This window comes from Bacillus sp. WC2507, from assembly GCF_052656125.1.
Window position 1 is genome coordinate 1536450 of the sequence record NZ_JBQXPN010000001.1, and the last position, 115343, is coordinate 1651792.

The window sequence follows — 115343 nt, forward strand, 5'->3', positions numbered from 1 at the left end:
GGTTTTTGTAAAATACCTCTTTTAGAAGAGGTGTTAGAATGGATTGAAAAAACACAGTTGCTACTTAATATTGAACTTAAAAATAATAAATTTCCATACAGAGGTTTAGAGGAAGAAGTTATAACGCTTGTACGGAAATTTAGTCTAGAAGATCGTGTTATATTTTCTTCATTTAATCACTACAGTATGAAACGGTGTCATATGATGGCTCCTGATATTCAAACAGCGATTTTATATCGCGAAGGTTTGCATAGTCCGTGGGCATATGCGAAAAAAATGGGCGCTACAGCAGTGCACCCTAATTATCGTTACCTTCAAGATGCTGTTGCTAAACTAACGATGGAAAGTGATGTAGAGGTTCGGCCCTATACCATTAATGAAGAAACACTTATGCGTAAATATTTTGATATGAATATTTCGGCGATTATTACTGATTACCCTGAAACGGCAAGAATGTTATTGCCAATAAAAAAATGAGACCGCGTGTAACGGTCTCATTTTTTTATTTATAAATAGTGGGGCCTGCCTATCTTCTAAAGCGAGCTTGTACTTTATTTCGTTTGCGGTCTCGGTGTAAGACGAAGCCGCCAAAGATATAAAACCCGAGCCCGAAGCAAAGGGCGCCAATTAAAAATTGTAACGAGAGTATAGAGAGTGGAGGAAATAGAATCCCGAATACAGTATCTCTCATTAACTTAATGCCAAACACAGCTAATGAAATAGGGATGAGTGCTAATAATAGAGCAAGGTAACGCTGCATATAAACTCTCCTTTTCAGATTATTTCGTTTATTTTAATGATGTTATATGAAAAGGGGGTTTGTCAAGAGGGGGCTGAACGAGTAAGATAAGGGTGTGAAAAATTTTGCAGAGATACTTCGAGAGGAAGTGTAACATATGAAACAAAAAGTTTTAATTGTTGGTGCAGGTGAAGGTGGCAGTACACTACTGAATCTGTTGCAAAGTTCGAATATATTTCAAATTATAGGGATTATTGATATAAATCCGATAGCAACAGGGTTACAAATGGCTAAAGAATATGGGGTTACAATTGGAGAGAGTGTAACTCCGTTTCTTTCTATGCACATTGATGTAATGTTTGATATGACAGGTGACGCTGATTTACATAAAGATTTATTAAAGAAAAAGCATAAAGATACTCTTCTTATACCAGGTGATATTGCGAAAATTGTAACGAGATTAGCACATGAGAAGGAAGATTTAATTGGAAAGTTAGAAGAACAAACGCAGCAAGGTGATTTAATTTTAAATTCTACGCATGACGGTATGATTGTAATCGATCGAGAGGGACAAGTTCGCCTATTTAATAAAAGTGCAGAGCGTATTATCGGGTATAAAAAAGAAGATGCAATAGGGAAATATATTTTAGAAGTTATTCCAACCAGTAAGTTGCTTCGTATTATACGTACGAAACAAATAGAAGTAAATTATGAACTGACATTAGAGAATGAAAAGAAAATTATTACAACACGTATTCCGATATTAAAAGAGGGAGGAGAGGTACAAGGGGCATTTGCGATTTTTAAAGATATAACAGAAGTTGTAGATCTTGCGGAAGAAGTTACAGATTTAAAAGAGGTTCAAACGTTACTTGAGGCGATTATCAACTCGTCTGAGGAAGCAATTTCAGTCGTGGATGAAAAAGGAAGAGGATTAGTAATTAACCCTGCGTATACGAAATTAACAGGTTTAACAGAAGAGGACATTATTGGGAAGCCGGCTACAACCGATATTGTAGAAGGTGAAAGTATGCATATGAAAGTACTTCGAACGCGTAGGGCGGTACGAGGTATACATATGAAGATTGGACAAAAGAAGCGTGATGTAATTGTAAACGTAGCGCCAGTTATAGTGGATGGGATATTGAAAGGAAGCGTCGGTGTAATTCGTGATGTATCGGAAATTCAAAAGTTAACAAATGAATTGAATAGAGCAAGGCAAATTATCCGAACGTTAGAAGCGAAATATTCATTTGATGATATTGTCGGAAATTCAGATGAAACAACAGCCGCTATTGAACAGGCGAAACTTGGAGCAAATACACCAGCAACAGTGTTACTACGCGGAGAGTCCGGGACAGGTAAAGAATTGTTTGCGCATGCAATTCACAATGGAAGTAATCGAAAATATAATAAATTCGTTCGTGTAAACTGTGCGGCTATTTCGGAGACGTTGTTAGAAAGTGAATTATTCGGTTATGAGGAAGGTGCATTTTCTGGAGCGAAAAGAGGCGGGAAACGTGGTTTCTTTGAGGAAGCGAACAATGGAAGTATTTTTTTAGATGAAATAGGAGAGCTATCTGCAAATACGCAAGCGAAGCTCCTTCGAGTACTGCAGGAAAAAGAGATTGTAAAAGTTGGTGGAACGAAAGCGATACCTATTAATGTGAGAGTAATCGCAGCGACGCATGTGAATTTAGAAAAGGCAATTCTAGAAGGGGAGTTTAGGGAGGATTTATATTATCGATTAAATAAAATCCCGATTCAAATCCCGTCTCTTCGTCAACGTAAGGGGGACATACCATCGATTGCAGAAAGGTTAATTCAAAAAATTAACCAAGATTATGGCCGGAATGTAGAAGGGCTTACTGATTCAGCGGTTTCGTATTTACAATCATATGAATGGCCAGGAAATGTAAGGGAACTTGAGAATATTTTAGGACGAGCTATTATCTTTATGAATTATAACGAGATATATATTGATGTACATCATTTACCACCTTTACATAAAGAAGAGCAGACGGAGTTAAAACAAAATAACTTATTACCGGAATTAGAAGAAAAGCCACTTGAACATTTAGTGACAGAGTTTGAAGGGAATATCATTCATGAATATTTAGAGAGATTTGATGGGAATAAAACAAAAACTGCAAGAGCATTAGGAATTTCAGTTCGAAATTTATATTACAAGCTAGAAAAGTATGACCATGCAAAAAATAGCATGCAATAAATTGCGTACCATGCAATTTATTGCATGGTATACAAAATGCGACAAATAAAGACAGAATGTTTTGTTATTTTCCAAAGTATTGATTTTACTGCATTTTGAATGCGTTTTCATTATTGGTAAGACCACTTTTAAAAGTTGGCACGGTATTTGCTTTATAAATAGACGAGGGACGACGGAAAGGGTTGATTACAAAATATGAAGTTAGAACACTTAATTGATCAAGCAGCAGGACAGCCTAAAAAAACTGTGGCTGTAGCAGTAGCTGAAGATCATGAAGTAATTGAAGCTGTAGCGAAAGCAATTAAATTACAGCTAGCTCAATTTCGTCTATATGGAAATCAAGAAAAAATAATGGGGATGTTACAAGAACATGGTTTACAAACTTCAGAACATATTGAAGTGATTGCAGCACAGTCAAGTGCTGAGGCTGCAGAACTTTCTGTTAAAGCTGTAAGAAATGGCGAAGCAGATGTGCTTATGAAGGGGAACATCCCAACAGCAAATATTTTGAAAGCTGTATTAAATAAAGAGTGGGGACTTCGTAAAGGTAGCGTACTTTCACACGTTGCAGCATTTGAAGTTCCAAATTACGATCGTCTGATTTTTGTTACAGATGCAGCGATGAACATTGCACCTGATGTAACACAAAAAGCTGCTATTATACAGAATACTGTAGAAGTTGCCCAGGCAATAGGAATGGATTTGCCAAAGGTAGCACCAATTGCAGCGGTAGAGGTTGTTAATCCTGCGATGCAAGCGACAATTGATGCAGCGATGTTAACTCAAATGAATCGCCGCGGACAAATTAAAAATTGTGTCGTTGATGGACCACTTGCTTTAGATAATGCAGTATCACAAATTGCAGCAGAACATAAAGGCATAGTAAGTGATGTAGCAGGTAAGGCAGACATTTTACTCGTCCCAACGATTGAAGCTGGAAATGTGCTATATAAATCACTCGTATACTTTGCAGATGCAAAAGTAGGAGCAATGATTGCTGGCGCAAAAGCACCGATTGTTTTAACATCTCGTGCTGATTCAGCAGAAACAAAAGTATATTCATTAGCATTGGCAGTTGCGACTGCTTCAAAATAAACCAAATAGGGTAAAACACTAGGGGGAAACGACAATGACATTAGAAATCTTCGAATACTTAGAAAAATATGATTATGAGCAAGTAGTATTTTGTCAAGATAAAGAATCTGGTTTAAAAGCAATCATTGCAATTCATGATACAACACTTGGACCGGCTCTTGGTGGAACAAGAATGTGGACATATGATTCTGAAGAAGCGGCGATTGAAGATGCATTGCGTCTTGCAAAAGGGATGACATACAAAAACGCAGCAGCTGGCTTAAACTTAGGTGGTGCGAAAACAGTAATTATCGGTGATCCACGTAAAGATAAGAGCGAAGCGATGTTCCGTGCATTAGGACGCTACATTCAAGGACTAAACGGACGTTACATTACAGCTGAAGATGTTGGTACAACAGTAGATGATATGGATATTATCCACGAAGAAACTGACTTTGTAACAGGTATTTCACCATCATTCGGTTCTTCTGGTAACCCATCTCCAGTAACTGCATACGGTGTTTATCGTGGTATGAAAGCAGCTGCGAAAGAGGCTTTCGGTACTGATAATTTAGAAGGAAAAGTAATTGCTGTTCAAGGCGTTGGTAACGTAGCATATCACCTATGCAAACATTTACATGCTGAAGGAGCAAAATTAATCGTTACAGATATTAATAAAGAAGCTGTACAACGCGCGGTAGAAGAATTCGGTGCATCAGCAGTTGAGCCAAATGAAATTTACGGTGTTGAATGTGATATTTACGCACCATGTGCATTAGGCGCAACAGTTAATGACGAAACTATTCCACAACTTAAAGCAAAAGTAATCGCAGGTTCTGCAAATAACCAATTAAAAGAAGATCGTCACGGCGACATGATTCATGAAATGGGTATTGTATACGCACCAGACTATGTTATTAATGCAGGTGGCGTAATTAACGTAGCAGACGAATTATATGGATACAATAGAGAACGTGCACTAAAACGTGTCGAGTCTATCTATGACACAATTGCAAAAGTAATCGAAATCTCAAAACGCGATGGCATAGCAACTTATGTAGCAGCAGATCGTCTAGCTGAAGAGCGCATTGCAAGCTTGAAAAACTCTCGTAGCACATACTTACGCAACGGTCACGATATTATTAGCCGTCGCTAATCATTCATATATAACTTTTACAAAAGGTGTGGTTACCTCTTATGAGGTTTCCACTTCCTTTTAAATTTATTAGTGGAGGTAGCAACATTGTCTGTAAATCGAATTCTTGTTATTAACCCAGGTAGTACATCCACAAAAATTGGTGTTTTTGATAATGAAAGACCTGTTCTAGAAGAAACGATTCGTCATGACGTAGAACAGATTGGAAAATATAAGCGAATTATCGACCAATATGAGTTTCGTAAAGAAACGATTTTAGAAGTTCTACATTCTCATGGTATTAACATTTCAAAATTAAACGCTGTTTGTGGGCGTGGTGGATTACTTCGTCCAATCGAAGGCGGTACGTATACAGTAAACGATGCAATGTTAGAAGATTTGAAAAATGGGTTTAGTGGTCATCACGCTTCAAATCTCGGAGGCATTTTAGCTTATGAAATTGCTTCGGGATTAAATATTCCTGCATTCATTGTGGATCCTGTCGTTGTAGATGAAATGGAGCCGATTGCTCGTATAAGCGGTATTGCTGGCATGGAACGCAAAAGTATCTTCCATGCATTAAATCAAAAAGCAGTTGCTCGTAAAGTAGCTGACCAATTAAATCACAAATACGAGGATTTAAATTTATTAGTTACACATATGGGCGGCGGTATTACAGTTGGTGCTCATAAAAAAGGAAAAGTTATCGATGTAAATAATGGCTTAAACGGAGAAGGACCATTTAGCCCAGAGCGTGCTGGTACAGTACCAGTAGGACAGCTAGTTGAAATGTGTTTCTCTGGTGAGTATTACCGAGACGAAATGGTGAAACAGCTTGTCGGACAAGGTGGACTTGTAAGTCTAATCGGTACAAATGATGCAATTAAAGTAGAGCAAATGGTTGAAAAAGGTGATCCTGAAGCAACTCTTATTTATAAAGCAATGGCATATCAAGTTGCAAAAGAAATTGGCGGAGCTAGTGCTGTGCTTCACGGGAAAATCGATGCAATCGTATTAACTGGTGGACTTGCGTACAGTAAAATTCTTGTTGATGAAATAAAAGAACGAGTGGACTGGATTGCAGATGTTATCGTACATCCAGGGGAAGATGAGTTAGAAGCGTTAGCAGAAGGAGCACTTCGTGTATTACGTGAAGAAGAAGCGGCGAAAGAGTATGTTGTAAGAGAAAAACAAACAGTAGCTAGGGGTTGAGATAATGGCAAGAGAATATGATTTAGTCATCGTTGGCGGCGGTACTGGTGGATATGTTGCTGCTATTCGTGCATCACAACTAGGTTTAAAAACTGCACTTGTTGAAAAAGAAAATCTTGGTGGTACTTGTTTACACAAAGGATGTATTCCTAGTAAAGCCCTTTTACGTAGTGCGGAAGTATTCGCAACTGCTAAAAAAAGCGAAGAGTTCGGGGTTATTGCAAGTAATGTAGAACTAAACTTTGCGAAAGTGCAAGAGCGTAAAGAGAAGATTGTAACGCAACTTCATAAAGGCGTTCAACACTTAATGAAACAAGGTAAAATTGATGTGTTTGAAGGTATTGGCCGTATTCTTGGCCCATCTATTTTCTCTCCGATGCCAGGGACAATTTCAGTTGAACTTGCAAGTGGAGAAGAGAATGAAATGTTAATTCCAAAAAATGTACTTGTTGCAACAGGTTCTCGTCCGAATTCATTACCAGGTTTAGAATTAGACGGAGAGTACGTAATGTCTTCTGATCATGCCCTAAAAATGGAAACGCTTCCTAGCTCGATTATTATCGTTGGTGGCGGTGTAATCGGTATTGAGTGGGCATCTATGCTTGCTGACTTCGGTGTAGAAGTTACAGTATTAGAGTATGCGAAAACGATACTACCACTAGAAGATCAAGACGTTTCAAAAGAAATGCAACGTCTATTCAAGAAAAAAGGTATTAAAGTGGTAACTGGTGCAAAAGTATTACCAGAAACATTGGTAAAAGATAATGGAGTAACAATTCAAGCTGAACATAACGGTGAGAATAAAGAATTTAAAGCAGAAAAAATGCTTGTATCTGTAGGAAGACAAGCTAATACGCAAAATATTGGTTTAGAGAATACGGATATCGTTGTGGAAAAAGGATACATTCAAACAAATGAGTTTTATCAAACGAAAGAATCGCATATTTACGCAATCGGTGATGTAATCGGTGGCTTACAGCTTGCTCACGTTGCTTCTCATGAAGGAATTGTTGCAGTAGAACATATTGCTGGTAAAGAAGTTACACCAATTGATTATTCTATGGTATCAAAATGCGTATATAGCAGTCCAGAAGTTGCTTCTGTCGGTTTAACAGAACAAGAAGCGAAAGAAAAAGGCTATAAGTTAAAGGTAGGTAAATTCTCATTCCGTGCAATCGGAAAAGCACTTGTATATGGCGAATCTGATGGCTTTGTAAAACTTGTAGTTGATGAAGAAACAAATGACATTCTTGGTGTTCATATGATTGGACCGCATGTAACAGATATGATTTCTGAAGCGGGTCTTGCAAGAGTACTTGATGCAACACCTTGGGAAGTAGCACATACAATTCATCCGCATCCATCATTATCTGAGGCGATTGGTGAAGCAGCATTAGCTGTAGATGGAAAAGCGTTACACGCATAAAAATGTGGATTTAGGAGGTTATGAAAAATGGCAGAAGTAAAAGAAAAGCGCCATGAAGAGCTTGGCTTAAGTGATGAGCAAGTATTAGAAATGTTCCGTACGATGTTACTTGCACGTAAAATCGACGAACGTATGTGGTTATTAAACCGTGCTGGTAAAATTCCATTCGTAATTTCTTGTCAAGGACAAGAGGCTGCGCAAGTTGGAGCGGCGTTCGCTCTTGATAGAGAGAAAGATTATGCATTACCATACTACCGTGATATGGGTGTTGTACTAGCATTTGGTATGACAGCTAAAGAGCTTATGTTGTCTGCTTTCGCGAAAGCTGGAGATCCAAACTCTGGTGGCCGTCAAATGCCTGGTCACTTCGGTCAAAAGAAAAATCGTATTGTGACAGGATCATCTCCAGTAACAACACAAGTACCACATGCAGTTGGTATTGCATTAGCTGGAAAAATGGAGAAGAAAGATTTAGTAACGTTTGTTACATTTGGAGAAGGTTCTTCAAACCAAGGTGACTTCCATGAAGGGGCAAACTTTGCTGGTGTACACAAACTACCTGTTATTTTCATGTGTGAAAATAATAAATACGCAATCTCTATTCCAGTTGAAAAACAATTAGCATGTAAAAACGTATCAGATCGTGCAATTGGTTACGGTATGCCTGGATATACAATAGACGGAAACGATCCGCTTGCAGTATATAAAGCTGTAAAAGAAGCGGCAGACCGCGGCCGTCGTGGTGAAGGCCCAACTTTAATTGAAACAGTATCATATCGTTTAACAGCGCATTCTAGTGATGACGATGATCGTGTTTATCGTGATAAAGAAGAAGTTGAAGAAGCAAAGAAAAAAGATTCAATTATAACATTTGCAGCTTATTTAAAAGAAGCTGGCGTGTTAACTGAGGAATTTGAAAAACAAATGTTAGACGAAATTATGCATATCGTAAATGAAGCAACAGAATATGCAGAAAATGCTCCGTATGCAGCACCTGAAGATGCATTGAAGCACGTATACGCAGAATAGGGGGGAACGTTTCATGGCTGTAATGTCTTATATTGATGCTATTACATTAGCAATGCGCGAAGAAATGGAACGCGATGAGAAAGTATTCGTTTTAGGAGAAGATGTTGGTAAAAAAGGTGGCGTATTTAAAGCGACACACGGTTTGTATGATCAATTTGGTGAAGATCGTGCGCTTGATGCACCGCTTGCAGAATCTGCAATTGCTGGGGTAGCAATTGGTGCGGCAATGTATGGTATGCGTCCAATCGCTGAAATGCAGTTTGCAGATTTCATCATGCCAGCAGTAAACCAAATTGTTTCTGAGGCAGCAAAAATTCGTTATCGTTCTAATAACGATTGGACTTGTCCAGTTACAATTCGTGCGCCATTTGGCGGCGGTGTTCACGGTGCATTGTATCATTCACAATCTGTGGAAGCGATGTTTGCAAACCAACCAGGTTTAAAAATTGTTATCCCTTCTACACCATATGATGCAAAAGGCTTATTAAAAGCAGCAATTCGTGATGAAGATCCAGTATTATTCTTTGAGCATAAACGTGCATATCGCTTAATTAAAGGTGAAGTGCCAGAGGATGATTACGTATTACCAATTGGAAAAGCAGATGTAAAACGCGAAGGTGATGATATTACTGTTATCACGTACGGATTATGTGTTCACTTTGCACTTCAAGCAGCTGAAAAGTTAGCGCAAGATGGCATCTCTGCACACGTTCTTGATTTACGTACTGTATATCCATTAGATAAAGAAGCAATCATTGAAGCAGCTTCTAAAACAGGTAAAGTTCTTCTTGTAACAGAAGACAATAAAGAAGGAAGTATTATGAGTGAAGTGGCAGCAATTATTGCTGAAAACTGTCTGTTTGATTTAGATGCGCCAATCGCACGACTTGCAGGTCCAGACGTGCCAGCAATGCCATATGCACCAACAATGGAAAAATTCTTTATGGTAAATCCAGATAAAGTTGAAAAAGCAATGCGTGAACTTGCGGAATTTTAATCGGGGGGACTATACATGGCTGTAGAAAATATTACAATGCCTCAGCTCGGGGAGAGCGTTACAGAGGGTACAATTAGTAAATGGCTCGTAAATGTTGGCGATCACGTAAATAAGTATGATCCGCTTGCAGAAGTAATGACTGATAAAGTAAATGCTGAAGTACCATCTTCTTTCACTGGTATTGTGAAAGAGTTAATCGCTGGTGAAGGTGATACGTTAGCTGTAGGTGAAGTAGTTTGTGTTATTCAAGTAGAAGGCGCAGATGAAGTAGCAGCAACAGCTGTTGAGGAAAAAACAAAAGAAGAACCAAAGGCAGAAGTAACTACGCCTGAAAAAGCACCGAAAGCAAAACAACCAACTGATGGAAAACCACGTTTTTCACCAGCTGTGTTAAAACTTGCGGGTGAGCATAACGTTGATTTAGATTTAGTAGAAGGTACGGGAGCAAATGGCCGTATCACTCGTAAAGATATTTTAAAGCTGGTGGAATCTGGAAATATTCCGCAAGCAGGTGCGAAAAAAGAGGAATCGGTAGTAGCAGTAGCAGAAGCGCGTCCAGAAGCACCAAAAGCAGCGCCAGTAGCACAAAAAGTAGAACCTGCGAAACCAGTTTCTGTACCAACAATGCCTGGCGATATCGAAATTCCAGTAACAGGTGTGCGTAAAGCAATTGCAGCGAACATGTTACGTAGTAAACATGAAGCACCACACGCTTGGATGATGATTGAAGTAGATGTGACAAACCTTGTGTCATACCGTAATTCAATTAAAGGTGATTTCAAAAAACGCGAAGGCTTTAACTTAACGTTCTTTGCTTTCTTCGTAAAAGCAGTAGCGCAAGCGTTAAAAGAGTATCCTCAAATTAACTCAATGTGGGCTGGCGATAAAATCGTTCAGAAGAAAGATATTAACCTTTCTATCGCTGTTGCAACAGAGGACGAACTATTTGTACCAGTAATTAAACACGCGGACGAGAAGACGATTAAAGGTATCGCTCGTGAAATTACAGAGCTTGCAGGAAAAGTACGTACGAAATCGTTAAAAGCGGACGAAATGCAAGGTGGAACATTTACAATTAATAACACAGGATCATTCGGTTCTGTTCAATCTATGGGTATTATTAATTACCCACAAGCGGCTATTTTACAAGTTGAATCAATTGTAAAACGCCCAGTAATTATGGACAATGGTATGTTCGGTGCTCGCGATATGGTTAACTTATGTTTATCACTTGATCACCGTGTACTAGATGGCTTAATTTGTGGTAAGTTCTTAGGACGTGTAAAAGAAATTCTAGAAAATACGTCAGAAAATAATACATCTGTATATTAATAAAAAGCTCGCTTATGCGAGCTTTTTATCATCTTATTTCTTCATTTACATCCTACTATATGTAAAACACTTTTCCCGGCAATCTTACAATGAACGAGTATGTATTAGAAATTTACGAAAATACATTGCTGATATATGGTATATAGATATAAAATAAGAAAAGAATAATTTTTTTGGCAAATCTTACTGACGAAACTGTAGTATAATATATTGTATTGTATGAAAAAGAGAGTTATTCTATATAAGTGTTTTATAGATAATGTGTAATCAGTCGTCAAAACATGAAGAATGTTGACTCCTGGTTTTTTATTTTGCTGTAACAATGTTTCAGGAGGATGTCATGAAAAGAAGTACCGAGTTTCTAAAAAGTTTAGATGTAAAATTAATATTAATTTTGTTAGCATTATGTGTTACGAGTATAGCTGCTATATATAGCAGTCAGCAAACTGGCCAATATGGAGAGGCAAACTTTGCGATGAAACAGGGTTTGAACTACATAATTGGAGTTGTATTGTTATTGCTTGTTGCAAGCATCGACTTAGATCAATTACAAAAATTGTCTTGGCCACTTTATATCGTTGGATTTGGTTCACTTATTCTTTTGAAAATACTACCGGTTTCCACTTTCACACCTGAAAAATTAGGTGCAAAAAGATGGTTTGTATTTCCGTTAGTTGGACAAATTCAACCATCTGAGTTTTTCAAAATTTCATTGCTTCTCGTAGTAGCAAGTATAGCAGTGAAACATAATGCACAGTATATGGCAAGAACATTCCAAACGGATTTACAATTAGTAGGTAAAATTGTGCTAGTATCCCTACCGCCTATGGCTGTTGTATATAGCCAACCGGATACAGGGATGGTGTTCTTATATGCTGCTGCAATTGCATGTATTTTATTTATGTCAGGTATTCAGAAGAAATTGATAGCGTTATGTACAGTTATTCCAGTCACCATATTATCTGCGTTAATATTTATTTACGTAAGGTATGAGGATTTCTTCTTTAATAATTTAGTTACTTTACTAAAACCTCACCAACAATCACGTATTTTAGGTTGGTTAGATCCATTTGAACATACAGATCAAGGTTATCAAACACAGCAATCGATTTTAGCTGTAGGTAGTGGCGGTATGGAAGGGAAAGGATTTGGCGAAGGGAACGTCTATATCCCTGAGAAGCATACTGACTTTATTTTCGCTACAATTGCCGAAGAAGGTGGATTTATCGTAGCAGCGTTAGTTGTATTCTTGTTCCTATTACTACTATATCGAACAATTATTATCGGTTATTCTGCTGATAATTTATTCGGTACATTATTATGTGCTGGATCAATTGGGATATTAACGGTTCAAATATTCCAAAACATCGGTATGATCGTTGGATTAATGCCTGTAAAAGGGATTGCATTACCTTTCTTATCATATGGGGGAAGTTCCTTGTTCTCAAATATGATTATGATGGGTCTCATATTATCGGTACGAAAAACGTATAAAAAATATATGTTTTCCGTCAAGTGAAAAAAGCTGATTCGTTTTTAAACGAATCAGCTTTTTTACATATATGCTCTTAAACGTTGCAAACTAAAACAGAATAGCAGTTTGAGATGGTAAGGAGTGCAAAGTGATGCATATGCATATTTTTGAAGGGGCACGGCATCTTTCTAATAGTGAATGGGTTATTCGGGCTATCATAGCATACATATTTTTAATATTAGTTGCGAAAGCGATGGGACAAAGGTCCATCGCACAACTTCGTTTTTTAGATGTCGTATTAGTGTTATTGCTTGGTGGGAATATTTCTAACGCATTATCTGATGAAAAAGTGGGATTACTCGGTTCGATGATTACAACGTTCATACTCGTTGTACTTCACATTATAAGCTCAGTTCTAATGTTGAAATGGGATAGATGGAGACGCTTTTTAGAGCCAGCACCTATTATTCTTATACACAATGGTTCCATTGATTTTAGCAATTTGAAAAAAGCGAGAATTACGGTGGAATATTTATTTTCGGAACTTCGTATGCGAAATGTGAGCGATATTCAAACGGTTAAATTAGCACTATGGGAAGCGAGCGGTGTTGTTTCTATATTTCGGTATCCAGAATATGAAGCAGTCTCGCGGCTGGATCTTAAAGTAGCGGGAAAAAAATCTCCAGTTTCTTTTGTATTAGTAAAGGATGGGAGGATTCAGCAAGATGTTCTTGCTTTATTAGGAAAAACAGAAGAGTGGGCGAAAGAGTTTTTAGAGAAGAGTGCGGAAATCGAATCCATTATGTTAGCTACAGTGGATGAAGCACATAAAATAAATATTTTGTTAAAAAAATGAAAAATATACGCATTTTGTCTTTTCATACATATGATACAATAGTGTGGACAACGAAAAAGGAGGGATACGATGGGATATGTAGAAGAATTACGAAAAATAGTTGGTCATCGCCCTTTAATTTTAGTTGGTGCTGTTGTACTCGTTATAAATGAAAATGGATATGTATTACTACAGCAACGAACAGAGCCGTACGGAAAATGGGGGCTGCCTGGTGGGCTCATGGAACTTAGTGAATCACCAGAAGAAACAGCTTACCGGGAAGTATATGAAGAGACAGGAATAAAAGTGAAGAACTTACGATTAATTAATGTATTTTCTGGAGCGAACTATTTTACAAAATTAGCAAACGGTGATGAATTTCAATCTGTCACAACAGCTTATTATACGGATGAATACGAAGGGAACTTTGTTATGAACAAAGAAGAAGCGGTTCAGCTTAAATTTTTCCAAGTAACAGAACTACCTGACTATATTGTAGGATCTCATAAAAAAATGATTGTTGAATATATGAAGATTATGGAAAAAAAGATATAATAATAGTGAAAGAAATACAAAAACACAGCTCTGGTTGGTAGTCCAGACGCATGATTTTATGTCAGTAACCTTCCCCTCCGGGATGTCCCGTATTTCTAATTTTTTAAAGGGGGGGCTGTCAATGGATTTGACAGTATATCACGATGGTCAATTTTTTGTAGGGATTATTACATGTAAAGAAAAAGGGAAGTTGTATGGAGCAAGGTATATTTTTGGAACGGAACCTTCAGACGAAGAAGTGCTTATATTTGTGAACGGTTCAATGTTAGCGTATTTTCAGCACTTTGCAAAATGTGGTGTGGAAGTGAAAGAAAAACAGCGTCCCAAAAATATAAAGCGGATTATACGACAAGCAGCAAAAGCAGTAAATGTAAACCGTTTTACTAAGGCGCAAGAGGCAATTAGCTTATCTTATGAATTGCATAAACAAGAAAAGAAAGTGCAATCTAAAGAGAAGCGAGAAGCTGAAAAACAAAGAAGACGCTTAATCAAGGTACAAAAAGCAAAGCAAAAACATCGTGGTCATTAAAAAAAGGTGTTAGAGCCCTGCTCTAACACCTTTTCTATGCTGAAATACAAGTAAACTTACTTGTATTTCATAAACATTAACTGGTAAGATACAAATAGGTAGTTTTAGAGGAGGGAAAAGATTGATTAATTTTAACTTTTTTATGAATGATGTTGTCCGCCAAGCGCGTGAAGAGATTGTTTCTGCTGGATATACAGAATTGACGACGCCGGAAGCAGTAGAAGAAGCGTTTCAAAGAAATGGAACAACACTTGTAATGGTAAACTCTGTATGTGGTTGTGCAGGTGGTATTGCTCGTCCTGCTGCTGCGCATTCCGTACATTATGATAAACGTCCTAACCATCTTGTAACAGTGTTTGCAGGTCAAGATAAAGAAGCAACAGCAAAAGCTCGTGAATATTTCGAAGGGTATCCACCTTCTTCTCCATCATTCGCTTTATTAAAAGATGGAAAAATTGTAACGATGGTAGAGCGTCATGAAATTGAAGGTCATGAACCAATGCAAGTAATTGCAAAACTACAATCTTATTTCGAAGATAATTGTGAAGAACTATAAAGTGAAACTTTAATCAGTGGGGGTGGTTCATCCCCACTGATTATTAGTTGAACCAATCGGGCTTTTACGGGCAGTTGATCCCCCATCTAACTTCTTTGTTTTTGCTAAATGTTGAGATGGGGGTCTTACTGCCCGTTAAAGCGGGATAAAAATAAGCGAAAAGGCGGTACGTCCACAATCAAGTGGATGTACCGCCTTTTTTATTTAGTATTAAAATTTATGGGACATGCATAGTTATGTTGTTTTATGCATTATTTTATACATGTTAAACATTGTTAATAGTGTTATTTCATTTATTTTTATTTTATATATTGCATAAAAATGAAAGTGCTGATACAATACAAACATCGAATAAATATTCTATTAAACTTTTAAATATACATTATTAGGGGGAAGAAAGATGAAGAAGTTATTATCAATATCGTTTGCACTTATTTTAATTGTAAGTATGTTCAGCGCATGTAGTAATGGGGAAGAAAAAGCTACTGGAAAAAATAAAAAAGTACTGGTTATGGGGACTTCAGCAGATTATAAACCATATGAATACGTGGAAGCTTCAAAAAGTGATGAAATTATCGGCTTTGATGTTGATGTTGCTAAATATATCGGAAAAGAACTTGGTTATGAAGTGAAAGTGAAAGATATGGATTTTGGTGGTTTATTAGCATCTCTTAGCTCAGGAAAAGTTGATTTCGTAATGGCAGGTATGACGCCAACTGCAGAGCGTAAAAATAATGTTGATTTCACAGATATTTATTTTGTTGCAAAAAACATGGTCGTTTCTAAAAAGGATTCTAACATTAAATCTGTAGAGGATTTAAAAGGAAAAAAAGTAGGGGTACAAACAGGATCTATTCAAGAAGAGAAAGCAGCAGAATTTAAAAAACAAGTAGATTTCAAAGTTGAGGGACGTGACCGCATACCAGAAATCGTACAAGAAATTAAAGCTGGTCGTTTTGATGCTGCAATTATAGAAGACACAGTTGCTAAAAATTATTTAGAGAAAATGAAAGATTTACAAGGAATTGAAATTAAAGAAGCGCCAGAAGAAGTAGGAGCAGCAATTGCCCTTCCAAAAAATAGTGATAAAACAGCTGAATTTAATAAAGTAATTAAAAAAATGCAAGAAAATGGAGAAATGGATAAATTAGTGAAGAAATGGTTTGGCAGCGAAAAATAAGCTGCCTTTCACTTTTCTGTGAGGGGAATGAAAAGAATGAACTTAGATTTTTCGGCGATTACGCCTTCGATACCGTATATATTAAAAGGTCTAGAAGTTACTTTGAAAATTGTGGCAGTATCAGCGTTAGCAGGATTTATTTTAGGAACGTTATTAGCACTTTGTAAAATTGCTAGAATACGAGCATTAAATATAGCGGCAGATCTTTATACATCAATTTTCCGTGGTACACCACTTGTATTGCAATTAATGATTATTTATTTCGGTGTCCCGCAAATAATTGGTTATGAAATACCAGCCTTCTTAGCAGCTGTACTTGCATTTAGCTTAAATTCAGGTGCATATATGTCAGAAGTAATCCGTGCGGGTATTCAAGCAGTGGATAAAGGACAAACAGAAGCAGCGATGGCTTTAGGGATTCCTTACGGGAAAATGATGAGAAATATCATTTTCCCTCAAGCATTAAAAAATATATTACCAGCGCTTGTGAACGAGTTTGCGACTCTTACGAAAGAATCGGCTGTAGTAACAGTAATAGGGGCGACGGATTTAATGCGCCGTGCTTACATTGTCGGTGGTGAAACGTTTAAATATCTTGAACCGTTACTTTTTGTTGGCCTGATTTATTATACGTTAGTTATTATTCTTACATTAGTCGGGAAGGCAATTGAAGGGAGAATGAAGAAAAGTGATTAAAATTGAAAACCTTCATAAATCATTTGGAAAAAACGAAGTATTAAAAGGGATTACAACAACGATTGAAAAAGGGGAAGTAGTTGCAATTATTGGACCGTCTGGATCAGGGAAATCAACATTTTTACGTTGTATGAATGTGTTAGAAGCACCGACAAATGGTCACATTTGGATTGGAATGGAAGAAGTAACGAATCCGAAAACGAATATTATGCACGTTCGTGAAAATGTCGGAATGGTATTTCAGCATTTTCATCTATTTCCTCATATGACTGTATTAGAAAATATTACGTATGCTCCTATTAATGTAAAAGGAGTAGCGAAGAATGAAGCTGAGAAAAAAGCTCAGGAACTTCTGGATAAAGTAGGATTACTTGATAAGAAAGATTCCTATCCAAACCGTCTTTCGGGAGGGCAAAAGCAACGTGTAGCAATAGCGAGAGCGTTAGCGATGGAACCAGAAGTGATGTTATTTGATGAACCAACATCAGCACTAGATCCAGAGATGGTGAAAGAAGTGTTAGAAGTTATGAAATCATTAGTTACGACAGGAATGACGATGGCGATTGTTACACATGAAATGGGATTTGCAAAAGAAGTGGCAGATCGTGTTCTCTTTTTAGATGGTGGAAAGCTTGTAGAAGATAGTGCGCCAGCAGAATTTTTTGCAGCACCGAAAAGTGAACGTGCGCAACAATTTTTACAAAAGATATTGTAATATGTAAAGGTTACGTGAATAATAAGTAGAAAAGGATGACATTGTGTCATCCTTTTTTTATACTAACTGTAAATACGTTTATACATATAGGAGCAATGCTATGTTCAAAATTGGATACCGTACAGTAAAAACAGCAATAGGGACAGGCGCAGCAGTTTTTATTGCTCAGTTATTAGGATTAGAATTTTATAGTTCAGCGGGGATTTTAGTTATATTATGTGTACAAAATACGAAGCGTAAATCACTTCAAGTATCGTTACATCGTTTTTTAGCTTGTATATTATCAATGGTATTCGCGTTTTGCATTTTTGAAACAATTGGATATACACCACTTGCAATCAGTGTATTATTACTTACATTTATTCCGACTGCAGTTATGCTTAAAATTCAAGAAGGTATTGTCACGAGTTCAGTTATTGTTATGCATCTATATTCATTGAAACAAATTACATGGCTTATTGTTGGAAATGAAATTGCGATATTAACGATAGGGATTAGCGTGGCTTTATTAGTAAATATGTATATGCCAAGTAGTGAAAATAAGCTAAAAGAGTATCAGGATAAAATAGAAAGTAATTTTAAAACAATTTTGTTTGAAATGGTCGTTTATTTACGAAATAGAGAAAGTAGTTGGAGCGGGGCAGAACTTATTGAAACTGAAAATATGCTAAATGAAGCAAGGGATTTATCGTTTAAGAAACTTGAGAATGCATTTATGCGAGAAGATGGTTATTACTATCGTTATTTTAATATGCGTATGCAACAATTCGAAATTTTAGAGCGGATGATACCATTAGCAGCTTCTTTATCATGGACATATGAACAAGCTGACATGATTGCGGATGTGGTTGAAAACATTGGGAATGCTATTAGCCCGGAGAGTACTGGGGTTATTTCCTTAAGACAGCTTCAAGAAATGAGAGAATTATTTAGAGACATGCCATTGCCAGTTACACGTGAAGAATTTGAAATACGTGCGAAACTTGTTCAACTTGTGTATGAAATGGAACAATATTTACTCATTAAAAGTCGCTTTAAGGGAAAGGATAATATAAAAGAACTTATATAGAAGGTAGGAATTATTTATGCCGTATCTTCTCTCTATCATATTATGTCTTTCTTTATCACCGATTTGGCCTCTTGGTGATAATCCACGTGCAGGAGATCCTTTTATTATTGTAAATAAAGCAACGAACAAATTAGCTTACATTGACGACGGAAAGATTCAAAGGGTTTTTCCAGTAGCGACAGGAAAAACAAATGAATTAACTCCAGAAGGAACTTTTGATGTTGTAATGAAAGCGAAGGATCCGTATTATATTGCGAAGGATATTCCAGGTGGATCACCGAAAAATCCACTTGGGTCAAGGTGGATTGGATTTAATGCAAGAGGAACTGATGGAAGTAAATATGGAATACATGGAACAAATCAACCTGGTTCAATTGGAAAGTATATTTCACAAGGATGTATAAGAATGAAGAAAAACGATGTGGAGTATTTATTTGATCGCATTCCAATCGGAACGAAAGTATGGATTGTGAAGTCGAAAAAATCATTTCAGCAATTGGCAAAAGAAAAAGGAGCCATTGCATATGAAAAAGCCAACGAAAAGGTTGGCTTTTTCATATGCAATAAGTTGTCTTGACATGTGTACATAACCATGAGTTAATGAGAGTATAGAAAGATAAAATTAGATAAAGGGGTTGCTCATATGTACTTGAATCCAAAAATTTCGTATATGCAGTATTTTATGGGATTTCTATTTGTTATTACATTCATATTGGCAACTTTTAATATATGTTCTTATCTTGTAGCAATTGTATGTATGGCATTACTCAATCTTACTTTTGTTATTGGAGCATTTCAGCAGAAACAATATACAAGTTTTATAATAGCACTTGTAATGTCATTTTCCTTTAGTATTGTAGCGATTGTGCTTTATATAAAATAAACCATCTCGATATCGAGATGGTTTATTTTATTATGTTATGTGTAAAAAGTAAAAAAAGGACGAACACATCGTCCTTTTTACCAAAACATACTTGCGCCAGCAAGTAATGTTGTTACAAGCATAGAAATTAGCATTACATAAATCATAACTTTTTGAGCTTTTTTATGCATCGTTATACCTCCTTGCAAATCAGTACAATATCATTGTAACGAGAAATGATATTGTGGACAAGGGGAGAGAAATGACAAAATTCGAGAAGTGCGTGTAAAGTATAACAGGAAATTTATATGTATGTAGAGAATATATATAATGATAGAGTATAAGTTTTTTTGTTATGCAGGCTGAAGAATGGAGATACGATGATGAAAATATATGAAACAGATCGTTTACATTTAAGGGAAATTGATGAGTCGTATGCTGAAAAAGTTCTTCAATATTACGACAGAAATCGTGAATTTTTAAAGGCTTGGGAAGAGTATAGACCGGATGATTTTTTTACGTTAGATTATCAAAAGAAAAAGTTACAAAAGGATAGAAAAGAGTTCGCAGAAGGTAAAATCATCAGATTATGGATTTTTAAAAAGGGTGATGATACGAAAATAATTGGGTGTATTTCATTTAATTTAATTGTTCGTGGAATTTATCAATCTTGTGTACTCGGTTATAAATTAGATAAGAAAGAGTTAAACAAAGGTTATACGACAGAAGCGCTTAGAAAAGCTATTCAAGTAGCTTTTGGGGAATTTCAATTACACCGTATAGAAGCACCGATTATGCCACGAAATTTAGCATCTATACAAGTAGTGACGAAGATAGGCTTTCAATATGAGGGTGTGTCTAGAAAGATGTTAATGGTCAATGGAGTGTGGGAAGATCATATGCGCTGGGTATTGTTAAATGAGTAATAGAAAGCAGATGGTTATCTAGACATATAAACCGTCTGTTTTTTGTCTTGTATTTCGAAACTTTTGTGAAATTCTGTTATAATTAATAGTGTTACATACATAATGGTAGTGCAGGAGGCGCAGTCTTATGATTAATCAAGAACGTTTAGTAAATGAATTCATGGAATTAGTACAAGTAGATTCTGAAACTAAATTTGAAGCAGAGATTTGCAAAGTATTAACAAAGAAATTTAAAGATTTAGGTGTAGAAGTATTTGAAGATGACACAATGTCTGTTACTGGGCATGGTGCAGGTAACTTAATTTGTACATTACCAGCAACAAAAGATGGTGTTGATACAATTTACTTTACTTCTCATATGGATACAGTAGTTCCTGGTAATGGAATTAAGCCTTCTATTAAAGATGGATATATCGTATCAGATGGTACTACGATTTTAGGTGCGGATGATAAAGCAGGGTTAGCATCAATGTTTGAAGCAATCCGTGTTTTAAAAGAAAAAAATATCCCTCATGGTACAATTGAATTTATTATTACAGTTGGAGAAGAATCTGGTCTTGTTGGTGCAAAAGCATTAGATCGTGAGCGCATTACAGCGAAATACGGTTACGCATTAGATAGCAATGGAAAAGTTGGTGAAATCGTTGTTGCAGCTCCAACACAAGCGAAGGTGAATGCGATTATTCGCGGGAAAACAGCTCACGCTGGTGTAGCACCAGAAAAAGGTGTATCTGCAATTACTATCGCAGCGAAAGCAATTGCGAAGATGCCACTTGGTCGTATTGATTCTGAAACAACTGCAAATATTGGACGTTTTGAAGGTGGTACACAAACGAATATCGTTTGCGATCATGTACAAATCTTTGCAGAAGCGCGTTCTTTAATTAATGAAAAAATGGAAGTACAAGTTGCTAAAATGAAAGAAGTATTTGAAACAACTGCAAAAGAAATGGGCGGTCAAGCAGACGTTGAAGTAAACGTTATGTATCCAGGATTTAAATTTGCTGATGGCGATCACGTTGTAGAAGTTGCAAAACGTGCAGCTGAAACAATTGGTCGTACACCTTCTCTTCACCAAAGTGGTGGCGGAAGTGATGCAAACGTAATTGCAGGACACGGTATTCCAACAGTTAACTTAGCAGTTGGTTATGAAGAAATTCATACAACAAATGAAAAGATACCTGTTGAAGAATTAGCGAAAACAGCAGAATTAGTTGTAGCAATTATTGAAGAAGTAGCGAAGTAATATAATAGAAAAAGCGTGTAAATCACAATTGATTTACACGCTTTTTATTTTGATTCGATTGCTTTTCCCTTTATGTATTTTATGTAAATTATATAAAATACATAAAGGGAAAAGAACAAGTTATTTATTATAAATATTGTCCGAAATTTGATATAATGAAGGAACAAATGTTCTTTGGAGGGAGTGAGTACTATGCGAGAAATGTATCCGAAAAATGGTCGTGTTATTTTGCATGTAGATATGAATTGTTTTTTCGCATCTGTTGAAATTGCTCACGACCCATCATTACAAGGGAAGCCGTTAGCAGTTGCTGGGAATGAAAAAGAAAGAAAAGGAATTATCATAACATGTAGTTATGAGGCAAGAGGCTATGGAATACGTACAACGATGCCTCTTTGGGAAGCAAAAAGGTTATGCCCGCAATTAGTTGTAATGCGTCCTAATTTTACATTATATCGTGAAGCTTCCTTTCAAATGTTTCAAATTCTTTCCCGTTTTACGGAAAAAATACAACCAGTCTCTATAGATGAGGGGTATTTAGATATTACAGATTGCTACGCACTCGGTTCGCCTCTTGAAATAGCAAAGATGATTCAGCAGGCGTTATTAACAGAGTTACAACTTCCATGTAGCATCGGAATTGCTCCAAATCTTTTCCTAGCAAAAACAGCTTCTGATATGAAAAAGCCTCTCGGTATTACGGTGCTTCGAAAACGAGATATTCCAGAAATGATTTGGCCACTTCCGGTTGGAGCGATGCATGGAATTGGAGAAAAAACAGCAGAAAAATTAAATGATATTCATATACAAACCATTGAGCAGTTAGCAAAAGGAAACGAACATATCATTCGCGCTAAAATTGGAAAGCATGGTGTTGATTTACAACAACGGGCAAAAGGTATGGATGATAGGGAAGTTGATCCGAGTCAAATGGGACAACATAAAAGCGTTGGTAACTCGATGACTTTTTCAAAGGATATGGATGAAGAGAAAGAATTGCTTGATATGTTAGAACGCTTATCAAAATCAGTGAGTAAAAGATTACAAAAGCGAACTCTTGTCAGCTATAATATTCAAATTATGATTAAATATCATGATAGGCGGACAGTAACGCGGAGTAAGCAATTGAAAAATGCTATTTGGGAAGAACGAGATATTTTTCAGGCAGCATCTCGTTTATGGAAGCAACATTGGGACGGTGATTCCGTTCGTTTACTAGGTGTTACAGCTACTGAAATAGAGTGGAAGACAGAATCAGTGAAACAATTAGATTTGTTTTCATTTGAAGAAGATGCGAAAGAAGAGCCGCTACTTGCTGTCATTGATCAGATTAACGATAAGTATGGAATACCACTTTTACAACGTGGTAGTCAATTATTGCGTAAGCAGGAAAAGTCTTTTCAGCAAAAATTAGAAAATAAGTTTATGTAGAAGGTGTCATGAAGCTATAAATATCATGACACCTTTTATTTTTAAATTGCTTCTAAATCTAATGAAGTTTTCCACCCTGCTGCAGTAACGCCAGCTTCTAATAGCATTCTACTCACTATTTTTTCAATTAAGACTGCTGCATTTGTACTGCAATGTAATGTAGCTTGTATACACACTTTTTGCTTAGAATCTACGTCTTCACTATACAATTCTTTTAAACCGATGCCTTCAGAACTTACCATATGCATAAGTAAAAAACGAATATGGGCTTCATGTTCTTCTGAACAAGTAAGAGAAAGGAAGTAGTTCGTTTGTTCAGGTGATTCTTCTTTTGATTTCTGATTCATAAAGAGAGCGATTGGGCGAAGTAGTATATTTGCTAGTAAAACGCCAGTTGCACCTAATATAGCTGCAACGAGGAAACCAGCGCCTGTAAGAGTACCGACAGCAGCTGCGCACCATAGAGTAGCCGCAGTATTAAGCCCTCTAATACTAAAACCATCGCGGATAATAACACCGCCGCCTAAAAAACCAATCCCACTAACGACTTGAGCGGCAATACGTGAGGGGCTAGCATCATGATCCAGCATGACGGATAATAAAACAAATATACAGGCACCAAGTGATACGAGAGCATTTGTCCGCAAGCCAGCCATCCTGTGTCTCCATTGCCGTTCCATTCCGATGCAAGCACCTACAATAATTGCGATAAATAATCTTAATACAATGTCATACCATACCATCATGGTCACCTCCATACATATAAGTCCATGTTATGTTTTTGAGAATGAGTGGGGAGTACCCGCTCATTCTCATTTTTATCCCGCTATTTGCAGGCTGGTTAAAGTTTCACTTTATAACCAGCTATGAAACTTTTTAATATAAACTTTTTTTAGGAACTGTGTTAAGAAAGCATAGCCTAATAGTATTCCTACTAACCAAGGGAAATAGCTAAGTGGTAATGCTTGTAATCCAACGGCTGCTCCGAGTGGTGAGAATGGAATATAAATTCCAATTGCCATAATACAAGCGGTTAATAAAAGAACCGGTGCTGATGCAGTACTTTGAATAAATGGAATCTTCTGTGTTCTTATCATGTGAACAATTAAAGTTTGTGTTAGTAATCCAACAACAAACCAACCAGATTGGAATAATGATTGTTCGCTAGCTGTATTTGCGCCGAAGACGTTCCACATGACTACATATGTGATGATATCAAATATGGAACTGATTGGACCGATGCAAATAATGAAGTTCCGTAAGTTGGCAGTATCCCATTTTCTTGGTTTTTCTAAAAACTCTTTATCCATTTTGTCCCATGGAATAGATAGTTGTGAAATATCATAAAGCAAGTTTTGAATTAAAAGGTGAATGGCAAGCATCGGCAAGAAGGGGATGAAAGCACTTGCTACTAACACACTAAATACATTTCCAAAGTTAGAACTTGCTGTCATTTTAATATATTTTAAAATATTACCAAATATAGTGCGTCCTTCTAGAATACCTGCTTCTAATATCGTTAAACTTTTTTCAAGTAGAATAATATCGGAAGACTCTTTTGCAATATCAGTTGCAGTATCAACAGATATGCCAACGTCAGCTTCACGTAACGCTACAGCATCGTTAATACCATCTCCCATATAGCCTACAGTGTGACCATTCCCTTGTAATACTCGTATAATGCGTGATTTTTGCATTGGATTTAGTTTAGCAAATACAGTTGTTTCTTCGGCTAATTTTGCTAATGCTTTATCAGGTAAAGCATCGATTTCGTAACCAAGGACAGGCTCACCGATGTTTAATCCAACTTCTTTGCAAACTTTTCTTGTCACGATTTCGTTATCGCCAGTTAAAATTTTCACTTGTACACCATGTTTCTGTAATGCTTGAATGGCAGTAGCTGCAGATGGTTTTGGTGGATCTAAAAAGCCAATATATCCAGCGAGAATCATATCATTCTCATCTTTTATCACGTACTCTTTATCATGTAATGGTCTATCTTTTTTATAAGCTACAGCAATAACACGCATACCTTCACTATTCAACGTCTCACTTAGTTGTTTTACATTTGAGCGCATATCATCGGTAAGAAAAACAACTTTGCTATCAACTTCAGTGTAGTTACAAATAGATAAAATTTCTTCTACGGCACCTTTACAAACCATTGTATGTTCCCCTGAGCTATCTTTCACGATGACAGACATACGCCGGCGAGCAAAATCAAATGGAATTTCATCTAGTTTTTGAAAAATGGATGGATCAAGCTTCTGGTTTTCTTCTGTATGTTTCATAACAGCTTTATCTATTAAATTTTTCAATCCTGTTTGATAGAAGCTATTTAAATAGGCATAGTGTAATACACGATCACATGTATTACCGTTAGGATCTAAGTGCCGAACAAGTACAACTTCATCTTCTGTTAAAGTTCCCGTTTTATCGGTACAAAGAATGTTCATAGCACCTAAGTTTTGAATAGAATTCAGTTGTTTTACTATTACTTTCTGTTTAGACATGTTAACAGCACCTTTAGCTAAATTAGCAGTTACAATCATTGGTAACATTTCAGGTGTAAGACCAACAGCAATAGCGATAGCGAAGAAGAAAGCCTCTTGCCAATCACCTTTTGTGAATCCGTTAATGAGAAGAACGATAGGTGCCATAATAAGCATGAATGTAATTAAGAGCCAGCTTACTTTGTTTACACCTTTATCAAAGCTTGTTTCTACGCGCTTGCCAATTACCTTATTTGCTAAAGAGCCGAAATACGTATCGGTACTTGTGGAGATGACAACAGCTTTTGCGCTACCACTTACAATATTTGTACCCATAAAACAAAGGTTTTCCATATCGAGTGGATTGTAATTTTTTTTCATGTTTTTCGGTAAAATATGTTTATTCTCTGTATGGTAGCAGTTTTCGTACTTTTCCACAGGAAGTGCTTCCCCAGTTAAAGAAGACTGATTCACAAATAAATCTTTAGCTGATAAAATACGCACATCAGCCGGAACGATATCACCGGCCGAAAGTGAAATAATATCGCCAGGTACAAGTTCTTCAATTGGAATTTCCGTTGGATCATTTTGCTTTAAATTCATTACGTTTTTTGTTTCGTGTACAAATCCATCTATTCTAAAGACGCTTGCCGTTGTTCGAACCATAGCTTTTAACTGATCCGCAGCTTTTTGAGAACGAAACTCTTGTAAAAAGCGGATCGTTGCACTTAGCATTACCATTACAGATACGACAATGGTTCCTTGTATATCATCTGTGAAAAAAGAGAGTGCGCCGAGAGCTAATAAAACAAAAATAAATGGATTTTTAAATGCCAGTAGAAATTGAATGTACCACGGCGATGTTTTATTATGAGCTATTTCATTTGGGCCATATAAAGAAAATCTATGAGACGCTTCTATTTTAGAGAGGCCATTTTGTGTTGTTTCTAAAAGTCGTAACGCATTGTTTACATCTTGTATTGCGACTTCCACCAGTAATCCGTTATTTGTTTTCATATGATTTTGATCGTATGAATGCTTTGTTTCTTGTTTTTGTAAATTTAACATTGGTAGTTCCTCCTTTTTCATGAAGGAGGAAACAATCTGTTACTCAACTATTTAAAATTAGGAGGAACAGCTTCTTTCCTACCTACATGATGAAATATTAACGTAAAACATATTATGGGTATCTGGGCCGAATCATCAATTGCCAACTGTTCCTCACCTCCGTACAATTTAGTAGTTTCTGAATATGCTATGTTTGTTTCATAGTAAGGTGCATATATACGTAAAAAGACCTTTACTCAAAACGAGTAAAGGTCTGAATTCGCAGTTAAAAGAGTCCACAACAAAGACTGTTAGTAAACATAGATAAAAACAGTTTTTGTGTATGACAAAATACATGCACCTCTCCCTCGTTGAGTTTTAGCACTGTATAGCATAGGTACTGAAACCAGCTACGTTAAGAAAGGCCTTCATTCCGACCTTTCCTGTTGACCCATTGGCGTCTCTCGACATTTTTGGGCAGCAGCGTTTCTCTATACAGGAGCCTCACCTAACAGAGACCATATTCAATTACATGTTGAATGTTAGCACTGTAATTTTGTAGTGTCAATACATTTTTTTGAAAACTCAAATAGATTTATGCTGGCTATATAGTAGGAAATAAGAGGAGTTTTTTGAAATAAGGTGGAGAAATAAATAAAAAGCACTGATTACAGTGCTTTTTATTACAGATTATGAGATTGTAGTATTTTCAAAAATAACAATTTCTGAACTATTTGTTGTTGAAACGCGTTGTGCGTAATATGTTAAAGCTGAAGAAATATATGTTGGTAACGAATCATTTGTATGTGTTGTTGTATATTCATGGATTAATTCTTTCAAAGTCGTCCATTCTAATTGTGCTGGGTGATCAGACACGAAAGAACTTACCCAGCGATCAAATGAAGATGAAAAATCAGTTTGTAAACGAAATGCTTCTTTCATAATAAAACGCTCCCTTAAAATGTAGTATAATCATTTTAACATAAAATACGAACGATTACTAAGTTTTTTAAGTATAATGTTCGTGTTATATAGTTGTCTAGATGATTGGTTATGTAAATTCGATTTGCCATTTGAAATAACATTCCGTAAGATGAAAGGTAGATTATATAAAGAGCTGGAGGAAAGAAAGTGGAATTTGTATTTTTAGGAACTGGTGCAGGTGTTCCTTCGAAAGGAAGGAATGTTTCGGCAATTGCTTTGCAATTGTTAGAAGAACGAGGGCAGACTTGGTTATTTGATTGTGGCGAGGCGACGCAACATCAAATATTACATACATCTGTACGCCCACGCCGCATTGAAAAAATATTTATTACGCATTTACATGGTGATCATATTTTTGGGTTGCCTGGTTTATTAGGAAGCCGTTCGTTTCAAGGAGGGACTACACCTTTAACAGTGTATGGACCAAAAGGAATTAAACAATTTATTGAAGTGGCATTGTCAGTAAGTACGACACATGTAAAATACCCACTTGAAATTGTTGAGATAACAGAAGAAGGTACTGTGTTTGAGGATAATGAATTTCGTGTGGAAACGAAAAGATTATCACATGGTATTGAATGTTTTGGGTATCGTATTATAGAGAAAGATATACAAGGTGCTCTTTTAGTCGATAAATTACTGGAGATGGGTGTGAAACCCGGTCCACTTTTTAAACGTTTAAAAGATGGAGAAGTAGTTGAATTAGAAAATGGCACGATACTAAATGGAAAAGATTTTATCGGTCCACCTCAAAAAGGAAGAATTATTACCATTTTAGGTGATACAAGATATTGTGAAGCGAGTAGAGAGCTAGCACAAGACGCTGACGTACTTGTTCATGAAGCAACTTTTGCGGCAGAAGATGAACAACAAGCGTATGATTATTTTCATTCCACATCTAAGCAAGCTGCGAGTATTGCACTTCAGGCAAATGCAAAACGATTAATATTGACTCATATTAGTTCTCGTTATCAAGGGGATACATATAAGGAATTATGGAAAGAGGCAAGAGAGCTATTTTCTAATACAGAAATAGCTACGGATTTAAAATCATTTCCAGTGGAAAGATAATAATGTTGTGAAAAAATGGTGACGAAAGGTTGCCATTTTTTTTATTTCTAAAAAAATTTAAAATAAAACTGTTATCATTTTATGTTTAAATTGGATGAAACAGAAAGTTTTAATGATGTGAAGATATAGGATAAAAATACATAGTACTGATTATTTAGAAAAACTGTTATATAAGTCAGATGACATACGAGTGGTACAAATAGCAAAAATGGATTGTTATTCAGAACTTTTAAAATTCATTAAAAGTAAGCGTTTTATTAAAAACAAGCTATAATGAAGGCAGAATATAATTTATTGTAGGCCGCATGCGTTTTAGCCATTTGTCGTAACAAGTGAAGTTGACTAAATCGTGAGAGAGGAATATGAAAATTATAAATACGAAGGATATTACTATTATTTGTACTAAGTCTTTTTTCACCTTTTAGCTTTAAAGCACCAAAAGGTATGAAAGCAATGGGAGTTTCACTTGTTTATGCTATCCTTGTAAGGGGTTCTGTGTTAAACTTTGGATTGCTACAAGACTTTATTGTGGAGTATCTTATATTATTAGTAAATGAAGGTAATGCTAAGTTTCGTATTTATTATGATAACTGGTATTATTTCAGGATATATTGTTTCACTGTTATTCAAAAGCGATCCAATTTGTATAGCAGAACAAATACGTCGTACAACTGGAAAAGTAACCGATTCGGTAGCTTAATAGAATAGTAAAAAATTTTTTCATAGAGGTTTAGGGGGAGTTATGATGAAGTATCGCTCAGTATTTGATATTATTGGCCCAGTTATGATTGGTCCATCAAGTTCACATACAGCAGGCGCAGCAAGAATGGGGCAAGTTGCTCGCCAGCTGTTTCGTCATGAACCAGAAAGAGTAAGCATTTCATTATATGGATCATTTGCAAAGACGTATCGAGGGCATGGTACGGATGTAGCATTGATCGGTGGAATATTAGGGTTTGAAACAGATGACTTACGTATTCCAGAGGCGCTAGACATAGCAAAAGAGCGCAAAATCGAAGTAGAATTCATTGAAGAAGATGCAAATGCACCTCATCCAAATACAGCGAGAATTCGTTTGTATAAAGGTGAAGAAGAAATTGAAGTTGTTGCTTGCTCAATTGGTGGCGGTAAAATTGAAGTTGTAGAATTAAATGGATTCGATCTTCAATTAACAGGCACGAGTCCAGCACTACTTATTGTAAATAACGATCGCTTCGGTGCTATTGCAGCAGTAGCTTCAATCCTTGCGAAACATGAAATTAACATTAGTACAATGAGTGTTTCTCGTAAAGAAAAAGGAAGAAGAGCGCTTATGGTTATCGAAACAGATGAATTATTAGCAGATGAAGTAATTGAAGAAATAAACGCGCAAGAAAATATTTGTCAAGTAACTATTATGGAATAATTGCAGGGGGGACACACCATGTTTCGGAACGCAGCGGAACTAGTGGCGCAAGCTAAAGAACAAAATGTAAAAATCGCAGAAATTATGATTCAATGTGAAATGAAAACTAGAAGTATTTCACGTGAAGAAGTAATTGCTGGTATGGAAAAGAACTTAGTCGTGATGGAGCAAGCAGTAGAACGTGGTATTCGCGGAGTGAAATCACCAACTGGTTTAACTGGCGGAGATGCTGTAAAAGTTCAGGCGTATATGAAGAGCGGAAAAGGCTTATCTGGAGATACGATTTTGGACGCAGTGAGTAAAGCAGTTGCAACAAATGAAGTAAACGCAGCGATGGGAATCATTTGTGCAACACCAACAGCAGGGTCTGCTGGAACAGTGCCAGGTGTACTTTTTGCACTGCAAGAAAAATTACAGCCGACACGCGAAGAAATGATTGAATTTTTATTTACAGCAGGAGCTTTCGGTATGGTTGTTGCGAATAATGCTTGTATTTCCGGCGCGGCAGGAGGTTGCCAAGCTGAAGTAGGTTCAGCAAGTGGAATGGCAGCAGCAGCTGCAGTTGAAATGGCTGGTGGAACACAAGATCAAGCGGCTACAGCGATGGCGATTTCATTAAAGAACATGCTTGGTTTAGTATGTGATCCTGTTGCAGGACTTGTAGAAGTACCGTGTGTAAAACGTAATGCAGCAGGAGCTGCAAATGCGATGATTTCAGCTGATTTAGCATTAGCTGGTGTAACGAGTACAATTCCATGTGATGAAGTAATTGAGGCAATGTTTAGAATCGGACAAACGATGCCAGTAGCACTTCGTGAAACAGCTGAAGGCGGACTTGCAGCAACACCGACTGGTCGCCGTCTGCAAGAAGAGATTTTTGGGAAGAATAATAAATAAAAAATATATGTTTATAAAAAATGGAGCTCAAGTAAGATTGAGCTCCATTTTTTTTATTTTTCTTTTGCTATTTTTTCTAATGTTTTTCCAAGATCGTGTGATCGTTTCGTTGCTTGTGTAATACAGGAAATTAACGCTTGTTGAAAATTATGCTCCTGTAATACTTCAATACCTGCCTCGGTCGTCCCGCCAGGAGAAGTAATTTCCTTTCGCAGAATAGAAGGGTGTTTTTCACTTGCTTTTAGCATTTCAGCAGCACCAATCATCGTCTGAAGAATAAGTGACTTTGCAACATCTTCTTTTAAACCAATTGTTTTTGCGGCTTCTTCCATCGCTTCCACTACGTAATAAATATAAGCAGGCCCACTTCCAGATAATGCAGTGACAGCATGCATATCTTCTTCCTCTACAACAGAGACGAGACCGATCGTTTCAAATAAAGCGATGGCAGTCTGAATATGATCCGCTGTTGCATGTTTTGAAGGCGAGATAGCGGTAGCTGATTTTAAAATAGCGGCGGATGTATTTGGCATCGCACGAATAATCGGAACATCTTTTTGAAGTAGGTTTCTAATCGAGTGAGTAGAAACACCTGCTAATAACGAAATAATAAGCAGGTTATTATGTATATATTCTTTAAAAGGAGTAAGCGCTTCTGCAACATCCTTTGGTTTCATTGCTAGAAAAAGAATATTTGTATCAGTAAGTAGCTCTTTTTTATTATGCGTACCTTTGACGCCGTATTTTTTATGTAGCTCCTGCAACCTTGTCTCGTTAGAACGATTACTTACGGTAATTTGTTCGCTTTTCACAACATTTGCATGTAACAAGCCACCAATAATAGCTTCAGCAATAGAGCCTGCACCGAGAAAGGAAATATTTTGAATAGACATGATGTTCCTCCTTTAAATTTGGTTAGAAATTCTTATAAATGTACATACATTCGTTTTTTTATAGGAAACACCTCTTTTTATCTGAAAATAATGACAAATATATGGAGAAGTTGTAAACTGAAGAAGTATTCATTTTTGAACCGGAAAGAGACAGGGGGGCTAAGCATGACGGCGATTCACCGAATGGAGATTCCTGTGCCATTTGCAGTTGAAACTGTAAATGTGTTTTTAGTTGAGGGGGAGACATTAACATTAATTGATACAGGGACGAATACAGAAGGGGCAAGAAATGCGTTAGAAAGTCAATTAGGTGCATTAGGATATGCGATAGAAGATATTGAAACAGTAGTCATTACGCATCATCATGCGGATCATTGTGGGCTTTTAAATATATTTTCTGAGAAAACGAACATTATTGGACATCCTTGGAATGAACCTTGGATCACGCAAAATCCAGAATTTTTAAAGCGGTATCATGAGTTTTTTAGAGAGACAGCTTTGCAATTTGGTGTTCCAGCAGCATTTTTGAAAGATGAAGCATTATTGACGACAAGAACACTTAAATATTCTTGTAATAGATCGTTAACACATACTGTGAGAGAGGGAGATTGCATTGATTCTTTACCTGGGTTTACAGTAATTGAAACACCGGGTCATGCCTCCACTCATATTTCATTATATAGAGAATCTGATGGAATATTAATTGGCGGGGATGCTCTCATTAGTCATATTTCTTCAAATCCCATATTAGAACCACCATATGAGGGACAAACAGAAAGGGCACGCCCGTTATTACAATATAATCAAACGTTAAAGCGTTTAAGTGAAATGAATATTTCGCGCATTTTATCAGGACATGGAGAAGATGTTCTAAATGTGAAACAACTTATTGAAACGAGATTACAAAAGCAAGAAACACGTGCGTTTAAAGTGCTTGAGTTATTAAAGGAAAAACCAATGACAGCATTTGAAGTATGTGTAAAACTATTTCCGGTATTATACAAAGAACAATTGCCACTTACTATTTCAGAAACTGTTGGACAATTAGACTTTTTAGCATATAATCAACAAGTGATGATTGATGAATCTTCGCAACAATCGATTTATTATGCAAAGTAGGTGACAGCAATGACGGGACGTTTACAAGATAAAGTAATCGTCATTACAGGTGCTTCTAGTGGAATTGGAGAGCAAGTTGCAATGCAAGTTGCAGAGCAGGGGGCGACTCCAGTATTAATGGCTAGAACAGAAGAGAAATTAAAAACGTTAGTAGACAAAATTAAAGAAACTTATAATACGCCTTGCTATTATTATGTATTAGATGTAAGTGAAGAGACGGAAGTACAATCTGTTTTTTCAAAGGTATTACAAGAAGTGGGACGTATTGATATATTAGTAAACAATGCGGGATTTGGTATTTTTAAAACATTTGAAGATGCGTCAATGGATGAAGTGAAAGATATGTTCCAAGTAAATGTGTTTGGATTAGTAGCTTGTACGAAAGCGGTACTACCCTATATGGTAAAAAGGAACGAAGGACATATTATTAATATTGCTTCACTTGCCGGGAAAATTGCAACTCCGAAATCGAGTGCGTATGCAGCGACGAAACATGCAGTATTAGGATTTACGAATAGTTTACGCATGGAGTTGTCTAGTACAAATGTTTTCGTAACAGCGATTAATCCAGGTCCGATAGATACGAACTTTTTTGAAATAGCTGATCAATCGGGTACATATGTAAAAAATATGGGACGGTACATGTTAAAGCCGACATATGTAGCAGAGCAAATCGTACAATCGATGCAAACGAAAAAGCGTGAAGTAAACTTACCGAAGTGGATGGGCATTGGTCCGAAACTTTATGCGTTATTCCCAGGTTTATTTGAGCGTGTTGCAGGCAAATCATTAAGTAAAAAATAGGAGATTTCCATATGGAAATCTCCTATTTTTTTATTTTCCAGTCACATAATCGTAAACGATATCCTCAACTGCCTCGTATACATCAATTTTAGTATTTGAATGAATTATCGTTTGAATATGTTTAATAAGCATTTCCTGATCCTCATTTGACATAGGATTACATTGATATTGCTGAAAACTTTTTATAATCATTTTCTCAATTAATTTTTCATTCATGTTTTCCCCGCCTGTATGTACGTATGTATTGTTTTATCCCGCTATTTGCGGGCAGTAAAACTCCCACCTTAAAATTCGGCTGGAGCAAAGAAGTTAGGTGGGAGATCAACTGCCCGTAAACGCCCGATTGGTGTGGGCTAATAATCAGTGGGGATGAACAAAACCCCACTGATTATAGTTTCACTTTATTGTACTTGAAGTGAAATAAAAAAACTACTATGCACTATTTATGTATGAAAATCCGATTGTGTATATTGTTTTTCTAATAAAATTAAGTTTTTTAAGTTTATAAAATTTATAAATATTTAATTGACTCTATAAATATACAATATTATAATCATACTTAATTTAAAGAATCGATATGAGGAGGAGCATATGAAAGTCGCGATTATTGGAGCAACTGGGTATGGAGGTATTGAGTTAATTCGGTTATTAGAGCAACATCCATATTTTTCGATAGCATCTCTCCATTCTTTTTCGCAAGTTGGCGAGTGTATAACAAATGTATATCCTCATTTTCAAAATATTCTTGTTCATACGTTACAAGAAATTGATGCGGAGGAAATAAAGAAGAAAGCAGAAATTGTGTTTTTAGCAACCCCAGCAGGAGTATCAGCAGAGTTAACTCCAAAATTATTAGCAGTAGGTTTAAAAGTAATTGACCTATCTGGAGACTTTCGTATGAAAGACCCTTCGACATATGAACAGTGGTATAAAAGAGCAGCTGCAAAAGAAGAAGTTCTTAGGGAAGCTGTATATGGGTTAAGCGAATGGAAAAGGTCCGAGATTCAAAATGCAAATTTAATTGCAAACCCAGGATGTTTTGCTACAGCTGCATTATTAGCGATATTGCCGTTAGTCCGTAGCGGCATGATTGAAGAAGATTCGATTATTATTGATGCGAAATCAGGGGTATCTGGAGCGGGCAAAACGCCAACAACAATGACTCACTTTCCTGAGTTATACGATAATTTGCGTATTTATAAAGTAAATGAGCATCAACACGTTCCTGAGATTGAGCAAATGCTTGCAGAGTGGAATAGGGAAACGAAGCCAATCACGTTTAGTACACATTTAATACCGATATCACGAGGGATTATGATTACACTTTATGCGAAAGTAAAACGAGAAATGGAAATAGAACAACTTCAAAAATTATATGAAGAAACGTATGAACAATCGCCTTTCATTCGAATTCGCACGCAAGGAGAGTTTCCAAGTCCGAAAGAAGTGAGGGGCTCAAATTATTGTGATATGGGTATAGCTTACGATGAAAGAACAGGAAGAGTGACAGTCGTTTCTGTTATAGACAATATGATGAAAGGGGCGGCTGGGCAAGCAATTCAAAATGCAAATATAGTAGCGGGGCTAGAAGAAACAACAGGTTTACAGCATATGCCGCTTTATCTATAAGGGGGACATGATGATTAAAGTAGAGTCTATTATCAAACTAGAAAATGGTTCAATTGTAACGCCAAAAGGCTTTTCGGCAATCGGTACAGCAAATGGTTTGAAAAAAGAAAAAAAGGATTTAGGTGTAATCATTTGTGAAGTACCAGCATCATGCGCCGCCGTCTATACAACGAATCAAATACAAGCAGCCCCGCTGCAAGTAACGAAAGAAAGTATAACGGCTGAGGGGAAATTACAAGCTATTATCGTCAATAGTGGAAATGCAAATGCTTGTACAGGAATGAAAGGCTTACAAGATGCTTACGAGATGCGTACATTAGGTGCGGAACATTTTGGAGTGAAAGAAACTTATGTTGCAGTCGCTTCAACAGGTGTAATTGGTGTTCCTTTACCGATGGATATAATCCGAAAGGGAGTTGCAACTCTTATCCCGACGAAGGAAGTAAGTGAAGCACGTTCTTTTTCTGAAGCGATTTTAACGACGGATCTTATAACGAAAGAAACTTGCTATGAGATGATTATTGATGGGAAGAAAGTGGCGATTGCTGGTGTTGCTAAAGGTTCGGGGATGATTCATCCAAATATGGCAACAATGCTGAGCTTTATTACAACAGACGCTCATATAGAGCATGACGTATTGCAAACAGCATTATCACAAATAACGAATCATACATTTAATCAAATTACGGTGGATGGAGATACTTCTACGAATGATATGGTCATCGCTATGGCAAGTGGATTATCAGAAACGAAACCAATCAATATGGAACATACAGATTGGGAAACTTTCGTATTTGCTTTACAGAAGGTATGTGAAGATTTAGCCAAAAAAATTGCACAAGATGGTGAAGGTGCTACGAAGTTAATAGAAGTAAATGTACTAGGAGCTCGAACGAATGAAGAGGCAAAGAAAATCGCAAAGCAAATAGTCGGTTCGAGTCTTGTGAAAACAGCAATACATGGTGAAGACCCAAACTGGGGGCGAATTATTAGCAGTATTGGACAAAGTGAAGTAGCTATTAGTCCAAATACAATTGATATTACTCTTCAAACTATCACTGTGTTAAAAAATAGTGAACCTCAAATGTTTTCTGAAGAGGAAATGAAAATGAAATTAAAAGAACATGAAATTATGATTGATGTGTATTTACATTTAGGAGAAGAGACGGGATCAGCATGGGGCTGTGACTTAAGCTATGAATATGTGAAAATAAACGCTTGTTATCGTACATAAGGAGAGGGAAGATGAGCGATTATATTGTAGTGAAATGTGGCGGTAGTATGTTGGATCAATTAAATGATGTGTATTTTGATTGTATAAAGAAATTGCAGCAGAAGTATAAGATAGTGATTGTCCATGGTGGTGGTCCAGAAATTGATGCCAAATTAAAAGATTGTAACATCAACGTAGAAAAAAGAGATGGATTACGAGTAACACCAAAAGAGGTTATGGATGTTGTTCAAATGGTGCTATGCGGAAGTACGAATAAAAAACTCGTAATGAATTTACAAAAGCATAATTTACTTGCGGTAGGTTGTTCAGGGTGTGACGGAAATTTACTTCAAGTTCAACCTGTCAGCGAGGAGATAGGATATGTGGGAGAAGTAAGTTATGTCGAAACGGCCTTACTAAAAGGATTAATAAATATGAATTATATTCCTGTTATTGCTCCGGTCGGGATACATGATAATGAGATATATAACATAAATGCGGATACCGCTGCAGCTGGAATTGCGGCCGCATTATCTGCAAAAGAACTCATTTTCATTACAGATGTAGATGGAGTATTACATGAAGGGAAATTAGTAAAGAAAACTGACGAATTCGAGATTGTTACTTTTATAGAAAAAGGTGTTATTACAGGCGGGATGATTCCGAAAGTACAGGCAGCACTAGCATCATTAAAAATGGGAGTGCAAAAGGTTAGTATCGTAAATGGGACGAAGGATTTTACCGAGGTTACAGGTGAGTGTATCGGAACGACGGTAACGAGGGGCGTGAGTATTGTATGACAAGTCATCTTTTTCAAACGTATGGAAGAAGAACTATTGAGTTTGTAAAGGGAGAGGGCACGAAAGTTATTGATAATAACGGTAAGCAATATTTAGATTTCACATCAGGAATTGGCGTATGTAATTTAGGACATTGTCATCCTACTGTTATGAAAGGTGTACAAGAGCAACTTCATGATATATGGCATATATCTAACCTGTTTACAAACAGCTTACAAGAAGAAGTCGCGTCATTATTAACAGAAAATATAGCATTAGATTATGTGTTTTTCTGTAATAGCGGGGCAGAGGCGAATGAAGCTGCTTTGAAGTTAGCCCGTAAGCATACTGAAAAATCTCTCGTCGTAACATGTGAGCAGTCTTTTCACGGTAGAACATTTGGAACGATGAGTGCAACAGGGCAAGATAAAGTGAAAGAAGGATTTGGTCCGCTCCTTCCGTCTTTTTTACATATCCCTTTTAACGATATAAAGGCGTTAGAGAAAGTAATGAATGAAGAAGTTGCGGCAGTAATGGTAGAAGTTGTTCAAGGAGAGGGAGGAGTCATACCTGCTGATCTATCTTTTTTGAAAGCGATTGAAACAGTATGTAATAAGTTCGGTTCTTTATTTATTATAGACGAAGTACAAACAGGGATCGGAAGAACAGGGACACTATTCGCTTACGAACAAATGGGAATAGATCCTCATATCGTTACTACCGCTAAGGCTCTTGGAAATGGCATTCCTGTTGGAGCGATGATTGGCCGAAAAGAACTTGGAATATCGTTTACTGCAGGATCACACGGTTCAACTTTCGGCGGGAATTATATTGCGATGGCTGCAGCGAAAAAAGTATTGCAAGTAAGTAAGAAACCATCGTTTTTAAAAGAAGTACAGGAAAAGGGCGAGTACGTATTAGAGAAATTGCAAGAGGAATTACAACATGTCGAATGTATTCAAAATATTCGTGGTAAGGGGCTTATGATTGGAATTGAGTGTAAGCATGAAGTTGCAAGTTTTATAGAACAACTAGAAGAAGAGGGACTTCTCGTATTACAAGCAGGGCCTAATGTTATAAGACTGTTACCACCACTTATTGTGACGAATGAAGAGTTAGAACAGGCAGTATATATAATAAAAAAAGTAATTTGTACAAAAAACGTATCAATCATATAAGGGGGAAGTTTCATGTCAACTGTACAAGTACCGAAATTAAATACGAAAGATCTTTTAACACTAGAAGAATTGACGCAAGAAGAAATTATTTCTTTAATTGAGTTCGCTATATATTTAAAAAAGAAAAAGCAGGAGCCTTTATTACAAGGAAAAATATTAGGCCTTATCTTTGATAAACATTCAACTCGTACTCGCGTATCTTTTGAAGCAGGAATGGTACAGCTCGGAGGACATGGCATGTTTTTAAGTGGGAAAGAGATGCAGATTGGGAGAGGAGAAACTGTTTCAGATACTGCGAAAGTATTATCTCATTATATTGATGGGATCATGATACGTACATTTTCACATGCGGATGTAGAAGAGCTTGCAAAAGAATCGAGCATACCTGTAATTAACGGTTTAACGGATGATCATCATCCTTGTCAAGCATTGGCAGATTTAATGACGATATACGAAGAAGTGAATACATTTAAAGGAATTAAATTGGCTTACGTAGGTGACGGGAATAATGTATGTCACTCATTATTGTTAGCGAGTGCAAAAGTCGGAATGAATATGACTGTGGCAACGCCTGTAGGATATGAACCGAGTAAGGAAATTGTAAAAAAAGCGTTAGCGATTGCTGAAGAAACAGGAGCTGAAATTGAAATTTTGCATAATCCTGAATTAGCGGTAAATAAAGCAGATTTTATTTATACTGACGTTTGGATGAGCATGGGGCAAGAAGGAGAAGAAGAGAAATACACTTTATTTCAACCTTACCAAATTAATAAAGAACTTGTTAAGCATGCGAAGCAAACATATTGTTTCTTACACTGTTTACCTGCCCATCGTGAAGAAGAAGTAACAGGAGAAATTATAGATGGACCACAGTCTATCGTATTTGAGCAAGCTGGTAATCGATTGCATGCGCAAAAAGCATTATTAGTAAGTTTATTTAAAAATGTAGAAGAGCCTTCCTAAGTGATGTACATCTCCAGTTGTTAGACACGAATAACAATTGGAGGTGTATTTTTTTATGTCTAAATTCTTACTAGAAGAAAAGGTAAATGAAAAAAGGTACTCCCTTCAGTATAAACTAAAAGTGCTTAATTATATGGATAGAAGAGGGACATCTAATAGAGAAACAGCTATTTAATTTTTTGTTTAACCTTTTGTTTCAAGGGTTTTAAGTTGATTTTAAAAATAGAGAAATTACGAAATTCTCTTATAAAATTTTTAGGGATTTTAGTTTGTTTTTAAAGTGTGGATTTGAAATAAAGTTTAGTCGTTTTGAAAGAAGATTAACTTTTTATAAAAAAGGTAAATTAAAATATTGGTTTATTATGGAAATGTGAGTTTGCAGATGATATGTTTATAATTGTGACAGAAAAGAAGGGTTCCTATGAAATACTTTTAATGTAATGGTTAGGCTCAAATAAGAGAGGGGGGATAAGATGTTAACAAACAAGTACTTAGACGATTTATTCGAAGAATTAAAAATAGAAGGTGAAACTTACTTTTACTATTTCTACTCCTATGTAACACCATCATCATCAGAGTATTTTAAATACGGTCTTGGAGCATTGGCAGACCTTGAGCATTTAATCATATGTTTTACTGATGAAAGACTTATGGTATTAGAAATATCAATGAGTGGTAAGTTCACTGGGAATATAAAGTGTATAGGCATGAAAGATATAGAAAGTGTGAAAGTTAAGAAAGGTTTGTTTAGAACTAAGATAACCGTCACTTCAACAGGTAACAGAGGGAATATTGTAATTAAAGCAAATAGTTTTACAATAGGTTTATCAAATCAGAAGAAAAACCTAATAAAATTGGAAAAGCAGTATAGTTAAAGATACGAGACAACTAGGTTTTTATTTGAAGAAGGATTACAAAGAAATCAATCTTCTTTATAAAAGAATAATTCGATTAAATACTAAAAGAGCATGTTTTGATTAATCCTTTTTTCAAAACATGCTCTTTTCTTTCGCTTTTTTATCACGGTTAATAGCATTAAATAGTACGAAAGATATCAACTATACGACTCAATTTCTTGATAGGAAATTGGCTAAAATAAAATAGTACAATATTTCCAGGAAGTTAGAATGATACAAAGATTTTAGGTAGTATAACTGATGTAGGTAACTCTTCCCAGTTAAGTATTAGAGGAAGAGATGGAGCGACTTTTCATAGGGGAATTTATTGACGGCGTAGAAATTGATGCAATAAAAATAGGTGACAGTGTGGTTAGTGGATATCCAACAGGTCAAATTAATACACGATTACCAGGTGGATTTACCAAATAGAGGAGGGACATAAATGTATGAAAAAGTAGATGCAGTATTAGCTGAAAATAGCTCAGATAACTACTTCTATGATGATGAATTTATGTATGTACAGAAGTTGATAAGTGAATTTACTGAAAATGATTGGGATAAATTATTTCAAAATTTAAAGGACAGAGATGATAAATATAAAATTAGATTAGTATATTGTATAGATGAAGATACTGGGATGAATGGATTCAATTTATTACTAGATTTACTCAATACGAATGATGAATTAGCTGAATATGTAATAGACTCTTTACGTTCTTTTAACAATAAAGAATATAAAAAAATAATCGCTTCCAACAAGCAAATAATGGATAAGGCAGAGAATCTACTGAAAAAATCGAGTCTGCCAGTTAAGAGAATTTTAGAAGCATTTTTACAACAAAATACACAGTCTTAGTATTTATATCTTTAGAAACAGAATTGTTTAAACTAAATAAAAACGAACTCTATTATTCGAATGGCGTCAAATAATAGTTGATTGACTAGTAAGAATCACCTGTCACCATTAGTTGGTAGAGTATGGCCAAAATGCTAAACTTATCAAGTAAGAGAGGAGAACTAATTAAATGATTAAGCCTTTATATGCAGAAAATATTATAGTAGGTGTAAAATATAAAAATAGGTTCAATTGGTATATAACTGAACCGGATTTATGGTATTTAGATTATAATCAAGCTGGATACGCTCCTAGTGAATATCCAGAAGAAAGAAAAGGCATTCTTATTTTAAATGAGACTACAATAGCTGATTTTTTAGAAAGAATAGAAAAATATGAAAGATTTACAGAAGATATTAGGTTAGAATTTTTAAGGGAACTAAGAACTAATAGAGAAGAAGCCTATTATAATTATAACCCATGTTTCTTGATAGATTTTGATCGTTTAATTTTTTATTCTAATTATCCGGAATCAATATCTTTTGAAGAATATATTCCGAATAACTGGGAAGGTTATTTACAGCGATTTGATGAACAAGTACTCTATGAGTATAGATACTGGGAAGATAAGAATAAAAACTATGTAGTTCGAGATGGTGTAATAGAGAACTTGATTCATTTTTTTCAAAAGAAGAAAAATCGCAAATAGAAAAGAAATTGGGTTAATTATTAGAAAAATTATATAATTCGTGGTATTCTCAATGACACTTAGATTTAACTTCTAAAGATAGCACAGGATGTTCAATAGATGATTAACTCAGCTAAAGAATGGGTAGAAATTTTACATTATAGAATTTTTAATCATCTTCAAGTAAGATTAGCATATGGAAAAGTACTTTCGGGATTTGATCAATCAATTATGATTAGTATTAAAGAATTATTGATTGATATAAAAAATGAAGACCCTGATATGTTTAGTGAATCTGTTAATGAGGTAAGTAGGGACATCTAACCATCTAATGTTTAAAGTTGAAACGATATAAAAGCACATAAAGCAAGTAAGTGCTTTTTTCGTCTTAATATAAAAATAAATGACATGGGACAAACATTAGGAGGATAAATAAGAAAAAAGCCGCCCAACTAAAGTGCACCTCAAATTGTTAGACATGAATAACAATTTGAGGTGCACTTTTTTATATTGAAATGTCATATGTATATTTAGTTAACCGTTTTGATATCATTTATAATAAAAGAGGAAATGAAATTTGTTTTTCAGAGTGTGTAAGGACATACTAGGTATAAAAATATAGTTAAAGAGATGATGAGGATGAAAACAACTAAGAAAACATATTCGTTTTTTCAGCGGATGTGGAGAATATTAAAGTTTCAATATTATAAGTTGCTTCGATCGCCAGAAGGAGCGAAGAAAGTATCATTAGGCTTTGCGATTGGTTTTGGTTTAGAGATGTTGGTCATATATACGGCATCGCTCGTATATATAATATTTTATCCGATTGTTCGAATAGTAAAGGGATCTTTTCCTGCTGCGGTTATTGGCAATATTATTGGAAAAATATCGTTTCTACCGGTATTTTTATTTCCGTTTGCTTATGCACTAGGAAAAATGATATATCCATTTCATGTACAAAAAATACATCATGAACCATTTACGATATCTGATTTGTTTTCGAGTCATATTTTTACGATATTAAAGGGTTTATTGCAGAGTGAAGTGTATGTATTAATTGGAATGACGATTTTAGGAGTTGTGTTTGGTGTAGTTTCATATTTCGTTGTGCATTATTTATATGAAAAGAACCGTAAGTTACGTTTAAAGAACAGAAAGAAACGAGTGAGAGAACCACTCGTGCAAATATAAAGAGTGTCACATTCATTTTCTCCTTTGAATATGTTTAAGAAAAAGGGGGAGAGAATGAATGTATTATTATTACGTACCTCAAGTATACCCATATGTAAATTATTATCCGGTTTATGATATGAGTAGACAATACGAATTATATCGACAACAACAATTACAGCAATTATCACAAATACCACAACAACAGCCTTCGCAAGAACAAAAACCATATTTAACGACATGGCCATATTCAAATGTGTACTATGGTAATTATTACGAATCATAAAGCTGCTTCTATTTAGAAGCAGCTTTATACGTTTGTTTTCAAAATTAAATTTTGAATGGTTTGAAGAGAGTGAATGAGCTTTTCGCGCTCTTCCTCAGATAATGTTTGGAAATTTTCTTTTAATTTGTCTAAAATGAATTGTTGATATTGATTTACTAACAATTTCCCTTCAGCTGTTAGGGAAATTAAAATGACCCGTCGATCTTTTTCGCTATAATGACGCTCTATTAGTTCTTCTTGAATCAGTTTGTTTAATAGAGGTGTCATGTTAGGCCGTGAAATCGCTAGCCGCTTGCCGATTTCGGAAACTGCTAATGTGCCGTTTTCATGCAACAGCAGCAATACTTGTGTATGTGATGGCGGCATATGTCTTTGAGAAGAAAATTCTCCAGGAAGCATAAATTTGCGATAAAAAAGAGGCACTAGCGAAAGAAGATGATCAACAATACGTTCCCACTCGCGTGATTCCATATAAAGGCCCCCTTCCACTCTCATTGTAACAAAAAAGACATGTTATAAAAATAGAATTGTTTCATGGAAACTTTAATATTTGTAGGCTAACACTTTTTTTGTAAATGAATCGGCAATAATCGTATAGCCTTTATCATTTGGGTGTACTTGGTCAAAGAGTAATTCTTTTTTATCATTCGATATTAATTTACGAATTGGTAAAACGATAGATGGTTGATTTGCTTTTGAAATGGAATAAACAGATTCATTCCAGCCATCTAAAAACATATCTGCATAACTTGCGATGGAATCATCAAGTTGTAACGGGTTATAGAGTTCAGAAAGAATGAGTAAAGCATCCGGATTTTGGTCTCGAACTGTCTTTACAATATTTTTTACATCCGCTTCAAAATGCGCTTTTTCTTTATTTAACATTTTAATACCATCTATAACACCGACATCACGATTTAAGCGAAATAAATTATTTCCCCCAATATTAATTGTAATGATATTTGCTGCTCTAATTTTTTGCTTTACATCTTCTGATTGAACTTTTTTAGCGAGACGATCTGTTGTAAGACCGTTTATCCCAAGGTTTTCTACAGTAATTGGTTTATGAATTTGCGCTTCTATTTGTCTGGAGGCTAATTCAGCAAATCCACCTTGTGTTGATCCATAACCTTTAGCGAGTGAATCGCCTAATACGAGATGGTAAAAGGAATCGTTTGTTTGCTTATCAATCCAACTTGGAGTAGATGTTTTTTCTGTTTTTTCTTCGGGTTCATTTTGTTTTGTCTCATCGTTCTTTTCAAAATAAGAATAAGAAATGATTAGAAGGAGGAGACAAACAATTGTTAAGATGACTTTTTTCATAAATTCATCCTCCTTGTAATTGGTAATTGTATCATATTCAGCAGTATTAACAATGTAAGGGCATATTATATGTTTATGAAAAGTTTACAATAACTTTACAGAAAATTTGTAGAAGTATGTCAAAAAATATTGACGATATGAAAGAACATTATATATGATAATGTCAGATAAGGTAAAATTCTACATAGTGGGAGCTTTATCTCCCGTTAATTGCTAGTCTTCATCAATTGATCGTTTAAGGGGACTATTCGTTAGCGCAGGATGAAATGAAAATCGTGTATCTAATAGAAGAAAAAAGGTATGTGGTTAGAGACTGATAGAAATTCATTTCATTATTCTTTGGTAATTGTATAAGGGGGATTTTTTGTGAAAAAGTCAAAAAAAATGCTAGCTGGAGCAACTCTTGCTATAGGTGTAATAGCGCCGCAAGTATTGCCAACAACAGCTCATGCGGATGAGAACAACGGGGAGAGTACGGTTAACTTACGAATTCTAGAAACATCAGATATTCACGTTAACTTAATGAATTACGATTATTATCAAACGAAAACAGATAATAAAGTAGGTCTCGTGCAAACTGCAACACTTGTTAACAAAGCACGTGAAGAAGCGAAGAACTCTGTCCTATTTGATGATGGGGATGCATTACAAGGGACACCGCTTGGAGATTATGTAGCGAATAAAATAAATGATCCGAAGAAGCCTGTGGATCCTAGTTATACACATCCATTATATCGTTTAATGAATTTAATGAAGTATGACGTCATCTCTCTTGGGAATCATGAATTTAACTACGGTTTAGACTATTTAAACAAAGTGATTAGTAAAACAGAGTTCCCGGTTATTAACTCGAACGTCTATAAAGATGATAAAGATAATAATGAAGAGAATGACCAAAATTACTTTAAACCATATCATGTTTTTGAAAAAGAAGTAGAAGATGAATCAGGACAAAAACAGAAGGTGAAAATTGGAGTAATGGGATTTGTTCCACCTCAAGTTATGAACTGGGATAAAGCAAATTTAGAAGGAAAAGTTAAAGCAAAAGATATAGTTGAAACAGCGAAGAAAATGGTGCCAAAAATGAAAGCAGAAGGTGCAGATGTTATCGTTGCACTAGCGCATTCCGGTGTTGATAAGAGTGGATACAACGTTGGCATGGAAAACGCGTCGTATTATTTAACAGAAGTTCCTGGTGTAGATGCAGTATTAATGGGGCATTCACATACTGAAGTGAAAGATGTATTTAATGGTATTCCAGTTGTAATGCCTGGTGTCTTTGGAAGTAACCTAGGTATTATTGATATGCAATTGAAAAAGGTAAACGGAAAATGGGAAGTACAAAAAGAGCAATCGAAGCCGCAACTTCGTCCGATTGCTGATAGTAAAGGGAACCCACTAGTAAAATCCGATGAAAAATTAGTTAATGAAATTAAAGATGATCATCAAGCGACAATTGATTATGTGAATACAGCTGTAGGAAAAACGACAGCGCCAATTAATAGTTATTTCTCATTAGTACAAGATGATCCTTCTGTACAACTTGTGACAAATGCACAAAAATGGTATGTAGAAAAGTTATTTGCTGAAAATGGACAATATAGCAAATATAAAGGAATTCCAGTTTTATCTGCAGGTGCACCATTTAAAGCAGGTGGTCGAAACGGTGCTACATATTATACAGATATTCCAGCTGGAACGTTAGCAATTAAAAACGTTGCAGATTTATATGTATATCCAAATACGTTATATGCTGTAAAAGTAAATGGGGCACAAGTGAAAGAATGGCTTGAAATGTCTGCAGGTCAGTTTAATCAAATCGATCCAAAGAAAACAGAAGAACAGCCGTTAGTAAATATAGGCTATCCTACATATAACTTCGATATTTTAGATGGCTTAAAATACGAAATTGATGTAACACAACCGGCGAAATACGATAAAGATGGAAAAGTTGTAAATGCAAATACGAATCGTATTATAAATATGACATATGAAGGTAAGCCAGTAGCTGACAATCAAGAGTTTATCGTCGCTACAAATAACTATCGTGGAAGTAGCCAAACGTTCCCAGGTGTAAGTAAAGGGGAAGTTGTATACCAATCACAAGATGAAACACGTCAAATCATTGTGAAGTATATGCAAGAAACACCAGTTATTGATCCAGCAGCTGATAAAAATTGGACGTTTAAACCAATTGTTGCAGATAAATTAAATACAACATTCGATTCTTCACCAAACGCACAAAAGTATATAAAGAAAGATGGGAAAATATCGTACGTTGGACCATCTGAAAATGAATTTGCTAAATATGCAATTGATATAACGAAGAAGAACGATGATGATAAGGAAACTGGTGGAGAGAATCCAACAACACCGCCAACAGGTGAAGGAAATAATGGAGGAAATCCAACAACGCCACCAACAGGTGAAGGAAATAATGGAGAAAATCCAACGACACCATCAACAGATGAAGGTAAAAATGCAGGATCTGGACAAACTACAACGGATAATCAAAACTCAAAAGAAACAACAACTGTGAGTGAAAATAAAGAAGAACGTGATTTACCGAAAACAGGTACAAGTGTTGTTTCTACAATTGGAGCAGGTTTGGCGTTTGTTGGAGCGGGATTACTTCTGTTATTTAGAAGAAAGAAAGCGAATAGATAGCCGAGAAATATAAAAAGGATTACCGATTCAGGTAATCCTTTTTATTATATTATGAAATTGTTACTGTTTTTTCTTTCTTCCATGAAAGGCCAAATCCAGTAAAGCCGACGATAATGGTTACGACTGGACAAGCTAAACAGAAGATTGCGTATGGAAGGTAATCAAATGTTGGAACACTAAGGACGTTTGTTAAGAATACGCCACTTACACCCCATGGTACGAGCGGGTTAATCACTGTACCTGCATCTTCTAATACGCGTGATAAATTACGACGTTCTAAACCGACTTCATCGTATTTATTAGCGAATGCTTGTCCTGTTAAAACGATGGATAAGTACTGCTCACCGAGTAAGAAGTTTACACCAATTGCAGTTGAAGCAGTAGAAATAATTAAGCGTGTACTATTTTTTACGAAGCTAGAGATGATATTCATTAGCTGCGTGATAATACCCATTCCTTGTAATAATCCTCCCATACAAAGAGCTAGGAAAATAAGCGCAATCGACATCATCATACTTTGTAGACCACCGCGAGATAGTAAGCTATCAATGTCTTTAATACCAGTTTTAGAAACGTAGCCGTCTTGCATAATTTTCATTAAATCAGCTAAAGAAGTGCTAGGTTTGAAAATAAAGAGAATGATGATTCCTACTACGATTCCAGCAAGTAATGTTGGAACTGCTGGAACTTTTTTGAATGCGAATAGGAACAGTAATAAAATTGGAATAAGTGTAACGATAGAAATCGTTGCGTTTTTTTCTAATGTGCTAATAAAGTTTGTGAAGTCAACGTCTCCACTAGTGCCGCTTCCCAAAATGAAAAATGCGATAAAAGCAATAATGAAAGCTGGAACTGTTGTCCAAAGCATGTTACGGATATGCTCAAATAAATCTACACCCGTTACAGCAGGAGCTAAGTTTGTTGTATCAGATAAAGGAGACATTTTATCTCCAAAGAATGCACCAGAAATAATTGCACCAGCGATCAGAGCTGGATCGTATCCGAGAGCACTACCCATTCCCATAAAGGCAAGTCCTACAGTTGCGGCAGTTGTAAAGGCACTACCGATACTTGTTCCAACAATTGCACAAACAACAAAAACAGTTGGAACGAAAATTTTAGGAGATACAAGCTGGAAGCCGTATACCATTAAAGTTGGAATTGTTCCAGCAGCGATCCAAACACTAATTAATACGCCTACAAGTAAGAAAATAAAAATAGATGGAATACCAGCTGAAATACTACTGATCATCCCTTTTTCCATAGTAGACCAAGAGATTTTTTTCATAAATCCAAATGTTAATAAAAGAACGATACCAAATAAAATTGGGATGTGTGGTGAAACTTCTAATTGGATAACACTAAAGCCGATACAGAAAAAGATAAATAATGTTAAAAGAACAGATTCAATTTTTGAAACCATTGTTTTTCCCTCCTAAGTAATCTAAAATAGCTCTTTTTTATATAAAATTCGCCAATATTGTATATTTCCTTCTAAATTTTAGAATTTTGTGACAAATTACCGGTAATTGTTAATCCTTCAATATGATACGGAAATGATTGGATAAAAAAACGTCCCTGCATATAATTATGCAGGGACGAAGAAATCGCGGTACCACCCTAGCTTGTGAAATGAATGTATCACAAAATAAAGGATCGTATGATATGCGTTTATAAAATAAAAACGCCCCTGCAATATATGCAGGGACGAAAAATTCGCGGTACCACCCTAAATTGTGAAACAGTGTCGTTTCACCACTCTTTAGATATAACGGTCTATAACCGTCTTTCACTACTCCGTACGTTTCGCAAAAGAAGCTCCAGGGGGTAATTCATAATTCGCTCTGTACTGGTTCACACCGACCACCAGCTCTCTGAAATCAGAAATCGAAATACTACTAAATCCTATCAATGCCGATTCATATGATGTTAGTTAAATTTTTATCACATTTTCATCTAATATGTCAATAAAAATATTCGATATTTTTTTAGGGGGATAAAGATTAAATATTTTCAATGTTCTAAAATTGTGCGTTATAATGAATTTGAAAGGGGAGGAAAGAGTGAAGAAAAAAATAATTCTTTTTACCACCTTACTAGTCATTGGCGGAAGTGCTGGAATTTACACAGCTTTTGCAGCTGAATCAGAGCAGGCGAAGCAAAAGCAAATACAGCAATCAGAAGTGAAAAAAGTGAAAGAAGCTGAAGAGAAGAAGTCGATGGAAAAAGCAGCTACGAAACTAGGAGTTTCTACTGAAGGGAAAACAAAAGAAGAGGTTACGAAAGAAGTAGATAAAGCTAGGTTTGAGCAGCGCCATGATTTATTAATTGAGCATGCTAAGCAACTTGGAATTGATACAGAAGGAAAAAAAGATGAAGAGATTATTTTAGAAATCGGAAAGATACAACACGGAAAGTAGAACAACTTATCATACGATAAGTTGTTCTTTTTTAAGAACTATTTGATTTAAAAATAATTGACAGTCATTTAGATTTAATGTTAACTATATTTATAAACTAGTTAACATTAGGGGTGACAATTGTGACTGTTAATAGTAATACGACTGAAAAATCATCTTATACATATGAAGAACTATCGGCGAAAAATAAAGCTTATGTATGGCACCCATTTACACAAATGAAGGATTATTTAGAAGAAGATCCTGTCATTATTGAACGTGGAGAGGGAAGAAAGCTATATGATGTAAATGGAAATGAATATTGGGACGGTGTTTCGTCTATTTGGTTAAATGTTCATGGACATCAAGTACCAGAATTAGATGAGGCAATTCGTGAGCAATTAAATAAAATTGCTCATTCTACTATGCTAGGACTTGCTAACGTTCCATCTATTTTATTAGCAGAAAAAATAATTGAAGTTGTACCAGAAGGATTGAAGAAAGTATTCTATTCAGACTCCGGTTCTAGCGCCGTTGAAATTGCAATTAAGATGGCATTTCAATATTGGCAGCATAAAGGAAAACCGAAGAAACAAAGATTTGTTACATTAAAAGAAGCGTATCACGGTGATACAATTGGAGCTGTTTCAGTAGGAGCAATAGACTTGTTTCACCAAGTGTATAGTTCACTTTTATTTGAGGCAATTAAAATGCCTTATCCATATACATATCGTTCTCCTTATGGAAATAATAAGGAGGGAATTGTAAGAAAACATTTAGAAGAAATGGAAGAGCTGCTGAAAGACAAACATGAAGAAATTGCAGCTATTATTGTAGAACCTTTAATGCAAGGTGCTGGAGGCATGATTACAATGCCAAAAGGATACTTAAGAGGGCTACGGGATTTATGTACAAAATATAATGTGTTATTTATTACAGATGAGGTAGCGACTGGATTTGGGCGTACCGGGAAAATGTTTGCATGTGAACATGAAAATGTAACGCCGGATATTTTAACAGCTGGAAAAGGTTTAACGGGCGGATATTTACCAGTTGCAATCACCGTAACGACAGATGAAATTTATAATGCCTTTTTAGGCGAATATGAAGAACAAAAAACGTTTTTCCACGGTCATAGTTATACAGGGAATCCGTTAGGGTGTGCGGTAGCAATTGCGAATCTAGAACTATACGAGAAAACAAATTTAATAGAAGAAGTAGCACGTAAGACGGAATATGTGGCGACGCAATTGGAAGAGCTCTTTGCATATAAACATGTAGGGGATATTCGTCAGTGCGGGTTAATGGTTGGAATTGAACTTGTGAAGAATAAGGAAACGAAAGAAGCGTTTGAATGGACAGAGAGAGTCGGTGTTCAGGTGTGTAAACGCTCAAGAGAGCTGGGCATGATTATACGACCGCTCGGTAATACGATTGTATTTATGCCTCCTCTTGCTTCTACAATGGATGAGATTGATGATATGTTACGTATTTTGTATAAAGCAATCTCGGATGTTACGGAGGGAGAATAATGAGTGGTTTTTTCATAACAGCAACGGATACTGAAGTGGGGAAAACTGTAGTTGCAGGTGCATTAGCAGGTGTATTTAGAGAATTGGGATATAACGTAGGGGTATATAAACCGTTGCAAAGTGGACATGTTGCATCAAATCCAGAGGGAGATGCAGCAAGGTTAAAAGTATTATCAGGTGTACCGACAAAAGAAGATGAAATTTGCCCTTACTCTATTGAAGAACCGCTTGCTCCAAGACTTGCCATGAAGAGAGCTGGAAGAGTAGTACATTTAAAAGACATTATTGATCATTATAATGAACGATTGAAAGAGTGTAATAGTCTATTTGTAGAAGGTGCAGGTGGACTGGCTGTTCCATATACAGAAGACGCTTTAGTAATTGATTTCGCGAAAGAATTACAGCTTCCTCTTATTGTAGTAGCACGCCCTACATTAGGAACAGTAAATCATACAGTTTTAACGATTGCTTATGCAAAGGCACATGGCTTAACAGTAGCAGGTGTAATTTTATCCGGCTGCAAAGAATGTGAAATGGAAAGAGTACAAGAAAATAAAGAAATGATTGAAGAGCTAAGTGGAGTACCGGTTTTAGGTTTATTACCATTCTTTGAAGGTGCGTTTACAAAAGAAGAAGTCTTAGAATCTGCGAAAGAGTATATTATGATTTCAAAATTAGAGGAGTTCATCCGAAATGAATCAACCGTGGCGCACATATCTTCAAACTAAATTACAACAATTACATGAGCAAGGGCAGTATCGCAATTTGCATGTAACAGAACAGGCAGAAGAGACATGGCTTATTCGAGATGAGAAAAGGATGCTAAATTTAGCGTCAAATAATTACTTAGGGTTAGCTGGAGATGAAAGGTTAAAAGAAGCTGCTATTGCATGCACAAGAAAATATGGAACTGGGGCGACAGCATCAAGGCTCGTTGTAGGAAACTATTCACTGTATGAAGAGGTTGAGAAAAGTATATGCGATTGGAAAGGCACCGAAAAAGCCTTAGTTGTAAATAGTGGATATACCGCAAATGTTGGAGTGATTTCTTCATTAGCCTGTCGTCACGATATTGTGTTTAGTGACAAATTAAATCACGCAAGCATCGTTGATGGAATTATATTAAGCGGGGCAGAACATAAAAGGTATCGTCATAATGATTTGGATCATTTAGAGAAGCTGTTGAAAACAGCTTCTCCTGAAAAGCGGAAATTAATCGTAACTGATACTGTTTTTAGTATGGATGGTGATACTGCGTATTTGAGGGAGTTAGTGCAGCTGAAAGAGAAATACGGGGCAATCATTATAGTTGATGAAGCACATGCGAGTGGAATATATGGAATCGGCGGAGCTGGATTATCTCATATAGAAAAAGATCTTGCTCAAAAAATTGATATACATATGGGGACGTTTAGCAAGGCTTTAGGGTGTTATGGTGCGTATTTGACAGGTGATGCAATTTATATAGAATATTTACAAAATATGATGAGAAGCTTTATTTTTACTACAGCTTTACCACCGGGAACATTAGGAGCGGTACAAAAGGCAATTGAAATTGTAAAAAAAGATAATGAGAGAAGAGAGAGACTTATAGAGAATGGGGCATATTTTAGGACACATTTGCAAGAAGCTGGTTTTGATATTGGGAATAGCTCAACTCATATTGTACCGATTGTAGTTGGTTCAAATGAAACAGCTTTATGGTTTAGTAAAAGGTTGCAAGAAGTAGGTATTGCAGCAATTGCAATTCGTCCACCAACGGTTCCAGTGAATAGTTCGCGGGTCCGTTTTGCAGTTACGTCCCAACATACAATAGCTGATTTGAACTGGGCTATTCAGCATATTATACGCATTGGTAAAGAAGAGGGGTTTTTCGTATGAAAGAGCTAAAGATTATTTTTATTCCTGGGTGGGGAATGGAAGAAGGTGTTTGGACTTTAGTTCTGCCGTATTTTAAAGGATATTCTGTTCAATGTATCAATTGGCGTAATGTGAAAGAACAAAGTGAATTTGCGGGGCGAATAATAGATGTAGCAAAGGATGAAAATGTAATTTTAGTTGGATGGTCACTAGGGGCGTTAGCAGCAGTTCAAGCTCATAAAAAGATTAAGGCGAAAGGTATCGTTTTAATTGGTGGTACTGCTAAATTTACAAATACGAGCGACTATACAAGTGGATGGAATGCTTTGCATGTAGAACGGCTGAAAAAGAATGTAGCGAGAAAGAAAGAAGATACGCTCAAGCGGTTTTATGAAAATATGTTTACAAAAAATGAGCTGAAAGAGAATAAAAGGTTTGAAGATATGATAAAAGGCTTTAAAGGTGATTCTATTCAGTCTTTGCAAGTAGGTTTGGAGTATTTAATAGAAACAGATATGAGAGAAGAACTGAAAGAAATGAAAGTCCCTATACTACTAATTCATGGAGAGCAGGATGTAATATGCTCATTATCTGCAGCGCGTAGTATGGCGCAGAATGAGAATAGCATGCTCAAGGTAGTAAGAGAGGCTGGACACGCATTGTGTGTGACGAATTTCGAATATTGTGGAAATGAGATAATTCAATTTGTAGAGGGGATACGACATGATCAACAAAACGTTACTACAAAAACGGTTTAACATGGCAGCGGTATCCTACGATCAATATGCAAATGTACAAAAAAAGATGGCACATTCATTACTTTCTACATTGAATCGGCGATATAGTGCAAATTCATCGATACGTATTTTAGAACTTGGATGCGGGACAGGATATGTTACAGAACAATTATCAAACTTATTTCCGAAAGCACATATTACAGCTATTGATTTTGCTCAAAGTATGATTGCGGTTGCGGAAACTAGACGAAATGTGAAAAATGTAACATTTTACTGCGAGGATATTGAAAGATTACGACTAGAAGAAACATATGATGTCATTATTTCGAATGCCACATTTCAATGGCTAAATGATTTAAAACAAGTGATAAGAAATTTATTTCATCATTTGGCTATAGATGGGATATTACTTTTTTCAACGTTTGGGCATGAAACATTTCAAGAATTGCATGCTTCGTTCCAGCGGGCGAAAGAAGAAAAAAATATACAAAATGAAACATCAATTGGGCAACGTTTTTATTCGAAAGATCAGTTGCGCCATATATGTGAGATAGAAACAGGGGATGTGCATGTTTCTGAAACATGTTACATAGAGAGATTTACAGAAGTTAGGGAGTTTCTGCACTCTATTCGAAAAGTAGGAGCGACCAATAGTAATGAAGAATCATATTGCCAAAGTCCCTCACTCTTTCGTGCGATGCTTCGCATATATGAAAGAGACTTCACGGAAAATGAAGGGATAATGGCGACGTATCACGCTTTATTTATGCATATAACAAAAGAGGGGAAGAGATGAAATGAAACAAGTACAAACAAAAAGGGATTGGAAAAAAATTGCATACGACGTAGTAGAAGAGAAAATGATTACGAAAGAGGATGCAATAGCGATATTAGAAGCTGATGATACAGAAGTTTTAGAAATTATGAATGCAGCTTACATCATTCGCCATCATCACTTTGGTAAGAAAGTAAAATTAAATATGATTATTAATACGAAATCTGGATTATGTCCTGAAGATTGCGGATATTGTTCACAGTCTATTATTTCAGAGGCACCGATTGATAAATATGCATGGCTAACGCAGGAAAAGATTGTAGAAGGAGCACACGAAGCAATTCGCCGTAAAGCGGGTACATATTGTATTGTAGCATCTGGCCGTCGTCCGACAGATAAAGAGGTGAATCACGTAATTGGAGCAGTTAAGGAGATTCGTGAAACGACAGATTTGAAGATTTGTTGTTGTTTAGGTTTCTTAAACGAAGATCAAGCCAGACGTTTAGCAGACGCGGGAGTGCATCGTTATAACCACAATTTAAATACACATGCAAATAATTACGAAAGCATTTGCTCCACTCATACGTATGACGATCGTGTTGATACAGTTCAAAAAGCGAAACAAGCGGGCATTTCACCATGCTCTGGGGCGATTTTTGGAATGGGAGAGACAATAGAAGAGCGTGCTGAAATTGCATTTGAATTACAACGTATAGATGCAGATTCAATTCCATGTAATTTCCTTGTTGCTGTAAAGGGTACGCCGCTTGAAGGACAAAAAGAGTTAACACCAGTAGAATGTTTAAAAGTGCTGGCGATGATGCGTTTTGTAAACCCAACGAAAGAAATTCGCATTTCAGGAGGACGTGAAATCAATTTACGTTCTGTACAGCCAATCGGTTTATTTGCAGCAAACTCTATTTTTGTTGGAGATTACTTAACGACAGCTGGACAAGAACCGACTGCAGACTGGGGTATGATTGAGGATTTAGGGTTTGAGATTGAAGAATGTGCATTATAAGATAGATAAAAAAGCAAACTTGTAAAAGAGTTTGCTTTTTTTGTAAATAAAATGTAATAAATAGTTGTGAACGTTTGATACTATTGGTTTTTGAGCGGAAAAAGAGTTTTGGTGGACGAATTTTCCAAGCCCCAATTGTACATAGTAAATATGTAATTTATATTGGGTTGGAGGATTTTACATGCACAAATATATATTAGCGATTATGACTTGTCTAATTTTACTAAAAGCAATAAGTGCTGATCCAGTTAAGGCCACCGAAAATCCTGAGCAAAAAGAGATGCAACAACGAATTGAACAACATTTTCGAACGAAAGCTGAACATTTTGGATTGAAAACAGAAGGGAAAGATTTAAAGGAAGTACGAAAAGAAATTACTATTATAGAAGAAGCGAAAAAAAGAGAGAATGTATGGAGAACAGCACAAACGCTTCGTATACAAACAGAAGGAAAAACAATGGATGAATTAATAAAAGATGTACGGAAAAAAGTAAAAAATAAAAAAGAGGCCGCAGCCTCTTTTTATTTTTTTATGCCCATTGTTTTGATAAGTGAGCCATTTCAATCGCAGCAACTGCGGATTCATAGCCTTTATTACCAGCTTTCGTGCCCGCGCGTTCAATCGCTTGTTCAATTGTTTCTGTCGTTAATACACCGAAAATAACTGGTATGTCTGTTTGAAGTGATAAAGATGCAACACCTTTTGCTACTTCGTTACAAACGTAATCGTAATGTGTTGTAGCACCGCGAATTACAGTACCTAACGTAATAACAGCATCATACTTCCCGCTATTAGCCATTTTTTTAGCGATTAAAGGAATTTCAAATGCGCCAGGAACCCAAGCAACATCGATATCAGTATCTTCTACACCGTGACGCTTTAATCCGTCTAAAGCGCCGCCAAGTAACTTACTTGTAATAAATTCATTAAAACGTCCAACAACAACCCCAACTTTTAATCCTGTACCAACTAAATGACCTTCGAATACCATAATAAATCTCTCCCTTAATTATAAGTTTAGTAAATGTCCTAATTTGTTTACTTTCGTTTGTAAATACGTTTTATTCTCTTCTTTTGTTGGCATTTGCAATGGTACACGCTCGATTACTTCTAAATCGTAACCTTGTAAGCCAGCAATTTTTCGCGGGTTATTCGTTAATAATCGTAAATGTTGTAAACCTAAATCTTTTAAAATTTGAGCGCCAATACCGTAATCACGCAAATCAGCTGGGAATCCAAGCTTTTCATTTGCTTCTACAGTATCGAAGCCTTCTTCTTGTAACTTATAAGCGCGAAGCTTATTAAGAAGCCCAATACCTCGTCCTTCTTGTCTCATATAAAGAAGAACGCCTTTGCCTTCACGCTCAATTTGAGCCAGTGCAGCATGGAGTTGTGGTCCGCAATCACAGCGGCACGAGCCAAATACATCTCCTGTTAAACATTCTGAATGAACGCGTACAAGTACAGGCTCTCCTGTTGAAATATCACCTTTTACGAGTGCGATATGCTCTTTCGAATCCAATGAATTAGAATAGCCAATTGCATGGAAAGTACCGAAATCTGTAGGTAATGTAATTTCCACTTCTCGCGTCACTAATGTTTCATGGTGGCGGCGATAAGCAATTAAATCTTCTATTGTAATCATTTTTATATCAAATTGTTTTGCGCACTGTATTAAATCAGGTACGCGTGCCATCGTACCGTCCTCATTAATAATTTCGCAAATAACTCCAGCTGGTTCTGCTCCGCAAAGCTGTGCTAAATCGACAGCAGCTTCTGTATGACCAGCACGGCGCAGGACACCGCCTTCTTTCGCAATTAATGGAAAGATATGTCCAGGACGATTGAAATCAGCACCTTTTGATGCAGGATTTAATAATTCTTGTATCGTAGTTGCACGTTCGTGGGCACTAATCCCTGTTGTTGTAGAAACATGATCAATACTCACTGTAAATGCAGTATGATGCGAATCTGTATTATGAGCTACCATTGGTTCTAATTGTAGACGTTCTGCGTACCCTTCCGTAATCGGTACACAAACGAGACCACGTCCATGTGTAATCATAAAGTTAATTGTTTCTGGCGTAATATACTCTGCTAAAGCGATAAAATCGCCTTCATTTTCACGGTTTTCATCATCACATACAATAACGACTTTTCCTTGTTTTAAATCTTCTAGAGCTTCTTCAATACGATGAAACATCATGCTTCCCCCTTATAGAAATCCGTTTTCTTGTAAAAAGCTTTCGCTCATTGAACCTGTTCGTTTTACAGGTTTAGAAATAAAGCGTTCGATGTATTTACCAATCATGTCACACTCAATGTTTACGATGTCACCGGCATTCTTTTCTCCGATAACAGATTCACTTACTGTGTGCGGGATGAGTGAAATTGTAATGGAAGATTCGTCTATATCAAATATTGTTAAACTCGTTCCATCAACAGCGACGGACCCTTTATGCAAACAATAGCGTAGCAATTCATCAGAAATAGCTATTTTGTAATAGAGGGCATTATAATGTTGTTTTTTGTTTAATATCGTTCCGATGCCATCGATATGTCCTGAAACGAAATGTCCACCGAATCGTCCGTTTGCAGCCATTGCTCGCTCTAAATTTACTTTACAGTGCGGTTTAAGCATGCGAAGGGATGTTGATTGCATCGTTTCGGGCATTGCATCCACTGTGAATGAAGTTGTTGTGAAACTCGTTACAGTTAAGCAAATACCGTTAACCGCGATACTGTCACCTAAGTGAACATCTGATAAAATTTTATTTGCATGGATCGTTAACTTCATCGATTCTCCGCTTTGTTGCATGTTTGCAATCGTTCCTAATTCTTCTACAATTCCTGTAAACATTCCGTCACCTCACTTCGGGCATTCGCAACGATTTTTATATCATCGCCAATTTGTTTCATCTCTTGAATTTCCAAGGAAAGTGCATCTTGTAATTTTGAAAAACCATTTCCGCCAATTAATTTTGGGCTTATATAAGTCACAATTTCATTGAAATACTTTGTTTGTAAGAAACTCGCATGAACTGTTTGACCACCTTCGACGAAAAGAGAAAGGATTTGTTTTTCGCCAAGTAAGTGTAAGAGATCTTGGATTTCAATTTGCTTCGTTTTCATTTGGAAAATAGCTATATTTTCAGATTCATAAGAAGCTATTTTCTCTTTATTTACATCCTTACCGACAATAATCCATGTCGGTGCTAAACCATCTGTTATGACATGAGAAGATGGTGGCGTTCGTAAATGGTTATCTAAAATAACGCGAATAGGATGTTTCCCCCCATTTGGAATTCTTGTCGTTAAATGTGGATTATCAGCGATAACCGTATTCACTCCAACGAGAATCGCATCATGTGTATGGCGATATTGGTGAACATCAGCTCGTGCTTCTTCCCCTGTAATCCACTTACTTTCACCAGTTACAGTTGCTGTTTTTCCATCTAAGCTCATCGCTGTTTTTATTGTTACAAATGGGCGTTTCGTTTTCATGTAGTGAAAAAAGTAACGATTTAATAAAACTGCTTCTGCTTCAAGAACACCGGTAGTTACTTCGATACCAGCTTCTTCTAATCTCCTTTTTCCATTACCAGAAACGAGAGGATTGCAATCAAGAGTAGCAATTACAACCCGTTTGACTCCTTTTTTGATGAGCAATTCACAGCAAGGTGGTGTTTTTCCAAAATGGCTACAAGGTTCAAGAGTTACATAAACGGTAGCTCCTTTTGCCTTCTCACCAGCCATATGAAGGGCGTGAACTTCTGCGTGTCCTTCACCAGCACGTAAATGGGCGCCCATACCGACGATGTTTCCATCTTTTATAACAACAGCACCAACCATAGGATTTGGGCTTGTTTGCCCAGATGTCCCTTCTGCTAACTGCAAGGCAATCCTCATATATTCTTGATCTGTCATTCTCTTCACCTCTCCTAAAAAAATCAAAAAACCCCAAGGATTTAATATCCTTGGGGTTTGGGAGACGTGATTTCTAGAAATATAGTTTGAATACGAAAGCATAGGAAAGAAACCTAACGATAATTGATATTTCTGCATAAGGAAAAAGCCTAGCAAAATATCGAATTTTTCAAACGCTAGTTGTCTCTTTTTATTTCAGTATAAAAAAATGAGTATAGAAAACTAAACATATATAAAGAATCAAAATGAACCTTTAAAAATATGCATACTGAAATAAAAGTGTATTCACTATATAAAAAACTAGAAACATATCCTTCTCCCATCCAGACTATACTGTCGGCCCTAGAGTTTCACTAGATCCACCGTTTTCAAGTTGAAAACGGGTCACGGACTTAGAAGTTTGCACTTCATCACCGCCGGTTGGGAATTTCACCCGACCCCGAAGGATGTTGTTTGCTCAAATTATAGCACAAAAAAAATAAAAGGCTAGAAAAAAATATTCGAATGTGAAGAATTGTGTGAAAATATATGTAGGCTGGAATGGAGACAAAAGTATTAGAAATGTTGTAAGGAGAAGGGATATAACGGAGTTACTAAAAAGAAAAAACATGCACAAAAAAATGTGCATGTCACATGTTAAATTATTCTGCCTCTGGTGCTCTAACAACAGACTCGAATTTACCTTTATGCGAAGCATCGCAATAAGGCATATTTTTTGATAAACCACAACGGCATAAAGAAAATGCCGGTTTTGCTGGGAATACATTCCCTTGTGAATCGACTAATTCCACGTCCCCTGTAACGCGAAAAGAGCCATTATCATTTACTTTAATTTGTACTTTTGCCAACGTTATCCCTCCTTCCCAAACGCTTAATTCCATCATATAATCAAGAGAAGTGCTTGACAATATAAAGTGAAACTTTAATCAATGGGGGAGGTATCCCCCGCTGATTATTAGTTGAACCAATCGGGCTTTTAGGGGCAGTTAATCTCCCACCTAACTTCTTTGTTTCAGCCGAATTTTGAGGTGGGAGTTTTACTGCCCGCAAATAGCGGGGCAAAAAGAGCACTTTGTTTGAAAGAGAAGAGAGTGTTATAATGTTTTTTATAACTGACTAGAGTAAGGTGACGAGAGATGGATAAACAATTACATACATTACGAAACATTGCAAATGAGCGCACGTGGGCATCATTTTTGAATGATAATCATCCATATAGTTTGTTACATTGGTCCATTGCAGGTGTAGGGCAAGAGGCAAAGGATGTTTGGTTACTTCAAGATGAAGTAACATTTCAAACGACAGAATTTCCAACACTGGATGAAGCAGTGCAATGGATTTCTGAAAACATGGAACAAGTTACAGACGTTTTAGCGCAATAAAAAAAACAGGCTTATGCAAGCCTGTTTTTTGTTTCTTTTACATATGATTTTAAAAATTGATCAACGGCTGCTTCATACTCTTCTTTATTTTCATTATAAGAGCAAGCGTGTGCGCCGCGTTCTGCAATATAAAGTTGTTTATTGTTTTCTTTTGCTTCATATAGTGCTTTCGTCATATCAGCTAAAATATAATCATCATCTTTACTATGAATAAAGAGGACGGGATTTTGAATGTTTTTTATACAATCGATTGGTGAAACTTCACGAATCGTATAACCGTCACGTACTTTTAAAAAAGCATTTGCTAAAGGTAATAAAGGCCATTTAGGTAAATGGAATTCAACCTTTAAACGGTGTTGTAATTGCCCGTAGAAATCAGAAAAAGGACAATCTGCAATATAGAAATCAGCACCATCTTCTACAAGTCCTGCATATTGAAGAAGTGTTGCAGCGCCCATAGATTCACCATGAATACCGAGTGTTATATTTGTTCCAAAACGACTTTTTAGCCAGTCAACTACAGATTTTAAATCATGTTTTTCATAGTATCCATAGCTTGTTGTTTTTCCGCCAGTTTTACCATGACGACGATGATCATAAATAACGACATTATATCCTCTGTTTAAAAATAACCTTGCATATTTTACAGAGTTCATTTTATTTACAGTTACGCCGTGACAAAAAATCATAAACTTATTGGAATGACCAGCAGGAATGTAATATCCGTGAAGATCATATCCAAATTGCGAAGGAATATGAATTTCTTCTTTATGAAGAGCATCAAAATCCTCTATACGAAAATGTTTTTTCGTTTCTCTTTCGAGTACTTCTTCCTCTGTTTTTTTCTTTAAGTACATCACTTTATTTGTAAAGAAAATCCCAAGGGCAGTTATTGCACCTAGTATAGTAAACAATGCTGCAAAAAAACGTTTCATACTTTACCTCATCCTCCAAATACCGTTACATGTGATACACTTACATTGTATCACAATGATAGAAAAGGGGAGAAATAGGAAATGGTGCATATACAAAAAATTACGCCAGCGATGAAAGAAACAATTCGAATGTTCATGTGTGAGAACTGGGGGAGTTCATTGATGGTTTCACGTGGTAAGGGGCATCAGTTAGAAGAATTGCCAGGATTTGTTGCGCTCTTAGATGACAGAATAATCGGAATCATAACGTATGAAATAACCGGAAATATGTGCGAAATTGTATCGTTAGATAGCTTTGAAGAAAGAAAAGGAATAGGGACGAAACTTGTGGACTGTGTATTACAAGTTGCAAAAGAGAAACAGTGCAAGGAGGTATGGCTCATTACAACAAATGATAATATGAACGCTTTACGCTTTTACCAAAAACGGAACTTTATGATGACCAATTTATATGTGAATGCAGTGGAAGAGGCGCGAAAAATAAAGAAAGAAATTCCACGTATCGGATATGATAATATTCCAATTGTACATGAAATTCAGTTGGGGTATCACTTAACGAATTGATGTAACAATTTCCAGAAATATAAGTTATTAATCTTGACGAAAATTGTAATTTAGGTTACCGTAAAATTGTAATCTATTACCATATTAAGGGGTGACGATGTGGCAACTATACGTGATGTTGCAAAATTGGCAGGTGTTTCAGTCGCAACCGTTTCACGAGTTATTAATGAAAAAGGATACGTTCATGAGGACACAGTAAAACAAGTAAAGGAAGCAATTGAGGAATTACGTTATAGGCCAAATAGTGCAACAAAGCCATTGTTTAAACAAAATTCAACGATAATTGCATTACTTGTAGATAATTTATATGACCTATCAAACATCACTTTGCTACATTGTATTGAGGAAATAGCGTATAAAGAAGGATATCAAATCATTGTTTGTAATATAGAGAATAAAGATAGATACATACATATGTTGAAAGAAAATAACGTTGCAGGTGTTATTGTGACAAGATCAGTCTTTAAAAGTATAGGAGAAATTTCACTTCCGTTTGTTGTGATTGATGAAAAAAAATCCTATGCAAATCATTATGAAAGTGGACAAAGGGCGGTTTCTGTATTAAAAGAGAAAGGCTGTCACTTTCTTGCTTATTTCGATGAGGGAGAAGATAGTGAAGAAATGGAAGAGCACATATCAGGATTTTTAGACGCTGTTTGGGAGGAAGGAATCTCTTATCGAGAAGTATGTGTACAAGGGTATACGAATAAACAGTTTATTACATTATTGCAAAAAAATCCGTATATAGATGGAATTGTAGCCTCAAGTGATCAGATTGCTATTGAGTTAATTCGGTCAGCGAGATTTCTAAATATACATATACCAGATAAATTGAAAATTATTGGGCCGAATGGGAGTATGGAGTGTGAATGGATAGCTCCATCACTACCGGCAATTGAAAGCTATGTCGAAGATAATGGGAAAATAGCTTTTCAACAATTAAAAGGAAAAATAAAAAAGTAAAAGGTGCGTATAAAACGCACCTTTTATAATGTAATTGCGGCAATAAAGCCGAATATAAGTAACGGTATATTATAATGCAGAAAAGTCGGTACACATGTATCCCATATATGATGGTGTTGACCATCAGCATTTAAACCTGATGTTGGTCCAAGTGTACTATCTGACGCTGGAGATCCGGCATCACCTAGCGCTCCGGCTGTACCGATAATTGCAATTGTGGCCATTGGACTAAATCCAAGCTGCATGCAAAGAGGTACAAAAATTGTTGTTAAGATAGGAATGGTTGAAAAGGATGAACCAATTCCCATCGTAACGAGAAGTCCAATAATAAGCATAAGAAATGCAGCGAGTGGTTTGTTATTTCCGATTATATGTGCACTCGTTTGCACGAGAGATTCAACATGTCCTGTTTTTCGAAGAACAGCGCCAAATCCAGCGGCAGCAATCATAACAAAACCGATAAAGGACATCATACGCATTCCGCTTGTTAATATCGCATCTGCTTCTTTAAGTGGTAGACTACCACTTACTGATAAAACGATAATCCCCGCTAAAGCACCGAAAATCATTGATTCTGTTGCTAATTGAACAGTTAATGTGGCTATGATAGATAATAATCCGAAAGTAATGCTCCGTTTTGTATAGGGAACGATTTCATTTGCAGTAGTATGAATTTGTTCTGTTTCATACGTACGAGGTTTTCGGTACGTAATGAATACCGCTACACATAATCCGATAATCATACCGATTGCTGGAATAGTCATTGCTTTTGGAATAAGCGCGACATCAAATGTAAGACCGCTTTGCGCAGCATTTGTTTGCAATACATCATGATAAATTTTTCCGAACCCTGCTGGAATCCACATATAAGGAGTAATCAATCCGAATGTAATAATACATGTAACAAGTCTGCGATCCACTTTCAGCTCATTTAATACTTTTAAAAGTGCTGGAATTAAGATGGGGATGAAAGCGATATGAACAGGAATCACATTTTGTGAGAAACAAGCCATCGTTAAAATGATGAATAAAATAAGTATTTTAGAATAAACTTGTTTTTTCGTGTCTTGTTCATTGCCAATCCATTTTAATGCAGTTTGAATCATGGCATCTGGAAGTCCTGTTTTGGAAAGGGAAATAGCGAAACCGCCAAGCATTGCATAACTTAAAGCGATTGGAGCACTGTTACCAAGACCAGTTGTAAAAGTATTAATAGTTTCTGAAATACCGAGTCCGCCGATAATTCCGCCTGTTAAAGCTCCAACAATGATGGCGACAATGACCTGGACACGTAACAAACTAAGCAATAGCATAACTGCTACTGCGACGAGTACAGCGTTCATAATAAATGTAATCTCCCTAAATTTTTATTGTGTTAAGGCAAGTAAATATGAAGCACTTTGCTATATTTATACATAGTTGCGACATATTATTATAAAATGTTTTCTATGAAATGTAAAAGAGCCTTTTGTTACGAATGCTGAAAAGCTAGCTCTTGTTTAATTGATTGTAAAGAATTAGCAAATAGTTCTGGTTCTTCTAAATCAGGAGAATGTGCTGAATTTGGGAACCAAATCATTTTTTTTATGGGTGCTTCCATAACATCACAATATTCTTGAACGAGTGCATAAGGAGTTTGATAATCATAACGACCAGAACAAAAATAAACTGGAGTAGATAAACTTGAAATAGAAGAAAAGAAATCAATTGTCAGCATTTCTTCCCATAAAACACCAGATTTTAAGTTTCCTGCGAGAAATTTGAACCAATCTAATAGCGTATATTCAGGAGAAAAGAAGCCTTTTCGTATGAAAGAAAAGGAAGATCCATTTTGAATTGCACCCCCGAATGTGCCAAGCCACTTTCTTTGAATAATGAGACGTCTCGTATCTAAAAATGGTGGTTTACCTAATTTTAAAAGGGAAGCTAATGCTTTTTTATGATCATGTTTTTTGGCAGAGCTAATTAAATGTTGATATAGTAGTTCTTCATTTTGTTTCATATGTACAATTTGTCCAATACCAATGTAAGCTTCGATATACTTTGGATATCGATGTGCTATGTTAAGCCCAATAATACTCCCCCAAGAATGACCAGCAAGAAATAGTTTTTGTTTATTGAATTTTTTAAGTACATATTGAATAACTTCTTTTGCATCGGAAACGAATTGTTCGATTGTAAAATTTGCCCCGAAATCTTTCATTGAAAAGGATTTACCTGCCCCGCGCTGATCCCAATTAATAACGATAAAGTGTTTCTCCAATTCTTTTTGAAAATGACGAATAAATCCGATTTGTGCCATACCAGGTCCGCCGTGACAACATAATAAAATAGGCTGCTCTACGTTTTGACCGCGTATAAGGAGAGTTTGTTTTCGATTATTAATCATAACGCTTTCCATCGTAGCGACACTATTAGGAATGAGTTGTTTATTTTCATTATAGAACTGTGGGGTATAGCTACGAAAAAGCATATTGAAACCCTCCTTTTCTGAAATCGTATGAATCGCACAGGCTATTCGTTTTGCATATACTGTTAGAAAATCATTGTAACATACCATACTAGTTTCATTTCAATACGGGAGGAGGGGAGATTGTGACGATTGGAGAAATTATAGATTGTTTAAATAGACGTGAATCCATCGCTATTATAGCGAAACGCCTTGAAATAAGTCCATATACACTATCGAAGAAATTAAGATTAATTGGATATGAATATGACGGAGAGCAGAAGAAACGTATTTTTGTAGGAGATGGAGAAGAACCACGTCACTTACAACTCCAAGAAGCGACCGCCCTTCAACATGAGAAAACAGATTATCAATTATTAATTTATGAGCAATTACAAAGCATTTATGAATTATTAAGAAAAAGAGAAGAAGTAAGCGCGCCAATTATGAGTATAAGTACAGAAAAAAAGAAACGTACTTTTTCTATTAATAAAGAAATATTAGCAAAATTAGACGTTATATCAGAATCAAAAGGAATTCAAAAGTCTAAACTTGTAGAAGAGGCGTTACAACAATTTTTACAACAATATGATTTTAATAAAACATCACATTTTGATAACTAAAGAAAAGGATACTATGTTCATTGTAAGAACGAGTATCCTTTTTAGGTTTCACATATATTACGGATAAAATAAAAGGTCCGTGTGTATTTTTTAAGATGAAAAATTAAGATTGTTTATTCTGAGCGTACTTAATTTATTTTTTGAATTCTACCATCAATAATTGGCTGAATAGGTTCTTTTAATTGTTTTACGTAATCGACTAGCGCTTCAAAGTCGTTTGGACCAGTTTCTGCATTTTTACCATTTTTAAATGATACGAATCCATCACCGCCAGAAGCTAAGAAGGCATTTGCCACTACGCTATACGTTTTAGATGAAGATAACTCTTCGCCGTTTGTTAAACGTATATTTGTAACTTTTTCACCGTTTGGTTTATTTGCATCCCACGTATATTGAATACCTGAAATTTGAAGCATTCTCGTCGTTCCTTTTTGCCATTGCTGATTTAAAATGTCGCGAATATCTTGGCCTGTTAAATCTACCTTAATCAATTGGTTTCCGAAAGGTTGAATGCCGTATAATTCGCCCCATGTAATATCGCCAGCATCTAAGTCATTACGAATACCACCAGGATTCATAAGTGCGATTTGAGCTTGCATCGTTTGACGCTGTGCGTCGGCAATTACATTCCCAAGAGTAGATTCACCAGCATCATTTTGTTTACGGTCGATAGGTGCTGTAGATTTTCCTACAACTTCATTTACAAGTGGTGCGATTTTTTCTTTATATTGATCTAGTTTTTGTTTTACTTGTTTATCAGGCTCTACACCTTCATGATATGTTGTAATCACTTCAGCTTTTTTCTTTACAATATCTTTTGTTTTACGATCAATTGTTACATCTACGTCTGAGAAAGCTGTTCCATAAGAGTTCGCTTGGACGATTAGTTTATTATTTACAGTACCATTTACATATGTGTGACTATGCCCACCGAAAATAACATCAACTTCCGGATCTGTTTCATTTGCAATTCGAGTAAGGTCTCCATTTGTCACGCCAGAATCATCAGTTGTTCCGCCGACATGGGCAAGGACGACGATGGATTTAACACCGAGACGCTTTAATTGCTGCGCGGATTTATTAATTGCTTCTACTTCGTCAGTGATCTGTACATTTTTAAGCATGGTAGGCATAACGACATTTGGTGTATCAGTTGTAACAACTCCAATGAATCCTACAGGAACACCATCAACCATTTTTACAGTAAATGGTGGTAAAAATAAGCGACCAGTTGATTTGTTATAGAAATTTGCAGCGACATAAGGGAAGTTTGCGCCTTTGAAATTGCCTGTTTTTTCATGGTAACCACCATAAATAAGTCGGCGCATTTCATCAATACCTTCATCAAATTCATGGTTTCCGATTGTACCAACATCGAATTTTAAGTCATTTAAAAATTCAATCGTTGGTTCGTCTTGTAATAACGCTGAAACTGGTGGACTAGCTCCGACAATATCGCCAGCATGTACGAGAAGTGTATTAGGGTTTTGCTTTTTACGTTCTTTTAAATAAGTAGCTAAGTAATCAGCGCCACCAGCTTCTTTGTTATTAATTTTTTTAACAGTATCTAGTTGTCCATGAAAATCATTAATACCAAGCATTTGTACGTCTATGTAGCGGTTTTGTTCAGCTGGAGTCTGAGATGGGGGAGCGGCAAATACGCTTGAAAAAGTAATGGTGCTTAAAACGGCAACAGCAGGAATGATTTTTTTCCACATAATTCATTTCTCCTTTTTTTTTATAATCTGACATCATACGACATAATTTTAATAGATTCATAGGATTATATCCATATAAAAATTTAGTTTTTTCGAAAAATTAACATATTTACAAAAGATGAATAATAGAGTAAAGAGCCTTTTTTATTGTCGAGTTCATTGTGTATCTACTATAATGGAGAAAAAAGTAAAAGGTGAGTAGCATGAAGAAAAAGAAACAAAGACAAATGCAAAGACAATCGCAAGTGAATAAACTAGAGAAAGAGTCGCTTACATTAGGTGATCAATTAAATGATTCACTCATGCAGCAATTAAAGAATAAGAAGAAAGAATTGCAAGTGAGAGAAGAGGAAAAAGAGGCAGCTGAACTGGAAAGAAAGCGCCAAGAACAAAAAGAACGTGAAAAGAATAAATCATTTGAAGAACTGTTAAGTGAAAGTAGCCTTACTTGGAAAGACTTTAAATAATATAAAAAATGATCAGTGAATACCGCTGATCATTTTTTTGACGAGCTTGTAAGAAAAGGGGAGTTTAAATGAGGAAAATTGTAGTCGTTCCGCATGAAAATCATTGGAACGAAAAATTTCAAATAGAGGCCGAAAGATTAAAATCGGCGATGCCAGAAATGGTGAAAGTCCATCATATTGGAAGCACGTCAGTGCCAGGACTGGCAGCAAAACCAATTATAGATATGATTATGGAAGTAGAGAGTATCGACAGAGTAGATCATTGGAATGAACGTTTTAAAGAGCTTGGTTACATCGTAAAAGGGGAAAACGGTATTTCAAGACGTCGTTATTTTATTCATGGAACGGAGGAAAAGCGCTCGTATCACTTACACGTGTTTGAAAAAGGAAATCCTGAGATAGTAAGGCATTTAGCGTTTCGTGATTATATGATGGCTCATTGTGAAGAAGCAGAGGCATATGCAACCTTAAAGAAAGAATTAGCCGAAAAATATACATATGATGGCACGTTATATACGGAAGGAAAAAATGAGTTTGTGCGTAGTGTTGATGAAAAAGCGAAAGAATGGATAGAAAATAACGTGAATGAATGAGTTCGCATTATTTTTTAAGGTGTATAAATTTATCCGACTTTAATGGGCAGTAAGACCCCCACCTCAAAATGCAGCGAAAGCAAAGAAGTTAGGTGGGGGATCAACTGCCCATAAAAGTCCGATTGGTTCAACTAATAATCAGTGGGGGATGAAGAAAACCCCCACTGATTAAAGTTTCACTTTATTATGTAAACTGTACATATGTTTTGACTTTTTGGTTGAATCTTGTTGAAATAAAGTGGTGGCTTATAAAAAAATGTAAGAATGAAAGGGAGACGACTGTGCACATTCCAACAACTACACTTCATAATGGCGTAAAAATGCCGATGATTGGTCTAGGCGTTTATAAAGCGAAAGAAGGGGACGAAGTAAAACAAGCAGTAAAAACAGCGTTAGAAGTTGGATACCGTTCGATTGATACAGCAACTGTATATGAAAATGAAAGCGGTGTCGGAGAAGCGGTTCGTGAATCAGGGATTCCGAGAGAAGACATATTTATTACAACAAAAGTTTGGAACGACGATCAAGGATACGAGGAAACACTTGAGGCGTTTGAAAAAAGCTTAAAGAAATTACAAATGGACTATGTAGATTTATATTTAATACATTGGCCAATAAGAGGGAAGTATGTCGATACGTACCGAGCGTTAGAAAAACTGTATGAAGAAGGTAAAGTGCGCGCGATTGGTGTTTCTAATTTTCATAAACATCATTTAGAACTGTTATTACCAAATTGTAAAGTGAAGCCGATGGTCAACCAAGTGGAACTTCATCCGATGTTAGCGCAATTTGAATTGCGTAATTTCTGTCAAGGTGAGCAAATTCAAATGGAAGCATGGAGCCCATTAATGAGAGGCGGGGAAGTATTTCAGCACCCGATTATTCAGGCCATTGCTACCAAATATGATAAAACACCTGCGCAAGTTATATTAAGATGGGATATTCAGAGCGGGGTAGTGACGATTCCTAAATCTGTTACACCATCCCGTATTAAAGAGAATTTTACTATCTTTGATTTTTCACTAACGGAAGAAGAGATGACTCAAATTAATACGTTAAATCGTAATTTACATGTAGGAACGAATCCTGATAAATATGATACGCTATAAAAAGACGCTACCATACTGGTAGCGTCTTTTTAACGATGTAAAGCATAGGTATCACATTTAGCAATTTGCTGAAGTTGTATATATTCTGCTGTTGTTAACTGTGTTTGTTTACTAGCCTGTACATTTTCCTGCAATTGTTGAATAGAGCTTGCACCAGGTATAACAGCTGCAACAGTTTCGTTATGTAAGCAATATTGAATAGCTGTTCCTGTTAAAGAGCTTTCTCCGATTATTTCTTTTACACTGGCCAGTGTCGCATATAATTCATCGTAAGAATAAGAAAGGTAATCCTTTTCTTTTACTCTTTCTATCTTTCTTGCATTCTTGTCAGTTAGAATTCCTTTTGCAAGTGGTCCGCGAGCAATGACGCTAATTTGATGTTCATTAAGAAGCGGGAACCATTCTTCGGGGCGACGATTTAAAAGGCTATATTCCATTAGTACACTAACGATATTTGAACGTTTTGCATACTCACGGATGACATTTGGACGTATAGAAGAAATACCGTAATGGCGAATGATACCTTCTTTTTTTAATTCTTCAAAGGCTTCAATTGTTTCATCTATAGGATCTTCAATCGTCCCGCCGTGAAGTTGATAAAGATCAATATAATCAGTTTGAAGTCTACGTAAACTTTCTTTCACTTCAGCCTTTATGTAATTCTTAGAAGGATCCCAAGACCAGCCATTTTTTTCTTCTGTCCATCGATTTCCAACCTTCGTTGTAAGAACAATTTGGTCTCGTTTCCCTTTTAAGGCTTTTCCAACAAATTCTTCGTTTAATCCATAATCATATAAATCCGCTGTATCAAAAAAATTGATTCCTAAATCGATTGCTTCATCGATAATACGCATAGCTTCTGTTTCAGATGTACCGAGAGACATGCAGCCAAGGCCCATTTCTGTAACAAACAAATCTGAGTTTCCTAATTGACGTTTTTTCATAGGTCAACCTCCTTATCTTTATTGTACGAGAGGGAAAAGAGGTTGACAAACGTTTACTTTCAATCCCACATTTACTCCCCATAAAAGTTCGATTGATATGGCTAATAATTAGAGGGGGACGGGCCAATCCGATTAATGTTTCACTTTATTTGCTGTAATCCACTCTTGTACAGTTGTATACTCTTTGCCATATTGTTTTAGCTTATGGCGAATTTGCCATGCTTTTCCGACTAAAGTGACGCGATTTGGTAAAATATAAACTTTCATTTCTATCACGCTCCTTTCAATGTGGTAAAATGTATGAGGAAAGAATAGGAAATAGAACAGGGAGATGAAGTAGTATGAGTAATCTTGCAGAGAGAACAGTAAAAACTGAGCCAATTTTTGATGGTAGAGTTATAAAAGTTCGTGTTGATGATGTAGTATTACCAAATGGAGCAATGAGTAAACGTGAAATTGTAAATCACCCTGGTGCAGTTGCTATTATTGCTATTACTGATGAGGGGAAAATTGTGCTTGTTGAGCAGTATCGTAAAGCGCTTGAAAAGGCGATTATAGAAATTCCGGCCGGCAAGTTAGAACCTGGCGAAAAACCTGAGGTGACAGCAGTTCGTGAATTAGAAGAGGAAACAGGATATGTATGTGAAAATATGGAGTTTATTACTTCTTTCTATACATCTCCAGGATTTGCAGATGAAATTTTATATGTATATAAAGCGACAGGTTTGACGAAAAAAGAAAATAAAGCCGAGTTAGATGAAGATGAGTTTGTGGAATTGATGGAAGTATCGTTAGAAGAAGCGACTACTCTTATGAAAGATCTTCGTATTCATGATGCGAAAACGATGTTTGCAGTACAATATTTACAACTACAAAAATAAACACTCGCCAAAGGCGAGTGTTTTTTAATTGATTTTTGCGTATACGCGTGCATCACGTAAGCTACCATCTGGTGCTATGAAATCATTTTCCATTGTACCTTCTAGAATAAATTCTAAACGTTCTGCTAGGTTACATGCATTTGTATTTGTTGCATCAATACGAATTTCAATTCTTCTAGCACTTAGCTTATCAAAGGCAAATTGAATGGCACCTTTAATTGCTTCAGTCATATAGCCTTGTTTTGTATAAGCGCTATGCAGCCAGAAGTGAAGTGAAAACTTTGGAATATCCCAATTTTCAGGCTTGAGCGTTATAGCTCCGATGAATGTACCAGATACTTTATCGTATAAGTGAAAATCAAGTGTTTCACGAAGTAAAAACTGTCCGTGAGCGTTACGAACGATTTCTTCAGCACTTTCTTCTGTTTCAGCGTTAATTGGCATCCACGGTACTAAGTCTTCTAGAGAAGCTTGGATTGCTTCATACACTTCTGCACCATCACCTGGAAATGGCTTACGAACTTGTAAGCGTTCAGTTTGAAATAATGTTGGAAAATCTAATAATAATGGTTTCAAGAGAAATCCCTCCTATTCTCTACTTTTTAGTTTAGCAAAGTAGAGCGGAATTTCAATGTTAATTCGTCATACTTTTTTCTTTCTTTCATACATTTTTAGTAAGAGTGTGAACGGAGGGAAGAAAAATGTGGCGAAAAACTTGGCAAGACCGCGTAATGTCTCACATACAGGAAAACTCTTCATTATATATATTTAACGCTGTTTTATTATTGATGGGAGTAATATTTGGGGCGATTCTTGTAAATAGTTTACAATTAAATCAAAAACAAGATTTATCATTTTATTTACAACGTTTTTTTGGACAAGTTTCTAAAGGAGAATTTGCTATTGCAGGCGAAATGTTTCGAGAAAGTTACTTTTCGCAATTAAAATACATTGGATTTATTTGGATTTTGGGGATTTCAATTATTGGATTGCCACTTATTTTTATTTTATTATTTGTAAAAGGAGTAGTTGTCGGATTTACAGTAGGTTTTTTAGTAAGTCAGCATGGATGGAATGGATTATTACTAGCATTCGTTTCTGTATTGCCACAAAATCTCATTATCATTCCAGTATTTCTCGTTATGACAACAATTGCCGCAAGCTTTTCCTTACGCATGATTAGGCATCAATTTATCCGGAAAATAACCGAGCCGCTATTACCATTATTAATTCGTTATACATGCTTCTTTCTTGTAATTGGAGCGGTGTTAGCTCTTGCTTCTAGTGTAGAAGCTTATGCATCACCAGTTTTAATGAAAGAAGTCGTTGAGGCTATTAATAAACAATAAATACTTTTTGAGAATGATTATCAATTTGTTTTTATTGTTTTTCTTTTGACAGAAGCCCTTCTTCTGATATAATGGTGTAAGAGTGGCGAGGAGGGAGTAGTACCGAATGGAAGAAAGAATTGAACGAATTAAGAAGCAATTACATGCAGCGAGCTACAAATTAACACCGCAACGTGAAGCAACAGTTCGTGTGCTGCTAGAAAATGAAGAAGATCATTTAAGCGCAGAAGATGTTTACCTCCTTGTAAAAGAAAAGTCGCCAGAGATCGGATTAGCAACCGTCTATCGAACTTTAGAACTATTATCTGAGTTAAAAGTTGTCGATAAGATTAACTTCGGAGACGGTGTTTCACGCTATGACTTACGCCAAGAAGGTGCGCAGCGTTTCCACCATCATTTGATTTGTACACAATGTGGTGCTGTACAAGAAATACAAGAAGATTTACTTGGTGAAGTGGAAAGGAAAGTAGAACGTGACTGGAGCTTTAAGGTGAAAGATCATCGTTTAACATTCCATGGGATTTGTAAAAATTGTCAAGAAAATGAAACGGATGAAAAATAACCTTTTCCTATTTATCTAGGAAGAGGTTTTTTATTTGAATAAGGTATAAATTGGTGAAAGCTTGGCATATGTTGTAATAACTTATATTTTGGAGGAATTTACAATGCGCCGAGCTTTAAAATTAACTTTTGATGGAATAAAAGTATTTTTATTATTTACAAGTTGTACGATTTTGTTTTATTTCGCTATACTATGGATAAATGAAGAATATGAAAGCTATCATCGTTATGAAAAGCCAAAAGAAGAGACTGTAGAAAAAGTATCAGGGAATGAAGAGCCGGCAAAGGATGCTTTCGTAAATAGAATGAAGTTTTTCTATGAAAATGGGGAGTAGTGTAGATTGGAAGATCAATTAAAAGATTTTATTCATTATATGGTTGTCGAAAAAGGGCTAGCGAAAAATACAGTTATATCTTATGAACGTGATTTAAAAAGTTATGTAAAGTATTTGCAAAATGTAGAACAAGCGAAAAGTTTTCATGAAGTGACACGCTTGCACATTGTTAATTTTCTGCAGCACTTAAAAGAAAACGGAAAATCTTCGAAAACATTAGCGCGTCATATCGCATCGATTCGTTCGTTTCATCAATTTTTACTTCGTGAACGAGCGGTAGAGCACGATCCATCCGTACATATTGAAACGCCACAAGGAGAACGGAAATTACCGAAAGTATTATCAGTCGATGAAGTAGAGGCGTTACTTCAGACACCGAAAATGACGAGTGCTTTTGGGGTTCGTGATAAAGCGATGCTAGAGTTACTGTATGCAACGGGACTTCGTGTTTCAGAATTAATTGCCTTAAATTTAGAAGATGTACATTTAACGATGGGATTTGTTCGTTGCATAGGGAAAGGGAATAAAGAAAGAATTATTCCATTAGGAAGTTTAGCGACGGAAGCGATTCAAAAGTATATTGAAAAGGGAAGAAGAGAATTGATGGGTAAAAAAGTAGTAGATGCACTCTTTTTAAACCATCATGGGAATCGATTATCAAGACAAGGTTTTTGGAAAATTTTAAAACGATTGGCGAAAGAAGCAAATATTGAAAAAGAGCTTACACCTCATACGTTGCGCCATTCTTTTGCTACGCATTTATTAGAAAATGGAGCAGACTTGCGCGCTGTGCAAGAAATGCTTGGACATGCAGATATTTCAACGACGCAAATTTATACGCATGTTTCAAAAGCTAGATTAAAAGATGTATATAAACAGTTTCATCCGAGAGCATAGTCACTATGCTCTTTTTTCATAGATTCAAAAGGCTATAGTACTTCACAGAAACTTCACAAACATTTCGTACATTGTTTTCAGCAGAAGACTAGAATATTACAATGTATTTCCTCTATACTAAATAAAGTACAAAGGAGGAAATGATGATGAAAAAACTTATTATGACTTTATTTATCGCGATGCTAGCATTGGCTGGCTGTAATACAAACAAAGAAGAACCGAAAAAAGAACAGAAACTGGAAGCTGTAAAAGTAGCAGTTCAAACAAATCCGAAAGAAATTAAACCTGGTGAAAAAACAGAAGTACAAGCACTTGTTACACAAGGAAAAGAAAAGGTAACGGATGCTGATGATGTAAAGTTCGAAATTTGGAAAGCTGGCGAAGAAAAGCGCGAGATGTTAGATGGGAAGCATAAAGGAAAAGGTGTTTATGCTGTAGAGAAAACGTTTGAAACGGATGGAGTATATCATATTATCGCTCACACAAATGCGCGTGAAATGCATGTTATGCCAGAAGTGAAAGTCGCTGTAGGAAATGCGAAAGTAGAAGATGTGAAAAAAGAAAATAGTGATCACGGTGCAGGGCACGGCGATCATAAAAGCGATACAATGATCCACCTTATGGCTGGTGACATAAAAGCAAATGCAGAATCAACAATGAAAGTTCATTTAAAACAAAAAGAAGAAGCGTTAACTGGTGCTGAAGTACAACTTGAGATTTGGAAAGATGGTGTTGAAAAGCACGAATTTATTCCAGCGAAAGAAGGAAATAAAGGAGAGTATGAAACGAAACATACTTTCAAAGAAAACGGTTCTTACAAAGTGAAAGTTCATGTTAAAAAAGGTGAACTGCATGAACATAAAGAAGAAACAGTAGAAGTAAAATAAAAAGTAGCTCTTTAGAGCTGCTTTTTATTTTTATCTCGCTATTTGTGGGCTAATGAAAGTTTCATTTTATATGAAGAAATAAATCATAAAATAATTAGCACTTCTTTGCATAATGGATTACAATAGAAGTGTGAAGAAAATGAGAAATTCTACGAAAATGTATTAAAAAGAAAGCGTAAACATGTTATGATATCAGTATCAGATGTCTGACATCTGACTTAGAAAAAACTAGAAATGTTTTTGAGGCGTTTCAAAAGAAACGAAATAGGTTAGAGAGTCATTTAAAGAAGTACTGTTTGATAATGAGAACGAAAGATAATTCTTATGGAGAACAGTTTCACTTTATAGCGTTTTGAACATACTACAAGAAGTAGAACTGAACTTATAGGAGGTCGCAGTTATGAATAAATATAAACGTATATTCCTAGTCGTAATGGACTCTGTTGGAATCGGTGAAGCACCAGATGCTGAACAATTTGGTGATTTAGGATCGGACACAATTGGTCACATTGCTGAACATATGAATGGGTTACAAATGCCTAACATGGTGAAATTAGGTCTTGGTAACATTCGTGAAATGAAAGGCATCTCTAAAGTAGAAAAACCACTTGGATATTATACAAAAATGCAAGAAAAATCTACTGGTAAAGATACAATGACAGGTCACTGGGAAATTATGGGGCTTTACATTGATACACCATTTCAAGTGTTCCCAGAAGGATTCCCAAAAGAATTACTTGATGAATTAGAAGAAAAAACAGGCCGTAAAATCATCGGTAATAAACCAGCTTCTGGAACTGAGATTCTTGATGAACTTGGTCAAGAACAAATGGAAACAGGCTCTTTAATTGTTTACACTTCTGCTGATAGCGTTCTGCAAATCGCAGCACACGAAGAAGTGGTGCCGCTTGATGAGTTATATAAAATTTGTAAAATTGCACGTGAATTAACGTTAGATGAGAAGTACATGGTAGGTCGCGTTATCGCTCGTCCATTCGTTGGTGAGCCTGGAAACTTTACACGTACACCAAACCGTCATGATTATGCATTAAAACCATTTGGCCGTACGGTAATGAATGAATTAAAAGATAGTGACTACGATGTAATTGCTATCGGTAAAATCTCTGACATTTATGATGGTGAAGGGGTAACTGAATCGCTTCGTACGAAGTCTAACATGGATGGAATGGATAAACTTGTAGATACATTAAATATGGACTTTACAGGTCTTAGCTTCTTAAACTTAGTCGACTTTGATGCACTATTTGGGCACCGCCGTGATCCACAAGGATACGGAGAAGCTCTGCAAGAGTATGATGCTCGTCTTCCAGAAGTATTCGAAAAACTAAAAGAAGATGATTTATTATTAATTACAGCAGACCATGGTAATGATCCAGTTCACCACGGTACTGATCATACACGTGAATATGTACCGTTATTAGCATATAGCCCAAGCATGAAAGATGGCGGACAAGAATTATCACTTCGCCAAACATTTGCTGATATTGGTGCAACTGTAGCAGAAAACTTCGGTGTGAAAATGCCAGAATACGGAACAAGCTTCTTAAACGAGCTAAAGAAATAGGGGGATAAACAAATGAATCGTGAACTTATTACAAAATCAGCTTCATACTTAAAAGAGAAATTTCAAGAGACACCACAAGTAGGACTAATCCTTGGATCTGGACTAGGTGTATTAGCAGAAGAAATCGAGAACGCAGTAACAGTACCATACAGTGAAATCCCTGAATTCCCAGTATCAACTGTAGAAGGTCATGCAGGTCAACTAGTATTCGGTACACTTCAAGGTGTAACAGTAGTAGCAATGCAAGGACGTTTCCACTTCTATGAAGGATACGACATGCAAAAAGTAACATTCCCAGTTCGTGTTATGAAAGAACTAGGTGTAGAAACAGTTGTTGTAACAAATGCAGCTGGTGGTGTAAATACATCATTTGAGCCAGGCGATCTTATGTTAATTTCAGACCACATTAACTTCATGGGTACAAATCCATTAATCGGACCAAATGATTCTGAAATGGGTGTACGTTTCCCTGATATGTCTACATCATATACAGTAGAGCTTCGCGAAATGGCGAAACAAGTTGCAGCAGACTTAAATATTAAAGTACAAGAAGGTGTATACGTTGGAATGACAGGTCCTGTATATGAAACGCCTGCTGAAATTCGTATGCTTCGTACACTTGGCGGAGATGCAGTTGGTATGTCAACAGTACCTGAAGTAATTGTAGCTCGTCATGCTGGTATGAAAGTACTGGGTATTTCTTGTATTTCAAATATGGCAGCTGGTATTTTAGATCAGCCACTTCACCACGATGAAGTAATCGAAACGACAGAACGTGTTAAAGCTAACTTCTTAGCATTAGTAAAAGCAATCGTAAAACAAATGAAGGGGTGACCTCACAATGAGAATGGTGGACCTAATTGCAAAAAAACGTGACGGACATGCATTAACGACAGAAGAAATTAACTTTATTGTTGAAGGATATACGAATGGGAATATTCCTGATTATCAAGTAAGTTCACTTGCAATGGCAATTTTCTTCCAAGATATGAACGATCAAGAACGTGCTGATTTAACGATGGCAATGGTAAATAGTGGTGATACAATCGATTTATCAGCTATTGAAGGGGTAAAAGTAGATAAGCACTCAACAGGTGGTGTTGGTGATACAACGACACTTGTATTAGGTCCATTAGTAGCCGCTTTAGGTGTACCGGTTGCAAAAATGTCTGGACGTGGTTTAGGCCATACTGGTGGTACAATTGATAAATTAGAAGCAGTTCCAGGATTCCATGTTGAAATCGAAAATGATGAATTCATGCGTCTTGTAAATGAAAACAAAATCGCTGTTATCGGTCAAAGTGGAAACTTAACACCTGCGGATAAAAAGTTGTATGCACTTCGTGATGTAACGGCAACAGTAAACTCAATCCCGCTTATTGCAAGCTCGATTATGAGTAAAAAAATTGCTGCTGGTGCAGATGCAATTGTTCTTGATGTAAAAACTGGAGCAGGTGCATTTATGAAAACAGATGAAGATGCAAAACGTTTAGCAGAAGCAATGGTGCGCATTGGTAATAACGTTGGTCGTAATACGATGGCTGTTATTTCTGATATGAGTCAACCACTTGGTGAGGCTATTGGTAACGCGCTTGAAGTACAAGAAGCAATTGATACATTACAAGGTAAAGGACCGAAAGATTTAGAAGAGTTATGTTTAACACTTGGAAGTCAAATGGTATACCTTGCTGGACAAGCTTCCTCTTTAGAAGATGCGCGTGAAAAATTAATTGAAGTAATGAACAACGGTAAAGCGCTAGAATCATTTAAAACGTTCTTATCAGCGCAAGGCGGAGATGCATCTGTTGTTGATGATCCTTCTAAATTGCCACAAGCACAATTCAAAATTGAAGTGGAAGCGAAAGAAGACGGTTATGTATCAGAAATCGTTGCAGATGAAATCGGAACAGCAGCAATGCTTTTAGGAGCAGGACGTGCGACGAAGGAATCTGAAATTGATTTAGCAGTTGGCTTAATGCTTCGCAAAAAAGTAGGGGACAGCGTGAAAAAAGGTGAATCCCTTGTTACAATTTACGCAAACCGCGAAAATGTGGAAGATGTAAAAGCAAAAATTTATGAGAACATGAAGATTGCTAACGAACATGTAGATGCACCAACATTAGTGCACGGCATCGTTACTGAATAATAAAAAAGAGCCAGGGAGTATTTCTCCTTGGCTTTTTTTACTATTTTTTGTTTATAATAATAATGGGTGAAATTATGATTAGAATTTGTGCAATAACAAAAGCAGATGAAGTATTATATGATGTTTCGCTAGAAGAAACAAAGAAAGACCATATTGTATGGTATTGGCTAGATTTATATAAGCCAACGAAAGAAGAGTATACATACATTTTGCAAGATCATTTTAAGTTCCATCCCCTTGCAATTGAAGACTGTATAGAATATGTACAGAGGCCAAAAGTTGATTTTTATGATGGATATAACTTTTTAGTTCTTCATGCATTTGGTGAGGATGGATTAGAACCGCACGAGATCGATTTATTTATTAGTGACCGTTATATTGTTTCTTTCCATTTTTCTCATAACAATGCAATCGAGAGAGTATGGAAAACACTTGGAGAAAAGAAGCGTATTAAAAATAGTCCTTTACACGTAGCACATACAATTATCGACCAAATTGTAGATGACTATTTTGCGCCTGTCTATTACATTGAGGATCATTTAAATGCAATTGATGATAATTTAACGGGTGAGACAGCAGGAAGTGTACTAGAAGAAGTATTTGATATACGTGCAGATTTATCGAAGCTAAGGCGTACAATCATTCCGATGCGTGATTTATTGTATCGTATTTTAAATTCGACTCGTTTTTACGGTATAAGTGATCATGAGATTTATTTTAAAGATATACATGACCATTTGCTTAAACTGACAGAAATGATTGAGGCAAGCCGCGAGTTAACGGCAGATATTCGAGATAGCTATTTTTCATTAAACTCACATCATATGAATAACATTATGAAAACATTAACGGTCTTCTCAACTATTTTCATGCCACTAACATTTATCGCAGGAGTATATGGGATGAACTTTTCACATATGCCAGAGCTTGGTGGGAAGTATAGTTATTTTATTTGTCTATTGTTAATGGCGTTAATTGGTGGCGGAATGATGGCCTGGTTTTATAAAAAGGGCTGGTTTAAATAAAAAAACACCGAGGTATTCACCTCGGTGTTTTTTTATTTAACCAATAGCATGTAATACAAACATGGCTAAGAATAAGCATGTAATGATATACATAGACGGTGCGACTTCTTTACGCTTTCCAAGAGCAACTTTTAAGATAGGATAAGCAATAAATCCGAACGCAATGCCATCAGCGATACTATATGTGAGCGGGATCATGATGATAATTAAGAACGCTGGAAATCCTTCTGAAAAATCGTTCAGAGGAATTTGTTGAATGCTTGTAATCATCAGGCCGCCAATAATAATTAAGATTGGTGCAATGGCACTATCAGGAATTAGTTTGACAAACGGAAGTGCAAACAGTGATGCAAAGAATAACAAACCTGTAACGATAGACGTCAGACCTGTCTTTCCGCCTGCAGTAATACCTGCGGCACTCTCTACTGTTGATACGGTAGGGCTTGTGCCAAATAGACCACATGTCATTGCTGAAATTGCATTGGCTTGGTAAGCACGTGGGAATTTACGGTCATCTTCTAATAAACCGTGTAGAAGTCCCATGTTCTCAAAAATAAGCACCATGCTTAAGGAGAATGTTGCAATCCAAAACGGTAAGGAAGAAAGTTTGCCAAATGACATAGCTCCAAACACATCGCCGTAATTAGCGAATGAGAATGAACTATTTCCGATTTGACTTGTATCAACAAGACCAAATAGCCATGCAATACCAGTTCCTATTGCAATCGTCCATAAAAAGTTTCCACGTACGTTACGAATAAATAGTACAAGTGCAACGATAAGAGTAAGTAGTGTCGCAAGAACGACAGGGTTACTTAATTTACCCATTGCAACAGCAGTATTTGGATTCGAAACGACTAAACCACCTTTTTGCAATCCGATAAACGCTAAAAATAATCCGATGCCGACAGTAATAGCTTCCTTTAATGACTTTGGAATCGATACTGAGAGCACGCGAGCGATTGGTGTAAACGCAGCAATTGCAAAAATAATACCAGAGATGAAGACAGCTGCTAATGCTTCCTGCCAAGCTAATCCGAGCGTATGCACAGCAGTGTACGTGAAGAATGCATTTACACCCATACCAGGGACAAGAATAGCAGGTGCATTTGCCCAAAATGCCATGAGCAGACATCCGACAAATGAACTGAAAACAGTTGCTAAAATTCCAGCTTCAAGAGGAATGCCAGCATCTGATAAAATTGACGCATTTACAATCATAATATATACGATCGTGAAAAATGACGTAACTCCAGCTAAAACTTCTTGTTTTGGTGATGTTTCGTGTAAACCTAATTTAAATGTACTTTCAAGTATTCCTTTCATGTTAAACCTTCTTTTTCATATCCCTCTCCCACCCGTGATATCTCTTTTGTAAGAGCTCACCGTCCTTTATTATATCAGAACATCATGTTTTTACAACAAGGAAAATGATAACGTTTACTTATAAATAAAATTATTTATAAATACGTAAAAATCGCTCGTATTGTGGAAATGATCTCTAGTTCTCCCGATTGAATGGGCGGGGCTGCCTGTGCATGTAAAGTAGCATAGGATGTCACTTCCCTTGGTAACTGGGCAGATTCTTCAACGAATGAGAGTGGAACAGGATTAATGTTTAAATTGTATGTACTCGCAATAGCACGAGCTTTTTCTACCGCTTGTTGCAGAGCTTGAATGAGAGCTTGCTCATAATATTTATTTGGATGCGATATTCGAAAACGTAATCCCTTTGCTAAGTTTGCTCCATTTGAAACGGCTATATCATATACTTCCCCTGCTTTTTGTACATTTAAAACGGTAATTTCATACAAATGTTCCACACGGTATCCTTGTAGTAATGCTTTATCATTTACATACTCGTATTGAGGAGTGATTGTATAAGAAATCGTTTCTATGTCTTTATCAGCAATACCAAGCTGTTTAAGTGCATCCAGCAATTGTTTTGATTGCACTGCATTTTCTTCTTGTGCTTGTTTCACATTTTTACTATCAGTTCGAATGCCAAGTGTTAATATAACAACATTGGGTTTCGCTTTGACAACACCTTCACCTTGTACAGTAATAGTCGCTTCTTTACCAGTATTAGCTGTGCGTACGTTGTGTAAATAAGGATTCATTCCACCCTGCATTTTCCATCACCATCCTTTTTATATGTATATGTGTGAACAAAAAAGAAATTTATATGAAAAAAGTTACATAAATGAGAATGTAGAGGAAAGAAAGCATATACAACATAGGTATTTATAGATTATAATATGTGTAAATATGATAAAAAAGGGACGAGGCTAGTGAACGACAAAAGAGAAACACTGATTTTAGAGTTATCCGGATCATTTAGAAAGATGATACGTTTATTACAAAATGATATTAATACACGTTTTGCAGAACATATGCCATATAATGAATTTTCTGTATTACGTGCGTTATTTTTAAACAGTCCACAGATGGCTTCGCAAATTGCGAGTGAAGTAAACGTAACCTCCAGTCATATTACAGCTGTTACTGATCGTCTCGTACGAAAAGGGTTTGTAGAAAGAAAGCGTTCAAATTCAGACCGTCGTATCGTGTACTTAGAAATTACAGAACACGGAAGAGAAGTAACTGAAAAACTTGAAGCTGTGCGTAAAGAATATTATAAAGAGAGATTTAAAGGTTGGAGCGACCAAGAAATCGAAATGGTGTTAGAGCTATTTGGCCGCGTATTATAATAAATGAGGATAGGAAGCGGAAGCTTTCCTATCCTTTTTCTTTTGAATAAAAACATTTTGAAACTCCAATACTTTAATTAAAAAGAATCGGAGTGAAAAATTATGAAACGTATTTGTACGCTTTTCATTGTGATTGGAAGTTTTTTCTGCTTTCATCAATTCGCGAATGCCGCTACGCCTCTTCAAGTCGTTCAAAAAGAATTACAACATATTTCAAATAAGCAACCTGTTTTATATTCGAAACTATGGATTCGTTCTATGCAGAACGCTATTTTATTTCATCATAGTGACAACATTCGGCATGAAGATACGATCAGTAATGTAACAAAGTCTTCTCTTGTAAAAGTAAAACAACTTCCACTTCAGAAAGCATCGCAGTACATCCCGAGGTTATCGCAATATATTTCTAAGTTTGAGGCTGAGAATGTGCAAGTGTATTATGTTGCAGCTCGTTATGAAGTGAAAAAAGAAAATCCGTATCAATTAAATGGAATGAATTATTTTATGCAAGTGTTTATTCAACAAGGGGGAGAATGGAGAATTGCTGAAAGTATAGTTGCTCCAACAGATCAAATCGTGGCAAATGGTGATGGGTTTGGAACGAAGCAAGAAAAAGAGTATGGGAAAAGAAGAGAGAATGTGAAATAACCTCCTCGTCAAGAGGAGGTTATATTATTTGAAATTCCAAGAGACTTTCCATTTTAATATTTTAGGTAGGAAGAAATACGTAATGAAACTAGTCACCAAAAATCCGATGTAAAAGCTGGACAATGACTGCGCGCGACTTAGCATTAAACCTCCAACGATACCACCAAAGAAAATCGCACAAGCCAATACTACTTTTTGTAGTTTCGGATATAATAAGTAGTTACCATTTCGTTCATTGACTGAACGGGCATATAAATATATACCGAGTGGTAATAAAATAATGATATGTGCGATAGGTCCAATCAATGTTTTTACCGGTGGAATCTTTGTAAAGTTTGGTTCGTTATGACGTACTCCATCTTCATCAGTATAAGCGCTTTGAGGACTGTAATTAAAGCGAATGGCAAAATCTTCTGCTGGACTAGAAATACGTATGTTTTCCATCACATCATGTATAAGACCATTGTCCTCATGAAATTCAGTGTTTGAGTGAACTGCAATGACTCCTGAGATGAGTGATGGAAGTAAAGCTGGGAAGATTAATATAGCTGTAGTGAGAAATCCTTGCGATATAACATTCCCTGCAATTGTACCTATACATAAGGCAAGTGTATAAATAGCAATTAATACAATTAACATGTATATAAAGTAACTATGAAAGGGGGAGAATACTTGATATTTATTATGAAAAGTTAACTTTTTCATAATAGCAAATAGTCCCCAGTTTAAAACGACAACAGCGGCGATATTACAGATTCCAAACAACCACTTTGTTATATAGAGGTGTGAACGTTTAAAGGGCATAGACCATAGCAAGTCGCTAGAGTTATCTTGTCTTTCCCATCCAATTAACGTACAAGCTAGCACGATAAGTACACTACCTAACAGCATGACAGGATCTAGTAGTGTTAAATCAAAGGTGTAATGATATATATAGTTCCACTTTTTATTGTCATTTAGAAATTGTTCCTCTTGAATAGAAGTCATATAGTAGTAATATGACAAAGTATAGAAGCTGACGAGCCAAAATAACCAAACAACATACTTACTTTGGTGATACGTTCTTAGCCATAGAGCTTTTTGAAACATAGGATCTCTCCTTTAAAAAACTTTATAATTTGTTAGGCGTGATAATATAACATAAGTAATGATTCCAGTTAGAAACAAACCGATATAGTAGCTAGGTAAGAAATGAAAATGGTTTATTTTATAGCCGCCTAGTAATGCAAAGTAAATGGTTGTCCCCCATATCCATATTCGTAAATGCTTTTGGAAAATAAATATCTTCTGACCGTTTTCATTTGGCGATCGTGTATATAAATATGTCCCAAGTAGTAAATAAAATATCGTATAGAAAATAGGGACTAACATTGATTTGGCTGAATAATATATATGAGATGCTGGATCTCTTAAAGTAGTTGGATTGTTCTCGATCTTACGGGATTCCGGATCATAGTAATAATTGATAGAAAAGTGATTAGTTGGTGCAACTATATTTGTTTTTTGATTGATTTCATAAAGTTGTCGATATAAGTTTTCATTTTTAATATTTGCAGCGTCTAAATGGTTTATTGTAAAAGTGTATAGTAATGTAATAAATGTAACCCCTGCTAGTAACCACGGAACACAAAAAACAACCTGCGAAACAACGCTTCCAGTAAAAGTACCGATGCATAGTGCAGCTGTATATACTGCAACATAAGAAACAATCGCATAAAGAAAGTATCGATGAAATGGACTAAATGATTGATAATCAAAATGAATGGTTGTTCTATAAATCACATACATAAGAATCCAATTTACAAGTAAAGAGCTTACAATACAAAAGGAACCGAAAGTCCATTTAGATAAGAAAACGTCTTGTCTTTTAAAAGGCATCGTCATAAGTAGTGTATTAGATTGGTTGCTACGTTCCCATCCTATCAATAAGCAGGCTAAAGCAATGATAAGAACAGTTAACCAAAAACTATTACCTTCTCCTGAAGAAAAGGTATAAAAATAATAATACTGTTTCCCTTTTTCTTGTAATTCGTAATACGCATCAAGTTGTTGCTGAGCACTTCTATAGTAGCCAAAAGGTAACAAGTAAAGCGAACTAAAGAAGAATAGTAACACAGCATATTTCCCGCGCTTCCAATTCCACATCCACAACGCCTTATGAAACATACCCATCCTCCTCCAGTGTCGTAACGAAGACATCTTCAAGTGACATTGTTAATTCTTCAATGAGTATAGGTTGTTCTTTATAAAATTTCTCCAGTGTTGTAGCCACATTTCCCTCAATTAAGATTGTATATACTTTTCCTGTTTGATTTAATATTTTAATATTGCTTAAGTTTTCTAGTTTTTGAGGTAATGAACGTTCATAAGCTACTTGGATTTTAGCAAATCGTGATTTTGCATCGTCTAGTGATGTAATAGAAGATATAGTATGGCCTTTTAATATAATGATTGTATCTGCAATTTGTTCCACTTCATCTAAATGGTGAGTTGAGATGAAAATGGTAATCTCTTTTTCTGCAACTTCTCCAACGAGAAACTGTAAAATTTGTCTTTTCACGATAGGATCAAGTCCGTTTGTCGGTTCATCTAAAATGATATATTCTGCTTTTGCAGCAACGGCTAAAATGATGGCAAGCAGTGCTTTCATTCCTTTTGAGTAACTACGAATTCGTTTGTTTGGTAAGTTAAAACGTTCTAATAGCTCATAGAAATGTGTTTCATCAAATGCGGTATAAACTGCTTTATAAAACTTTACAATTTCTTTTATCGTATAGCCGTTCAGTATGTTAGTAGAATCCGGGACATATACGATTTTTTGTTTTGTCTCAGGATTTTTATGAATGTCGGTATCCTCATATGTAACAGTTCCCACATCGGGGTCTAAAATGCCGACCATCGTTCGCAATAAAGTTGTTTTCCCCGCACCGTTTCTTCCGAGTAATCCGACAATACTTCCTCTTTGTAATGTGAAAGAAACATCGTCTAAAATCGTTTGATTATCAATCGTTTTCTTCAAGTTTGTCACTTTCAGCATCCGCATTTCCTCCAATCTCTTTGTAATATGAATCTATCCAATCATGAATTTTATCTTTCGTAACACCAAGATAAGAGGCTTCTAATAGTAATTGATGAAATTGCTTTTCAACCATAGCGATTTTCCTTTCGTCTAATGTTGGGGTAATCGATTGGGATACAAATGTTCCTTTTCCTCGTAATGTTTCAATAATCCCTTGTCGCTCTAACTCTTGGTACGCCTTACTCACTGTATTTGGATTTATAACGAGTAAAGAAGCGAGTTCGCGTACAGAAGGTAGTTTGTCACTTGGAGCTAACATGTTCTTCAATACGAGTTCTTTTATATTTTGAACAATTTGTTCCCATATCGGAGTGTTGCTTCTTGGATCAAGTTGAATATGCAAGAGCAATGTCTCCTTTCTGACTTGTATTAAGTGTACTACTCGATGTAATACACTTAATACAATATAGGTGATGAATGTATTTGTCAACTGAAAATATTAGAAAAATATGGTATTAAAAAATAAAAAATTGGAAAAAATAGGTCTGATATAGAATGGAGGGTTAGTCATGAAGCGAGTTTTTGGAATACTTGTTTGTTTCATGTTATTGCTTTCTGGTACTTCAGTTAGTTTCGCACAATCTGAGAAAACGAAGCAGGAGAAAACAGAAGAAACAACGCCGAAGTTAGCGGAACAAGCGTCGTCAGCAATTGTAATTGAACAAGATACAGGTAAAGTTTTGTTTGATAAAAATCCAAATGAGAAGTTACCACCTGCTAGTATGACGAAGATTATGACAATGCTATTAATTATGGAACAAGTTGAAAAAGGAAAACTAAAACTGACCGATAAAGTTAGAGCAAGTGAGCATGCAGCTTCAATGGGTGGATCACAAATCTTTTTAGAGCCTGGAGAAGAGATGACTGTAAATGAAATGCTAAAAGGTATTGCCATTGCATCTGGAAATGATGCATCTGTTGCAGTAGCGGAGCATATCGCTGGTTCAGAAGAAGGTTTTGTAAATATGATGAACAAAAAAGCGAAAGATTTAGGACTGAAAAATACTCATTTTCAAAACCCAACAGGTCTTCCGGCTAAAGACCACTATTCCACAGCGAATGATATGGCTATAATGGCGAAAGAATTGATGAAGTACCCACTTATTCGCAAATATACCGGTAAATACGAAGACTATTTACGAGAAGATACGGATAAGAAGTTTTGGCTCGTTAATACGAATAAGCTAGTACGTTTTTATCCTGGAGTAGATGGTGTAAAAACGGGCTTTACGACAGAAGCAAAATATTGTTTAACAGCATCGGCTGAAAAAAATGGCATGCGTGTTATTTCAGTTGTTATGGGAGCACCTACATCGAAAGAACGGAACAACCAAGTAACGGAGCTTCTTGACTACGCATTTGGACAATATATGACAAAGAAATTGTATACGCGTGGAGAAAAAATTAAGACTGTTCAAGTAGGAAAAGGGAAAAAACAAAAGGTAGATTTAGTCGCGTCAGACAATGTGTCTCTTCTTATGAAGAAGGGCGACAATATGGACAAAGTTAAACAAGAAGTAATTGCTGAAAAGAAAGTGAAAGCGCCGATTAAAAAAGGTGACGCACTTGGTACACTTGTTATTAAAAAAGATAAAGATGTTTTATTAAAACAAACTATTGTAGCAAAAGAAGATGTTGCTGCAGCGAGCTGGTGGGAGTTATTTAAAAGAAGTTTTGGGATGTTTTCAACATCAAAATAGCGGCAAACATTTTGCCGCTTTTCTATTCTTATGAAAGTAAATAATTGTTGAATGGTTTCACTTTATGGCGAAATAGTTCTTCTTTTGTCAGTAGGAAGGATTCTTATGTTGTATCACGAAAATCTTTATGTATGTAAATGAGTAAAGTTTGAGCATAAGGAGGAAATCGTGTGAGTCTTTCCATGCAATTAGAAGTAAAACGTGACGTCCTATGTGTGAGACTAGCGGGTGAATTAGATCATCATACTGCTGAAGAGTTGCGAACGAAAGTAACAGATATGATTGAGACACATGGTGTTCATCATATTGTTTTGAGCCTAGAGAACTTATCGTTTATGGATAGTTCTGGTTTAGGTGTTATATTAGGCCGATATAAGCATGTAAAGGGATTAGGTGGGGAAATGGTTGTTTGTGCAATTTCACCGCCTGTTAAGCGTTTATTTGAAATGTCGGGCTTATTTAAAATTGTTCGCTTAGAAGAAAGTGAAGCGCATGCGCTCGCGACGTTGGGGGTGGCATAAATGAGAAATGAAATGAACCTTCAATTTTCAGCATTAAGTCAAAATGAATCATTCGCTCGCGTTACAGTAGCTGCTTTCATTGCCCAACTAGACCCAACGATGGAAGAACTTACGGAGATTAAAACGGTTGTGTCAGAAGCAGTTACGAATGCAATTATTCATGGGTACGAAGGAAATGCAGAAGGTGTTGTTTATATTTCTGTAATTTTGGAAGAAGCAATGGTGAAACTCACGATTCGAGATGAAGGGATTGGCATCTTTGATTTAGATGAAGCAAGACAACCCCTTTTTACAACTAAACCTGAATTAGAGCGTTCGGGAATGGGATTTACTATCATGGAAAATTTTATGGATGAAGTAGAAGTTATTTCAAACGAATCTTTCGGGACAACAATCCATTTGACAAAATACTTATCAAATAGTAACGCTCTATGCAATTAAGGAGAATAGCCAATGGACATAGAGGTCAGAAATGAGAAGAAGAAACCTCAGTTAAAGGACCACGAGCTAAAAGCGTTAATTCAAAAAAGTCAAGATGGAGATCAACAAGCAAGGGATACAATCGTTCAAAGTAATATGCGTCTCGTATGGTCGGTTGTGCAGCGTTTTCTTAATCGAGGATACGAACCAGACGATTTATTTCAAATTGGATGTATTGGACTCTTAAAATCGGTAGATAAATTTGATTTATCTTTCGACGTGAAATTTTCAACATATGCAGTTCCAATGATTATTGGCGAAATACAGCGATTTTTACGTGATGATGGATCGGTGAAAGTAAGCAGATCTTTAAAAGAAACCGGAAACAAAATTCGGAAGATGAGAGACGAGCTTTCGAAAGAATTCGGAAGGGCTCCAACGATTAATGAAGTAGCCGAGGCGTTAGAACTAACGCCGGAAGAAGTTGTTCTGGCGCAAGAAGCGAGTCGTGCTCCTTCATCCATACATGAAACGGTGTATGAAAACGATGGAGATCCGATTACTATTTTAGATCAAATTGCCGATCAATCTGAAACGAAATGGTTCGATAAAATTGCTTTAAAAGAAGCAATTAGAGAATTAGATGATCGAGAACGTTTAATTGTGTATTTACGCTATTATAAAGACCAAACGCAATCAGAAGTAGCGGAACGCATAGGCATTTCGCAAGTACAAGTTTCAAGACTTGAAAAGAAAATATTAAAACAGATGAAAGATCGAATAGATGAATAGCTATCTATTCGATTTTTTTTATGACTTTAATAGGAGGAGAATGTAAACTTTCGTGAAAATTAACAGAATTTATTGATAATTTAGTTAATTTAAAATATAATCCAAGTATGAACTTGTCACAAAGGGGGAAGGAAATATGGAAACGAGGCAACAATGGGGAACGAGGGCTGGATTTATTTTCGCAGCGGTCGGCTCTGCCGTTGGATTAGGAAATATATGGCGTTTTCCTTATACAGCGTATGAAAATGGGGGAGGCGCATTCTTTTTACCGTACTTATTCGCATTATTAACGACTGGTATTTCATTATTGGCGTTTGAATTTGCTCTTGGGCATCGTCATCGTGGTTCAGCACCACTTACATTCTTCCGTATTAATCCACGTGCTGAATTTATTGGATGGTGGCAAATGTGTGTAACGTTTATCGTTTCAACATATTATGCAGTAATTATTGCTTGGTCTATTTCGTATACGTACTTTGCAATTACTGGAGCATGGGGGAAAGACACGCAATCATTTTTATTTAAAGAATATCTACATGTTGCCGATAAGCCAGGACAGTTTGGGGGTCTTGTGCCGGAAGTATTAATTCCATTAGCTCTCGTTTGGATTATTGTGCTCGGTGTGGCATTCAAAGGCGTTAAAAAAGGAATCGAAGTTGTTAACCGTATTTTCATTCCTTTATTAGTAGTTATGTTCCTTATTATCGTAGTTCGTGCAGTGACGATGGAAGGTGCAATGCAAGGATTAGATGCATTCTTTAAACCGGATTGGAGTCGTATTTTTGATGGAAAGGTATGGCTTGCTGCTTACGGTCAAATTTTCTTTAGTTTATCTTTAGCATTTGGAATTATGATTACGTATTCTAGTTATTTACCGAAAAACTCAGATACAACAAATAATGCCTTTATTACTGGCTTTGCAAACTCAGGATTTGAATTATTAGCAGGGATTGGGGTCTTTGCAGCTCTTGGATTTATGGCAAACAATATGGGAGTACCGGTTGATAAAGTAGCAAGTGCTGGTGTAGGGCTTGCGTTCGTAGTATTCCCTCAAATTATTAATGAATTACCGATGTCACCGTTATTTGGCGTATTATTTTTCTTATCATTAACGGTTGCTGGAATTACATCCCTCATTTCGCTTGCGGAAGTATGTTTTGCTGCCGTATCTGAAAAGTTCAGTTTAAGCCGCCAAAAAACAATTGGAATTATGGGGACACTTCTCGTACTAGTTTCTCTTGTTTTTGCAACACGTGGCGGGCTTATGTTCCTAGATGTTGTTGATTATTTCGCTAATAATTTCGGATTAATTTCAATTGCATTAGCGGAAGTAGTTACGATAGGGCTCATTCTACGCCGTTTACCAGTTTATCAAAATCATGCAAACTTCGTATCTGATATTAAGTTAGGAACGTTTTGGAGAGTGAGTCTACTCGTTATTACTCCGCTTATGTTAGGGTACATGTTAATTGATGGCACAATCCAAAATATTAAAAAGAACTACGGAGATTATCCAACGGAGTTTGTTGTAACGTATGGTTGGTCGATAGCGGCAGCATTCCTTATTGTGGCACTAATTATTAGTCTGAAAAAATGGGATGCACAAATACATTCAGATTCTGCCAAGCTTGAAAAAGAATGGAAAGATCGAGGTGTTTCATAATGAGTGGATCAGCGATTATGATGATGGTTATTGGAATAGTAGTCATTTGGGGAGGGCTTGCATTAAGTATTGCAAATTTATTTAAGAAAAAGGCATAAACTAAAAAACATCTGTACCGAAACGGTACAGATGTTTTTTTTTATGAAAAAATTGTATTAGAAAAAAATTCAATAACCATACTACAACTACGAGGAAGAGTGAAGAGGTGAATGGAAATTGGAAAGAACAATTTATATTAAAATGCGTAATCGATTAAAAGTTTCCCCTACATATGAAGTGAAGCTGGGTGATGTTGCTCAACTTGCTGGAGATGCTGTGGTAGTTGAGTCGTTACAGGATGAGGTAGTTTACAAAATAACAGCGCATGATAAGACGCATGTTGTCATTGATGTTATGAAAATTATTGAAATTATTCAACAAAAAGCGGCCCATATACAAATTAATTTACTCGGTTCTGGACAAACTCTTGTTGAAATTATATATGAAAAAAAGAAAGTACATCCGATTTTCTTCGGACTTGTATGGATGTTACTTTTCATTGGAGCGGCTCTTGCAATCATTTATTTCCATGAAGATGTAAGTATGCAACAAGTGCACCAACGGTTATATTACATGATTACGGGAGAATTTAAGGCACAACCACTTCTATTTCAAATTCCTTATTCATTAGGTCTTGGATTAGGTATGGTCTTATTTTTTAATCATGTATTTCAAAAGCGAATTAATGAAGAGCCGAGTCCGTTAGAAGTGGAGATGTTCCAATACCAGCAGTCACTTGACCAATATGTAATTGTTCATGAAAACAAGGACAATATGAAACAACTTGCCGATGATTGAAGCTGGGCTCGTTATTGTAATTGGTTTAGCGGGAGGGATTGCAGTAGGTAGCGGATATGTCGCATTTTTAGCTGTACTGGGTATAATCCCTCGTTTAGCCCAATTAACGAGAAGTGGAAAGCATATTCAATATTTTGAGTGGGCGGTTATTGCAGGTACATTAACAGGGGCTTGGTGTAGTTTGAAAAATATTACATTTCAAACGTCGCAATATTGGCTTGTTATATTAGGAATATTTTGTGGCACATTCATTGGGATGCTCGCAGCCGCATTAACAGAAGTATTAAATGTTTTACCTATTTTAGCGAAACGAGTAGGGGTAGAGGGGAAAATCGTTATTTTACTTGTTGCTCTTGTACTTGGCAAAGTAATAGGCTCATTGTTTCACTGGATTTATTTCGTAAAGTAGGAGGCAATATATAAATGACAGGGCGAAAACTAAAGGATGATTACATAAATAAAGTGAAGGAGTACCATCCAAAACCAAACTATTACCTAAATTGTGTCAAGGCATTTCTTGTAGGCGGATTCATTTGTACTGTCGGAGAAGTATTGATGAAATTTTATATACATTATTTTCATTTCAGTGAACAAGAGGCGGGAAATCCGACAGTTGCAACTCTTGTATTATTATCGGTGATTTTAACAGGTTGTGGTGTATATGATAAAATCGGTCAATTTGCTGGAGCAGGATCGGCGGTACCAGTTACGGGATTTGCAAATTCTATGGCGAGCGCTGCGCTAGAACATAAGAGTGAAGGAATTGTGCTTGGGGTTGCTACAAATATGTTTAAACTGGCGGGAAGTGTTATCGTTTTTGGGGTTGTTGGTGCATACGTTATTGGATTAATAAGATATACTTTTAAAATTTTTATGTCTTAAAGGAGGGGCTAGTATGAGGTTGACAGGAAAACAAACGTGGGTATTTCAAAATGATATTTATGTGAATGCAACTGGTACTGCTGTCGGTCCAAAAGAAGCTGAAGGCCCTCTAGGAAAGGATTTTGATATTTCATATGATGATTTACATTGCGGAGAGGAAAACTGGGAACTTGCGGAACGAAGATTAATGTCAGATTCCATTCAACAAGTCATGCAAAAAGGAAATGTAAAAACATCACAAATTGATTTCTTTTTAGCGGGTGATTTATTAAATCAAACAGTGACAGCAAATTATGTTGCGCGTAAGTGGGGGATTCCCTTTTTAGGGATGTTTAGTGCTTGTGCGACCTCGATGGAGACTTTAGCGGTTGGATCAGCCTTTATAGACGGTGGATTCGCAAATCGTGTTTTAGCGACGGTAAGTAGTCATAATGCAACGGCTGAAAGACAGTTTCGTTATCCAACAGAGTATGGAGGACAAAAACCAGGAACAGCAAATTCCACTGTTACAGGTGCGGGATCCATATTAATTAGTAAAGAAAAAAGTGCCATTAAAATTACGGCAGCTACGATTGGAAAAGTGCAAGACTTAGGAATTGCGAATCCTTTAGATATGGGGTCAGCGATGGCACCCGCTGCTGCTCATACAATTCAACAACATTTTGAAGATTTGAAGAGAAGTGCAGCAGATTATGATTTGATTGTTACGGGTGATTTATCAGCTATTGGGACACCAATCGCAAAACAACTGTTACTGGAAGAAGGTTATGATCTTGGGCATATATATAATGATTGCGGATTAATGATCTATGATTCCGGTCAAGAAGAAGTATTTGCCGGTGGTAGTGGCTGTGCTTGTTCAGCTGTTGTCACATATGGTCATTTATTAAGAGAGATGCAAAAAGGGAATTTACAACGGATTTTTGTCGTTGCTACTGGTGCGTTATTAAGCCCGATGATGATGCAGCAGAAAGAAACAATTCCAACCATTGCACATGGTGTCGTATTTGAGAGAGTGAAGGGAGAGTGAGTTGTGGATTTTATATATGCATTTCTTGTAGGAGGCGCCATTTGTGTAATTGGACAGGTATTGTTAGATTTCGCAAAGTTAACACCAGCACATTTAATGGCAACCTTTGTAGTTATAGGAGCAGTTTTAGATGGATTCGGATTGTACGATAAGCTTATAAAGTTTGCTGGTGCTGGTGCGACAGTTCCTATTACAAGTTTTGGACATTCACTATTACATGGGGCAATGCATGCGGCAGAAAAACACGGATATATAGGGATTGGTATGGGTATGTTTAGTTTAACGTCTGCAGGCATTTCTGCGGCGATATTATTTTCATTTTTTGTAGCACTTATATGTAAACCGAAAGGATAAATCAAATGAGACGAAGGGTTGTTTTGGTCACAGATGGAGATGAATATGCAAAGCGAACAATTGAGCTTTTAACGAAGGAATTTGGGGGAAGGTGTATTTCAGCATCACAAAGTAATCCAACCAAATTGACAGGGAAGAAAGTTGTTGAGCTTATTATGCAAACGCCATATGACCCTGTATTTGTCATGTTTGATGACAGCGGATTTATTGGAGAAGGATCTGGTGAAAAGGCTTTAAAATATGTAGCGACCCATAAACAAATTGATGTACTGGGAATTTTGGCAGTAGCGTCTAATACACATCATTGGGAATGGGCACGTGTAGATGTAAGTGTAGATCGGAACGGGAATTTAACCGAATATGGTGTTGATAAATTTGGACTTCCAGATGGTGAAATTGGCAGAATTAGCGGCGATACAATTTATTGTTTAGATGATTTGAATGTTCCTGTCATTGTGGGAGTTGGTGATATTGGTAAGATGTGTGGAAACGATGAATGGGAGAGAGGGTCACCAATTACTAAAAAAGCAATTCAGTTAATTTTGGAAAGGAGTGGATTTTATGACGAAGCCTAAAAAAGTGGATATCCCTATTTCATCTTTCATAAGTGATAATGAAAATTACTTAAAGCAAACAGCTGGACTGGGTGTTACATACGATGTTGGCATTCGTAAATTTCAAATTTTAAATAAAGAAATTGGTGTGTTATTTGTAAACGGACTTTGTGATACAAATTATATTATCCCTATTTTAGAAGAAGCGGTGGATACAAATGAGATAAGGGATGTAGAAGAAGATACAGTGAAGCTTTTAGAGAATCGTTTAATCCATCAACAAGTAAGTAAAGTGAAAACGATGGACGAGGTAATGCTCCAAGTATTATCAGGACTCATCGTTATATTTGTGGAAGGTGAAACGGAAGCGTTCGCAATAGATGTTCGTAGCTATCCAGGACGAACACCGACAGAACCTGATACTGAAAAAGTAGTACGCGGTGCGAGGGATGGATTTGTTGAAAATATCGTTGTAAATACAGCGTTAATTCGTAGGAGAATTCGAGATCCACGTCTTCGAAATGAAATGATTCGAGTAGGAGATAGATCGCAAACGGATATTTGTATTACATACGTTCAAGATGTTGCAAATCCAGATTTAGTAAAGATTATAAAACAAGAATTAAATAACATAGATGTAGATGGAATTACGATGGCGGATAAAACAGTGGAAGAGTTTGTTGTAAAGCAAAGCTATAATCCATTCCCGCTTATTCGATATACAGAAAGACCGGATGTAGCGGCGAATCATTTATTAGAAGGACATGTGTTAGTACTCGTTGACACATCACCGAGTGCTATGATTACTCCAACAACATATTTCCACCATTTACAGCATGCAGAAGAGTTTAGACAAAATCCAGCTGTCGGTACATTTTTACGCTGGGTACGCTTTTTAGGTGTCTTATTCTCCTTGTTTTTACTACCATTTTGGTTAGTATTTGTATTTGATCCAACTCTTTTACCAGAAAATCTTGCTTTCATTGGGCCGAATAAGATGACGCATTTACCCATTTTATTACAAGTGTTGATGGCCGAAATCGGGCTTGAGTTTTTAAGGATGGCAGCTATTCATACTCCTACGCCGTTATCGTCTGCAGCAGGATTAATTTCCGCCATATTAATTGGTCAAATAGCAATCGACGTAGGTTTGTTTGTACCAGAAGTTATTTTGTATGTAGCAGTTTCTATGATCGGTGCATATGCAACACCGAGTTATGAATTAGGATTAGGAAATAAGGTTGGAAAATTATTTGTTATTATTTTGACAGGTCTCTTCCATGAGATGGGATTTGTAATTGGTATGACGATATTGATTTTATTTTTAACGTCTATAAAAAGTTTACAAACACCTTATTTATGGCCGTTTTTACCATTTGATTGGGGAGCATTAACAAAAATTCTACTCCGTCCGACGATGTCTAGTTTAAAAGTACGCCCAAGTATTGTAAGACCTCAAAATGTAAAAAGACAAAAATAAACGGGATTATACACCCGTTTATTTTTTTTTAGTAAAAATTTATTGTTTTTTAACAAAAATCAAACATTTTTTGTGTACACTTAGAGTAGATATTGTGTATGGAAGGGGAAGAGGACATGATTAAATTATTTGTAAGTGATTTAGATGACACGCTCGTTTACAATGTGAATCATATGCAAAAAGAAGATGAACGTGCACTTTGTTGGTTAGCTGAAAAAGGGACAAATATTTGTTTTGCCTCTGGCCGCTTTACTCATCGAATTGATGAAGTTGTAAATAGGTTTGCATTCCCGTATTACACAACTAGTTTAAATGGAGCGACGATGTTACTGCCGGATGGAAAAATATTTCATCAATCAAGTTTTGAAGATGGGATTGCCCAGGAAATATATCGATATATCCATAAAAAGGGACTAGCAGATATTGTTTGTGCAAATGAGCAACGGTATACAAAAAGAAAGAATGAACATCATCATACTTTTGAAACGTATATGGGTGTGCATATTGCTGAGATAGAAGCATTAGAAGAGGAATTTGGTAAGACTGTACATCCTGCGAAATTGTTTGTTTTTGGGGAAGAAGAGACAATTGCAGCATTAGATCAAGAGTTACGAGATACATTTCAGAGCGAAGCGGAAGTTTTTATGTCTGGTAAACGTTATGTTGACATTATGCCAAGGGGAGTAAGTAAAGGGAGTGCTTTAAGGCAACTAATGGAACATTTGCAAATTGAAGCAAATGAAGTTGCGTGTATTGGAGATTCTTTCAATGATATTTCTATGTTTGAAGTAACCCCGCATTCATTTACTCTACATCATGCTCATCCATACGTGAAGGAGAAGGCAAATCATGTTGTTCGGTCGGTAGAAGAAGCTATTATGAAATTGCCGTTACTCGTATAAAAAAAGAAGCTCGTCAGCGACGAGCTTCTTTTTTTACTTGAATAATGATTTAACAAAATCAATGATACTTGAGAAGAAATCTTTCACTTTATCTAGGAAACCTTGCCCTTCTTCAGATCCTAAAAAGGCAGAAACGTGTTCTTTTGCTTTATTTAACTGACTGCCAACTTGATTCCAATCGATATTAAGATTTTTCATTTTATCAAATAGCGCAACTAAGTTATCTAACTGTTCATCCGTTAATGTAATACCAAGTTGATCCGCAATTTTTTTAATTAATGAACGTAAATCTTCAGTCGTTTTTGGTTGTTCTTTGGCAATTTCTTCTTTAATTTTTGCAACAAGTTGAACTGCTTTTTCTTCACCAATTTTATCGCCGAGCTGAGCTGTTTGCACCATTTCTTCATTGGCTACTTTTTTTACTTCCTCAGGAATTGCTTTGTTCGATGTTGTTTCATAGGCTTTCATTAAACCGGTTAAAGCAGCAGTTCCTGAAACTTTAAATGGTGCAGTAATTTGAATTTCTGCATCTTTCACACCTGCTGTAATAAGTGCGTTTGTGTACATTGCATCTGTTATCGAATTAATGTTTTTTGAACGTACAATGAGACCAGACCCTGGCTTTGTGTATGTAATCATAGAAGAGGAAATTGCTCTCGTCCCAATTTGCGCTTTTGGAACAATCCCTTCTAGAAATTTATGTTCTTCCGCATTAGACACAGTAATGATTGTAGCATCTTTTGGTGCTTTCATTTCTTTTAACAGATCTTGTTTTTGTTGTTCAGACAAGTTTTCTCCTAGTGTAACAATTGATTCTCCTTCGATGATGTCTGCAAACGAAGCTGTCGGCATCATAAATACCGTTACAGCTAATAGCAGAGCTAGTAATTTCGTTTTCACGAAAAATCGCTCCCTTTCTCTTTCTAAAATTTTCGGGCAACACAGTTATTATAGTATATATTTCTTATTTGTCACCTAGCTTTTTCCACATTTCAAAAAAGAAGTATGTAGATTGTCGGATTCTTTTTGTTTCTAGTCATGAATGTGGTAATATAGTGCTGAGATAGTTGAAAGGAGACATATACGTATGAAAACTTTAGGATACATATTAATGGAAAATGGTGAAAAAATCGATTTAGAATTTTTCCCAGAAGAGGCACCAAAAACAGTAGAAAACTTTAAAAAACTAGCAGAGCAAGGATTTTATGATGGTGTGACATTCCACCGCGTTATTCCTGGCTTCGTAAGCCAAGGTGGAGATCCAACAGGAACAGGTGCAGGTGGCCCAGGTTACTCTATCCCATGTGAAACTGATGGAAATCCTCATAGACACCTTGTAGGATCACTTTCTATGGCTCATGCTGGCCGTAACACAGGCGGTAGCCAATTCTTTGTTGTTCATGAGCCACAACCGCATTTAGATGGTGTACATACTGTATTCGGTAAAGCAACAAGCGGTATTGAAACAGTATTAAACATGCGTCAAGGCGATGTAATGAAAGAAGTTAAAGTTTGGGAAGAATAAGTTAATGGGAAAAGAGGGCTATTGCTCTCTTTTTTTGTTTTTTAATAGGAATGGGTATTTCGTTTACAGTACATGATACAAGTAGTACTGTTATTGTAGTGAAAATATGTCGCTTATAAGAACAAAATTTTAACAAATCACATAGAATACATTAGATTACATGTTTCAATAAATATTTTTATTAAATTAATTTTGCTAGAATTCATTTGCTCTAAAGTGCTGAATATTAAAGTGATAATGAGCAGTGGATGTTTCTTTTAACTTTCATATAACAGCGTTTCTTGTGTTATCTACTTAGAAAAAATAGTACTGAAACATATATTTGACTTTCTTCTTTTCGCTTTGTATGATTATCAAGTTGTTTTAAGCCCTTCTCACTCTGTTGAAAATATTGTAAAATGAATGTGATATGAAAAGAGTGGTTGAGGGGATTAATAGTTTGTAACTTTTGTAAGAAGGGATAAGGGTTATGTTAATTCGTTTTAAAAAAAGTTATGAAAAGATTGCAATGGGGCTTCTTTCATTTATGCCAACTGAAAAAGATGTGAAAACATTACAATTGACTATGAAGGATTATGAAGCAAAGGATGATTGGCAATTGTATTTGTGGAAACAAAACGAAGATTTTGTTGGAATAATGGGGATTGTAAAAAAAGAGAATCAAGTTTTGGAAATTCAGCATTTGAGTGTGAACCCATCTCACCGTCATATGGGTATTGGGACGAAGATGGTTCAAGAGTTAAAGAGTAAATTTCTTGAGTTTACAATTTGCGGAAATGAGCAAACAGCAAGTTTTTGCAAAAAGTGTAAAGAGCTTGAACAAAATATACATTCTTAAAAGCAGAGATAAGTAGTTTATTATCTCTGCTTTCTTTTTTGTAATTGTTCATTTCGTTCAGCAATGACGTCTGTTCGATCACGTAATGTGTGCTTATGTATTATAAATTCATTAGAAGTAGCATTCACATCTTTCCAAGGGAGGTTTTGTTTCTGACATAATTCCAAGCAGCGCTTTTCTAATGCTGTATCCGATAATGGTAAAAATAGCGGTGTAAAACCTTCTTCTTTCTGTATAGATTGCAATCTATCCTTGAGTAAGAGTAGAAGTTGTGTCTGATTTATTCCTAAACGTAGTAAAGGGCCACTGTTTTTTTCTAAAATCGTTATGGCGCTTTTCATCATCTTCTCTGCGCCATTCCAGTTAGAGCGTCTTTGATGGTATAAAGAAACTGCAATTTGAATAAGACCGACTAAGTAATTATCACGATCTCCTCTTGGTTTTGTTTTCCAATATTCTTCTAGTATTTCGTGGCATTCAAAATAATCATAATCTCCGTGAAAATGAATTAAAAATTGTATGTATTCGGTAGGATACATTTTCTTCACCCCTGTTTAACGGTTATAAATACAAGTGTATCACAGAAATATGAACAATAAACGACTAGGGAATTTTCCCTAGTCGTTATTGTTCATATTAGCAGAAGCAAGCTGCCCCTACAATAATTAGTAAAATAAACAATACAACAAGTAATGCGAACCCACCGCTAAAACCACAATCAACGTGACCCATAGTTTTTTGACCTCCTACATTGTTCTTACTACACTGTTATCATATGAAGTGGTGGGCATGATGACATAGGCATCGGTCTATTTTTAATTAAATTTCTTAAAAAGGTTGGATAGAACATGAGTATGCTCTATACTTATGTTGTTATAGAAAAAATGTGGTGGGATGCTTTGTGCAGTATAATTTTAAAGTAGAGGCTTTTGAAGGGCCTTTAGATTTATTGTTACATTTAATACATCGTTATGAAATTGACATATATAATATTCCTGTAGCGGAAATTACAGAGCAATATTTATCTTATGTTCATACGATGAAAGAACTACAATTAGATGTTGCAAGTGAGTATTTAGTAATGGCTGCAACGTTATTACAAATTAAAAGTAAAATGTTGTTGCCGAAACATGAAGAAGATGTACTTGATAACGGTGATGACTTTATAGATGATCCTCGTCAAGAATTGATGGAGAGGTTAATTGAATATAAGAAATATAAGCAAGTTGCTACTGAGCTAAAAGAAAGAGAACAAGAAAGAGCACAGCTATATACACGTCCGCCAATTGATTTTACATCGTTGCAACAAGAAGAGGAGACAAACTTGCCTCTTGATGTTACGTTATATGATATGCTAGCAGCATTTCAAAAATTAATGCGCCGTAAAAAAGCAAAGAAACCTGTAACAACACGTATTACTCGTCAAGAAATACCAATTGAACAGCGCATGACTGATATTTTAAAGCAGTTAGAAATACAAGGTGGCCGTCAAAGTTTTTATGATTTGTTTGTTGATGATGAACGAGAAATAATGGTTGTAACATTTTTAGCGGTTCTTGAGCTTATGAAAAATCAACAAATCATAATTGAACAAGAACATAATTTTGATGAAATTTTCGTATCAAGCTCTACTAAATCTGCATAGAGCTAGTATGGAAAATGGGATAGAAATATGATATCTCATGTTAAGTTCGAATGTATCGTTTGGAACAAGAGAAAAAATATTGAACCGAACGCATGAATTGTGATTCGGTTTTTTGATGTGTATTTTTATGGAGAAAATAGGAGGAAGGAGCTCGTAAAATGGATAGAAAAGAACAGAAATCAATCATTGAAGGGCTTTTATTTGTTTCTGGTGATGAAGGGATTTATCCAGAACAAATAGCGAAAGTTCTTGAAATTGAAGGAAACGAAGTAATCGATATTTTAGAAGAAATGCAAAAAGAATGTGAAGGCGCACACCGCGGTTTGCAAATTGTACAGTATGCAAAAGTATATCGTTTTGCTACAAAGAAAGAACATGCGTCGTACTATCAAAAACTAATAGATATCCCAACAGCAGCCTCACTCTCTCAGGCTGCTCTAGAAACGCTAGCGATTGTTGCATATCGTCAACCAATCACAAGAACTGAGATGGAAGAGATTAGAGGGGTAAAAACCGATAAGGCGTTACAAACGTTAGTTTCACACTTACTTATAAAAGAAATGGGAAGAGCAGAAGGTCCTGGGCGTCCTATTTTATATGGAACAACGAAAGAATTTTTAGACACGTTTGGACTGAAAACATTAGATGATTTACCTCCGCTTTCTGAAGAAAACGAACAAATGAATGAAGCAGATTTATTCTTCGGTTCTTTACAAGAGATATCGAAGTAAAAGCTTAGCATTTTGCTAAGCTTTTTTTGTATATCAATTATATACCGTGCCATACTAATTGAAAAAAGGAGACGAGTTATGAAAGGTATGCGAAGTATTTTATTAGTAGTTTCTGTTTTGTTATGCTTTTCTTTAAATAGTTCATCGGCAAAAAGATATATGATGTCTATTCATACCACGTCTCCTTTACATATGCAGCGGCAACATTTTGGTAAAATGAAAGTGAGTTTTTTAAAAGTTGGACAAGGTGATGCAACACTTATTACATTACCAAATGGACAAACGATGTTAATTGATGGGGGACCTTACGAAGCGGGAGAGGTTATCATTCAAAAACTAATCGAAAAAGGGATTAATCATTTAGATGCTATCGTCAGTACCCATCCTGATATGGATCACATAGGAGGACTCATTCCGATTGTAGAGCAAATGCCGGTATCACTTATATTAGATAGTGGAAAAACATATAGTTCTTTTACTTATCATACGTATCGGAATCATATTAAAAAAAGAGGAATTCCTTTCGTTTCAGTAAAAGAAGGACAATACATACCGCTAGATCCGCATGTTTCCATACAAGTATTAAACAATGGGAAATCAAAAGATGAAAATAATGAATCTTCAATTGTGTTAAAGGTACGATACGGAAAAGCGGATTTTTTACTAATGGGTGATGCTGATGTGCGGACGGAAACTGAAATATTAAAGCAATTTGATGTACATGCAGATGTGTTAAAGGTGGGACATCATGGCTCATATACTTCAACGAGTGAAACGTTTATAAAGAAGGTAGAACCACAGTTCGCGATTCTTTCATATGGGAGCAGAAATCCGTATGGACATCCGCACCAAAGTGTAGTGAGACGATTAAAACGACATGGTATAATGATATATGGAACAAATAAACGTACAGTAGAAATGGAAACAGACGGCGAGCATATTACAATAGGCTCTAGTGGATTAATGCCTTTACTTAAATGAGGAATAGGATAGGGGATATTCTCCCTTTTTGGAAAAGTGAATAACATATATTATAATTGCGAGAGATGTACTAAGTTTCCTTTTTATTAAACAAAGAGGAAATTTCATTCGAATGTATAGACAACTACTCGTGCATATATTAAGATGGAATTAGGCGAATAAGGTAATAATAACAAGTAGGTATTTCATGGGAAAGGATCGATGAAAATGAAAACGCAAGTTGTCATCAATGCCAAAATTTATACAGGTCAAGAAGTAGTGGAAAACGGATTTATTCGTTACGCAGAAACAATTAAAGAAATTGGTTTGATGGCTCAATATGTATCACAAGAAAATGAAGCAGTTTTAGATGCGGCAGGGAAGATTGTGATTCCAGGTATGATTGATGTTCATATTCATGGTGGATACGATATTGATGCGATGGATGCAAATAGCGATGGGTTAGTAACTCTAGGTAAAGAAATGTTAAAAGAAGGAGTTACAACTTACTTCCCAACAACAATGACACAAGCTCCAGAAGCAATCGAAGCAGCACTACATGCTGCGAAGGAAGCGAAAGAAAAAGGAGCACATTTCGAATATATTCACTTAGAAGGACCGTATGTTTCAAAAAAACGTGCAGGTGCACAACCACTTGAACATATTGTTCCTGCGAATATTGAACAATTTAAACAATGGCAGGAAGCAAGCGGAAATCTAATTAAATTAGTAACATATGCACCTGAAGAAGAAGGTGCGTTAGAGTTTGAGCAGTATCTTGCTGAAACTGGTGTTGTTGGCACAATGGGGCATACAGATGCAATTGATGCGCAACTAAAAAATAGAAACATTACACATGCAACGCATTTATACAATCAAATGCGTGGATTACATCACCGTGAACCAGGAGTTGTTGGTCATGTGTTATTAAATCCAGATGTAATGGTTGAAGTAATTACAGATGGTATTCACATTCACCCTGATATGGTGAAATTAGCATATAAATTAAAAGGACCGAAAAAAGTAAGTGTTATTACTGACGCAATGCGTGCAAAGGGTCTTGAAGATGGATTATATGAGCTTGGCGGACAGCCAGTACATGTAAAAGATGGTAGTGCTCGATTAGAAGATGGAACGTTAGCTGGTAGTATTTTAAAAATGGATCAAGCTTTCCGAAATGTAATTGAATTTACAGGTTGTTCAATCGAAGATGCAGTACTGATGACATCAGTTAACCAAGCAGAAGAGTTTGGATTAAATAATAAAGGTGCATTAGCGGTAGGAAAAGATGCAGACTTTGTTGTGATGAATGAAGATTTACATGTATATGATACGGTTCGTTTAGGAATTCATATGAAGGAAGGGAAGTAATTAAATGAATATTCTTGTTGTAAAAACTCCAGAAGAATTAGCAGAAGCAGGTTATAAATTAATTGAAGAAGTCGTAAAAACAAAAGAAAATCCAACATTAGGAATGGCTACAGGAAGCTCTCCATTAGGTATTTATGCAGAAATGCGAAAAAATAAACTTGATACAAGCCGTGTAACCACTGTAAACTTAGATGAGTACGTAAATTTACCACATGAAGATAAAAACAGCTATCACTATTTCATGCAAGAACAGTTGTTTGATCATCTTCCATTTAAACAAACTTATGTACCAAACGGGATGGCAAGTGATTTAGAAGAAGAGTGCAAACGTTATGAGGGCATTCTAGCTGCTAACCCAGTTGACCTACAGATTCTTGGAATCGGTGAAAACGGTCACATCGGATTTAACGAGCCAGGAACACTGTTTAATTCTCCAACAAACATTGTTGAATTAACAGAATCTACACGCCAAGCAAACCTTCGCTTCTTCGAAAAAGAAGAAGATGTGCCAACTCATGCGATTACAATGGGAATCGGAAGCATTATGAAAGCGAAACAAATTCTACTTGTTGCTATGGGTTCTAAAAAGGCAGAAGCTGTGAAAGAATTATTGCAAGGTGAATATAGTGAAGCGTGTCCTGCTACAGTTTTACAACGTCATCCGAATGTAACCGTAATCGCTGATCAAGAAGCTCTATCTTTATGCAGTGAGGCGATTGCTGATGAACATCGACAAGTATTCACCATTTCCGATCTATTATCAGATTCAAGAGTGGGTGAAACAGCTAATTGAGGACGGCGAATGGAAGCCGGGAGATAAAATCCCATCTGAGAATGAACTTTGCGATAAGTTCGAAGTGAGTCGTATGACAATCAGACAGGCGATTAATAATTTAGTGGAACAAGGCTATTTATATCGGAAACGTGGAATCGGTACGTTTGTCCAACTTCCGAAAGTGGAACAAAAATTGCAAGGAATGACGGGATTCACAGAAGATATGATTTCTCGTGGGATGAACCCAAGTAGTCAATTACTTAGTTTCCGCCTAGTTCCAGCTACTGCGAAAATAGCAGACCGGTTAAGAATACAGGAGGGAGAGTCGGTTTATGAGGTGAGGCGTATTCGCTTAGCTGATGATGAACCGATTGCTTTTGAGACGACATATTTGTCGCCAGCTCTTGTAAAAGATATTAACGAAGAAATATTGCAACAATCTTTATATGAACATTTAGAGAAAAAACTGGGCTTTAAACTTGTTAGCGCTACTCAATCAATTGAAGCTTCAATTGCAACGGATAGTGAAGCGGAACATCTGCATATTCCTAAAAAGGCGCCAGTACTTGTAATGCGTCAATGGTCATATTCAGAAGGTGAAGTACCGTTAGAGTATGTGAAATGTATTTATCGTGGGGATCGTTATAAGTTTATTACAAACATCGCACGTAACAAATAATATATTTCAGTTTGTGAAGTACAGTTAATGTCAAATTGTTTAACATGTAAAGAAAAAATACGACTCATCCTTACAAGGAGTGAGTCGTATTTTTATTATGAGCAATTACGTGATTAACAGCATCCTTAACCGTATTTACTACATAGTGAGCGTGTTCTTTTACTGCGTCATCTGCTTGAGACATAGCAAAACTATGAGGAGTTAAAGAAAACATAGGAATATCATTATAAGAATCCCCTATGCAAGCAACTTCCTCTGGTTGTATTTGAAACTCTTTTAATAAAACAGAAATAGCAGAACCTTTACTAATATTAGGTGGCATTACATCTAAACATTGTTCTGCTGAAATAAAGGTACTAACTTTTCCGTGGAATTTTTCATCAATTTTTTTCTGAAGGAGTTGTAAGCTTTCCTTCGTTCCACCGACAGAGATTTTATTTGGGAAAATTGTATCATCAATTTTTTGTAATAGATGCGGTTCTTCAACAGAAGTCATAGTTACTTGTTGTTCAAGCTCATGAATAAACGGTGTTTTCTCTTCAATGTAATAATTATGCTCATCACTAACATAACGGAAATAAGGCTCTTCATTTGTCATTGCCAATAAATCAGGTAAAATACTAGAGTCAAATGTAGCAGATAGTAGTTGTTTATTATCGTTTGTATATACAAATACACCATTCACACTAATGCGGTGGAAATTTGTATTAACTGCTTTCATTAAATCTGCAATTTCATTATCAAGTCTTCCGGAAGCGAAACAAAGAATTACATTTTGTTCAGCTAGGCTGCGTAGAGCGAGAACATCTTGTTCATCGACAACACCTCCGTGTTGCATCATTGTACCATCGATATCACTCACAAACATTTTAATCATATTGCGGTCTCCTTTCTATGTACAGTTGCCCTTACATTATACGCATCATATATAAACATGTCTAAAAAATGAATTTTTATGAAATGGTAGATGTTTTACATTGACGACAAAGAAGAATGTTCTGTAACATAAAAGCAGGCTATTTAAGTACGAGGGTGGTGTTATATGAGTAATTATCTAGAAATTAAAAAAGTTTTAAATAATAATGTCATCATTGCTAGCCATCCTGAACACGAGGAAGTAGTAGTGATTGGTAAAGGAATTGGATTTGGGAAAAAAGCGAAAGATGTATTGGAGCAAGAACAAATTGAAAAAATGTTCGTTTTAAAAAATGAACGTGATCGTGAACAATACAAACTGTTAGTGCCACATGTGAGTGAAAAATTAATTGAATTAATGAATGATATTATGTTCTATATTCAAGAAAAAGCAAAATCACCATTGAATGAACATATTCATATCGCTCTAACAGATCATATTTCTTTTGCAATTAAGCGATTAAAACAAGGACTTACAATTGATAATCCTTTTTTAGTTGAAACGAAAATGCTCTATCCAGAAGAATATGAAATTGCTGAAGGTGTTGTAGACCTTTTAAATTCTCGTTTGCAAATTACATTGCCAGAAGGAGAAATTGGTTTTATTGCACTCCATATTTACAGTTCGCTTACAAATTCAGATTTATCTTCAGTTAATCAAAACTCCCGTCTCATTGCACAGCTTGTATCTTTAATTGAGACAAACTTACAAATTACATTAGACCAAGAAAGTATCCACTATTTACGCCTTATTCGTCATTTGCAATATGCGATTGAACGGGTGAAAAAAGGAGAGAAAGTAGAGGAATCACAAAGTTTTGCTGAGTTATTAAAGGCGGAATATCCTGTCTGTTATAATTTAGCTTGGAAGCTAGTTAAGGTCATGCAAAAAGAATTGCAACTTCCTGTGTATGAAGCAGAGAGTATATATTTAACGATGCACCTGCAACGCTTAGTGAAAGCAGAGCATGTGTAAAAAGACATATATTTTTGTCTAAAATGAAAACGTTAAAAAAAATCATTGAATCGCTTACAATAGTTATGTATAATAACTATTGCAAAGTTATACAAATTTCGACAAACACATTAAGGTAAGTAACGAAAACGTTTGCCTTAATTATAGTGAACTTATACGTAAACCTATTTTTGACACGTGTTACTGATTCGATCAGGCATGAGTGGAGAAAAGTAAGGAATGTAAGCTAGAGAAAGGGATATACTACCTTTTGTATAGCTATCGTTCTATCTTTTTTTCCTCATGTCTTTTTGGCGTTTGTCGGAAGGTATCAATATAGATAAGAGAGGAAGGGTTTCCATGTTTAAGAAGATCTTTGGTGTTCTTCAAAAAGTCGGAAAAGCGTTAATGCTTCCAGTAGCGATTTTACCGGCAGCAGGTATTTTACTTGGATTTGGTAACGCATTTCAAAATCCACAGTTAACAAATGTTATTCCTGCATTAAAAGCAGATTGGTTCGTAATGGTAGCAAAAATTATGGAACAATCTGGTGATATTATTTTCGCTAACCTTGCATTATTATTCGCAGTTGGGGTAGCAATTGGTTTAGCTGGTGGAGACGGAGTAGCTGGTTTAGCGGCATTCGTCGGCTACTTAATTATGAACAAAACGATGAGTGTGTTCTTAGAAGTAGATAAGCTAGTGAAAGTAACGAGTTCTGGAGCAGATCCAGTAAAAATTGGATTTTCAGATCCAGCATATGCAAATGTATTAGGAATTCCAACGCTACAAACGGGAGTGTTTGGTGGTATTATCGTCGGTATAGTAGCGGCATATTGCTACAATAAATACTTCAACATTGAATTACCATCATACTTAGGTTTCTTCGCAGGTAAGCGTTTCGTACCGATCGCAACTGCAACATTCTCTTTAGTAGTAGGTATTATCATGTGTTTCGTTTGGCCATACATTCAAGGTGGCTTAAATACGTTCTCACATCAAATGATTGATGCAAATAGAACATTAGCAGCATTCATATTCGGTTTAATTGAACGTTCATTAATTCCATTTGGATTACATCACATTTTCTATTCACCATTCTGGTTCGAATTCGGTCAGTACACAAATGCAGCTGGCGAATTAATCCGTGGTGACCAAAAAATCTTTATGGCACAGTTAAAAGACGGTGTAGAATTAACAGCAGGTACATTTACAACTGGTAAGTATCCGTTCATGATGTTCGGTCTTCCAGCAGCAGCTTTAGCAATGTACCATGAAGCACGTCCAGAAAATAAAAAATTAGCAGCTGGTATTTTAGGTTCTGCTGCATTAACATCTTTCTTAACAGGTATTACAGAGCCACTTGAATTTTCATTCTTATTCGTAGCACCAGTACTATTCGGAATTCACGCAGTATTCGCTGGTCTATCATTTATGACAATGCAAATTTTAGGTGTTAAAATTGGTATGACATTCTCTGGTGGTTTAATTGACTTTATGTTATTCGGTGTACTACCAGGCCGTACAGCATGGTGGTGGGTAATTATTGTTGGTCTTGTACTAGCAGTTATTTACTACTTCGGATTCCGCTTTGCAATTCGTAAATGGGATTTAAAAACACCTGGTCGTGAAGTAGCAAATGCGAATGACGGTGCAGGAAAAGCAGAAGCTGGTGAACTTCCTCGTGAAGTATTAGTGGCACTTGGTGGTAAAGAAAACATTGCTTCTTTAGACGCTTGTATTACTCGTTTACGTGTGCAAGTTAACGAACAAAAGAATGTAAACAAAGATCGTTTAAAAGAGCTTGGAGCAGCTGGTGTACTTGAAGTTGGAAATAACATTCAAGCTATTTTTGGACCGAAATCTGACACATTAAAATCACAAATTCATGATATTATGTCAGGTCGTACACCTCATGTTGAAAAAGAAGAGCCTGTAAAAGTAGAAGAAGCTCCTCAAAAGGTTGATGAAAACGAAACAATCGTTTCACCAATTGAAGGAAAAATCTTATCGATTACAGAAGTACCTGATCAAGTATTCTCAGGAAAAATGATGGGAGACGGATTTGCAATCGAGCCAACAGAAGGAACAGTAGTTTCTCCAGTTAATGGTGAGATCGTTAACGTATTCCCTACAAAGCATGCGATTGGCATTCAATCTGAAGGCGGAAAAGAAATTTTAATCCACTTCGGTATTGATACTGTAAAATTAAATGGTGAAGGTTTTGAAGCACTTGTAGCACAAGGCGACAAAGTGAAACAAGGACAACCATTATTAAAAGTAGATCTTGCATTTGTAAAAGAAAATGCACCATCTATCATTACACCAATCGTATTTACGAATTTACAACAAGGGCAACAAGTCGAATTGAAAAAAGATGGAAATGTTAAGAAGGGCGAAAACGCTATTATTGACATTCAGTAGGAATTTGACGCAAAATGTTTATAATTATAATAGGCGATGTGGTTGACCGAACATCGCCTATTATATACAATAGATGATGTAGTACTCACGTCTATACAACTAAAAAATACTGTAATTTAAAGGAGATAAATTATCATGGAAAAAATCTTTAAAGTAACTAGCGACTCAGGAATTCATGCTCGTCCAGCAACTCTACTTGTAAACACTGCAAGCAAATTTGGTTCTGACATTAACTTAGAGTATAACGGAAAGAACGTTAACTTAAAATCAATCATGGGCGTTATGTCTTTAGGCATTCAACAAAACGCAGAAATTAAAATCACTGCAAATGGTGATGATGCAGCTCAAGCACTAGCAGCTATCGAAGAAACTATGAAAAACGAAGGATTAGGAGAATAATGACTCTTAACATTCAAGGGATCGCTGCATCAAGTGGGATTGCTATTGCAAAGGCTTTCAGACTTGAGAATCCTGAATTTAACATCGAAAAGAAATCAATTACAAACGAAGCTGCTGAAATTGCACGCTTAGACGCTGCGCTTGAGAAAGCAAAAACTGAATTAGAAGCAATTAAGGACCATGCTTTTGCTGAGCTGGGTGCTGATAAAGCTGCGATCTTTGAAGCACATTTATTAGTGTTAAATGATCCAGAACTAGTAAACCCAGTAAAAGATAAAGTAAATAGTGAAAAAGTAAATGCTGAATTTGCAATGGATGAAGTTGCATCAATGTTTATTTCTATGTTTGAAAACATGGATAACGAATATATGAAAGAACGTGCTGCGGACATTCGTGACGTAACAAAACGCGTTCTTGCACATTTACTAGGAATTAACTTCTCAAACCCTGGTACAATTTCTGAAGAAGTAATCATCATTGCTGAAGATTTAACACCATCTGATACAGCTCAGTTAAACCGTAAGTATGCAAAAGGTTTTACAACTGATATCGGTGGACGTACATCTCACTCTGCAATTATGGCTCGTTCTATGGAAATTCCTGCAGTTGTTGGTACGAAAGTTGTTATGGAGAAAATCCAAAACGGCGATATCGTAATCATCGACGGTTTAGATGGAGAAGTAATTGTAAATCCATCAGAAGAAACTCTTCGTTCTTTTGAAGAAAAGAAAGCGAAATTTGAAGAGCAAAAAACTGAATGGGCAAAATTAAAAGACCAAGCTACTGTAACAAGTGATGGACATCACGTTGAGCTTGTTGCAAATATCGGAACACCAAATGATGTACAAGGTATTATCGATAATGGCGGAGAAGGCGTTGGTTTATACCGTACAGAATTCTTATACATGGGCCGTGACAATCTTCCAACAGAAGAAGAGCAGTTCGAAGCGTATAAAGCAGTTCTTGAAGGTGTAAAAGAAGGTCAACCTGTTGTTGTTCGTACACTTGACATCGGTGGAGATAAAGAGCTTCCATACTTACATTTACCAAAAGAAATGAACCCATTCTTAGGATACCGTGCAATTCGCTTATGTCTTGATGAGCAAGATGTGTTCCGTACACAACTTCGTGCATTACTTCGTGCTAGCGTATACGGTAACTTAAAAATTATGTTCCCAATGATTGCAACTCTTGATGAGTTCCGTCAAGCGAAAGCAATCTTATTAGAAGAGAAAGCGAAACTTGTAGAAGCGGGTACAACTGTTTCTGATTCTATTGAAGTGGGTATGATGGTTGAAATCCCAGCTTCAGCAGTATTAGCAGATCAATTCGCAAAAGAAGTTGATTTCTTCTCTATCGGAACAAATGACTTAATCCAATACACAATGGCTGCAGACCGTATGAACGAACAAGTAGCTTACTTATACCAACCATATAACCCATCTATTTTACGTCTTGTAAAAATGGTTATCGATGCGGCTCATAAAGAAGGCAAATGGGCTGGTATGTGTGGTGAGATGGCGGGAGATTCACTTGCTATCCCATTATTATTAGGATTAGGTTTAGATGAGTTCAGTATGAGTGCAACATCTATTCTTCCTGCAAGAACACAGCTAAGCAAGTTGTCAAAAGCAGAAATGGAAACATTAGCAGAAAAAGCATTAATGATGTCAACTGCGGAAGAAGTTGTTGAACTAGTTAAAAGCATATAATCAATAAAAAAACCTGAGTCGATTTGAAATCGGTCTCAGGTTTTTTCTATGAGAAAAGTAAATCTTATTTTCTTACTATAGAGGATAAGGAACAGAATTAGATAGCGATAGCAACGATATCAGTTGGGCATACACGTAAAATACCAGTAAAAGTATTTCGATTTTGATTGTTCTTATCGTCTTTATTGTTATCTTTGTTATCGTTATTACGAGCTAAAGCAGAGAAAAGAGCAACACCGTTAGCGAAACCTTCAAAAATTACATTATTGAATGTGCCGTTACCTCTAATGCTTAAAAGAGAAAGCTCTGTTCCAACTGAAATGTTAGCAAGTACGTTACATACAGCAGTTCGTTGTGGTCTAACTTCTTCTCTCTCTTTCTCGCGATGTTCGCGATGGTCACACTCTCTTTCACGATGATGACAGTCTCTAAAGTTATCACAGCATCCAAATGATCCAAACATAATCCTCATCACCCCCTTCACACTTATAATCTATGTAAGTTCGGTAGTGAGTGACTGGACAGAGAGTGGAATTTTTTCTAGGGGATTTTCTCATTTTAAAAGACTAGCTGGGTGTTTAGTACGGAATGATGTTTAAAATAGGGGAAATATCACAAAAAAATGTAAAGACCACCGAAATGAATGAACTAGGTAGCCTTTACACCTTTTTGCTTTTATATAAAACGATGATATATACAGGAAGAGCTAAGAGTAGTGGTACGATGGATCGTGCAGTATGTTTTTCTGATTCTAATTGGAATGCTTCTTCTTTTGGAAATTGTAATACTGAAATGTTTGCAGCATCGCCAATAAAATATAGAAGCAGTACAGTTACTATGTAACATAAAAGTGCAATAAAGCTTCCGTATGAACTCAATGAAAATCCCTCTCTTGTTATCTATTTGTTATCATTGTATCATAATTGTAACAAAAACACACGGTTATATTTCTATACTTTAACAAAATTCGACATGAAACGCCATTTCTATGTGTGGAAATAGCATGGAATTTACTGTTTCTTTATATATAGATGTCGAATAATACATTGTAATATTACGGATGTGTGACAGAATAAAAAGAAACGAAGGTAATGAAATTACCTTCGTTTCTTTTTATTCCGTAAAAACCCGATCGGTGTGAGCTAATAATCAGTGGGGGATGAAGAATCCCTACTGATTAAAGTTTCACTTTATTATTTTGCCCATTCACTCACTTGTTCTACGCTCATTCGTGGTGCAGGATGGCCTTTTAAAGTTGATTCACCAATTGTAATAAGCATAATTGGTACGTAGCGAGATGAAACATTGAATTCTTCTGTAAGTGCTTGTGGGTTGAAACCACCAATCGCACAAGTATCCCAGCCAGTTGCTTTAGCTGCAAGCATAAGTTGCATTGCTGCTAATGATGCATTTGAAAAGGCTGCATCTCTTGGGAATTGCTCACGAGCATATGCAGACTCAATATTTTTAGCTAAGCGCTCTTTCGCTTCTTCTTTCATAAATCCTTGTTCTACAATTGGACCATAAACTGGTTCAACGTTTTTATAAGCTTCTAAATCACCTAAAATAGCGACTACAGCAGAAGC

General features: G+C 36.1%; 128 protein-coding genes, 2 pseudogenes, 2 riboswitches and 1 other annotated feature (2 of these 133 cut by a window edge). Of the genes and pseudogenes, 95 read left to right on the plus strand and 35 right to left on the minus strand.

The features are described from left to right. A protein-coding gene (locus tag ACUN28_RS08285; RefSeq protein WP_445423371.1) for a glycerophosphodiester phosphodiesterase crosses the window boundary here: on the plus strand, positions 1 to 477 show its 3' portion. 252 nt of this gene lie to the left of the window's left edge; the window shows 477 of its 729 coding nt (coding positions 253–729); its start codon lies off the left edge, out of view; it ends in the stop codon at positions 475 to 477. A 49-nt stretch (positions 478 to 526) separates the two neighbouring features. On the opposite strand, the gene ACUN28_RS08290 is transcribed toward ACUN28_RS08285, so the two are convergent. Beyond that, the gene (locus ACUN28_RS08290; RefSeq protein WP_016086351.1) at positions 527 to 760 is read right to left on the minus strand and encodes a DUF2627 domain-containing protein; all 234 of its coding nucleotides are present in this window, start codon (positions 758 to 760) and stop codon (positions 527 to 529) included. Between the two features lie 136 nt (positions 761 to 896). On the opposite strand from ACUN28_RS08290, the gene ACUN28_RS08295 reads away from it, so the two are divergent. From ACUN28_RS08295 to ACUN28_RS08385, 19 genes are all read left to right on the plus strand, one after another. Beyond that, a complete protein-coding gene (locus ACUN28_RS08295) occupies positions 897 to 2969 on the plus strand; it encodes a sigma-54 interaction domain-containing protein (RefSeq protein WP_016086352.1) in 2073 nt (690 codons plus the stop codon). A gap of 195 nt (positions 2970 to 3164) precedes the next feature. Then, entirely contained in the window at positions 3165 to 4064 is a 900-nt protein-coding gene (yqiS, locus tag ACUN28_RS08300; RefSeq protein ID WP_016086353.1) for a phosphate butyryltransferase, read from the plus strand. Positions 4065 to 4098: 34 nt separating this feature from the next. Continuing rightward, entirely contained in the window at positions 4099 to 5199 is a 1101-nt protein-coding gene (locus tag ACUN28_RS08305; RefSeq protein ID WP_016086354.1) for a leucine dehydrogenase, read from the plus strand. Positions 5200 to 5286: 87 nt separating this feature from the next. Further along, positions 5287 to 6390 (plus strand): butyrate kinase, encoded by a 1104-nt coding sequence (buk, locus tag ACUN28_RS08310; protein WP_000115778.1) that lies wholly within the window; start codon positions 5287 to 5289, stop codon positions 6388 to 6390. A gap of 4 nt (positions 6391 to 6394) precedes the next feature. Then, positions 6395 to 7816 (plus strand): dihydrolipoyl dehydrogenase, encoded by a 1422-nt coding sequence (lpdA, locus tag ACUN28_RS08315; RefSeq protein ID WP_016086355.1) that lies wholly within the window; start codon positions 6395 to 6397, stop codon positions 7814 to 7816. 27 nt (positions 7817 to 7843) lie between these two features. Beyond that, positions 7844 to 8845, plus strand: a complete 1002-nt coding sequence (gene bfmBAA, locus ACUN28_RS08320) for a 3-methyl-2-oxobutanoate dehydrogenase subunit alpha (RefSeq protein WP_000852549.1) — start codon at positions 7844 to 7846, stop codon at positions 8843 to 8845. Positions 8846 to 8858: 13 nt separating this feature from the next. Next, entirely contained in the window at positions 8859 to 9842 is a 984-nt protein-coding gene (gene bfmBAB / locus ACUN28_RS08325) for a 3-methyl-2-oxobutanoate dehydrogenase subunit beta (protein ID WP_016086356.1), read from the plus strand. A 15-nt stretch (positions 9843 to 9857) separates the two neighbouring features. Further along, a complete protein-coding gene (locus ACUN28_RS08330; protein WP_016086357.1) occupies positions 9858 to 11174 on the plus strand; it encodes a dihydrolipoamide acetyltransferase family protein in 1317 nt (438 codons plus the stop codon). A 340-nt stretch (positions 11175 to 11514) separates the two neighbouring features. Further along, a complete protein-coding gene (locus ACUN28_RS08335; protein WP_000831202.1) occupies positions 11515 to 12693 on the plus strand; it encodes an FtsW/RodA/SpoVE family cell cycle protein in 1179 nt (392 codons plus the stop codon). Positions 12694 to 12799: 106 nt separating this feature from the next. After that, the gene (locus ACUN28_RS08340) at positions 12800 to 13504 is read left to right on the plus strand and encodes a DUF421 domain-containing protein (RefSeq protein WP_016086358.1); all 705 of its coding nucleotides are present in this window, start codon (positions 12800 to 12802) and stop codon (positions 13502 to 13504) included. A 69-nt stretch (positions 13505 to 13573) separates the two neighbouring features. Continuing rightward, the gene (locus tag ACUN28_RS08345; RefSeq protein ID WP_016086359.1) at positions 13574 to 14038 is read left to right on the plus strand and encodes an NUDIX hydrolase; all 465 of its coding nucleotides are present in this window, start codon (positions 13574 to 13576) and stop codon (positions 14036 to 14038) included. A gap of 121 nt (positions 14039 to 14159) precedes the next feature. Further along, a complete protein-coding gene (locus tag ACUN28_RS08350) occupies positions 14160 to 14567 on the plus strand; it encodes a YjdF family protein (protein ID WP_016086360.1) in 408 nt (135 codons plus the stop codon). A gap of 142 nt (positions 14568 to 14709) precedes the next feature. Continuing rightward, positions 14710 to 15123, plus strand: coding sequence for a BrxA/BrxB family bacilliredoxin (locus ACUN28_RS08355; RefSeq protein ID WP_170959980.1), 414 nt, complete (start codon positions 14710 to 14712; stop codon positions 15121 to 15123). Between the two features lie 400 nt (positions 15124 to 15523). After that, a complete protein-coding gene (locus ACUN28_RS08360) occupies positions 15524 to 16303 on the plus strand; it encodes a transporter substrate-binding domain-containing protein (protein WP_000735473.1) in 780 nt (259 codons plus the stop codon). A gap of 36 nt (positions 16304 to 16339) precedes the next feature. Further along, positions 16340 to 16999 carry an amino acid ABC transporter permease gene (locus ACUN28_RS08365; RefSeq protein ID WP_001046918.1) on the plus strand — a complete coding sequence of 220 codons (660 nt, stop codon included), beginning with the start codon at positions 16340 to 16342 and terminating at the stop codon, positions 16997 to 16999. Further along, positions 16992 to 17714 carry an amino acid ABC transporter ATP-binding protein gene (locus ACUN28_RS08370; protein ID WP_016086362.1) on the plus strand — a complete coding sequence of 241 codons (723 nt, stop codon included), beginning with the start codon at positions 16992 to 16994 and terminating at the stop codon, positions 17712 to 17714. The genes ACUN28_RS08365 and ACUN28_RS08370 overlap by 8 nt, the downstream gene beginning before the upstream one ends. A 100-nt stretch (positions 17715 to 17814) precedes the next feature. Beyond that, the gene (locus ACUN28_RS08375; protein WP_016086363.1) at positions 17815 to 18783 is read left to right on the plus strand and encodes an aromatic acid exporter family protein; all 969 of its coding nucleotides are present in this window, start codon (positions 17815 to 17817) and stop codon (positions 18781 to 18783) included. 16 nt (positions 18784 to 18799) lie between these two features. Then, on the plus strand, positions 18800 to 19360 hold the full coding sequence (locus ACUN28_RS08380; RefSeq protein WP_016086364.1) for a L,D-transpeptidase: 561 nt from the start codon (positions 18800 to 18802) through the stop codon (positions 19358 to 19360). A gap of 66 nt (positions 19361 to 19426) precedes the next feature. Beyond that, complete coding sequence (locus ACUN28_RS08385; protein WP_016086365.1) at positions 19427 to 19666, plus strand: DUF3894 domain-containing protein; 240 nt, start codon at positions 19427 to 19429, stop codon at positions 19664 to 19666. Between the two features lie 77 nt (positions 19667 to 19743). Here the strand turns inward: ACUN28_RS08385 and prli42 are convergent, their stop codons facing one another. Then, positions 19744 to 19836: a stressosome-associated protein Prli42 gene (gene prli42, locus ACUN28_RS08390; protein ID WP_000549038.1), complete on the minus strand. Its 93-nt coding sequence runs from the start codon at positions 19834 to 19836 to the stop codon at positions 19744 to 19746. Between the two features lie 189 nt (positions 19837 to 20025). Between prli42 and ACUN28_RS08395 the strand changes: the two genes are divergently transcribed. From ACUN28_RS08395 to ACUN28_RS08405, 3 genes are all read left to right on the plus strand, one after another. Beyond that, complete coding sequence (locus tag ACUN28_RS08395; RefSeq protein WP_016086366.1) at positions 20026 to 20571, plus strand: GNAT family N-acetyltransferase; 546 nt, start codon at positions 20026 to 20028, stop codon at positions 20569 to 20571. 127 nt (positions 20572 to 20698) lie between these two features. Then, positions 20699 to 21817 carry a tripeptidase T gene (locus ACUN28_RS08400; protein ID WP_016086367.1) on the plus strand — a complete coding sequence of 373 codons (1119 nt, stop codon included), beginning with the start codon at positions 20699 to 20701 and terminating at the stop codon, positions 21815 to 21817. A 192-nt stretch (positions 21818 to 22009) separates the two neighbouring features. Next, on the plus strand, positions 22010 to 23248 hold the full coding sequence (locus ACUN28_RS08405; RefSeq protein ID WP_016086368.1) for a DNA polymerase IV: 1239 nt from the start codon (positions 22010 to 22012) through the stop codon (positions 23246 to 23248). Positions 23249 to 23289: 41 nt separating this feature from the next. On the opposite strand, the gene ACUN28_RS08410 is transcribed toward ACUN28_RS08405, so the two are convergent. From ACUN28_RS08410 to ACUN28_RS08420, 3 genes are all read right to left on the minus strand, one after another. Beyond that, the gene (locus ACUN28_RS08410; RefSeq protein WP_016086369.1) at positions 23290 to 23991 is read right to left on the minus strand and encodes an MgtC/SapB family protein; all 702 of its coding nucleotides are present in this window, start codon (positions 23989 to 23991) and stop codon (positions 23290 to 23292) included. Between the two features lie 111 nt (positions 23992 to 24102). Continuing rightward, positions 24103 to 26808: a magnesium-translocating P-type ATPase gene (mgtA, locus tag ACUN28_RS08415; RefSeq protein ID WP_016086370.1), complete on the minus strand. Its 2706-nt coding sequence runs from the start codon at positions 26806 to 26808 to the stop codon at positions 24103 to 24105. A 334-nt stretch (positions 26809 to 27142) separates the two neighbouring features. Beyond that, positions 27143 to 27310, minus strand: a riboswitch (M-box (ykoK) riboswitch). Between the two features lie 167 nt (positions 27311 to 27477). Beyond that, positions 27478 to 27729: a DUF3932 family protein gene (locus tag ACUN28_RS08420; RefSeq protein WP_016086371.1), complete on the minus strand. Its 252-nt coding sequence runs from the start codon at positions 27727 to 27729 to the stop codon at positions 27478 to 27480. A gap of 189 nt (positions 27730 to 27918) precedes the next feature. On the opposite strand from ACUN28_RS08420, the gene rnz reads away from it, so the two are divergent. From rnz to sdaAA, 4 genes are all read left to right on the plus strand, one after another. Further along, positions 27919 to 28842, plus strand: a complete 924-nt coding sequence (gene rnz / locus ACUN28_RS08425; RefSeq protein ID WP_016086372.1) for a ribonuclease Z — start codon at positions 27919 to 27921, stop codon at positions 28840 to 28842. Between the two features lie 562 nt (positions 28843 to 29404). Then, complete coding sequence (locus ACUN28_RS08430) at positions 29405 to 29542, plus strand: hypothetical protein (protein WP_223261017.1); 138 nt, start codon at positions 29405 to 29407, stop codon at positions 29540 to 29542. Positions 29543 to 29587: 45 nt separating this feature from the next. Beyond that, the gene (gene sdaAB / locus ACUN28_RS08435; protein WP_016086373.1) at positions 29588 to 30247 is read left to right on the plus strand and encodes an L-serine ammonia-lyase, iron-sulfur-dependent subunit beta; all 660 of its coding nucleotides are present in this window, start codon (positions 29588 to 29590) and stop codon (positions 30245 to 30247) included. Positions 30248 to 30265: 18 nt separating this feature from the next. Beyond that, entirely contained in the window at positions 30266 to 31144 is an 879-nt protein-coding gene (gene sdaAA, locus ACUN28_RS08440) for an L-serine ammonia-lyase, iron-sulfur-dependent, subunit alpha (protein WP_016086374.1), read from the plus strand. A 53-nt stretch (positions 31145 to 31197) separates the two neighbouring features. Here the strand turns inward: sdaAA and proI are convergent, their stop codons facing one another. Then, the gene (gene proI / locus ACUN28_RS08445; RefSeq protein WP_016086375.1) at positions 31198 to 32037 is read right to left on the minus strand and encodes a pyrroline-5-carboxylate reductase ProI; all 840 of its coding nucleotides are present in this window, start codon (positions 32035 to 32037) and stop codon (positions 31198 to 31200) included. A gap of 165 nt (positions 32038 to 32202) precedes the next feature. Between proI and ACUN28_RS08450 the strand changes: the two genes are divergently transcribed. Next, complete coding sequence (locus ACUN28_RS08450) at positions 32203 to 33156, plus strand: MBL fold metallo-hydrolase (protein ID WP_016086376.1); 954 nt, start codon at positions 32203 to 32205, stop codon at positions 33154 to 33156. A gap of 9 nt (positions 33157 to 33165) precedes the next feature. Further along, entirely contained in the window at positions 33166 to 33960 is a 795-nt protein-coding gene (locus ACUN28_RS08455) for an SDR family oxidoreductase (RefSeq protein ID WP_016086377.1), read from the plus strand. A gap of 30 nt (positions 33961 to 33990) precedes the next feature. Here the strand turns inward: ACUN28_RS08455 and ACUN28_RS08460 are convergent, their stop codons facing one another. Further along, positions 33991 to 34176 carry a YqzH family protein gene (locus ACUN28_RS08460; protein WP_016086378.1) on the minus strand — a complete coding sequence of 62 codons (186 nt, stop codon included), beginning with the start codon at positions 34174 to 34176 and terminating at the stop codon, positions 33991 to 33993. Positions 34177 to 34551: 375 nt separating this feature from the next. Here ACUN28_RS08460 and argC point away from each other — a divergent pair, with 375 nt between their 5' ends. The 12 genes and pseudogenes from argC (at position 34552) to ACUN28_RS08520 (ending at position 43600) form a co-directional block, all read left to right on the plus strand. After that, a complete protein-coding gene (argC, locus tag ACUN28_RS08465; protein WP_016086379.1) occupies positions 34552 to 35589 on the plus strand; it encodes an N-acetyl-gamma-glutamyl-phosphate reductase in 1038 nt (345 codons plus the stop codon). Positions 35590 to 35599: 10 nt separating this feature from the next. Next, positions 35600 to 36823, plus strand: a complete 1224-nt coding sequence (argJ, locus tag ACUN28_RS08470; RefSeq protein ID WP_016086380.1) for a bifunctional glutamate N-acetyltransferase/amino-acid acetyltransferase ArgJ — start codon at positions 35600 to 35602, stop codon at positions 36821 to 36823. Between the two features lie 11 nt (positions 36824 to 36834). After that, a complete protein-coding gene (gene argB / locus ACUN28_RS08475) occupies positions 36835 to 37602 on the plus strand; it encodes an acetylglutamate kinase (protein WP_016086381.1) in 768 nt (255 codons plus the stop codon). Next, complete coding sequence (locus ACUN28_RS08480; protein WP_033660116.1) at positions 37599 to 38759, plus strand: acetylornithine transaminase; 1161 nt, start codon at positions 37599 to 37601, stop codon at positions 38757 to 38759. The genes argB and ACUN28_RS08480 overlap by 4 nt, the downstream gene beginning before the upstream one ends. Before the next feature lie 12 nt (positions 38760 to 38771). Further along, positions 38772 to 39722, plus strand: coding sequence for an ornithine carbamoyltransferase (gene argF / locus ACUN28_RS08485; protein WP_016086383.1), 951 nt, complete (start codon positions 38772 to 38774; stop codon positions 39720 to 39722). A 473-nt stretch (positions 39723 to 40195) separates the two neighbouring features. Continuing rightward, entirely contained in the window at positions 40196 to 40597 is a 402-nt protein-coding gene (locus ACUN28_RS08490) for a PH domain-containing protein (protein ID WP_016086385.1), read from the plus strand. Between the two features lie 321 nt (positions 40598 to 40918). Then, the gene (locus ACUN28_RS08495; protein ID WP_016086386.1) at positions 40919 to 41050 is read left to right on the plus strand and encodes a hypothetical protein; all 132 of its coding nucleotides are present in this window, start codon (positions 40919 to 40921) and stop codon (positions 41048 to 41050) included. A 13-nt stretch (positions 41051 to 41063) separates the two neighbouring features. Continuing rightward, positions 41064 to 41477, plus strand: coding sequence for a hypothetical protein (locus tag ACUN28_RS08500; RefSeq protein WP_016086387.1), 414 nt, complete (start codon positions 41064 to 41066; stop codon positions 41475 to 41477). A 169-nt stretch (positions 41478 to 41646) separates the two neighbouring features. Next, on the plus strand, positions 41647 to 42165 hold the full coding sequence (locus tag ACUN28_RS08505; RefSeq protein WP_016086388.1) for a hypothetical protein: 519 nt from the start codon (positions 41647 to 41649) through the stop codon (positions 42163 to 42165). Positions 42166 to 42264: 99 nt separating this feature from the next. Further along, positions 42265 to 42468 (plus strand): annotated as a pseudogene (locus tag ACUN28_RS08510) (Imm30 family immunity protein); the annotation flags it as partial. Positions 42469 to 42774: 306 nt separating this feature from the next. Next, positions 42775 to 43335: a DUF2062 domain-containing protein gene (locus tag ACUN28_RS08515; protein WP_080117867.1), complete on the plus strand. Its 561-nt coding sequence runs from the start codon at positions 42775 to 42777 to the stop codon at positions 43333 to 43335. 58 nt (positions 43336 to 43393) lie between these two features. After that, positions 43394 to 43600, plus strand: coding sequence for a hypothetical protein (locus ACUN28_RS08520; RefSeq protein WP_016086391.1), 207 nt, complete (start codon positions 43394 to 43396; stop codon positions 43598 to 43600). 24 nt (positions 43601 to 43624) lie between these two features. Here the strand turns inward: ACUN28_RS08520 and ACUN28_RS08525 are convergent, their stop codons facing one another. Next, a complete protein-coding gene (locus ACUN28_RS08525; protein ID WP_000445819.1) occupies positions 43625 to 44071 on the minus strand; it encodes a MarR family winged helix-turn-helix transcriptional regulator in 447 nt (148 codons plus the stop codon). A 72-nt stretch (positions 44072 to 44143) separates the two neighbouring features. Beyond that, positions 44144 to 44923 (minus strand): GDSL-type esterase/lipase family protein, encoded by a 780-nt coding sequence (locus ACUN28_RS08530; protein WP_016086392.1) that lies wholly within the window; start codon positions 44921 to 44923, stop codon positions 44144 to 44146. A 366-nt stretch (positions 44924 to 45289) separates the two neighbouring features. Here ACUN28_RS08530 and cpdB point away from each other — a divergent pair, with 366 nt between their 5' ends. Then, entirely contained in the window at positions 45290 to 47590 is a 2301-nt protein-coding gene (gene cpdB, locus ACUN28_RS08535; protein ID WP_016086393.1) for a bifunctional 2',3'-cyclic-nucleotide 2'-phosphodiesterase/3'-nucleotidase, read from the plus strand. 49 nt (positions 47591 to 47639) lie between these two features. Here cpdB and nhaC read toward each other — a convergent pair whose 3' ends face one another. Further along, positions 47640 to 49013: a Na+/H+ antiporter NhaC gene (nhaC, locus tag ACUN28_RS08540; protein WP_016086394.1), complete on the minus strand. Its 1374-nt coding sequence runs from the start codon at positions 49011 to 49013 to the stop codon at positions 47640 to 47642. Positions 49014 to 49290: 277 nt separating this feature from the next. Next, positions 49291 to 49511: a binding site (T-box leader), on the minus strand. 142 nt (positions 49512 to 49653) lie between these two features. Here nhaC and ACUN28_RS08545 point away from each other — a divergent pair. From ACUN28_RS08545 to ACUN28_RS08580, 8 genes and pseudogenes are all read left to right on the plus strand, one after another. Continuing rightward, positions 49654 to 50010, plus strand: coding sequence for a hypothetical protein (locus ACUN28_RS08545; protein WP_016086395.1), 357 nt, complete (start codon positions 49654 to 49656; stop codon positions 50008 to 50010). Between the two features lie 122 nt (positions 50011 to 50132). Further along, positions 50133 to 51521: an adenosylmethionine--8-amino-7-oxononanoate transaminase gene (gene bioA, locus ACUN28_RS08550; RefSeq protein ID WP_016086396.1), complete on the plus strand. Its 1389-nt coding sequence runs from the start codon at positions 50133 to 50135 to the stop codon at positions 51519 to 51521. Then, positions 51521 to 52249 (plus strand): ATP-dependent dethiobiotin synthetase BioD, encoded by a 729-nt coding sequence (gene bioD, locus ACUN28_RS08555; RefSeq protein ID WP_016086397.1) that lies wholly within the window; start codon positions 51521 to 51523, stop codon positions 52247 to 52249. Before bioA ends, bioD begins: the two co-directional genes overlap by 1 nt. After that, complete coding sequence (bioF, locus tag ACUN28_RS08560; RefSeq protein ID WP_016086398.1) at positions 52215 to 53402, plus strand: 8-amino-7-oxononanoate synthase; 1188 nt, start codon at positions 52215 to 52217, stop codon at positions 53400 to 53402. Before bioD ends, bioF begins: the two co-directional genes overlap by 35 nt. Beyond that, positions 53399 to 54139 (plus strand): alpha/beta fold hydrolase, encoded by a 741-nt coding sequence (locus ACUN28_RS08565; protein ID WP_016086399.1) that lies wholly within the window; start codon positions 53399 to 53401, stop codon positions 54137 to 54139. The genes bioF and ACUN28_RS08565 overlap by 4 nt, the downstream gene beginning before the upstream one ends. Further along, positions 54105 to 54914, plus strand: a complete 810-nt coding sequence (gene bioC, locus ACUN28_RS08570) for a malonyl-ACP O-methyltransferase BioC (protein WP_016086400.1) — start codon at positions 54105 to 54107, stop codon at positions 54912 to 54914. Before ACUN28_RS08565 ends, bioC begins: the two co-directional genes overlap by 35 nt. A gap of 1 nt (position 54915) precedes the next feature. Then, positions 54916 to 55914, plus strand: a complete 999-nt coding sequence (gene bioB / locus ACUN28_RS08575; RefSeq protein ID WP_016086401.1) for a biotin synthase — start codon at positions 54916 to 54918, stop codon at positions 55912 to 55914. A gap of 181 nt (positions 55915 to 56095) precedes the next feature. Beyond that, positions 56096 to 56410: pseudogene (locus ACUN28_RS08580) on the plus strand (hypothetical protein); the annotation flags it as partial. A gap of 34 nt (positions 56411 to 56444) precedes the next feature. Here ACUN28_RS08580 and ribH read toward each other — a convergent pair. The 5 genes from ribH to ACUN28_RS08605 all read right to left on the minus strand — a co-directional run bounded on the left by ribH (position 56445) and on the right by ACUN28_RS08605 (position 60690). Next, positions 56445 to 56906, minus strand: coding sequence for a 6,7-dimethyl-8-ribityllumazine synthase (gene ribH, locus ACUN28_RS08585; protein ID WP_016136807.1), 462 nt, complete (start codon positions 56904 to 56906; stop codon positions 56445 to 56447). A gap of 18 nt (positions 56907 to 56924) precedes the next feature. Beyond that, a complete protein-coding gene (gene ribBA / locus ACUN28_RS08590) occupies positions 56925 to 58118 on the minus strand; it encodes a bifunctional 3,4-dihydroxy-2-butanone 4-phosphate synthase/GTP cyclohydrolase II (protein ID WP_016086404.1) in 1194 nt (397 codons plus the stop codon). A 12-nt stretch (positions 58119 to 58130) separates the two neighbouring features. Further along, a complete protein-coding gene (gene ribE, locus ACUN28_RS08595) occupies positions 58131 to 58775 on the minus strand; it encodes a riboflavin synthase subunit alpha (protein WP_016086405.1) in 645 nt (214 codons plus the stop codon). Continuing rightward, positions 58757 to 59842: a bifunctional diaminohydroxyphosphoribosylaminopyrimidine deaminase/5-amino-6-(5-phosphoribosylamino)uracil reductase RibD gene (ribD, locus tag ACUN28_RS08600; protein ID WP_445423372.1), complete on the minus strand. Its 1086-nt coding sequence runs from the start codon at positions 59840 to 59842 to the stop codon at positions 58757 to 58759. Before ribD ends, ribE begins: the two co-directional genes overlap by 19 nt. Before the next feature lie 307 nt (positions 59843 to 60149). Then, positions 60150 to 60293, minus strand: a riboswitch (FMN riboswitch). Positions 60294 to 60483: 190 nt separating this feature from the next. Next, a complete protein-coding gene (locus ACUN28_RS08605; protein WP_001151582.1) occupies positions 60484 to 60690 on the minus strand; it encodes a CDGSH iron-sulfur domain-containing protein in 207 nt (68 codons plus the stop codon). Positions 60691 to 60978: 288 nt separating this feature from the next. On the opposite strand from ACUN28_RS08605, the gene ACUN28_RS08610 reads away from it, so the two are divergent. Continuing rightward, positions 60979 to 61224 carry a DUF2552 family protein gene (locus ACUN28_RS08610; protein ID WP_016086407.1) on the plus strand — a complete coding sequence of 82 codons (246 nt, stop codon included), beginning with the start codon at positions 60979 to 60981 and terminating at the stop codon, positions 61222 to 61224. A gap of 11 nt (positions 61225 to 61235) precedes the next feature. Here ACUN28_RS08610 and ACUN28_RS08615 read toward each other — a convergent pair whose 3' ends face one another. Beyond that, positions 61236 to 62159: an alpha/beta hydrolase gene (locus ACUN28_RS08615; protein WP_016086408.1), complete on the minus strand. Its 924-nt coding sequence runs from the start codon at positions 62157 to 62159 to the stop codon at positions 61236 to 61238. Positions 62160 to 62240: 81 nt separating this feature from the next. Here ACUN28_RS08615 and ACUN28_RS08620 point away from each other — a divergent pair, with 81 nt between their 5' ends. Both ACUN28_RS08620 and ACUN28_RS08625 read left to right on the plus strand, forming a co-directional pair. After that, positions 62241 to 62723, plus strand: coding sequence for a GNAT family N-acetyltransferase (locus tag ACUN28_RS08620; RefSeq protein WP_016086409.1), 483 nt, complete (start codon positions 62241 to 62243; stop codon positions 62721 to 62723). Between the two features lie 99 nt (positions 62724 to 62822). Further along, positions 62823 to 63686, plus strand: coding sequence for a LacI family DNA-binding transcriptional regulator (locus ACUN28_RS08625; RefSeq protein WP_016086410.1), 864 nt, complete (start codon positions 62823 to 62825; stop codon positions 63684 to 63686). 23 nt (positions 63687 to 63709) lie between these two features. On the opposite strand, the gene ACUN28_RS08630 is transcribed toward ACUN28_RS08625, so the two are convergent. Continuing rightward, positions 63710 to 65029: a Na+/H+ antiporter family protein gene (locus ACUN28_RS08630; RefSeq protein WP_016086411.1), complete on the minus strand. Its 1320-nt coding sequence runs from the start codon at positions 65027 to 65029 to the stop codon at positions 63710 to 63712. Positions 65030 to 65157: 128 nt separating this feature from the next. Beyond that, positions 65158 to 66159: an alpha/beta fold hydrolase gene (locus tag ACUN28_RS08635; RefSeq protein ID WP_445423373.1), complete on the minus strand. Its 1002-nt coding sequence runs from the start codon at positions 66157 to 66159 to the stop codon at positions 65158 to 65160. Positions 66160 to 66281: 122 nt separating this feature from the next. Between ACUN28_RS08635 and ACUN28_RS08640 the strand changes: the two genes are divergently transcribed. Further along, positions 66282 to 66758: a ribbon-helix-helix domain-containing protein gene (locus ACUN28_RS08640; protein WP_016086413.1), complete on the plus strand. Its 477-nt coding sequence runs from the start codon at positions 66282 to 66284 to the stop codon at positions 66756 to 66758. Between the two features lie 128 nt (positions 66759 to 66886). Here ACUN28_RS08640 and ACUN28_RS08645 read toward each other — a convergent pair whose 3' ends face one another. Then, complete coding sequence (locus tag ACUN28_RS08645; RefSeq protein WP_016086414.1) at positions 66887 to 68476, minus strand: bifunctional metallophosphatase/5'-nucleotidase; 1590 nt, start codon at positions 68474 to 68476, stop codon at positions 66887 to 66889. 203 nt (positions 68477 to 68679) lie between these two features. Between ACUN28_RS08645 and ACUN28_RS08650 the strand changes: the two genes are divergently transcribed. From ACUN28_RS08650 to ACUN28_RS08660, 3 genes are all read left to right on the plus strand, one after another. Further along, positions 68680 to 68943 carry a YqkE family protein gene (locus ACUN28_RS08650; RefSeq protein WP_016086415.1) on the plus strand — a complete coding sequence of 88 codons (264 nt, stop codon included), beginning with the start codon at positions 68680 to 68682 and terminating at the stop codon, positions 68941 to 68943. A gap of 68 nt (positions 68944 to 69011) precedes the next feature. After that, positions 69012 to 69536, plus strand: a complete 525-nt coding sequence (locus ACUN28_RS08655; RefSeq protein ID WP_016086416.1) for a GrpB family protein — start codon at positions 69012 to 69014, stop codon at positions 69534 to 69536. Positions 69537 to 69817: 281 nt separating this feature from the next. Continuing rightward, a complete protein-coding gene (locus tag ACUN28_RS08660) occupies positions 69818 to 70645 on the plus strand; it encodes an aldo/keto reductase (RefSeq protein WP_016086417.1) in 828 nt (275 codons plus the stop codon). A 29-nt stretch (positions 70646 to 70674) separates the two neighbouring features. Here ACUN28_RS08660 and lolS read toward each other — a convergent pair whose 3' ends face one another. Together lolS and mciZ are read right to left on the minus strand one after the other, a co-directional pair. Next, positions 70675 to 71589, minus strand: coding sequence for an aldo/keto reductase (gene lolS, locus ACUN28_RS08665; RefSeq protein WP_016086418.1), 915 nt, complete (start codon positions 71587 to 71589; stop codon positions 70675 to 70677). A gap of 132 nt (positions 71590 to 71721) precedes the next feature. After that, the gene (gene mciZ, locus ACUN28_RS08670) at positions 71722 to 71856 is read right to left on the minus strand and encodes a Z-ring formation inhibitor MciZ (protein ID WP_000870296.1); all 135 of its coding nucleotides are present in this window, start codon (positions 71854 to 71856) and stop codon (positions 71722 to 71724) included. Between the two features lie 74 nt (positions 71857 to 71930). Here mciZ and ACUN28_RS08675 point away from each other — a divergent pair, with 74 nt between their 5' ends. Further along, positions 71931 to 72470, plus strand: a complete 540-nt coding sequence (locus tag ACUN28_RS08675; protein ID WP_016086419.1) for an NUDIX domain-containing protein — start codon at positions 71931 to 71933, stop codon at positions 72468 to 72470. A gap of 24 nt (positions 72471 to 72494) precedes the next feature. On the opposite strand, the gene ACUN28_RS08680 is transcribed toward ACUN28_RS08675, so the two are convergent. Then, positions 72495 to 73046 (minus strand): GNAT family N-acetyltransferase, encoded by a 552-nt coding sequence (locus tag ACUN28_RS08680; protein WP_000803488.1) that lies wholly within the window; start codon positions 73044 to 73046, stop codon positions 72495 to 72497. A 155-nt stretch (positions 73047 to 73201) separates the two neighbouring features. On the opposite strand from ACUN28_RS08680, the gene spoIIM reads away from it, so the two are divergent. From spoIIM to corA, 9 genes are all read left to right on the plus strand, one after another. Further along, on the plus strand, positions 73202 to 73819 hold the full coding sequence (gene spoIIM, locus ACUN28_RS08685) for a stage II sporulation protein M (protein ID WP_223261012.1): 618 nt from the start codon (positions 73202 to 73204) through the stop codon (positions 73817 to 73819). Positions 73820 to 73925: 106 nt separating this feature from the next. Then, complete coding sequence (fur, locus tag ACUN28_RS08690) at positions 73926 to 74381, plus strand: ferric iron uptake transcriptional regulator (protein ID WP_000392657.1); 456 nt, start codon at positions 73926 to 73928, stop codon at positions 74379 to 74381. 103 nt (positions 74382 to 74484) lie between these two features. Then, complete coding sequence (locus tag ACUN28_RS08695) at positions 74485 to 74715, plus strand: YqzK family protein (RefSeq protein WP_016086421.1); 231 nt, start codon at positions 74485 to 74487, stop codon at positions 74713 to 74715. Positions 74716 to 74721: 6 nt separating this feature from the next. Continuing rightward, entirely contained in the window at positions 74722 to 75612 is an 891-nt protein-coding gene (gene xerD / locus ACUN28_RS08700; RefSeq protein ID WP_016086422.1) for a site-specific tyrosine recombinase XerD, read from the plus strand. Between the two features lie 146 nt (positions 75613 to 75758). Next, positions 75759 to 76499, plus strand: a complete 741-nt coding sequence (locus ACUN28_RS08705; protein WP_080117870.1) for a FixH family protein — start codon at positions 75759 to 75761, stop codon at positions 76497 to 76499. Positions 76500 to 76899: 400 nt separating this feature from the next. After that, positions 76900 to 78084, plus strand: a complete 1185-nt coding sequence (gene deoB / locus ACUN28_RS08710) for a phosphopentomutase (protein WP_016086424.1) — start codon at positions 76900 to 76902, stop codon at positions 78082 to 78084. A gap of 12 nt (positions 78085 to 78096) precedes the next feature. Continuing rightward, positions 78097 to 78918, plus strand: coding sequence for a purine-nucleoside phosphorylase (locus ACUN28_RS08715; RefSeq protein WP_016086425.1), 822 nt, complete (start codon positions 78097 to 78099; stop codon positions 78916 to 78918). 7 nt (positions 78919 to 78925) lie between these two features. Continuing rightward, positions 78926 to 80230, plus strand: a complete 1305-nt coding sequence (locus ACUN28_RS08720) for a pyrimidine-nucleoside phosphorylase (protein WP_016086426.1) — start codon at positions 78926 to 78928, stop codon at positions 80228 to 80230. A gap of 62 nt (positions 80231 to 80292) precedes the next feature. Next, entirely contained in the window at positions 80293 to 81255 is a 963-nt protein-coding gene (gene corA, locus ACUN28_RS08725; RefSeq protein WP_016086427.1) for a magnesium/cobalt transporter CorA, read from the plus strand. 36 nt (positions 81256 to 81291) lie between these two features. Here the strand turns inward: corA and ACUN28_RS08730 are convergent, their stop codons facing one another. Beyond that, positions 81292 to 82581, minus strand: a complete 1290-nt coding sequence (locus tag ACUN28_RS08730; RefSeq protein WP_016086428.1) for an NCS2 family permease — start codon at positions 82579 to 82581, stop codon at positions 81292 to 81294. A gap of 134 nt (positions 82582 to 82715) precedes the next feature. Beyond that, positions 82716 to 83387, minus strand: coding sequence for an SIMPL domain-containing protein (locus ACUN28_RS08735; protein ID WP_016086429.1), 672 nt, complete (start codon positions 83385 to 83387; stop codon positions 82716 to 82718). A 159-nt stretch (positions 83388 to 83546) separates the two neighbouring features. Between ACUN28_RS08735 and ACUN28_RS08740 the strand changes: the two genes are divergently transcribed. Both ACUN28_RS08740 and ACUN28_RS08745 read left to right on the plus strand, forming a co-directional pair. Further along, positions 83547 to 83966 carry a MarR family winged helix-turn-helix transcriptional regulator gene (locus ACUN28_RS08740; protein WP_016086430.1) on the plus strand — a complete coding sequence of 140 codons (420 nt, stop codon included), beginning with the start codon at positions 83547 to 83549 and terminating at the stop codon, positions 83964 to 83966. A gap of 102 nt (positions 83967 to 84068) precedes the next feature. Continuing rightward, on the plus strand, positions 84069 to 84614 hold the full coding sequence (locus tag ACUN28_RS08745; protein ID WP_016086431.1) for a hypothetical protein: 546 nt from the start codon (positions 84069 to 84071) through the stop codon (positions 84612 to 84614). Positions 84615 to 84638: 24 nt separating this feature from the next. On the opposite strand, the gene ACUN28_RS08750 is transcribed toward ACUN28_RS08745, so the two are convergent. From ACUN28_RS08750 to ACUN28_RS08765, 4 genes are read right to left on the minus strand one after another with little or no spacing between them, the layout of a single operon-like run. Further along, the gene (locus ACUN28_RS08750; protein WP_016086432.1) at positions 84639 to 85703 is read right to left on the minus strand and encodes an ABC transporter permease subunit; all 1065 of its coding nucleotides are present in this window, start codon (positions 85701 to 85703) and stop codon (positions 84639 to 84641) included. Between the two features lie 12 nt (positions 85704 to 85715). Further along, positions 85716 to 86780, minus strand: coding sequence for an ABC transporter permease subunit (locus ACUN28_RS08755; RefSeq protein ID WP_016086433.1), 1065 nt, complete (start codon positions 86778 to 86780; stop codon positions 85716 to 85718). Then, positions 86770 to 87651 (minus strand): ABC transporter ATP-binding protein, encoded by an 882-nt coding sequence (locus tag ACUN28_RS08760; RefSeq protein ID WP_016086434.1) that lies wholly within the window; start codon positions 87649 to 87651, stop codon positions 86770 to 86772. Before ACUN28_RS08760 ends, ACUN28_RS08755 begins: the two co-directional genes overlap by 11 nt. Then, positions 87617 to 88036 (minus strand): GntR family transcriptional regulator, encoded by a 420-nt coding sequence (locus ACUN28_RS08765; protein ID WP_000548032.1) that lies wholly within the window; start codon positions 88034 to 88036, stop codon positions 87617 to 87619. The genes ACUN28_RS08760 and ACUN28_RS08765 overlap by 35 nt, the downstream gene beginning before the upstream one ends. A 166-nt stretch (positions 88037 to 88202) precedes the next feature. Between ACUN28_RS08765 and dacF the strand changes: the two genes are divergently transcribed. The 14 genes from dacF (at position 88203) to ACUN28_RS08835 (ending at position 98828) form a co-directional block, all read left to right on the plus strand. Further along, positions 88203 to 89393: a serine-type D-Ala-D-Ala carboxypeptidase DacF gene (gene dacF, locus ACUN28_RS08770; protein WP_016086435.1), complete on the plus strand. Its 1191-nt coding sequence runs from the start codon at positions 88203 to 88205 to the stop codon at positions 89391 to 89393. Between the two features lie 170 nt (positions 89394 to 89563). Beyond that, on the plus strand, positions 89564 to 89914 hold the full coding sequence (gene spoIIAA / locus ACUN28_RS08775; protein ID WP_000059133.1) for an anti-sigma F factor antagonist: 351 nt from the start codon (positions 89564 to 89566) through the stop codon (positions 89912 to 89914). Then, complete coding sequence (gene spoIIAB / locus ACUN28_RS08780) at positions 89915 to 90355, plus strand: anti-sigma F factor (RefSeq protein ID WP_001243399.1); 441 nt, start codon at positions 89915 to 89917, stop codon at positions 90353 to 90355. It abuts the gene before it with no gap. Positions 90356 to 90367: 12 nt separating this feature from the next. Continuing rightward, a complete protein-coding gene (gene sigF / locus ACUN28_RS08785; protein ID WP_016086436.1) occupies positions 90368 to 91126 on the plus strand; it encodes an RNA polymerase sporulation sigma factor SigF in 759 nt (252 codons plus the stop codon). Positions 91127 to 91262: 136 nt separating this feature from the next. Beyond that, a complete protein-coding gene (locus tag ACUN28_RS08790) occupies positions 91263 to 92789 on the plus strand; it encodes a sodium-dependent transporter (RefSeq protein ID WP_016086437.1) in 1527 nt (508 codons plus the stop codon). After that, complete coding sequence (locus ACUN28_RS08795) at positions 92789 to 92887, plus strand: methionine/alanine import family NSS transporter small subunit (RefSeq protein WP_000016826.1); 99 nt, start codon at positions 92789 to 92791, stop codon at positions 92885 to 92887. The genes ACUN28_RS08790 and ACUN28_RS08795 overlap by 1 nt, the downstream gene beginning before the upstream one ends. Before the next feature lie 118 nt (positions 92888 to 93005). Then, positions 93006 to 93626 (plus strand): stage V sporulation protein SpoVAA, encoded by a 621-nt coding sequence (spoVAA, locus tag ACUN28_RS08800; RefSeq protein WP_016086438.1) that lies wholly within the window; start codon positions 93006 to 93008, stop codon positions 93624 to 93626. After that, complete coding sequence (gene spoVAB, locus ACUN28_RS08805) at positions 93619 to 94035, plus strand: stage V sporulation protein SpoVAB (protein WP_033659766.1); 417 nt, start codon at positions 93619 to 93621, stop codon at positions 94033 to 94035. Before spoVAA ends, spoVAB begins: the two co-directional genes overlap by 8 nt. A gap of 14 nt (positions 94036 to 94049) precedes the next feature. After that, positions 94050 to 94508, plus strand: a complete 459-nt coding sequence (gene spoVAC, locus ACUN28_RS08810; RefSeq protein ID WP_016086440.1) for a stage V sporulation protein AC — start codon at positions 94050 to 94052, stop codon at positions 94506 to 94508. 13 nt (positions 94509 to 94521) lie between these two features. Then, positions 94522 to 95538, plus strand: a complete 1017-nt coding sequence (spoVAD, locus tag ACUN28_RS08815) for a stage V sporulation protein AD (protein ID WP_016086441.1) — start codon at positions 94522 to 94524, stop codon at positions 95536 to 95538. A gap of 3 nt (positions 95539 to 95541) precedes the next feature. Continuing rightward, entirely contained in the window at positions 95542 to 95892 is a 351-nt protein-coding gene (spoVAE, locus tag ACUN28_RS08820; protein ID WP_000345909.1) for a stage V sporulation protein AE, read from the plus strand. A 5-nt stretch (positions 95893 to 95897) separates the two neighbouring features. After that, positions 95898 to 96467: a stage V sporulation protein AE gene (locus tag ACUN28_RS08825; protein WP_001254415.1), complete on the plus strand. Its 570-nt coding sequence runs from the start codon at positions 95898 to 95900 to the stop codon at positions 96465 to 96467. Continuing rightward, complete coding sequence (gene spoVAF, locus ACUN28_RS08830) at positions 96454 to 97926, plus strand: spore germination protein SpoVAF (RefSeq protein WP_016086442.1); 1473 nt, start codon at positions 96454 to 96456, stop codon at positions 97924 to 97926. The genes ACUN28_RS08825 and spoVAF overlap by 14 nt, the downstream gene beginning before the upstream one ends. 98 nt (positions 97927 to 98024) lie before the next feature. Next, the gene (locus tag ACUN28_RS08835; RefSeq protein WP_016086443.1) at positions 98025 to 98828 is read left to right on the plus strand and encodes a Cof-type HAD-IIB family hydrolase; all 804 of its coding nucleotides are present in this window, start codon (positions 98025 to 98027) and stop codon (positions 98826 to 98828) included. A gap of 33 nt (positions 98829 to 98861) precedes the next feature. Here the strand turns inward: ACUN28_RS08835 and ACUN28_RS08840 are convergent, their stop codons facing one another. Next, complete coding sequence (locus ACUN28_RS08840; RefSeq protein ID WP_000850509.1) at positions 98862 to 99728, minus strand: DUF1002 domain-containing protein; 867 nt, start codon at positions 99726 to 99728, stop codon at positions 98862 to 98864. 187 nt (positions 99729 to 99915) lie between these two features. Between ACUN28_RS08840 and ACUN28_RS08845 the strand changes: the two genes are divergently transcribed. Both ACUN28_RS08845 and ribT read left to right on the plus strand, forming a co-directional pair. After that, positions 99916 to 100353, plus strand: a complete 438-nt coding sequence (locus tag ACUN28_RS08845; RefSeq protein ID WP_000853785.1) for a peptidylprolyl isomerase — start codon at positions 99916 to 99918, stop codon at positions 100351 to 100353. A gap of 469 nt (positions 100354 to 100822) precedes the next feature. Continuing rightward, positions 100823 to 101191 (plus strand): GNAT family N-acetyltransferase RibT, encoded by a 369-nt coding sequence (ribT, locus tag ACUN28_RS08850; RefSeq protein WP_000908396.1) that lies wholly within the window; start codon positions 100823 to 100825, stop codon positions 101189 to 101191. A gap of 20 nt (positions 101192 to 101211) precedes the next feature. Here ribT and ACUN28_RS08855 read toward each other — a convergent pair whose 3' ends face one another. Further along, positions 101212 to 101730 (minus strand): DUF309 domain-containing protein, encoded by a 519-nt coding sequence (locus tag ACUN28_RS08855; protein WP_016086444.1) that lies wholly within the window; start codon positions 101728 to 101730, stop codon positions 101212 to 101214. Positions 101731 to 101827: 97 nt separating this feature from the next. Next, complete coding sequence (locus tag ACUN28_RS08860) at positions 101828 to 101923, minus strand: YjcZ family sporulation protein (RefSeq protein ID WP_000510194.1); 96 nt, start codon at positions 101921 to 101923, stop codon at positions 101828 to 101830. Between the two features lie 169 nt (positions 101924 to 102092). Here ACUN28_RS08860 and scpA point away from each other — a divergent pair, with 169 nt between their 5' ends. The 6 genes from scpA (at position 102093) to phnF (ending at position 107352) form a co-directional block, all read left to right on the plus strand. Continuing rightward, complete coding sequence (gene scpA, locus ACUN28_RS08865) at positions 102093 to 102836, plus strand: segregation/condensation protein A (protein ID WP_016086445.1); 744 nt, start codon at positions 102093 to 102095, stop codon at positions 102834 to 102836. A gap of 158 nt (positions 102837 to 102994) precedes the next feature. Beyond that, entirely contained in the window at positions 102995 to 103567 is a 573-nt protein-coding gene (scpB, locus tag ACUN28_RS08870) for a segregation/condensation protein ScpB (protein ID WP_016086446.1), read from the plus strand. 78 nt (positions 103568 to 103645) lie between these two features. Continuing rightward, positions 103646 to 104548 carry a ComEC/Rec2 family competence protein gene (locus ACUN28_RS08875; RefSeq protein ID WP_016086447.1) on the plus strand — a complete coding sequence of 301 codons (903 nt, stop codon included), beginning with the start codon at positions 103646 to 103648 and terminating at the stop codon, positions 104546 to 104548. Between the two features lie 207 nt (positions 104549 to 104755). Continuing rightward, positions 104756 to 105898: an N-acetylglucosamine-6-phosphate deacetylase gene (gene nagA, locus ACUN28_RS08880; protein WP_016086448.1), complete on the plus strand. Its 1143-nt coding sequence runs from the start codon at positions 104756 to 104758 to the stop codon at positions 105896 to 105898. Between the two features lie 4 nt (positions 105899 to 105902). After that, positions 105903 to 106691 (plus strand): glucosamine-6-phosphate deaminase, encoded by a 789-nt coding sequence (gene nagB / locus ACUN28_RS08885; RefSeq protein WP_001024205.1) that lies wholly within the window; start codon positions 105903 to 105905, stop codon positions 106689 to 106691. Continuing rightward, complete coding sequence (gene phnF / locus ACUN28_RS08890) at positions 106621 to 107352, plus strand: phosphonate metabolism transcriptional regulator PhnF (RefSeq protein WP_080117875.1); 732 nt, start codon at positions 106621 to 106623, stop codon at positions 107350 to 107352. The genes nagB and phnF overlap by 71 nt, the downstream gene beginning before the upstream one ends. A gap of 70 nt (positions 107353 to 107422) precedes the next feature. Here phnF and ACUN28_RS08895 read toward each other — a convergent pair whose 3' ends face one another. Beyond that, on the minus strand, positions 107423 to 108229 hold the full coding sequence (locus ACUN28_RS08895; RefSeq protein ID WP_016086450.1) for a Cof-type HAD-IIB family hydrolase: 807 nt from the start codon (positions 108227 to 108229) through the stop codon (positions 107423 to 107425). A 165-nt stretch (positions 108230 to 108394) separates the two neighbouring features. Here ACUN28_RS08895 and glcT point away from each other — a divergent pair, with 165 nt between their 5' ends. The 4 genes from glcT to ptsP all read left to right on the plus strand — a co-directional run bounded on the left by glcT (position 108395) and on the right by ptsP (position 113757). After that, positions 108395 to 109243, plus strand: a complete 849-nt coding sequence (gene glcT / locus ACUN28_RS08900; RefSeq protein ID WP_000073864.1) for a glucose PTS transporter transcription antiterminator GlcT — start codon at positions 108395 to 108397, stop codon at positions 109241 to 109243. 339 nt (positions 109244 to 109582) lie between these two features. Next, on the plus strand, positions 109583 to 111646 hold the full coding sequence (ptsG, locus tag ACUN28_RS08905) for a PTS glucose transporter subunit IIABC (RefSeq protein WP_016086452.1): 2064 nt from the start codon (positions 109583 to 109585) through the stop codon (positions 111644 to 111646). 135 nt (positions 111647 to 111781) lie between these two features. Beyond that, positions 111782 to 112045, plus strand: coding sequence for a phosphocarrier protein HPr (gene ptsH, locus ACUN28_RS08910; RefSeq protein ID WP_000411080.1), 264 nt, complete (start codon positions 111782 to 111784; stop codon positions 112043 to 112045). Continuing rightward, entirely contained in the window at positions 112045 to 113757 is a 1713-nt protein-coding gene (gene ptsP, locus ACUN28_RS08915) for a phosphoenolpyruvate--protein phosphotransferase (protein ID WP_000174214.1), read from the plus strand. Before ptsH ends, ptsP begins: the two co-directional genes overlap by 1 nt. A 97-nt stretch (positions 113758 to 113854) precedes the next feature. Here the strand turns inward: ptsP and ACUN28_RS08920 are convergent, their stop codons facing one another. The 3 genes from ACUN28_RS08920 to ACUN28_RS08930 form a co-directional block, all read right to left on the minus strand. Then, positions 113855 to 114220 carry a DUF3915 family protein gene (locus ACUN28_RS08920; protein ID WP_016086454.1) on the minus strand — a complete coding sequence of 122 codons (366 nt, stop codon included), beginning with the start codon at positions 114218 to 114220 and terminating at the stop codon, positions 113855 to 113857. Positions 114221 to 114416: 196 nt separating this feature from the next. Then, entirely contained in the window at positions 114417 to 114635 is a 219-nt protein-coding gene (locus tag ACUN28_RS08925; RefSeq protein ID WP_000100487.1) for a hypothetical protein, read from the minus strand. Positions 114636 to 114950: 315 nt separating this feature from the next. Then, on the minus strand, positions 114951 to 115343 hold the 3' portion of the coding sequence (locus ACUN28_RS08930; protein ID WP_000180385.1) for a nitroreductase family protein. 225 nt of this gene lie beyond the right edge of the window; 393 of the gene's 618 nt are visible here — the last part of the coding sequence; its start codon lies beyond the right edge, outside the window; it ends in the stop codon at positions 114951 to 114953.

Bases quoted from the DNA above. Each gene is read 5' to 3' on its own strand.
- ACUN28_RS08290 (WP_016086351.1), bottom strand. From the start codon at position 760: ATGCAGCGTTACCTTGCTCTATTATTAGCACTCATCCCTATTTCATTA.
- ACUN28_RS08645 (WP_016086414.1), bottom strand. From the start codon at position 68,476: ATGTGGAAAAAAATCATTCCTGCTGTTGCCGTTTTAAGCACCATTACT.
- sdaAB (WP_016086373.1), top strand. From the start codon at position 29,588: ATGAAGTATCGCTCAGTATTTGATATTATTGGCCCAGTTATGATTGGT.
- ACUN28_RS08845 (WP_000853785.1), top strand. From the start codon at position 99,916: ATGAAAACTTTAGGATACATATTAATGGAAAATGGTGAAAAAATCGAT.
- ACUN28_RS08410 (WP_016086369.1), bottom strand. From the start codon at position 23,991: ATGGTATGGTATGACATTGTATTAAGATTATTTATCGCAATTATTGTA.
- ACUN28_RS08705 (WP_080117870.1), top strand. From the start codon at position 75,759: ATGAAAAAACTTATTATGACTTTATTTATCGCGATGCTAGCATTGGCT.
- ACUN28_RS08755 (WP_016086433.1), bottom strand. From the start codon at position 86,780: ATGTTTCATAAGGCGTTGTGGATGTGGAATTGGAAGCGCGGGAAATAT.
- bioD (WP_016086397.1), top strand. From the start codon at position 51,521: ATGAGTGGTTTTTTCATAACAGCAACGGATACTGAAGTGGGGAAAACT.
- ACUN28_RS08515 (WP_080117867.1), top strand. From the start codon at position 42,775: ATGATGAGGATGAAAACAACTAAGAAAACATATTCGTTTTTTCAGCGG.
- deoB (WP_016086424.1), top strand. From the start codon at position 76,900: ATGAATAAATATAAACGTATATTCCTAGTCGTAATGGACTCTGTTGGA.
- ACUN28_RS08520 (WP_016086391.1), top strand. From the start codon at position 43,394: ATGTATTATTATTACGTACCTCAAGTATACCCATATGTAAATTATTAT.
- ACUN28_RS08400 (WP_016086367.1), top strand. From the start codon at position 20,699: ATGATTAATCAAGAACGTTTAGTAAATGAATTCATGGAATTAGTACAA.
- ACUN28_RS08860 (WP_000510194.1), bottom strand. From the start codon at position 101,923: ATGGGTCACGTTGATTGTGGTTTTAGCGGTGGGTTCGCATTACTTGTT.
- ACUN28_RS08340 (WP_016086358.1), top strand. From the start codon at position 12,800: ATGCATATGCATATTTTTGAAGGGGCACGGCATCTTTCTAATAGTGAA.
- bfmBAA (WP_000852549.1), top strand. From the start codon at position 7,844: ATGGCAGAAGTAAAAGAAAAGCGCCATGAAGAGCTTGGCTTAAGTGAT.
- proI (WP_016086375.1), bottom strand. From the start codon at position 32,037: ATGTCTATTCAAAATATTTCCTTTCTCGGTGCAGGCTCTATTGCTGAA.
- nhaC (WP_016086394.1), bottom strand. From the start codon at position 49,013: ATGGTTTCAAAAATTGAATCTGTTCTTTTAACATTATTTATCTTTTTC.
- nagA (WP_016086448.1), top strand. From the start codon at position 104,756: ATGAAAACGCAAGTTGTCATCAATGCCAAAATTTATACAGGTCAAGAA.
- ACUN28_RS08760 (WP_016086434.1), bottom strand. From the start codon at position 87,651: ATGCTGAAAGTGACAAACTTGAAGAAAACGATTGATAATCAAACGATT.
- bfmBAB (WP_016086356.1), top strand. From the start codon at position 8,859: ATGGCTGTAATGTCTTATATTGATGCTATTACATTAGCAATGCGCGAA.
- ACUN28_RS08835 (WP_016086443.1), top strand. From the start codon at position 98,025: ATGGAAGGGGAAGAGGACATGATTAAATTATTTGTAAGTGATTTAGAT.
- ribD (WP_445423372.1), bottom strand. From the start codon at position 59,842: ATGACAGATCAAGAATATATGAGGATTGCCTTGCAGTTAGCAGAAGGG.
- ribT (WP_000908396.1), top strand. From the start codon at position 100,823: ATGTTAATTCGTTTTAAAAAAAGTTATGAAAAGATTGCAATGGGGCTT.
- fur (WP_000392657.1), top strand. From the start codon at position 73,926: ATGGAAGAAAGAATTGAACGAATTAAGAAGCAATTACATGCAGCGAGC.
- lpdA (WP_016086355.1), top strand. From the start codon at position 6,395: ATGGCAAGAGAATATGATTTAGTCATCGTTGGCGGCGGTACTGGTGGA.
- argC (WP_016086379.1), top strand. From the start codon at position 34,552: ATGAAAGTCGCGATTATTGGAGCAACTGGGTATGGAGGTATTGAGTTA.
- spoVAF (WP_016086442.1), top strand. From the start codon at position 96,454: ATGACGAAGCCTAAAAAAGTGGATATCCCTATTTCATCTTTCATAAGT.
- spoIIAB (WP_001243399.1), top strand. From the start codon at position 89,915: ATGAGAAATGAAATGAACCTTCAATTTTCAGCATTAAGTCAAAATGAA.
- ACUN28_RS08565 (WP_016086399.1), top strand. From the start codon at position 53,399: ATGAAAGAGCTAAAGATTATTTTTATTCCTGGGTGGGGAATGGAAGAA.
- ribBA (WP_016086404.1), bottom strand. From the start codon at position 58,118: ATGTTTCATCGTATTGAAGAAGCTCTAGAAGATTTAAAACAAGGAAAA.
- ACUN28_RS08855 (WP_016086444.1), bottom strand. From the start codon at position 101,730: ATGTATCCTACCGAATACATACAATTTTTAATTCATTTTCACGGAGAT.
- ACUN28_RS08460 (WP_016086378.1), bottom strand. From the start codon at position 34,176: ATGAATGAAAAATTAATTGAGAAAATGATTATAAAAAGTTTTCAGCAA.
- ACUN28_RS08920 (WP_016086454.1), bottom strand. From the start codon at position 114,220: ATGTTTGGATCATTTGGATGCTGTGATAACTTTAGAGACTGTCATCAT.
- ACUN28_RS08360 (WP_000735473.1), top strand. From the start codon at position 15,524: ATGAAGAAGTTATTATCAATATCGTTTGCACTTATTTTAATTGTAAGT.
- ACUN28_RS08675 (WP_016086419.1), top strand. From the start codon at position 71,931: ATGAGTAATCTTGCAGAGAGAACAGTAAAAACTGAGCCAATTTTTGAT.
- ptsH (WP_000411080.1), top strand. From the start codon at position 111,782: ATGGAAAAAATCTTTAAAGTAACTAGCGACTCAGGAATTCATGCTCGT.
- ACUN28_RS08330 (WP_016086357.1), top strand. From the start codon at position 9,858: ATGGCTGTAGAAAATATTACAATGCCTCAGCTCGGGGAGAGCGTTACA.
- ACUN28_RS08790 (WP_016086437.1), top strand. From the start codon at position 91,263: ATGGAAACGAGGCAACAATGGGGAACGAGGGCTGGATTTATTTTCGCA.
- ACUN28_RS08405 (WP_016086368.1), top strand. From the start codon at position 22,010: ATGCGAGAAATGTATCCGAAAAATGGTCGTGTTATTTTGCATGTAGAT.
- phnF (WP_080117875.1), top strand. From the start codon at position 106,621: ATGAACATCGACAAGTATTCACCATTTCCGATCTATTATCAGATTCAA.
- ACUN28_RS08875 (WP_016086447.1), top strand. From the start codon at position 103,646: ATGAAAGGTATGCGAAGTATTTTATTAGTAGTTTCTGTTTTGTTATGC.
- ACUN28_RS08895 (WP_016086450.1), bottom strand. From the start codon at position 108,229: ATGATTAAAATGTTTGTGAGTGATATCGATGGTACAATGATGCAACAC.
- ACUN28_RS08490 (WP_016086385.1), top strand. From the start codon at position 40,196: ATGTTAACAAACAAGTACTTAGACGATTTATTCGAAGAATTAAAAATA.
- ACUN28_RS08295 (WP_016086352.1), top strand. From the start codon at position 897: ATGAAACAAAAAGTTTTAATTGTTGGTGCAGGTGAAGGTGGCAGTACA.
- argB (WP_016086381.1), top strand. From the start codon at position 36,835: ATGAGCGATTATATTGTAGTGAAATGTGGCGGTAGTATGTTGGATCAA.
- ACUN28_RS08385 (WP_016086365.1), top strand. From the start codon at position 19,427: ATGTACTTGAATCCAAAAATTTCGTATATGCAGTATTTTATGGGATTT.
- ACUN28_RS08655 (WP_016086416.1), top strand. From the start codon at position 69,012: ATGAGGAAAATTGTAGTCGTTCCGCATGAAAATCATTGGAACGAAAAA.
- ACUN28_RS08450 (WP_016086376.1), top strand. From the start codon at position 32,203: ATGACGGCGATTCACCGAATGGAGATTCCTGTGCCATTTGCAGTTGAA.
- ACUN28_RS08735 (WP_016086429.1), bottom strand. From the start codon at position 83,387: ATGCAGGGTGGAATGAATCCTTATTTACACAACGTACGCACAGCTAAT.
- ACUN28_RS08380 (WP_016086364.1), top strand. From the start codon at position 18,800: ATGCCGTATCTTCTCTCTATCATATTATGTCTTTCTTTATCACCGATT.
- ACUN28_RS08395 (WP_016086366.1), top strand. From the start codon at position 20,026: ATGATGAAAATATATGAAACAGATCGTTTACATTTAAGGGAAATTGAT.
- ACUN28_RS08650 (WP_016086415.1), top strand. From the start codon at position 68,680: ATGAAGAAAAAGAAACAAAGACAAATGCAAAGACAATCGCAAGTGAAT.
- ACUN28_RS08630 (WP_016086411.1), bottom strand. From the start codon at position 65,029: ATGAACGCTGTACTCGTCGCAGTAGCAGTTATGCTATTGCTTAGTTTG.
- bioC (WP_016086400.1), top strand. From the start codon at position 54,105: ATGATCAACAAAACGTTACTACAAAAACGGTTTAACATGGCAGCGGTA.
- lolS (WP_016086418.1), bottom strand. From the start codon at position 71,589: ATGAAAAAACGTCAATTAGGAAACTCAGATTTGTTTGTTACAGAAATG.
- ACUN28_RS08480 (WP_033660116.1), top strand. From the start codon at position 37,599: ATGACAAGTCATCTTTTTCAAACGTATGGAAGAAGAACTATTGAGTTT.
- ACUN28_RS08345 (WP_016086359.1), top strand. From the start codon at position 13,574: ATGGGATATGTAGAAGAATTACGAAAAATAGTTGGTCATCGCCCTTTA.
- spoIIM (WP_223261012.1), top strand. From the start codon at position 73,202: ATGTCTCACATACAGGAAAACTCTTCATTATATATATTTAACGCTGTT.
- scpB (WP_016086446.1), top strand. From the start codon at position 102,995: ATGGATAGAAAAGAACAGAAATCAATCATTGAAGGGCTTTTATTTGTT.
- dacF (WP_016086435.1), top strand. From the start codon at position 88,203: ATGAAGCGAGTTTTTGGAATACTTGTTTGTTTCATGTTATTGCTTTCT.
- ACUN28_RS08355 (WP_170959980.1), top strand. From the start codon at position 14,710: ATGAATGATGTTGTCCGCCAAGCGCGTGAAGAGATTGTTTCTGCTGGA.
- ACUN28_RS08305 (WP_016086354.1), top strand. From the start codon at position 4,099: ATGACATTAGAAATCTTCGAATACTTAGAAAAATATGATTATGAGCAA.
- mgtA (WP_016086370.1), bottom strand. From the start codon at position 26,808: ATGTTAAATTTACAAAAACAAGAAACAAAGCATTCATACGATCAAAAT.
- ACUN28_RS08610 (WP_016086407.1), top strand. From the start codon at position 60,979: ATGGATAAACAATTACATACATTACGAAACATTGCAAATGAGCGCACG.
- mciZ (WP_000870296.1), bottom strand. From the start codon at position 71,856: ATGAAAGTTTATATTTTACCAAATCGCGTCACTTTAGTCGGAAAAGCA.
- bioB (WP_016086401.1), top strand. From the start codon at position 54,916: ATGAAACAAGTACAAACAAAAAGGGATTGGAAAAAAATTGCATACGAC.
- ACUN28_RS08525 (WP_000445819.1), bottom strand. From the start codon at position 44,071: ATGGAATCACGCGAGTGGGAACGTATTGTTGATCATCTTCTTTCGCTA.
- spoVAC (WP_016086440.1), top strand. From the start codon at position 94,050: ATGACAGGGCGAAAACTAAAGGATGATTACATAAATAAAGTGAAGGAG.
- ACUN28_RS08335 (WP_000831202.1), top strand. From the start codon at position 11,515: ATGAAAAGAAGTACCGAGTTTCTAAAAAGTTTAGATGTAAAATTAATA.
- ptsP (WP_000174214.1), top strand. From the start codon at position 112,045: ATGACTCTTAACATTCAAGGGATCGCTGCATCAAGTGGGATTGCTATT.
- ACUN28_RS08825 (WP_001254415.1), top strand. From the start codon at position 95,898: ATGAGACGAAGGGTTGTTTTGGTCACAGATGGAGATGAATATGCAAAG.
- ribE (WP_016086405.1), bottom strand. From the start codon at position 58,775: ATGTTTACAGGAATTGTAGAAGAATTAGGAACGATTGCAAACATGCAA.
- ACUN28_RS08750 (WP_016086432.1), bottom strand. From the start codon at position 85,703: ATGTTTCAAAAAGCTCTATGGCTAAGAACGTATCACCAAAGTAAGTAT.
- ACUN28_RS08615 (WP_016086408.1), bottom strand. From the start codon at position 62,159: ATGAAACGTTTTTTTGCAGCATTGTTTACTATACTAGGTGCAATAACT.
- yqiS (WP_016086353.1), top strand. From the start codon at position 3,165: ATGAAGTTAGAACACTTAATTGATCAAGCAGCAGGACAGCCTAAAAAA.
- sigF (WP_016086436.1), top strand. From the start codon at position 90,368: ATGGACATAGAGGTCAGAAATGAGAAGAAGAAACCTCAGTTAAAGGAC.
- prli42 (WP_000549038.1), bottom strand. From the start codon at position 19,836: ATGCATAAAAAAGCTCAAAAAGTTATGATTTATGTAATGCTAATTTCT.
- ACUN28_RS08745 (WP_016086431.1), top strand. From the start codon at position 84,069: ATGAAACGTATTTGTACGCTTTTCATTGTGATTGGAAGTTTTTTCTGC.
- ACUN28_RS08350 (WP_016086360.1), top strand. From the start codon at position 14,160: ATGGATTTGACAGTATATCACGATGGTCAATTTTTTGTAGGGATTATT.
- ACUN28_RS08620 (WP_016086409.1), top strand. From the start codon at position 62,241: ATGGTGCATATACAAAAAATTACGCCAGCGATGAAAGAAACAATTCGA.
- ACUN28_RS08375 (WP_016086363.1), top strand. From the start codon at position 17,815: ATGTTCAAAATTGGATACCGTACAGTAAAAACAGCAATAGGGACAGGC.
- ACUN28_RS08430 (WP_223261017.1), top strand. From the start codon at position 29,405: ATGCTAAGTTTCGTATTTATTATGATAACTGGTATTATTTCAGGATAT.
- ribH (WP_016136807.1), bottom strand. From the start codon at position 56,906: ATGGTATTCGAAGGTCATTTAGTTGGTACAGGATTAAAAGTTGGGGTT.
- ACUN28_RS08635 (WP_445423373.1), bottom strand. From the start codon at position 66,159: ATGCTTTTTCGTAGCTATACCCCACAGTTCTATAATGAAAATAAACAA.
- ptsG (WP_016086452.1), top strand. From the start codon at position 109,583: ATGTTTAAGAAGATCTTTGGTGTTCTTCAAAAAGTCGGAAAAGCGTTA.
- argF (WP_016086383.1), top strand. From the start codon at position 38,772: ATGTCAACTGTACAAGTACCGAAATTAAATACGAAAGATCTTTTAACA.
- sdaAA (WP_016086374.1), top strand. From the start codon at position 30,266: ATGTTTCGGAACGCAGCGGAACTAGTGGCGCAAGCTAAAGAACAAAAT.
- ACUN28_RS08715 (WP_016086425.1), top strand. From the start codon at position 78,097: ATGAATCGTGAACTTATTACAAAATCAGCTTCATACTTAAAAGAGAAA.
- ACUN28_RS08795 (WP_000016826.1), top strand. From the start codon at position 92,789: ATGAGTGGATCAGCGATTATGATGATGGTTATTGGAATAGTAGTCATT.
- bioF (WP_016086398.1), top strand. From the start codon at position 52,215: ATGAATCAACCGTGGCGCACATATCTTCAAACTAAATTACAACAATTA.
- corA (WP_016086427.1), top strand. From the start codon at position 80,293: ATGGGTGAAATTATGATTAGAATTTGTGCAATAACAAAAGCAGATGAA.
- ACUN28_RS08495 (WP_016086386.1), top strand. From the start codon at position 40,919: ATGGAGCGACTTTTCATAGGGGAATTTATTGACGGCGTAGAAATTGAT.
- ACUN28_RS08720 (WP_016086426.1), top strand. From the start codon at position 78,926: ATGAGAATGGTGGACCTAATTGCAAAAAAACGTGACGGACATGCATTA.
- ACUN28_RS08500 (WP_016086387.1), top strand. From the start codon at position 41,064: ATGTATGAAAAAGTAGATGCAGTATTAGCTGAAAATAGCTCAGATAAC.
- glcT (WP_000073864.1), top strand. From the start codon at position 108,395: ATGAGTAATTATCTAGAAATTAAAAAAGTTTTAAATAATAATGTCATC.
- ACUN28_RS08365 (WP_001046918.1), top strand. From the start codon at position 16,340: ATGAACTTAGATTTTTCGGCGATTACGCCTTCGATACCGTATATATTA.
- nagB (WP_001024205.1), top strand. From the start codon at position 105,903: ATGAATATTCTTGTTGTAAAAACTCCAGAAGAATTAGCAGAAGCAGGT.
- ACUN28_RS08420 (WP_016086371.1), bottom strand. From the start codon at position 27,729: ATGAAAGAAGCATTTCGTTTACAAACTGATTTTTCATCTTCATTTGAT.
- ACUN28_RS08530 (WP_016086392.1), bottom strand. From the start codon at position 44,923: ATGAAAAAAGTCATCTTAACAATTGTTTGTCTCCTCCTTCTAATCATT.
- spoVAB (WP_033659766.1), top strand. From the start codon at position 93,619: ATGATTGAAGCTGGGCTCGTTATTGTAATTGGTTTAGCGGGAGGGATT.
- ACUN28_RS08455 (WP_016086377.1), top strand. From the start codon at position 33,166: ATGACGGGACGTTTACAAGATAAAGTAATCGTCATTACAGGTGCTTCT.
- argJ (WP_016086380.1), top strand. From the start codon at position 35,600: ATGATTAAAGTAGAGTCTATTATCAAACTAGAAAATGGTTCAATTGTA.
- ACUN28_RS08695 (WP_016086421.1), top strand. From the start codon at position 74,485: ATGCGCCGAGCTTTAAAATTAACTTTTGATGGAATAAAAGTATTTTTA.
- ACUN28_RS08505 (WP_016086388.1), top strand. From the start codon at position 41,647: ATGATTAAGCCTTTATATGCAGAAAATATTATAGTAGGTGTAAAATAT.
- ACUN28_RS08730 (WP_016086428.1), bottom strand. From the start codon at position 82,581: ATGAAAGGAATACTTGAAAGTACATTTAAATTAGGTTTACACGAAACA.
- spoVAD (WP_016086441.1), top strand. From the start codon at position 94,522: ATGAGGTTGACAGGAAAACAAACGTGGGTATTTCAAAATGATATTTAT.